Source organism: Nitratireductor sp. StC3 (genome assembly GCF_003015025.1).
GTDB lineage: Bacteria > Pseudomonadota > Alphaproteobacteria > Rhizobiales > Rhizobiaceae > Mangrovimarina > Mangrovimarina alexandrii.
Genome location: NZ_PYBP01000005.1, coordinates 57,672 through 167,110 on the forward strand (window position 1 = coordinate 57,672; position 109,439 = coordinate 167,110).

Here is a 109,439-nt window from a genome sequence, read left to right on the forward strand (position 1 = left end):
CACCGAGCTGGTGCACGAGATCGCCATGAGCCATCAGCCGGCCGCGGTCGGCGCCATCGGCCATTGCGACGTCTATCCCAATTCGCGCAACGTCATTCCCGGCAAGGTGGTCTTCACCATCGATTTCCGCTCGCCCGACCAGGAAACGCTCGACGCGATGAAGGCGCGGCTCGAGGCCGAGGCGCCGAAAATCGCCGAGGAACTCGGGCTGGGCATCGAGATCGAACCGGTCGGCCATTTCGATCCCGTCACCTTCGACGAAGGCTGCGTGACGGCGGTGCGCGAGGCGGCCGAACGGCTCGGCTATTCGCATCGCGATATCGTTTCGGGCGCGGGCCACGACGCCTGCTGGGTCAACCGGGTCGCGCCGACGGCGATGGTGATGTGCCCGTGCGTCGACGGGCTTTCGCACAACGAGGCCGAGGAAATCTCCAAGGACTGGGCCGCCGCCGGCGCCGACGTGCTGTTCCACGCGGTGGTCGAGACGGCGGAGATCGTGGAGTGACGAATTGGCGTTCCGTATCGGCTGGTCATGCGCGGGCTCGACGCATGCCGGCGCGGGTCGACAGGCCTTCACGGAGGGCCCCGGCGCCGACCCGTCCTGCCACAGTCGAGTGGATCGGGTAAGCCGTGGCCGTACGTGCTGGCGCGATCGGGCCGCGGGCGATCAAGGCGATCATCGCCGGCGAGATCGCGGCCTATGATCCGGTCGCCGAGGCGCGCAGGACCTCGCGCACCGGCAGCGCCGCGACGGCTAGCTGGTATGAACGCACGCTGGCGGATTTCGAGGCCGACTTGATCGAACCGGCTCCGGTCATGGTAGGGTTTTCCGGCGGCCTCGAGCAGCGTTGCTGGTCGGTGACGCGCGGCGACGAACGCTATCACGTTGTCTACATGCCGAAGGCCGGTTATTTCGCGCTCGCCGTCGCCACCGTGTTCGGCCCGGTCGACATCGGCGTGCACGGCAGGGCGATCGACGTGTTCGGGGCGGTGTGAGGCGATGGCGCGCGCAGTCGGCCAAGACGAGATTTCAGGCGTGGGGGCGCCGAAAAGGAAAAACGGCGCCTGGCGCCGGAGCGGCAGGGCCGCATGAGCGGCCGGCGCGCCGATCCGACGGCGTGAGGCCACGACGAAGACCAGCAGGGAGGTTGCAGCATGTCCAAAGTCATCAAGAACGGAACCATCGTCACCGCGGACCGGACATGGAAGGCGGACGTGCTGATCAAGCACGACAAGATCGTCGGCATCGGGCCGGATCTGCACGCCGACCATGAGATCGACGCCACCGGCTGCTACGTTCTGCCGGGCGGCATCGACCCGCACACCCATCTGGAAATGCCCTTCATGGGCACCTATTCGACCGACGATTTCGAGTCCGGCACGCGCGCGGCGCTGTCGGGCGGCACCACGATGGTGATCGATTTCTGCCTTTGCCAGCCCGACGGCTCGCCGCTCGACGCCATCAAGATGTGGGACAACAAGTCGACCCGCGCCTGCTGCGACTATTCCTTCCACATGGCGATCACCTGGTGGGGCGAGCAGGTGTTCAACGAAATGCCGGAAGTGGTCGAGCGCGGCATCACCTCGTTCAAGCATTTCATGGCCTATAAGGGCGCGCTGATGGTCAATGACGACGAGATGTATTCCTCGTTCAGTCGCTGCGCCGAGCTCGGCGCCCTGCCGATGGTGCATGCCGAAAACGGCGACGTGGTCGCCGCCCTGCAGCAAAAGCTGCTTGCCGAAGGCAATAACGGGCCGGAGGCGCACGCCTATTCGCGCCCGCCCGAGGTCGAGGGCGAGGCGACCAACCGCGCCATCATGATCGCGGATGCGACCGGCGCGCCGCTTTACGTGGTCCATACGAGCTGCGAGCAGAGCCACGAGGCGATCCGCCGGGCGCGCCAGAAGGGCATGCGCGTCTACGGCGAGCCCTTGGTCCAGCATCTGGTGCTCGACGAGAGCGAATACGCCAATGCCGACTGGGACCACGCCGCGCGGCGGGTGATGAGCCCGCCCTTCCGCGACAAGCAGCATCAGGATTCGCTGTGGGCCGGGCTGTCGGCCGGCTCGCTGCAGGTGGTGGCCACCGACCACTGCGCCTTCACCACCGAGCAGAAACGCACCGGCATCGGCGATTTCACAAAAATCCCCAACGGCACTGGCGGGCTTGAGGACCGCTTGCCGGTCCTGTGGACCTATGGCGTTTCAACCGGCCGGCTGACGATGAACGAATTCGTCGCCGTCACCTCCACCAACCCGGCCAAGATTTTCGGCATGTATCCCAAGAAGGGGGCGATCACCGAGGGCGCCGACGCCGACATCGTGGTCTGGGATCCGGAAAAGACCAAGACGATCTCGGCCAAGACGCAGCAATCGGCGATCGATTACAACGTGTTCGAGGGGATCGAGGTCAAGGGCCTGCCGAAATACGTCTTGTCGCGCGGCGAGGTCGTCGTCGACGATTTCGAGGTCAAGGCCAAGCCCGGCCACGGTCAGTTCGTCGCGCGCGAGGCGCGCGGCCCGGTCAGCACGGCGCTGTCGCAATGGAAGGAGATCACCGCCCCGCGCAAGGTCGAGCGGTCGGGCATTCCGGCAAGCGGGGTCTAAGCGTGGCCGGCCTGTCGCCGGACGAGAGCGGATTGTCGGCGCGGGAAAAGGCGCTGAACCCGGCCTGGCGCTCGGTCGGGGCGCACGCATGAGTGTGGCGACGGCCGCAACGATCCGGATCGCCGCCGCGGCCATCGTCAACCGGCGCGCCCAGATGCTGCTGGTGCGCAAGGCCGGCACCGACATCTTCATGCAGCCCGGCGGCAAGATCGATGCCGGCGAGACGGCGTGCGATGCGCTGGTGCGCGAATTGCGGGAGGAACTGGGGCTTGAGACCAACGAGGGGGCCCTGTGCTTCCTGGGCAGGTTTTCGGCGCCGGCCGCCAACGAGCCCGGCCATGTCGTCGAGGCCGTCCTTTACCGGCTGCATCACGACGGGCCGGTCTCGGCTCAGGCCGAGATCGCCGAACTGGCCTGGTATCCCGGCGGTTTGCCACGGCGGGCGCTGCTTGCGCCGCTGACGCGCGACCACGTGATTCCGGCGGCCGGGCTGTGACGATGGTCTTGCGCGTCGCCTCGATCGCAAGCCCGCGGCGACGGTCGCGCGCTTGCGCGCTGCCTGCGTGTTCTGCGCCCGACGCAGCGGCTCCAAGGCAGCGGCTTGGCGACGGCCGGCTTGGCGTTCTATCCTCGACACAAGCGTCGCGGGGGCGGCGTATCCAAGGGAGACGGATCGATGCGCGATAGTTCCGCCGCAATCAGGCAGGAGGCCACGGCCGGCGACGGCGCGGCCTTGCCGGCGGATGCCGGGGCCGGGGCGCGAAGCGTCGTCGAGGCCAAGGGGCTCGGCCTGACCTTCCAGACCGGAGACGGGCCGGTGCGGGCGCTGGCCGATGTCGATCTTTCGATCGGCAGGGGCGAATTCGTGTCCTTCATCGGGCCGTCCGGCTGCGGCAAGACGACGTTTCTGCGCGTCATCGCCGATCTCGAACAGCCGACCGCCGGTTCGATCACCGTCAACGGCATGACGCCGCAGGAGGCGCGGCGCCGGCGCGCCTACGGTTATGTCTTCCAGGCGCCGGCGCTTTATCCCTGGCGCACGATCGAGAAGAACGTCGCGCTGCCGCTGGAAATCATGGGTATCGCGCGCGCCGAGCAGCGGCAGCGCATCGCGCGCGTCTTGGAACTGGTCGACCTGAAGGGGTTCGGCAACAAATTTCCGTGGCAGCTTTCCGGCGGCATGCAGCAGCGCGCCTCGATCGCGCGCGCGCTCGCCTTCGACGCCGATCTGTTGCTGATGGACGAGCCGTTCGGCGCGCTGGACGAGATCGTGCGCGACCATCTGAACGAGCAATTGCTGAAATTGTGGGAACGCACGACCAAGACGATCTGCTTCGTCACCCATTCGATTCCGGAGGCGGTCTATCTGTCGACCAAGATCGTGGTGATGTCGCCCAGGCCGGGACGGGTGACCGACATTATCGATTCGACCCTGCCCAAGGAGCGGCCGCTCGACATTCGCGAAAGCCCGGAGTTTTTGAAGATCGCCCATCGCGTGCGCGGGGGGCTGCGGGCGGGGCACAGCTATGAATGAGGCCAGGGCGATGGCCGCCACGGCCGGCCGCGGCCCAGGAAAGCCGCACGGAGGCGGGTGATGGCCGCGCTCGATCCCGCAGCGAACGTGCCGACGGCAAGGCCCACGCTGGGCGCGCGCCTCGTCGCCGGCAAGACGTTTCCCATTCTCACCGTCGTCGTTGCGCTCGTGGCGCTGTGGTACGCCTTCGCGGTCTATCTGAACGCGCCGTGGCAGCTCGACCGCTACGCCAAGGCCGAGCGGGAATGGACGGCCGGCGAGCTTGTCCGCGACACGCTCAACCAGGAACGGCCGGTGCTGCCGAGCCCGCACCAGGTGGTGGCCGAAATCTGGAAGACGACGGTCGATGTGCGCCCGACATCCAAGCGCAGCTTGGTCTATCACGGCTGGGTCACGCTGTCTTCGACCCTGCTCGGCTTCGCCATCGGCACCGTGCTCGGCATTCTGCTCGCCGTCGGCATCGTTCACAACCGGGCCATGGACAAGTCCGTCATGCCGTGGGTGATCGCCTCGCAGACGATCCCCATCCTGGCGATCGCCCCGATGATCATCGTGGTTTTGAACGCGATCGGCCTGTCGGGCATCCTGCCCAAGGCGCTGATCTCGACCTATTTGTCGTTTTTCCCGGTCGTGGTCGGCATGGTCAAGGGACTGCGCAGCCCCGAAGCGATCCAGCTCGACCTGATGCGCACCTATTCGGCCGGCGCCGGCCAGGTGTTCTGGAAACTGAGATGGCCGAGCGCGCTGCCTTACCTGTTTACCTCGATGAAGGTCGCGGTCGCCATCAGCCTGGTCGGCGCGATCGTCGGCGAACTGCCGACCGGCGCGGTGGCGGGTCTGGGCGCGCGGCTTCTGGCCGGCTCCTATTACGGCCAGACGGTGCAGATCTGGGCGGCGCTGTTTGCCGCGGCCGCGATCGCGGCGGTCTTGGTGATGGCGGTCGGTTTCGCGCACGGCCTGGTCTTGAAGCGCATGGGGATGGCGCGATGAGTGTGTTCCTGCTCGCCGTCCTGTTCTGGCTCGCGGCCTGGGCCTTTAACGAATGGCTGGTGCGCCGGCAGCCGGAAAGCCGCACCCAGGCGCGGCTGATCGGTATCGCCGTGCCGCTGATCTTCGGCGTGACCCTCCTGGTGCTATGGGAAGGCGCGGTGCGCGGCTTCGAGGTTCCCTTCGTGCTGCTGCCGCCGCCGTCGGCGATCTGGGAACGGCTGATCAATTCGCTGCCGATCCTGTGGGCCGATTTCCGCCAGACCTTTTTGAAGGCGGTGCTGGCCGGCTACGTGCTGGGATGCGGATCGGGCTTCCTGGTCGCGATCCTGATCGACCGCTCGCCGTTTTTGCAGCGCGGGCTGTTGCCGCTCGGCAATTTCGTCTCGGCGCTGCCGGTGATCGGCGTGGCGCCGATCATGGTGATGTGGTTCGGTTTCGACTGGCCGTCGAAGGCGGCGGTCGTCATCATCATGACCTTCTTTCCGATGCTGGTGAACACGGTCCAGGGGCTGACCGCGGCGACGGCAATGGAACGCGACCTGATGCGCACCTATGCGGCCGGCTACTGGCAGACCTTGTTCAAGCTGCGCCTGCCGGCCGCCGGACCGTTCATCTTCAACGCGCTCAAGATCAACTCGACGCTGGCGCTGATCGGCGCGATCGTGGCGGAGTTTTTCGGCACGCCGATCGTCGGCATGGGGTTTCGCATCTCCACCGAGGTCGGGCGGATGAACATCGACATGGTCTGGGCCGAAATCGCGGTTGCAGCGCTGGCGGGTTCTGTCTTTTATGGTGTGGTCGCGCTCGTGGAACGGGCCGCCACGTTTTGGCATCCGTCTATCCGTGCGGGATAGGCATTACTTCAACCACAGAGGGAACGGCACAATGAAAAAATTGATGACTGCCATGCTGGCCGGGGCGATGTCCTTCGCCGCCGCCCAGGCGCTCGCCGCCGACAAGCTGACATTGCAGCTCAAATGGGTCACGCAGGCCCAGTTCGCCGGCTATTACGTCGCCCAGGACAAGGGCTTTTACGAGGAGGAAAACCTCGACGTCGAGATCAAGCCGGGCGGGCCGGACATCGCGCCGCCGCAGGTTCTGGCCGGCGGGGGAGCCGACGTCATCATCGACTGGATGCCGGCAGCGCTCGCCACGCGCGAAAAGGGCGTGCCCCTGGTCAACGTCGCCCAGCCGTTCAAATCGTCGGGCATGATGCTGGTGTGCCGCAAGGAGACCGGAATCGAAAGCCCGGAGGATTTCAAGGGCAAGACGCTCGGCGTGTGGTTCTTCGGCAACGAATATCCGTTCCTGTCGTGGATGAGCCATCTCGGCCTGCCCACCGATGGCGGCGAGGAGGGCGTGACGGTGCTCAAGCAGGGCTTCAACGTCGACCCGCTGATCCAGAAGCAGGCCGACTGCATCTCGACCATGACCTACAACGAATATTGGCAGGTGATCGACGCCGGCTTCGAACCCGACGATCTGGTGGTGTTCAAATATGAGGACCAGGGGGTCGCCACGCTCGAGGACGGCATCTACGTGCTCGAGGACAGCCTCGAGAACAGGGATTTCGTCGACCGGCTGGCCCGCTTCGTGCGCGCCTCGATGAAAGGCTGGAAATGGGCCGAGGAGAACCCGGACGAGGCGGCGATGATCGTGCTCGATAACGACGCCACCGGCGCCCAGACCGAAAAGCACCAGAAGCGGATGATGGGCGAGGTCGCCAAGCTGACGGCCGGCTCCAACGGGGCGCTCGACCCGGCCGACTACGAGCGTACCGTCAAGACGCTGCTGGAGGGCGGTTCCGACCCCGTCATCACCAAGGAGCCCGAAGGCGCCTGGACGCATGTGGTCACCGACAAGGCGCTGCAGTAGCAAAACGGCCTGACACCGGCGGGAAAGGGGCGGGCGACCGCCCCTTTTTCGTGGGGCAGCGCCGCCGCCGATCTTGTGCAGGAAGGGCCCGTTATGCGCACGCATGGGGCGAAACCGGCCGGCCGAGATGCTAGGCTGCGGACCGAGTCCATCTGGAGTGAGCCTCATGACCGCGCCGCGCCCCTACAAGACCCATATCGGCAACCATCGCCTCCATCCCGAAACGCTGATGCTGTCCTACGGCTTCGATCCGGTCCTGTCGGAGGGCGCGGTCAAGCCGCCCGTCTTCCTGACCTCGACCTTCGTGTTCAACAGCGCGGAGGAGGGGCGCGACTTTTTCGACTACGTCGCCGGCCGCAAGGAGCCGCCGGAGGGTTCGGCCGCCGGACTGGTCTATTCGCGCTTCAACCATCCCAACAGCGAGATCGTCGAGGACCGGCTGGCGGTCTATGAAGGGGCGGAGGCCTGTATCCTGTTTTCGTCCGGCATGTCGGCGATCGCCACCACGCTTCTGGCGATCGCGCGGCCGGGCGACGTGATCCTGCATTCGCAACCGCTTTATGGCGGTACCGAGACGCTGTTGGCGCGCACGCTGGCCGATTTCGGCATCCAGTCGGTCGGGTTTTCCGACGGCGTCGACGACAAGGCGGTGCGCGCGGCGGCCGATGCCGCGCTGGCCAAAGGCCGGGTTTCGGCGATCTTCATCGAGACGCCGTCCAATCCGCTCAACACGCTGATCGACATGGGACTGATCGCGCGGGTCGCCGACGAGATCGCGGCGCGGCAGAACGGTCTTCGGCCGGTGATCGCCTGCGACAACACGCTGCTCGGTCCGGTGTTCCAGCGTCCGCTCGACCACGGCATCGACATCTCGGTCTATTCGCTGACCAAATATGTCGGCGGGCACTCGGACCTGATCGCGGGTGCCGTGCTCGGCTCCAAGGCGGTGATGAAACCGATCAAGGCGCTGCGCGGGGCGATCGGCACCCAGCTCGACCCGCATTCGTGCTGGATGCTGGGCCGCTCGCTGGAGACGCTGACGATCCGCATGGAAAAGGCCAACACCAATGCGCATGTCGTGGCCGAATTCCTGCGCGACCACGCCAAGGTCGAAAAGGTGCACTATCCGCCGTTCTTCGGTGCCGACACACCGGCCGGGCGCTGCTTCGCGGCCCAGTGCACGGGCGCCGGCTCGACATTTTCCTTCGACATTCGCGGCGGCGAGGCGGCGGCTTTCGCCTTCCTGAACGCGCTGCAGATCTTCAAGCTGGCGGTCAGCCTGGGCGGAACGGAATCGCTGGCCAGCCATCCCGCCGCCATGACCCATTCGGGCGTGCCTTTGGAGATCCGCAACCGGATCGGCGTGCTCGACACCACCATCCGCCTGTCGATCGGCGTGGAGAACGCCGACGATCTGGTCGCCGATCTGGCCCAGGCGCTGGCGGTGGTGTGAGGCCGGGGGCGGGGCCGGCGCGCGGTCAGAATTTCAGCCGCGCGCGCTCGCGTTCGCGAAAGGCGCCGGGCGTCATGCCGGTCTGCTTGCGGAAGAAGCGGCTGAAATAGGCCGGGTCGGAAAAGCCGAGCGACAGGGCGATCGACTGCGCGGGCAAAAAGGTGAAGACCAGATCGCGCCTGGCCTCCTCGACGAGGCGCAGGGTGAGAAGCTGGCTGACGCTGCGGCCGGTGGCACGCTGCGCGATCCGGTTTAGCTGCGCGGCCGAAACGCCCAGCCGGTCCGCGTAGAAGCCGACCGGCCGGTGCTCGCGGAAATGCGCGCCGATCAGCGCGCCGAGCGCTTCCACGCGGCCGCGGTCGAGGCCGTCCGGCGGCGGGGCTTGACCGGCATGTGTCGCGCCGGCGCGGGCGAGTTCGATCAGCGCCGCCGTCACCAGCGCGTCGAGCATGGTCCAGCGCCCGAGCGCGTGGCCGGCAAGTTCGGCGGCGATGCGCGACAGGGCGTCGACGGCGCGCGGGGCGCCGGTGTCGGCGTCGAGCAGAAGGCGCGGGTCGCGGGCGAAGGCGGCGATGTTGCGGTCGGCGGCGGTCAGCCGGTCGAGCCGGTCGCGCAGCACGGTGACGACCAGGCCGCAAATGTCGGGGGAAAAGCGGAAACCGTGCACGGCGCCGGGCGGGACGAAGATCGCCGCCGGCGCCTCGAACGGGCGATAGGCGCGGTTCATCAGCGCTTCGCCGTTGCCGTTGGAAATGTACAATATCTGAAAGAAGGCGGCATGGCGATGCGGGCGAATCTCCCAGTCGTGCAGCCGGCTCCGCTCCGGGATGGACTCGCAGTGAAGCCAGAAATCGGCGCTTTCGGCGTGTTTGTCGCCATAGAGCTGATAGGTGGGGACGTGTCGGGTCATGTCGGGTTGTTCTCAGTCATGCGCGAATTGTGCAAGATGTTGCGCCGCGTGTCCATTGAGGCGCGACAGGTCCAAGGTCCAGTGTGGCATGAAAGCGGAATGTGGGAGATTTCATGCGCACCCAGGTGGCGATCATCGGGTCGGGGCCCTCGGGCCTCTTGCTCGGACAGCTTCTGACCAATGCCGGGATCGACAACGTCATCCTCGAGCGCGCGACAAAGGCGCATGTGCTGGAGCGCATCCGCGCCGGCGTGCTGGAGGAGGGCATGTGCGCGCTTCTGGACGAGGCGGGGGCGGGCGCGCGCATGCGCGCCGAGGGGCTGGCGCATGAAGGCATCGACCTGGCCTTCGACGGCAGGCGTCACCGCATCGACCTTGCGGATCTGACCGGCGGCAAGAGGGTGATGGTCTACGGCCAGACCGAGGTCACGCAGGACCTGATGGACAAGCGCGAACAGAGCGGCGGCGTCAGCGTCTACGAGGCCGCCAACGTCGCATTGCACGATTTCGACGGCGCCAGTCCGTCCGTCACCTTCGACAAGGACGGCGTGACGCAGCGTCTTAACTGCGATTTCATTGCCGGCTGCGACGGCTATCACGGCGCGGCGCGCAAGTCGGCGCCCGCGGCGGTGCTGAAGACCTATGAGCGGGTCTATCCGTTCGGCTGGCTCGGCATCATCGCCGAGGTGGCGCCGGTCAATCACGAACTGATCTATGCCAACCATCCGCGCGGCTTCGCGCTGTGTTCGATGCGCTCGACGACGCGCAGCCGCTATTACGTCCAGGTGCCGCTCGACGAAAAGATCGAGGACTGGCCCGACGACCGGTTCTGGGACGAGATCCGGCGGCGCCTGCCGGCGGCGACGGCGGAGCAGGTGACCACCGGGCCGTCGGTGGAAAAATCGATCGCGCCGCTGCGCTCCTTCGTCGCCGAGCCGCTACGTTTCGGACGCTTGTTCCTGGTCGGCGATGCCGGTCACATCGTGCCGCCGACCGGCGCCAAGGGGCTGAACCTGGCGGCGAGCGACGTGCGCTATCTGTTCGACGCGCTCGGCGAATTCTACGGCGAGCGATCGCAGGCCGGTCTCGACGCCTATTCGCAACGCGCGCTGAACCGGATCTGGAAGGCGGAGCGGTTTTCCTGGTGGATGACGACGCTGATGCATCGTTTCCCCGATACCGGCGCCTTCGGCCAGAAGATCCAGGAGGCGGAACTCGATTATCTGGTGCACTCGCGCGCCGCGTCGACCTCGCTGGCCGAAAACTATGTCGGCCTGCCTTACTGAGAGGCGCGCAGCGCGGCGGTGGCGGCGCGGAGCGCCCGGCCGAAGGCGTCGAGTAGCGGCGGGCGGTCCTGGTCGGCGCGCAGGGTGAGGCCGACGGCGCCGCGGGTTTCGGCCGTGTCGACCGGCAGCGCCACGAACGCGCCGGCGGCGATCTCGTCGGCGACCACGCCCTCGGAGATGATCCACACCGCGTTGGTCTCGCGCAGGAAGGCGCGGCCGAAGGAATCCGACACGCTTTCGATCCGCCGTTCCGGCTCGGGCAGGGCAAGCGCGATCAGCAGGCGTTCGACATACGGGCGGATGACGGAGCCGGGTGTCGGCATGATGACGGGGTAGGCGGCGATGGCGGCGGGCGCGAAGGCGTGCGTGTCGGCAAGCGGGTGGCCGCGGCGGACGACGAAGCGCACCTCCTCGGAATAGAGATGCTCGAAACTCAGGCCGAACATGCGCTCGGGCGCGGCCAGCCGGCCGACGACGACGTCGAGCTCGCCGCGCGCGAGCCGGTCGAGCAGCACCGTGTTCTCGCCGGTCACGATCGTCAACAGCGCGCCGGTGTCGGCGAGGAAGCCGGCGGCCACCTTGGGCATGATGCGCGCCGACACGGTCGGCAGCGCGCCGATCCGCAGCGCGGCCCGGCCGCTGCCCGCCAGCTCCTGCACGGCGTCGACGCCGCGGCGCAGCGCCGCCAGGCTGGCGGCGGCATGGCGGCAAAATTCCTCTCCGGCCGGCGTCAGGCGGATGCCGCGCCCCTCGCGCGCCAGCAGCGGCCGGTCGAGCGCGGCCTCCAGTTCGCGCAGCGTGCGGGTGGCGGCCGGCTGCGACAGGCCGAGCGCCGCCGCCGCCTTGCCGACGCTCATGCGCTGGGCGGTCTCGACGAAAACGGCAAGGTGGCGGGTCTTGATCTGCATCGCATTCATATCGTTATTGATATGGTAGCGGCGAAAAATAGCATTTTTCATAACCGGTTCAATCTGGTTGAGTGCGGAAAACCGACAATGGAGGCCGCATGTCCGCACATTCGCAAAAGCCGGAGCGTCACCGGCAAGGCATGGCGACGCGCCGGGCCGTGCTCGGCGATGCCCATGTCGAGCGGGCGGAGGCGCGCAAGACGCCCTTCGACGAACCGTTCCAGGATCTGATCACCGAGGCGGCATGGGGCCATGTCTGGTCGCGCCCCAACTGGACCAAGCGCGAGCGTTCGATGGTGACGCTGGCATTGCTGGCCGCGCTCGGCCATTACGACGAGGTCGCCATGCATGTGCGCGCCACCGCCAATACCGGCGCGAGCCCGGATGACATTCGCGAGGCGATGCTGCATGTGGCAATCTATGCCGGCGTGCCGGCGGCCAACCACGCCATCAAGGTGGTCAAGCAGACGCTCGACGAAATGGGCGCAAGCGCCGCCGAACAGGAGGGATGAGATGTCGAACGAACGGCCCGAGACCGGCGCGTTTTTCCAGCGCGACCGCCAGTGGCAGCCGCCGGCCTATACGCCGGGCTACAAGACCTCGGTCGTGCGCGCGCCGCAAAAGGCGCTGATCTCGCTCGACAACACGCTTTCGGAGATCACCGGGCCGGTGTTCGGCCATTCCATGCTCGGCGCGCTCGACGCCGACCTGATCCACAATTTCGCCAAGCCCGGCGAAAGTGCGATCGGGCCGCGCATCATCGTCCACGGCCGGGTGCTCGACGAGCGCGGCAAGGGCGTGGCCGGCGCGCTGGTGGAGGTGTGGCAGGCCAATGCCGGCGGGCGCTACCGCCACAAGAAGGAAAGCTATCTGGCGCCGCTCGATCCCAATTTTGGCGGCTGCGGGCGCGTGATCACCGACGCCGACGGCAATTATTGTTTTCGCACCGTCCAGCCCGGACCCTATCCGTGGCCGAACGGCGTCAACGACTGGCGGCCGGCGCATATCCATTTTTCGGTCTTCGGCCACGGGTTCGCCCAGCGGCTGATCACGCAGATGTATTTCGAGGGCGACCCGTTGATCTGGCGCTGCCCGATCGTGGCCACCATTCCCGACCGCGCGGCGGTGGAGGGGCTGGTGGCGGCGCTCGACATGCAGGCCACGATCCCGATGGATGCGCGCGCCTACAAGTTCGACATCGTGCTGCGCGGCCGCCGCTCGACGCTGTTCGAAAACCGGCTGGAGGGGAATTGATCATGGTACAGTCGCTCAATCGCCTGAAGGAAAGCGCCTCGCAGACGGCCGGCCCCTACGTCCATATCGGGCTGACGCCGAATTTCTCCGGCATCAAAGGCGTCTTCGCCGACGATCTCGGCGCCGCGATGGTCAACGACAAGACAAAGGGCGAGCGCATCACCGTGCGCGCCCGGGTGATCGACGGCACCGGCACGCCGCTCAAGGACGCGCTGATCGAGATCTGGCAGGCCGACGCGGCCGGGCTCTACAATTCGCCCTCGGAGCCGCGCGGCGCCGCCGATCCGAATTTTTCGGGCTGGGGCCGGCTCGCTTCGGACATGGAAAGCGGCCTGTTCGAGTTTTCCACCATCAAGCCGGGCCGCGTCCCGTTCAAGGACGGCCGGCTGATGGCGCCGCACATCACCTTCTGGATCGTGGCGCGCGGCATCAATCTCGGCCTGCATACCAGGATGTATTTCGCCGACGAGCAAGAGGCCAATGCGCAGGACCCGCTGCTTCAGCGCATCGAGCACAAGAACCGGGTGCCGACCCTGATTGCGCCGCGCGACGGCGACGTCTACACCTTCGACATCCATCTCCAGGGCGAGAAGGAAACGATCTTCCTCGATATCTGAGCCGCATGTCATCGTGAGCGTTTTTCCCTTCGAGCATCCTTTCCTGTCCGGCCTGACCGGCGACCGGGAGATCGCCGCGCTGTTTTCGGTCGAGGCCGAGATGGCGGCGATGCTCGCCTTCGAGGCGGGGCTGGCGGCGGCGGAGGGGGCGGAAGGTGTCGTTCCGGCCGGTGCGGCTGCCGAAATCGAGAGTCGCATCAAGACGTTCCGGCCCGACCTTGAGGCTTTGAATCAGGCGACGGCGCGCGACGGCGTCGTCGTGCCGGAGCTCGTGCGCCAGCTTCGCGCCGCGGTCGGCGAGCCGCATGCGAAATACGTTCATTTCGGCGCGACCAGCCAGGACGTGATCGACACCGGCCTGGCGCTGCGGCTGGCCGGCGCGTTCGACATTTTCGGCGCCCGGCTCGACGCGTTGGCCGTCGCGCTGGACGCGCTCGCCGTGCGCGACGGCGCGGTCGAGGTGATGGCGCATACCCGCATGCAGGCCGCGATCCCGGTGCCGGCTTCACGCAAGATCGAAAGCTGGCGCGCGCCGCTTCTCAGGCATCGCGCGGCGATGGCCGGGGTGAGAGAGGGTGTGTGCGTGCTGCATTTCGGCGGGGCGGCCGGCACGCGCGACAAGCTCGGCGCGGCCGGCGCGGCGGTGGCGCGGCGGCTGGCCGTCGGGCTCGACCTGACGGTACCGGACACGGTGCGCCACGCCGAGCGCGACGGCATTGCCGGCCTGGCCGCCTGGCTGTCGCTGGTGACCGGCACGCTCGGCAAGATGGGCCAGGACATCGCGCTCGCCGCGCAGAGCGAAATCGGCGAGATCCGGCTTGCCAGCGGCGGCGGGTCGTCGGCGATGCCGCACAAGGTCAATCCGGTCGGCGCCGAATTGTTGGTCGCCCTGGCGCGCTTCAACGCCACGCTCTTGTCCGGCATGCACCAGGCGCTGGTGCACGAAAACGAGCGTTCGGGCGCGGCCTGGACGCTGGAATGGCTGCTCCTGCCGCAGATGGCGGTCGCCTGCGGTGCGGCGCTGCGCACGGCGCTTTCGCTGGTCGAGACGATTTCCTTCGAGGGGCCGTCGGGGTGAGCGCGCGTGCGCTGATCGTCTATTGCGGGCTGTTGATGTCCGTCTCCGCCTTCGCCGTCGACATCACGCTGCCGTCCTTCGGCGCCATGGTCGACGCGCTCGACACGCGCTACGCGCTGGTCCAGTGGACCATCACCTTCTACATGGTCGCCGCCGCCTTCGGGCAATTGCTGTGGGGCTCGGCATCGGACCGCTACGGGCGCCGACCAGTGCTGGCGGCGGGCCTGTCGCTGTTCGTCGCCGGCTGCGCGGTCGCGGCGCTGGCGCCGTCGATCACGGTGCTTCTCGGCGCACGCGCGGTGCAAGGCTTTGGCGCGGCGGCGGCGATCGTGTCGTCGCGGGCCATCATCCGCGATCTCTATTCGGGCGCCGATCTGGCGCGCAATCTGGCGTTTGCCACCGCCATCTTCGCCGTCGGGCCGATCGTCGCGCCGCTCGCCGGCGCGGGCATCGCCGCGCTGTTCGGCTGGCGGGCGATCTTTGCCGTTCTGGCGCTGTTCGGCGTGTTCTTGCTCGCCGCATTGACGCGGTTTTCCGAGACCATTCCCAAGCTCGCCCCCGACGCGCTCAGCCCGGCGACCTATCTGCGCCGCACGAGACGGCTCGTCGGCCATCCGCAGGCGCGCCATTTCCTGATCCTGTCGGCGGTGGTGATGGCGACCATGCTGTTGATCCTGGCATCCGCGCCACGGGTCTATGAGAGCGAATTCGGCATTACCGGCGGGCTTTTCGCGCTCTATTTCGCCCTGCATGGTACCGGCATCGTCATCGGTCAGATGGTCAATCGCCGGCTGATCGCCGTGGCCGGCATCGTGCCGGCGATGCTGGTCGGCAACGCGGTGCTGATATTGTCGGCGACCTTGATCCTGGCGACGGCTTTGGCAGGCCTGCTGACGCCTTGGCTGCTGGCCGCGTTTTTCGTGTTGTTCGCAACCAGCTATCTGGTGGTCTATTCCAATGCGGCGGCGATGGTGCTCGACCCGCATGGCGACATCGCCGGCTTTTCCGCCTCGCTCTACGGTTTTGCAAGCCAGATGGGCGGGGCGCTTTTGGTCACCGCGCTGGTGGTTGTGACCGGCGAAGGGGTTGTGGCCTTCGCCGGCACGCTGCTTGTGATCTGTCTCGCGACCATGGCGATGATCGCCTGGTGGCATTGGAGCCGGCGTTAAGGCCGGTCCGGGACCGCCTGTCGGGGCCTACATCTGGTTCATGGTCAGAAGCTCGTAGCCGGCGACCTGTTCGCCGTCCTGGTTGACGACCGTGACGTCCCAGCGCACCTCGCCATAGTCGGCGTTGCGCCGGGTCTTGGCCTTGGCGGTCAGGCGCACCTTCAGCCTGTCGCCGGGCGAGACCGGCTTCATGAAACGCAGATTGTCGAGGCCGTAATTGGCGAGCACCGGGCCGGGGGCGGGGTCGACGAACAGGCCGGCGGCAAACGACAGGATCAGGTAGCCGTGCGCCACCCGGCCGGGGAAGAACGGGTTGGCCTTGGCGGCCTCCTCGTCCATGTGGGCGTAAAAAGTGTCGCCGGTGAATTCGGCGAAATGTTCGATGTCCTCGAGCGTCACCTGGCGTTCGGCCGTCTCCAGCGTGTGGCCGATCTCCAGTTCCGGAAAGCGCAGGCGGAAGGGGTGCTTTTGCCCGGGGATCGGGGTCGCGCCCTTCACATAAATGCGGGTGATGCCGGTCAGCAGATCGGGGCTTGCCTGGAGGGCGGTGCGCTGCATGTAGTGCATGACGCCGCGAATGCCGCCCATCTCCTCGCCGCCGCCGGCCCGGCCGGGCCCGCCATGGACCAGATGCGGCAGCGGCGAGCCGTGGCCGGTCGCCTCGCGGCCGGTGTCGCGATTGGCGAAATAAAGCCGGCCGTGAAAGGCGCCCGAGGCGAGCACCACACGGCGCGCCACCGCGGGGTCGTGGGTGAACACGGAGGCGACCAGCGAGCCGGCCCCGCGATTGGCGAGCGCGGTGGCGTGGTCGAGGTCGCGATAGGCCATCACGGTCGAGACCGGGCCGAACGCCTCGACCGAATGAACCTTGTCGGCGCCGTCCGGATCGTCGCAGGCAAACAGCATCGGCGACACGAAGGCGCCGTTTTCGGCGTCCACGCCGTCGGCGAAGCCGTTTTCCGTCCCATAGACCTGACGCGCTTCGGACCCGATCAGCGCCGCCTTGTCCAGCACGTCGCGGCGCTGGGCGAGGCTGGCGAGCGCGCCCATGCGCGTCGCCTCGGCCCTGGGGTCGCCGATCACCGTCTTGGCGAGCCGCGCCGAGATCGCCTCGATCACCGCCTCGCGGTGGTCGGTCGGCACCAGGATGCGGCGGATGGCGGTGCATTTCTGCCCGGCCTTGGCCGTCATCTCGCGATGCACCTCCTTGACGAAAATGTCGAATTCGGGCGTGCCGGGCGCGGCGTCGGGGCCCAGAATGGTGGCGTTGAGCGAATCCTGCTCGGCGATGAAGCGGGTGGCGTTTTCCAGGATCGTGGGGGTCTTGCGCAGCAGGTTGGCGGTGGCGGCCGAACCGGTGAAGGAGACCACGTCCTGCGAACCGAGCCGGTCGAGAAGGTCGCCTGTGGAGCCGGCGACGAACTGCACCGCGCCGTCGGGCAAGAGGCCGGATTCGACGATCATGCGAAAGGCGGCCTCGGCGAGCCAGGCCGTGGCCGAGGCCGGCTTGACGATCGCCGGCACGCCGGCGAGCAGCGTCGGGGCGAGCTTTTCCAGCATGCCCCAGACCGGGAAATTGAAGGCGTTGATGTGCACGGCCACGCCCTGCAGCGAGGTGGCGACATGCTGGCCGACAAAGGCGCCGGTCTTGCCGAGCTGTTCCAGATTGCCGTCGACATAGATCACGTCGTCGGGCAGTTCGCGCCGGCCCTTGGAGGCGAACACGAACACCGTGCCGATGCCGCCGTCGATGTCGATCATCGAATCGGGCTTGGTGGCGCCGGTCTCGTAGGACAGTTCGTAGAGCGCGTCGCGGCGCTCGTTGAGATATTGCGCCAGCGCCTTCAGTTTCGCCGCGCGTTCGTGGAAGGTGAGGGCGCGCAGGGCCGGGCCGCCGACCGCGCGGGCGTGCTCGATCATGGCGGCGAAATCGAGCTCGGCGCCGAGTTCGGCGATCACGCGGCCGTCGACCGCGCTTTTCAGGCTGGTCAGACTGCCGGACGGGGCGACCCATTTGCCGGCGGCGAAGCTGTTGAGGGAAAGAACGGTCATGGGCGATACTCCTGGGCGAACGGGGTTGCTCGGTCGGCGTGGCGGACGGTCTTTGCCGCCCGGCTAGGCGACGCTGGCCGGTAGGCTCGAAAAGCCGCGAAAGCGCACGCGGCCGGTGCGTTTCGGCGCGCCTGAAAGCCGGTAATTCGGAAAACGCTTCAAGAACCGCGAGACGGCGATGCGGCCCTCCATGCGGGCGAGCGAGAACCCGGCGCACAGATGCGGCCCCTGCGCGAAGGCGAGATGGCGATTGGGCTTGCGGGCGAGGTCGAGCCGGTCGGGGTCCTCGAACTGGCGCGGGTCGCGATTGGCCGCGCCGATCGCCAGGTGGATGCGCGTGCCGGGCGCGATCGTCTCGCCATGGAATTCGCATTCGGCCAGCGTCATGCGGTTGCCGAGCTGGTTCGGGCTCTGGAAGCGCAGGAACTCGTCGACGGCGGTGTCGATCAGGTCGGGATTGTCGATCAGCCTTTGGCGCTCGTCCGGCCATTGGGCGAGTTCGTGGAACGCGTTGCCGATCAGGTTGGTCGTGGTCTCGTGACCGGCATTCAGGATGAAGATGCAGTTCTGCAGCAGCTCGGTGTCGGACAGCAGCTCGCCGTCATTGCCGTCGATCAGCCGGGTCAGCACGTCGGTCGCCGGATCGCCGGGGCTCGCCCTGCGCTCGGCGGCAAGCCCGGCCAGATAGGTCTTGAAGGCGGTGACGGCCTGGTTGCCGCGCGCCTTGTCGGCCTCGCTCAACACCGGCTCCAGCGCGCCGAGGATCGCCAGCGACCAGTCGCGCAGCGGCCCGCGCTCGTCGTGCGGCATGACGAAGAGATTGCCGATCACCTCGATCGGGATGGCGGCGGCGAAATCCTCGATCAGGTCGGCCTCGCCCTTGTCGGCGATGCGCTCGATGAGCCCGTCGACCAGCGCGATCAGGCCGGGCTCCATCGCCGCGATCGCCCTGGGGGTCAGCGCGCCGACCATGATCTTGCGCACGCGCGTGTGCAGCGGCGGGTCGTTGAAGACCAGGCTGGTGGTGTGATGCTCGTAAAGCGGCGTGTCGCCGAATTTCGGCAGGAACTCGACCTTCTTGTCGGAGGAGAAGGTTTTGGTGTCGCGATAGACCCGGTCGAGATCGGCGTAGCGCGACAGCATCACCGACCCGTCGGCAAAGTGCTTGAGCGGCATGTGCTCCAGCAGCGCGTGGTAGACCGGGAACGGGTTTTCGGCAAAGCCCGGCGGCAGGGCGTTGATGTCGAACGCCTCGGCGAGCGCGCGTGTCGGCTCCATCGCGTCGTGTCCTCCCGTCCTGCGCGGCGGGCCCGCAGAGGGCCGCCCGAGTATTATTGACCGACTGGCCGGTTTATGCAAGTCTTGCGTCCGACGTGAGATGGGATCGCGCGGGGAGGGTTGCGGATGGCGTTGTCGGCGGAAGAGATCGCGCGCAGGTCGGCGGCGGCGATGTGGGCGCGCGACGATGCGTCGAAATGGCTGGGCGCCAGCCTCGACGCGGTCGGGCCGGGAACGGCGCGCCTGTCGATGACGGTCGAAAAGCACCACACCAACGGTCACGACATCTGCCACGGCGGCTACATCTTCACGCTGGCGGATTCGGCCTTCGCCTTTGCCTGCAATTCCTACAACACGCTCGTGGTCGCGCAGCACAATGCGATCACCTTCATCGCGCCCGGCCGGCTCGGCGACCGGCTGGTGGCGGACGCGCGCGAGGTCGCCCGGTTCGGCCGCTCCGGCATTTACGACGTGCGGGTGAGCAATCAGGCCGGCGCGCTGATCGCCGAGTTTCGCGGCAATTCGCGCGTCATCGAAGGCCGGCATTTCGACGAGGACAACGCCTGAGGCTGCGGCCTTGCAGGCGGCCGTGGAGGAGCACCATGAAGGACCTGACCCCGAACAAGGCCGATCTTGACCCGATCGAGATCGCCTCGCGCGACGAGATATCGGCGCTGCAGCTAGAGCGGCTGAAATGGTCGCTGAAACATGCCTACGACAACGTCGCCTTCTACCGGAAGAGCTTTGATGCCGCCGGCGTCCATCCCGACGACCTGAAAACCCTGTCCGATCTGGCAAAATTCCCGTTCACGGTGAAGACCGACCTGCGCGACAATTATCCGTTCGGCCTGTTCGCCGTGCCGCGCGACAAGGTGGCGCGCATTCACGCCTCGTCGGGCACGACCGGCAAGCCGACGGTGGTGGGCTACACGGCCAACGACATCGACGTGTGGGCGACCTGCGTGGCGCGCTCGATGCGCGCGTCGGGCACGCGGCCGGGCGATATCGTGCATGTCGCCTATGGCTACGGGCTGTTCACCGGCGGGCTCGGCGCGCATTACGGCGCCGAAAAGCTCGGCTGCACGGTGGTGCCGGTCTCCGGCGGCATGACCACCAGGCAGGTGACCTTGATCGAGGATTTCCGCGCCTCGACCATCATGGTCACGCCGTCCTACATGCTGTCGATCCTCGACGAATATCGCGCCCAGGGGCTCGACCCGCGCGAAAGCCCGCTTCAGGTCGGGATTTTCGGTGCCGAGCCGTGGACCAACGCGATGCGCACGGAGATCGAGGCCGCCTTCGACATGCATGCCGTCGACATTTACGGCCTGTCGGAGGTGATGGGGCCGGGGGTCGCCAATGAATGCGTGGAGACCAAGGACGGGCTGCATATCTGGGAGGATCATTTCTATCCCGAGATCATCGACCCGGCGACGGGCGAACCGGTCGCCGACGGCGAGAAGGGCGAACTCGTCTTCACCTCGTTGTCGAAGGAGGCGTTTCCGATCATCCGCTACCGCACGCGCGACCTGACCCGGCTTCTGGCCGGCACGGCGCGCTCCATGCGGCGGATGGAAAAGATCACCGGCCGCTCCGACGACATGATGATCCTGCGCGGCGTGAACGTGTTCCCGACCCAGATCGAGGAGCAGATCCTCAAGGTCGACGAGCTGGCGCCGCATTTCCAGGTCGAGCTGTCGCGCCACGGGCGCATGGACGAGATGACGGTCAATGTCGAGGCGTTGCCCGACCATGCCGACAATGCCGAGCGCGCCGGCGCCGCCGCCGAGCTCGCCCGGCGCATCAAGCAGGTGATCGGCATCACGGTCCGCATCAACGTCACCGAGCCCGGCGGCGTCGCCCGCAGCCAGGGCAAGGCGCAGCGCATCGTCGACAACCGGCCGAAGGCATAATGGCCCGCACCCGCGCCAAGGACTATGACGACAAGCGCCAGGCGCTGCTGCACCAGGCGGCGCTGACCTTCGCGCGCGACGGTTACGACCGCGCCTCGATGGCCTCGCTGGCGGCCGATTGCGGCGTGTCGAAGGCGCTGCTTTATCACTATTACGCCTCCAAGGAGGCGTTGCTGTTCGACATCATCAACACCCATCTGGAGGCGCTGGTCGATGCCGTCGAGGCGGCCGACCGGCCGCTTGCCGAACCGCGTCAGCGGCTCGAGGCGCTGGTCGGCGCGTTGCTGGAGGCCTATCGCGACGCCGATGCCGAGCACAAGGTGCAGCTCAACGCTCTGCAGCTCCTGCCGGACGACGAACAGCGGCAGTTGAAGGCGCTCGAGCGCCAGCTCGTCGAGCGTTTCGCCGAAGCGATCGGGGCGCTGCGGCCGGAACTCTTCGCCGGCGCACCGCTGCTCAAGCCGGTGACGATGAGCCTGTTCGGCATGCTCAACTGGTTTTATATGTGGCACCGCGAGGGCGGGCCGGTCAGCCGCGGCGACTACGCCAAACTCGCGACGGTGCTGCTGGTGAGCGGCGTCGAGGGCCTGTGACGCATTCCCGGCCGCGGGCGGGACAGCCCGTCTTTGACGCCGGTCAGTTTTCGTTCCAGTAATTATTGGCCCGCGCGACGGTCTGGAAATTGGTCGCCACGACCTGCGAGGCCATGGTCAGGCTGTCGGCGTCGTTGGCGTAGTCCGGCCGCAGGCGATCGCGCACCTCGTCGTCGGGCTGGGTCTTCTTCACCGCCATGCGGCTGAGCTTGATCGCGAGATCGAAGCCTTCTTCGGGGGTTGCGGTTTTCAGCGACGGCAGCCAGCTCATGCGAAATCTCCTCGGCGTTGATCAGATGATGTATTTGATGGCGATCCACATGCCGATCGCGGTCCAGAAGCACATATTGACGAAGGAGCGCAAAATGCCGCCATCCTCCTCGATATTGATGCCGATCCAGCGCAGAACGAGGGTGCCGGGGAGCAGGATCACCTGGGCGACGGCGGAAAGAAACCTCATCATGACTGCCTCGTTGAGCGCGTTTCGGGTGGCGAAGCGGAATCGGGCCGTAAAACATTCATATTGTTTATATCTTTTAATAGCAGCCTCCGCCGCCGTTTGCAACGGGTGAAATCGGGCGGCGGATCGCGGCTGCGCGCGCGCCGCCGGCCGCGCGCGTTGTCGCGGCTGGTCCGGGTCGGCCCGTGGCCAAGCGGCTTGCCAAATCCGCGGCGGGCATGCCATCTGCCTGCCATGGATGCGAGCGACATGTGCGCCGGCGAAGCGCTTGAGGGGATGATCGACACCCTGCACGCGCGGGGGCGTTTGCGGGTCTGGTCCCTGATCGTGACCGTGTTCGGCGACGCCATCGTGCCGCGCGGCGGCCGCGTCGCGCTGTCGGTGCTGCAGGAGCTGATGGCGCGGCTGAGAATCGAGACCGGGGCGGTGCGCACGGCGATGTCGCGGCTTGCCGCCGATTGCTGGCTCGAGCGCGAGCGCGACGGGCGCAATTCCTATTACAGGCTCGCCGACGCCGGGCGCCACGCCTTCGACTTCGCCACCCGGCGCATCTACGCCGCCGGGCCGCCGGCCTGGGACGGCACCTGGTTGGTGGCGCTGGCGCCCGGTGGCGCCGGCAACGGGGTGCGCGCCGGGCGTGAGCAGGCGATGGCCGAGCTCGGCTTCGCGCAGGCCGGCGCGGGCAGTTTCGTGCGCCCTTTCGCCGACATTCCCGAACTGACCGAGGACGTTCCGCCCGGTCTGTTGGTGGTGCGCGGCGCCGCGCTGCGCGAGGCGCCGGACCTTGCCGCGCTCTGGGAGCTCGACGAACTGGCCGCGGCCTATCGCGCGCTCGGCGACAACCTGGCCCCGCTCGCCGCTGCGCTGGCGCGCGGGGCGGGGCTCGCGCCACTCGACGCCATGGCCGCGCGCGTGCTCGTCGACCATTCCTGGCGCCGCATCGTCTTGCGCGATCCCGGCCTGCCGGCCGCGCTTTTGCCGGCCGACTGGCCGGGCGAGGCGGCGCGGGCGCGGGTCAAGGCGGTCTATGCCGCGCTCGCCGGGCCGAGCGAGGCCTGGCTCGACGCATCCGGCCTGCCGGAACAGGTGGATGCGAAGAGGTTCAAGGCCCGGTTCGGCGGGATTTGAGGCCGGGTAAGCCTCGCACTATCGTCCGCTTGTCCGCAGCGCGGCGCGGCGAACCTGCCAAGATGGCGGATCGAGCAGGGCGAAAGGGCTCACTCCTCCAGATAGGCGAACGCGCTGGTCGCGGTGACGGCGACCTTTTCTGCGCCCTTGGCCCTCATCTCGACGCGCGTATAGGCCATGCGCTTGCCGTTGGAGAGCACCTCGACGCGGATGTCGACGTCGCCGGGTTTCAGCGGCCGCAGAAAATGCGTGGTCAGGTCGACCGTCGTGCAGACGCGGAACCGCCCGTTGAGCGCGGCCAGCGCCACCACCGAGCAGGTGTCGGCCGCCGCCGCCGTCGCCTGGCCGCAGATCACGCCGCCGACATGCACCAGCGCCCGGTTCTCCGGCAACAGGAAATCGCCGCCGCCGGCGTCGAAACCGACCGGTTTCAGCCCCATGTCGACGATCCAGGGCGCGAAGACCCGCGCGATCGTCTCCTCCGCCTGCTTGAGCCCGAACTCTGTCATCGATCCTCGCTTTTCATGTTACGAAATATTGCGGCATGTTTGATTTTTTGTTACATGTCACGCTGGACGGATTAGCCGCCATCCGACCACGAAGGAGATGCCATGTACAGCCAGGGCCTGATCGGGGCGAAGACCGACACCGACGAGGACGAGGCCTTTCTCGCCGCGTTCCAGGCGCGTATCGACGCGGAGGAAAAGATCGAACCCAACGATCCGATGCCGGAAGGCTATCGCAAGACGCTGGTGCGCCAGATCGGCCAGCACGCGCATTCCGAGATCGTCGGCATGCTGCCGGAGGGCAACTGGATCACGCGCGCGCCCTCGCTCAGGCGCAAGGCGGCGCTGCTGGCCAAGGTGCAGGACGAGGGCGGCCACGGGCTTTATCTCTATTCGGCCGCCGAGACGCTCGGCGTCAGCCGCGAGCAGATGACCGAGGAACTTTTGTCGGGCAAGGCGAAATATTCCTCGATCTTCAACTATCCCACGCTGACCTGGGCCGATATCGGCGCCATCGGCTGGCTGGTCGACGGCGCGGCGATCATGAACCAGATTCCGCTCTGCCGCTGCTCCTACGGGCCCTATGCGCGCGCCATGATCCGGGTGTGCAAGGAGGAAAGCTTCCACCAGCGCCAGGGTTACGAGATCATGATGACGCTGGCCAACGGCACGGCCGACCAGAAGGACATGGCCCAGGATGCGCTCGACCGCTGGTGGTGGCCGTCGCTGATGATGTTCGGCCCGCACGATTCCGACAGCCAGCACGGCGACCGGTCGATGAAATGGAAGATCAAGCGCTTCACCAATGACGAGCTCAGGCAGAAATTCGTCGACGCCACCGTGCCGCAAGGCGAATTTCTGGGGCTGACCTTTCCCGATCCCGAGTTGAAATGGAACGAGGAACGCGGCCATTACGATTTCGGTCCCATCGACTGGGACGAGTTCTGGCGCGTCGTCAAGGGGGGCGGAATCATGAACCGCGAGCGCATCGCCGCGCGCCGCAAGGCCTGGGACGACGGCAAATGGGTGCGCGAGGCAGCGCTTGCCCATGCCGAAAAACGCCGGGCCCGGCGCGAGGCGACGAAGCTGGCGGCGGAGTAGGATGCCGCGCAAGATACGCGACCTCGAACGCGCCGGGTTTCGCAATATCGGCGGCAAGGGCAGTCACCGAAACTATGTGCTGCAGGAGAAGGGTTTGAGGCTCACGCTGTCCGGAAATGCGGCGGACGATGCCCTGCCATATCAGGAAAAGCTGGTAAAACAGGCTCTCAAGGATAGGTCCAAATGAGGGAAAGCGATCGCTACGTGAAGGTGGTGAGCTGGTCGGAAGAGGACGGGTGCTACGTGGGCATGGCTCCGGGCCTGTTTTCAGGCGGTTGCCATGGCGACGACCAGCAGGCGGTATTCGACGAACTGGTCCAGATCGTCGAAGAATGGATCGCGCATTTCAACAGCCGGGGCGAGCCGCTGCCGCCGCCCACGAGCGGACGCATCGAGCAACTTCTGCATCTGCCGGCAGCGGAGTAACCAGGATGGCAAAGACCGAAATCCCGCTTTGGGAAGTTTTTATCCGCCCCCGCAACGGGCTCGCGCACAAGCATTGCGGCTCCGTGCACGCCGCCGACGAGGTGATGGCGATCCAGGCCGCGCGCGACGTCTATACGCGGCGCGGCGAGGGCGTGTCGATCTGGGTGGTGCCGTCGGCGGCGATCGTCGCCTCGGACCCCGAACACAAGGACGAGAATTTCGAGCCGGCGCTGACCAAGATCTACCGCCACCCGACCTTCTACGACATCCCCGAGGACGTGGGCCACATGTAGGCCGGCTCGCAGATCGACCGAGGCGCCGATGGATCCGTTTCACATTCTGTTCAGTCCCTTCGTCCTGATGACGCAACATCCGTGGATCGCCTTCGTGCTGGCGATCCTGTTCGGCCTCGCGGGCTGGATGAGCGCGTGGGGCGGGTGGCTCGTCAAGACGGCGGCGGTGCTGTGGCTGGCTTACGCGGTGTGGGAGACGCTGGTGCAGATCCTGACGCCGGAAGCCAATATCAGGGTCGACCTGCTGGTCATCGCGCCGGTTCTGGTCGTCGTGTCGCTTGCCGCCCTGGCATTGTTTTTGAGAAAGGCGTTCGCTCGTGTCTGATGCATTGCTGACATTTCTTCTGCGCCTTGCCGACGATCACCTCATCCTCGGCCACCGGCTGTCGGAATGGTGCGGCCACGCGCCGATGCTCGAGGAAGATCTGGCCATGCCGAACATGGCGCTCGATCTGATCGGCCAGGCGCGTGCGCTCTACCAGTACGCGGCCGAGATCGAGGGCAAGGGGCGCAGCGAGGACGATCTCGCCTATCTGCGCCGCGAGCGCGACTACGTGAACTGCCTGATGGTCGAGCGCCCGAACGGCGATTTCGGCCATACCATGCTGCGCCAGCTCTATTTCGCCGCCTTCATGGAACCGTTCTGGACGGCGGCGGCGGCGTCCAGCGACGAAACCCTGGCCGGTATCGCGGCCAAGGCCGTCAAGGAGACCGCCTACCATATCCGCCATGCCGGCGAATGGGTCGTGCGGCTCGGCGACGGCACCGAGGAAAGCCGGCAGCGCATGGAGGCGGCGATCGACGCGCTGGCGCCCTATGTCGACGAGCTGTTCGAAGGCGATGCCGTCAGCGCGGCGATGGCGCAGGCCGGCATCGCGCCCGAGCCGGCTTCGCTGCGCGACGCGTTCGACCGCACCGTCGGCGCGATCTTCGCCGAGGCGGGACTGACCTTCGCCCCGGCCGCCCATGCCCAGACCGGCGGCCGCCAGGGCCGCCACGGCGAGGCGATGGGCTTCATCCTGGCCGATCTGCAGCACATGCAGCGCAGCTATCCGGGGGCGACCTGGTGAGCGGGATGGCGCCTTATCCGCCTCCTGGCGGACAGGCCAAGGCGGCGGCGCGCGCCTGGGCGGCGGCCGCTTCCGTCCCCGATCCGGAAGTGCCGTGCGTGACGGTCGCCGATTTGGGCATCCTGCGCTCGGTGGATCTTGAGGACGGGGTCGCGGTTGCCAGGGTGACGCCGACCTATTCCGGCTGCCCGGCCACGCTCGCCATCGAGCTGTCGGTCGAGACCGCCTTGCGCGAGGCCGGTTTCGAGGCCCGCGTGGAGCGTGTCGTTGCCCCGGCCTGGACGACCGACTGGATCACCGAGGCGGGGCGGGAAAAGCTGAGGGCTTATGGCATCGCGCCGCCGGTCGAGGGCTCCAACTCGATCCGGGCGCTGTTCGGCGAAACCGTCGTCGCCTGCCCGAAATGCGGTTCGCGGGAAACCGAACGGGTTTCCGAATTCGGCTCCACGCCGTGCAAGGCGCATTATCGCTGCACGGCGTGCCGGGAGCCGTTCGACTATTTCAAATGCATCTGAGCGGCCGTTTCCCTGACGCTGACCTGGGCGCGCCGTCTCCCGAGGCTTGAGGTTTGACCATGGCATCCCGTTTTCACGATCTCACCGTGTCGGCCATCGAGCGCCAGACGCCCGAAGCCGTCGCGATCGCCTTCGACGTGCCGGAGGCGTTGCGCGATGCGTTTTTGTTCAAGCCGGGCCAATATCTCACGCTGGCGACCCGTCTCGACGGCGAGGATGTGCGGCGCTCCTATTCGATCTGCTCCGCGCCGGGCGAGGCGCGGCTCAAGGTGGGGGTCAAGAAGGTCGCCGACGGCCGGTTCTCGCGCTTCGTCAACGAGACGCTGTCGGTCGGCGACACGATCCGCGTCATGCCGCCGGAGGGCCGGTTCACCTCGCTCGCCGGGCCGCGCCACGACTATCTGCTGATCGCGTCCGGTTCGGGCATCACGCCGATGCTGTCGATCGCCAAGACGGTGCTGGAGCATGAGCCGGACTCCACGGTGAGCCTGCTCTACGGCAACCGCTCGACCGAGACGATCATGTTTCGCGAGGAGCTGGAGGATCTGAAGGACCGGCATCTGCGCCGCTTTTCGCTGGTGCACCTGCTGTCGCGCGAGAAGCAGGATGTCGACCTGTTGAACGGCCGCATCGACGGCGAACGGGTGAAGGAACTCGCCGAACGCGGGCTGATCGACCCGCGCGGTTCGGACGGCGTCTTTCTGTGCGGTCCGGGCGAGATGATCGACGACGTCGCGGCCACGCTCAAGGCCTATGGCGTCGACGAGGACCGCATCCGTTACGAGCGTTTCACGCCGACGGGCGAGGCGCCGCGGCCGCGTGCGCCTTCCGCGCAGGCCAGGAAGGCCGCGACCGACGGTGTCGCGGTCGAGGTGGTGCTCGACGGTTCGCGGCGCGAATTCGCCATGGACGAGACGGCGGCAACGGTGCTCGACGCCGCGCACAAGGCCGGCATCGAGCTGCCTTATTCCTGCGCGGGCGGCATGTGCTGCACCTGCCGCTGCCGGGTGGTCGAGGGCGAGACCGAAATGGCGGTCAATTTCTCGCTCGAACCGTGGGAGATCGAGGCCGGTTTCACGCTCGCCTGCCAGACGAGGCCGCTGTCGAACAGGCTGGTGCTGGATTTCGACGCCGCCTGAGGATTTTGCGCCGCGCTCGCCTCACTCGGCCATGCCGTAGAGCGTCAGCACCAGCGGCGACCCCTTTGAATAGTTGATGCCGCTGACCGTGCCGCGCACCGCCACGCTGGCTTGTCCCGCGGGCAGGGCGGCGAAAAACGCTTGCGTGAGGTCGCCGCGCACCAGCGCCAACGTACAGGCGGGATTTTCGGCCAGGGTCTCGGCGGCGGTGGCGGGATCGGTCAGCAGCGTGTTCGTGCCGACGAGAAAGATCAGGCTCGGCTCGTAATAGCCCGTCGACACCAGCCGGCCCTGCGGGCAGGGTCTGTGCTCGGCAAACAGGCGCGCGATTTCCGGGCTGAGCCAGACCGGCTTCAGCGGCGGCAGCACGAAGATCGCGGCGAGCGCCAGCGTGGCGCCGGCGCCGAGCGCGGCGGCGAGCGTGCGCGGCAGGGCGGCGAGCGGCGGGCGAAAGCCGCTGCCGAGCCAGCCGGTGACGACGACGATGATCGCCGCGAGCCCGCCCCACCAGGAAAAACTGCCCAGCACGTAAGGGGTGATGCCGATCGCGATGGCGGCCAGCGCCACGGTGACGACGACGAGGCCGAACGCGGTCGCCCAGCGCAGCCAGCTCTGCCAGCGCCGCAGCGGCGCGTCGCGTGCCGCCGGGTCGCCGAGCGCCCAGCCGAGCGCCAGAACCAGGGCCGGAAAGGCCGGCAGCATGTAATGCGGCAGCTTGGTCGGCACCAGTTCGATGATCAGCCAATAGGGCAGGTACCAGGCGGCCAGAAACAAAAGTCGCGGGTCGGCGCGCATGCCGTTGAGCACGCGCAGGCCGGCGTCGATCGCGGCGAGGCCGAACGGCCACATGGTGAGCGAATAGACCAGCACGTAATAGCCGGGCGGAAAACCGTGCGATTCCTGGCCCGACCCGATCTTGCCGAGCAGGTCGCGGCCGACCGCCTCCTGCCAGAACGCCGCCCCGCTCTTATAGGTGATCAGCGCGAGCCAGGGGGCCGCGACCAGCAGCATCAAGGCGGCGCCGGGCAGCGCGCGCATTTTTGTCAGCCAGGCCCTGTCGCGGTCGAATGCAAGCAGGAAGCCGGCGGTCAGCAGGCTGAGGAAGGGAATAACCGGTCCCTTGATCAGGATCGCGGCGCCCTGCGCGGCCCAGAACAGCCACGGCGCCCAGCCGGGAACCGGCGTGCCGGCGCGGTGGCCGAGATAGATCCGCGCCAGCATGGCCTGCGCCACGAGGCCGGTCGCCAGCAGCGTCGCGTCGGTCTTGGCGATGCGGGCCTCGAAGCCGAGGATCAGCAGCCCGGCGAGCGAAACGGCCGCGATCAGCCCGGCGGTCGTGCCGAACATCCACGCGCCAAGCCAGGCGGTGGCCAGAACGGCGAGCGTCGCGCCGAGGATCGAGACGGTGCGGTAGACGGCGACCGGCGCGTCGGCGCCCTGGCCGCTGATGGCGACCGCCGCCGATTGCAGCCAATAGATGCCGGCCGGCTTCTTGTAGCGCGGCTCGTCCTGAAAGCGGATATCGACATAGTCGCCGCTCTCGACCATCTGCTTGGTCGCCTGCACGAAGCGCGCCTCGTCGCGGTCGGTCGGCGGCAGGGTGGTGATGCCGGGCGCGAACAGCAAGAGGCACAAAAGCGCCAGCCCGAGATAATGCGCCAGGCCGAGCGCGCCCGCGGCGGGCCGGGCGGACGAGACCGAGTTGGAACGGTTGGCGCTCATGCGACGGGTCAGTCGGTGCCTGACATCGCGCTGCGATGCTCGTTGGCGATCAGCCACAGATTGCGGATATAGATGACGAGGCCGAGCGCCTGGCCGGCGATGAAGACGGGATCCTTGCGGTGAATGGCGTAAAGCAGAAGCAGCGTGCCGCCGCCGAGCGAGAAGAACCAGAACGCCACCGGCACCACCGAGCGCTTGGCGCGCTCCGAGGCGATCCACTGCACCAAAAAGCGCATGGTGAACATCGCCTGGGCGACGAAGCCCAGCAGGATCCAGGCGCTGAACTGGTCGACGAAGACCTGGTAGGCCCAGTTGTAGAGCGACTGGAAAGTGTCGGTCATCGGGACGGCTCCGTGATGCGGGGGAGGGTCTTGCGTCGTCGGCGCAGCCACCACACGCCGAACAGGTCGAGTATGCCGCGCAGGCCGCGGTCGAGAATGCCGTAGTTGGAGGTGCCGTGCCGGCGTTCGCGGTCGACGACGTCGACATGCAGCACGCCGAATCCCTCGCGCAGCACCAGCGCCGGCAAATAGCGGTGCCAGCCGTCGAAATAGGGCAGCTGACGGAACAGCTCGGTGCGCAGCGCCTTGAGCCCGCAGCCGGAATCGCGCGTGCCGTCGCGCAGGATCGCCTCGCGCAGGGCATTGGCGAAACGCGACGACCAGCGCTTGATCAGCGTGTCGGTGCGCTTCAGCCGCTGGCCGGCGACGATGCCGACCGTGGCGTCGGCCGACAAAAGCCGGTCGGCGAGCACGGGCAGATAGCGCGGGTCGTTCTGGCCGTCGCCGTCGATCGTCACCACCACCGCGCCGCGCGCGGCGAACACGCCCGAGCGCACCGCCGCGCTCTGGCCGGCCGAGCGGTCATGGCGGATATGGCGCAGATGGCGCGCGCCGGCGTCGATACGGCCTGCCAGCATGGCCGGCGTGTCGTCGCTCGAGCCGTCGTCGATCACCAGAACCTCGTGGTCGCGGCCGGCGAGCGCGGTGTCGATCTCGTCGAGCAGCACGGCCAGATTGGCGGATTCGTTCTTGCAGGGAATGACGATCGAAATCGCGGGTCCGGTTCCCTCGTGCATGGGCCTCTTTCCAGTTCACGCGCCCCAGGTGACGCGGGCTACTAACACGCGGGGCCGGGAATCGGAATGAGGCTTGTGATCGGCCTATCGCTTTTCGCGGATCTCGGTCAGCGTCCTGGTTGGCGTGATCGCCTCGGCGTCGATGAGCACGTCGAGGATCGCCGGCTTGCCGCTGGCGCGCGCGCGCTCGAAGGCGGGCGCGAACTCGGCGGTGGCGCGCACCGTCTCGCCATGGCCGCCATAGGCGCGGGCGAGCGTGGCGAAATCGGGGTTCGTCAGCGTCGTTCCCGATACGCGGCCTGGATAGTCGCGCTCCTGGTGCATGCGGATCGTGCCGTAGATGCCGTTGTTGAGGATCACGACGATGATCGGCCGGCCGTATTGCACGGCCGTCGCGAATTCCTGCCCGTTCATCAAGAAATCGCCGTCGCCGGCCCAGACCACGACCTCGCGTTCGGGAAAGATGCCCTTTGCCGCCACGCCGGCCGGCACGCCGTAGCCCATCGAGCCCGAGGTGGGGGCCGCCTGCCCGTTGAAGCGGCGATAGCGGTGGAACCGATGCATCCAGGTGGCGAAATTGCCGGCGCCGTTGGCGATGATGACGTCCTCGGGCAGGTTTTCCTCCAGCCATGCCATCACCGGGCCGATCTTGACCGCGCCCGGCCCGTCCATCGGCGGCGTCGACCACTCCAGATAGGACTGGTGCAATTCCTCGGTGCGCTTCGCCCAGCGCGGGCGCGCGTCCGGCGCCGTCTCGGCAAACGCCGCGGCGAAGGCCGTGTTGGAAGCGTTGATCGCCAAAGTGGGCCGGTAGACGCGGCCCAGCTCTTCCGGGTCGGGGAAGATGTGGACCAGTTTCTGGTCGGGGTAGGGGCTTTTTACGAGCGTGTAGTCGGCCGACGGCATCTCGCCGAAGCGGCAGCCGACGAGGATGACGAGGTCGCTTTGCTTGATGTAGGCCGCAAGCGTCGGGTTTGCGCCGATGCCGATGTCGCCGGCATAACAGTCGTGCAGCTGGTCGCACAGCGTTTGCCGGCGGAAGGAGCAGCCTGCCGGCAGGCGCCAGCGGCTGATGCCGGCGCAGACCTGGCTAACGGCCTCCTCGGTCCAGCGTGTGCCGCCGAGCACCAGGAACGGGCGCTCTGCCGCCTCGAGCAGTTCGACCAGCCGATCCATCTCCGGCCGGCCGGGCCTTGTCTCGACGGCGACGAAGGGCAGGGGCGTCGGCGCCTCGACCGCGTCGGTGAGCATATCCTCGGGCAGGACGACCACGACCGGGCCGGGGCGCCCGGAGGTGGCGACCGCGAAGGCGCGGGTGACGAGTTCGGGAACGCGTGCCGCGTCGTCGATCTGCACCACCCATTTCGCCATCGTGCCGAAAAAGGCCCTGTAGTCGACCTCCTGGAACGCCTCGCGCTCCAGATTGCCACGCGCCACCTGGCCGACGAACAGGATCACGGGATTCGAATCCTGCCGGGCGATGTGGATGCCGGCGGACGCGTTGGTCGCGCCGGGGCCGCGCGTCACGAAGCAGATGCCGGGTTTTCCCGTCAGCCTTCCCTCGCAGTCGGCCATCATCGCCGCGCCGCCTTCCTGACGGCAGACGACGTTCTCGATCTTGGAATCGTGCAAGGCGTCGAGGACGGCGAGATAACTCTCGCCGGGCACGCTGTAGAGGCGTTCGACGCCGTTTGCCTCCAGACAGTCGACGACCAGTTGTCCGCCCGTTTTCATGCGTCTTTCGCCTCCAGTTCGGCCAAAACCTCGGCAGTATGCTCGCCGAGCCGCGGCGAGGGCCGGTCATAGACAGGGGGTGTCTTCGACATCAGCATCGGCGCGCGCACCGACGGCAACGCATTGCCCTGGCCGTCGTCGAGATCCATGCGCATGCCGCGCGCGATCGCCTGCGGGTCGGCGAAGGCCTCGCCGATATCGTTGATCGGGCTCGCGGGCACGTTGGCGGCTTCCAGCCTGTCGAGCAAGGGTTGCTTTTGCCAGCCGGCAAGCGTGGCGACCAGCTTTTCGCGCAGGCGCCGGCGATGTTCGACCCGCGCCGGATTGGTGGCGAAGTCGGGGTCGTCGGCAAGGGCTTCCAGCCCCAGCACCTGGCACAAATGGCGGAACTGGCCGTCATTGCCGACCGCCAGGATGATGTGCCCGTCGGCGACCGGCACGACTTCGTAGGGGGCGATGTTCATATGGGCATTGCCCATCTGCACCGGCGGCGTGCCGGAGACCAGATAGTTGAGGTTCTGGTTGCCGAGCACCGAAATCTGGGTGTCGAACAGCGCCATGTCGACATATTGGCCTTCGCCGGTGCGTTCGGCGTGGCGCAGCGCCGCCTGGATGGCGATGACCGAATAAAGCCCGGTGAAGACGTCGGAAATCGCGACGCCGGCCTTTTGCGGCTCGCGGCCGGGTTCTCCGGTGATCGACATCATGCCGGCCATGCCCTGGATGATGAAATCGTAACCCGGGCGGCGGGCATAGGGTCCGGTCTGGCCGAAACCGGTGATCGAGCAATAGACCAGGCGCGGGTTGTCCGCCCGCAGGCTTTCGTAGTCGAGGCCGTATTTCTTCAGCCCGCCGACCTTGAAGTTCTCGATCACCACGTCCGCGGTGGCGATCAGCCTCTTGACAGTCTCCGCGCCCTCGGGCGTGGAAAAGTCGATCGCCACCGAGCGCTTGCCGCGATTGGTCGAGTGGTAGTAGGCGGCGGAAAGATTTTCGCCGTCATGGCTTTTCACGAAGGGCGGCCCCCAGCGGCGGGTGTCGTCGCCGCCGTTCGGATTCTCCACCTTGATGACGTCGGCGCCCAGATCGGCGAGCAACTGCCCCGCCCAGGGGCCGGCCAGGATGCGGGCAAGCTCGATGACGCGGATGCCGGCGAGGGGAGGGTTTGCCATGGGGATTATGCGCCAGTTGTTTCGGTTGCCCCGGAATACCAAATCGGCGCCCCAGCGTCAGCCCGGATTCGCCGCATCGCCTTATGCGCTTGACGCATCAACCGGTGGCCAGAACCCGGTCCACCCAGGCGATGAAATCGGCCATGATCGCGTCGCGATTGACCTCGTTCAGGCTTTCGTGGCGGGTTTCGGCGTAAACCGTTGAAACCAGATTCGAAAACCCCATCGCCCGCATGCGCGCCGCAAGCGCGTGCACCGCCTTGCCGCCATCGGTCGCCGGGTCGTGTTCGCCGCCGACCAGTTGCACGGCAAGCTCGCGGCGCAGACCGGCGAAATTGGCGTCGGCGGCGCCGGCGAACACCCACGAAAACAGGTCGCGCCACATCGACACCGACGCGTCCCAGCCGCACAGCGGGTCGGCGATATAGGCGTCGACCTCGTCGGGATCGCGCGACAGCCAGTCGAACGCGGTGCGATGGCCGGGCACCTGTTTGGCCCAGGCCTGGAAGGTGAGCTTCGGCAAGAGGCGCGAGGGCACGTCGGAGCCGAGCCGCAACCGCTCCCAGGCAAGCAGCGCCTGCGCCGCGCGGCCGGTGAGCCCGGCGGAAAAATTGGCGTTCCAGATCGCGGCCGCCGCCACGCGCCCGGAATGCCGCAGCACGAAGTTCAGCGCGATCAGCCCGCCCATCGAATGGCCGAAGACGATCACCGGCACGCCGGGATGGGTTTGCGCGATATGGTCGTGGACGGCGGCGACGTCGGCGATCACCTTGGCGCCGCCGTCGCCCTCGGTGGAAAAGACGCGCGGCGGCGCGTCGGGGGCGCGGGTGTGGCCGTGGCCGCGGTGGTCGTGGGCGAAGCTGGCGATGCCGTTGCCGGCGAGAAAATCGGCGAAGCGGGCGTAACGCGCGGCATGCTCGGCCAGGCCGTGATTGATCTGCACCACGGCGCGCGGCGCCTCGGGCGGCCGGCGGGCATAGAGTTTCAGCCGCGCGCCGGTCGGCGTGTCGAAATCCAGCTCTTGATCGAAGGACATGGCGGCTCCCCGTTTGGTGGCCAAGAGTGGCGCGATATCGCCGCGCGGGCAATCGCAAAGCGGGCGCGCGGCGTCGGCGTGGCGCCGGCGCGGTTTCATGCTAGGCTTTTCGCCATGGGTTCGGGGTGCTCGACACCGGCGCGGCTGGCCGCGCTGATGCTGACGGCCGTGCTGGCCGCATGCGCGGCGGCCAGGACCTATGTCGCGGCCGAAGACGCGCCGGCCTATGCCAGGGACGGGTATGTCGACCCGCGGCTCGCCCTCACCCGCGTGATCGGCGCGCCGCTGGCGCCGATCGTGCGCAATCTCAGGGCGCCGCACGGCCGGCTGCACGGGCGGGCGGGGCTGGAGCGGTTCCTGCGCGACGCGTTGCGGCCGCTCGACATCGTCGTGATCCGCTCGCGCCCGGCCGCGACCCGTCTCCTCATTCCCGGCCATTTCACCCACGCCACGGTGTGGCTGGGGACGCCGGCCGAGATGCGGGCGCTCGGCGCGTGGTCGCTGAGCGCGGTCAGGCCTTACCGCGAGCGGCTGCGGGCGGGGCGGCCGGTGTTCGAGGCGGCGCGCGACGCCGTGCAACTGTCGCCGATGCGCGAGATCACCGATGTCGACGAAATCGTCATTTTGCGCCCGCGTCCGGGCGGACGGGGCTGGGCGCGCGCCAAATATGCCGGCCTGTTCGCGGCGATCGGACGGCCGTTCGACTATAATTTCGACTGGACGGACAAGGCGCGGCTGACCTGCGCCGAACTCGTGGCCGGCGTCTTTCCCGAATTCGAGCTGCCGGTGCGCTACACCCAGGGCCGTTATGCCATCGTTCCCGACGATATCGTGCGCGCCGCCACGGTCCCTGGATCGCGGCTGCGCATCGTCCGGTACGTCGCGCCGACCGCGGGCGACGGGTTTTCCGCCTCCGGAGGCGAGGCGGTGCTGAAGCTGCTGAGCCGGCCGCGCGACGATGCGACTTGAAACCGGGCCATCGGATATGGGAAGGCAGGCCCCTTGCCGGGCCAGGAACATGCCCGTTTCGTCCGAAGCCCGATCCGTTTCCGGAGTCCGCGATGCCTGCCCTGCGGTTGACGAGCCTGTTTCTAGCCTTGGCCTTCGGCCTGGTCCCGCCGGTGCCGGCTAGGGCGGAGGTGGCGCTCGACGGGCGGTTCGTCGCCGACAGGGCCTGTCCGGCGACGCCGTCGATCCGCAAAAAGGCCAATCCCGGCAACGTCAGGACGCGCGCCGGCCAGGCCTATGCGGCGCTGGCCGCCAACCGGGCCGACCCGACCCACTATCTGGTGCTGATGCCGGGGGCGGTGCCGCAACGGCGCTGGGTGCGGACCGGCTGCGGACGCCTCGTGCAGGGCGAGGCCGGCCGCCGCGGCGACGGCACGACGGCGGCCGCGCGGGAGCGCGCACAAGCGCCCCGCCGGACCCGCCATGTGCTGGCGGTCAATTGGCAGCCCGGCTTTTGCGAAACGCGGCCCTCGGTGCGCGAATGCCGCACGCAGACCGCCGCGCGTTTCGACGCGTCGCATTTTTCCCTGCACGGCCTGTGGCCGCAGCCGCCGGGCACGGCCTATTGCGGCGTGCCGGCCGCCCTTGTCGAGCGCGACAAGGCGGGGGCCTGGAAAACCCTTCCCGAACTCGGCCTGCAGACGAAGACGCTGCGCGAACTCGTCACCGTCATGCCGGGCGCGGCCTCCTATCTGCACCGGCACGAATGGATCAAGCACGGCGCGTGCTACGGCGGCGACGCCGAGACCTATTATCGCCGCTCGCTGGCGCTGATGCGGGCGCTCAACGGCTCCGAGGCGCGCGCCTTCTTCGCCGCGCGGATCGGCGAGGCGGTCACCGCCGGCGAGATCCGGCGCGCCTTCGACGCCGCGTTCGGCAAAGGCGCGGGGAAAAGGGTGCGGGTCGTCTGCGTCGACGATCCGTCGAGCGGGCGCCGGCTGATCGGCGAGATCACCATCGCGCTGTCGGGCGTCCTGGAGCCGGAGGCGCGGCTGGGCGAGCTCATCCACGCCGCGCGGCCGACCGGCAGTAGCGGCTGCCAGAAAGGCATTATCGACGCCGCCGGCCTGCAATAGGGGCTGCGGGGCGATCCGCCCGGCGAGGTGCCGGGTCGCCCGGCGCTGGCCCATTGCTCCGGGCGGTGCTTTCGCCTACATACGCCGCGACCCTTTCCCCGCAGCCCAGCTTACGGAGTGCGACGCGCGCCATGGCACGCCAGTTCATCTATCACATGTCCGGCCTCAACAAGGCCTACGGCACCAAGAAGATCCTCGAAAACATCCATCTGTCCTTCTATCCCGACGCCAAGATCGGCATTTTGGGGCCGAACGGCGCCGGCAAGTCGACGGTGCTGAAAATCATGGCCGGGCTCGACAAGGAGTTCACCGGCGAGGCGTGGCTCGCCGACGGGGCGACCTGCGGATACCTGCCGCAGGAGCCGGAGCTCGATCCCGCGCTCGACGTGATGGGCAACGTCATGGAAGGCGTGGCGGCCAAGAAGGCGATCCTCGACCGCTACAACGAGCTGATGATGAACTATTCCGACGAGACGGCCGACGAGGCGGCCAGGCTCCAGGACGAGATCGACAGCCAGAATCTGTGGGATCTCGACAGCCAGGTCGAGATGGCCATGGAAGCGCTCGGCTGCCCGCCCGGCGAGGCCTCGGTCGACAAATTGTCGGGCGGCGAGAAGCGCCGCGTGGCGCTGTGCCAGCTCCTGTTGCGCAAGCCCGACCTTTTGCTTCTCGACGAGCCGACCAACCATCTCGATGCCGAAACCACGGCCTGGCTGGAAAAGCATTTGCGCGACTATCCCGGCGCCGTGCTGATCATCACCCACGACCGCTACTTCCTCGACAACGTCACCGGCTGGATCCTCGAGCTCGATCGCGGCCGCGGCATCCCCTACGAGGGCAACTACACCGCCTATCTGGAGGCCAAGGCCAAGCGCATGGCCCAGGAGGGCCGCGAGGAGGCGGCGCGCGAAAAGGCGCTGGCGCGCGAGCGCGAATGGATCGCGGCCTCGCCCAAGGCCAGGCAGGCGAAATCCAAGGCGCGCTTCAAGGCCTATGACGAGCTGGTCAAGCAGGCCGACGACCGCCGTCCGGGCGACGCTCAGATCGTCATTCCGGCCGGCGAGCGCCTCGGCCAGGTGGTGATCGAGGCCGAGGGGCTTACCAAGGGTTTCGGCGACCGGCTGTTGATCGACGATCTCGAGTTCAAGCTGCCGCCCGGCGGCATTGTCGGCGTGATCGGGCCGAACGGCGCCGGCAAGACGACGCTGTTTCGCATGATCACCGGCCAGGACGAGCCCGATTCGGGCACGATCCGCGTCGGCGACACCGTCAAGCTCGGTTATGTCGACCAGAGCCGCGACACGCTCAACCCGGACAAGACGGTGTGGGAGGAGATTTCCGGCGGCAACGACATCATCAAGCTCGGCAAGCACGAGATCAACAGCCGCGCCTATTGCTCGTCCTTCAACTTCAAGGGCGCCGACCAGCAGCAGAAGGTCGGCACGCTGTCGGGCGGCCAGCGCAACCGGGTGCACCTGGCCAAGCTGTTGAAGGATGGCGGCAACGTCATCCTGCTCGACGAACCGACCAACGACCTCGACACCGAGACGCTGGCCGCCCTTGAGGACGCGCTGGAGAATTTTCCCGGCTGCGCGGTCATCATCTCGCACGACCGCATGTTTTTGGACCGGCTCGCCACCCATATCCTGGCCTTCGAGGGCGACAGCCACGTGGAATGGTTCGAGGGCAATTTCGAGGATTACGAAGCCGACAAGATCCGCCGGCTCGGCCCCGACAGCGTCAACCCGAAACGGGTGACCTATAAAAGGCTGACGCGGTAGGGACTAGCGGTCGTCCACGTATAGCTGCTCGGTCATTGCGAAGACGAAGACCGGGCAGCCGCCGGCACCGCCGCCGAGAATTCGTGGCTCTAGCTTGTCGAAATGTGTGGTTGAAGCGCCATAGGTGCCTGGTGCCTTCTCAAGCATTTTGTGATTGGTTCGCAGCCATTGCATAAGGCTCGTGGATCGGGTGACCATTACACCTACATCTACGACACGCAAATCATAAAGAAGCCGAAAGTTATTTAGATCGCGATCGTAAAAAGGGTCTTTGTTATTCCACTCCAACTCCACTGCAACCCGGTTGCGGTAGCAGTCTATATCGTGTGTCGGTGTTTCTTCGGTGACGCCGTCGACGGATATAGCTGTGTGAAATTGCTTTTCAACCCAGCCACGTCGGTAGAATGAACTATCCAGACTGCCTGCAATTTCGGTTTTGTTACCACCCTTTGCTGACAACTGAGTGTGGGTGAGACGAAATGCGGACAGGACTTCTAATAGGTCTTTCCACTCGGCGAAAAATTTGTGCTCGAGCAACGCGCGAGCGTTGCGCCAATCGTAGCATCTCCAACCGGCGATTAACGTTTCGTCCGCTAGAAGGCTCATTCCGCCGCTTCGACCGCCGAATTGTAAGCATACGTCTTCCAGGTTGGCCGATAGTTCTCATCAGCCTGATTGCCCCAGAACGTCCATCCCGGACGGGTTCCTCGCGCAAAGAGCTCCAGATAGGGACCGGGCGAACACCGCTCGATTAGCTCGTACTGCTCGTCGGGTTTGCGTGAATGTTCGCGCTTGCGCGACTGGATCATATTGACCTGGCTGCGCGCGGGCGGAAGCGTGCGTGCGTTCTTGCCCCGCACCCCGAAGAGGATCAGTTCCGTAACGTTGCGGAAATAGAATCCGACCCCCCGGCCATCCGAGCCGCCATCCTTCCTGATCTTATGCCAAACGAGATTGGCCTTGTACTCGAAGCCCCAGGCTGCAAGGACCCGCAATCCGTCCGGGAGCAGGGCGTTCGGAACCCAAAGATAGAGGTGGGTCGGTTCGACCGTAAGCGCCTGAACCGGCAGGGCGCAAATCTCGTCGGTTGTCATGGTTTCGTATCGGGACAGTCGGCGATGTTCCGGCGCAACCTTGCCCGTGCGGTTGGTGAAACGCCAAGGCGGGTCCGCGAGCACTGTCTGATAGGCCTGGCCCTCTGTCCTACGCAACAGATCAAGACCGATGTCCGTAGGTTCGGCGTTCATGTGTCAACCTCTGATCAATTTGGAACAAAAGCAGAACTTTTGTTGAATGTCAATGTTGCGCGATTCGGGTCCGGAAGTCGCTAACGAACCGCGCAGCTTTCTTTGGATAGTCGACGTTTTGCGGCTGATTGCGGCATGCCTCGAATAAACGGAGGAAGATTTGCCTTACGAGGGATTTGCCGGCTTGGGAATAAGCGTCGAAATAGTCCGGGCGAAAATGGAACTGGAGATGCTAATCGATCGGACAGGCAATGTCTGGCTTGACCAAAAACAGCGCTTGCCCTTGCCCTCATTCCAGCCGGCGGCAGAACGGGAGGGACGGTCCGGATAGCCCCGGCGTACCGGGCAGGCCTCAAGCTCTAGGAGAGCGCCATGCGGCTAAGCATGGCGACGTCCAGCCGGTTGGTCTTGGCGAGCCTGCCGGTGGCTTCGGCGACGCGCCTTGCCTGTCGTGGATTGACCTTAATAAGCGCTGCAGCGGCACGAGCCGCCTGCCGGCCCGTCATCGCCGCCGGCGTGTGGACACATGCCGGCACCGCTCCTTGCAAAATCAACGTCTTGCGCGAAATCCGCCCTGCGCCGGTCCACACCGCTTATGAGCGGATGGACAATGGCGGCCGGCGAACGAAGGGCCATCGGAGATGGACGTGGATGTGGCGAGAGGGGACCGGCGGAATTTGCGGCGCATCATGACGCTGCTCGGCGCGCTCGCCGTCCTGGCCGAGCGCGCCGGCGCCCGCTCCTGGCCCGTTCGCTGTTTGGTTTTGTGTATATTGCGGCGGGCCGAGGCCGTGGCGAGAGGGTTTGTCGCCGAGGCGACGGGCCTGCCGCCATCGGCCCTTGAGCCGATGCCTGGTATCCGCAATGACGCGGTCGAGGCGCTGCGTCTCGCCGTCTGTTTCAGGGCGCTGGCGGCGGTTCTGGCCGCGCTGTTGCGCCTGAGCGGGCGTTCTCGCTGCCCGAGCGGTCGCGCCGGCGGCGCGACCCGGTGTCCCGGCCCGCGCCAGCATGGGTTTGCGTTCAGCCGCGGCTGGACCGGATTGCCAAACGACACGTCATGACGAGGCTCGGCGCGGCCGGGGCTCGCCCCTTGCCGGTAAACCCCTGTCGCGCGCCTTTGCATCGGATATCGCTGCGATCGTCGGAAACCGGACGATCGGTGCCGGTGCGCGCCCTCATTCCAGCCGGCAGCAGAACGGGAAGAACGGTCCGGACAGCCCCGGCGCGCCGGTCGGCGTGAAGGTGAAGTCGTGGACGGTGTCGCCCTCGTCGGTGCAGCCGGCGGGCGTATAGGCGATCGAGCCGGTCACGGGATGGCTGGTTTCGAAGGCCCACGGGTCTTCCGAGGAGAAAGTGACCGTGCCGGGCGTGGTCGTGATGTCGCCGCCCGAAAAGGCGTCGATGAGGTTCGACGTCATTTGCGGTCCCTCGCACAGGAGTTCGACCGCCCAGTTGGGCTCGAAGCCGGGACAGATCATCTTCTGGCCGAACGGAACGAGGCTGTTGCAGGTGTAGTCGGCCGCCGCAGCGGTGCCCGACGACGCGGCAACGGCGATGGCGGCAAGTGCGGTGAGGGCGCGTCTATGCACGGCGGACCTCCTTCGGTCACGTTGTTCCCCGCAAGCCGATCCTATGCCGAGCTGCAACACCGGTAAAGAAGTTGCGTCGGCGATGGTGAATGCGCGACCGGATCGCTTGACCCGTCGCGCGGTGCGTGGCTCGATAAATGCGCGGCCGATCAACGCTTGTTGTGGAGGGAAAACCGCCGATGAAACGTCTTTTCTTCGCCGCGCCGCTGCTCGCCGCCGGGGCAATCCTCGTCGCCTGGCCGGCCTTCGCCAAGCCGGCGCGGTGCTTCACCACCGATGACGGCTACTACAATTGCGACTTCCGCGGCACGGACGCAGCCGGCTCGTTCGTCATCGCGGCGAACGGCTACCCGACCTATTCGCTGGTGATCGACCGGCCGGGCTTCGCCTTCGGGTTCGTCAATTTCGGCGACCGCAACATTGCGCTGCCGGGCGAATATGTGCGCAGCCGCGACGACGCGGCGTGCTGGAACAATCCGCAGACCAGCACCAAGATCTGTGCCTGGTGAGGCGGGTGCGCCGCGGCGCCGGCAAGGCGCGTGCCGCGACCGCTCCGTGGCAATTGCGTTGCACTGCGGTATAAAACGGGCATAAAGAGCAGGCATGGAAGCATCACGCGCATTCACAGCCAAGGAGCGCCTCGCGCCCGCCCCCCTCGCCACGCCGGACAAGGGCGGCGGCCGAACCGAGATGGCCCGGGTGGCGCTGTCGGGCATCGGGGTCAGCATTCCCGAGGCCTTTATCGACAACGAAGCGCTGGTCGATTGTTTCAATCTGTGGGTCGAGCGCGAAAACCGGCGCCGGGCGGCCGACGGCGGCGCGCCGCTGCAAAAGTCGAGCGCGGCCTTCATCGAGCACGCCTCGGGCATCCGGCAGCGCCACGTCCACACCCCGGAGGGCATTCTCGATCCGGACCGCATGGCGCCGCGCATCGCCGCGCGGGCCGACGACGATCTGTCGGTGCTGGCCGAGTTCGGCGCGCGCGCGGCGCGCGCGGCGCTCGACGATGCCGGCATCGCGGCCTCCGACGTCGATCTGGTGATCTGCGCGGCCTCGCATCTGGAACGGCTCTACCCGGCGATCGGCATCGAGATCCAGAAGGAGATCGGCGCCCGGGGCGCGGCGTTCGATCTCAGCCTCGGCTGCTCGTCGGCGAGCGGCGGGCTGCATGTCGCCTTCAATCTCTTGCGTTCGGGCGCGCATCGCCGGGCGCTGGTCGTCACGCCGGAGCTGATCACCCCGCATCTGAATTTCCGCGACCGGCAGACCCATTTCATCTTCGGCGACGCGGCGACGGCGATGCTCGTCGAGGCGATCGGGCCCGACGAGGAGCGGCCGGGCCGGTTCGAGGTGATGGACACGCGGAGCTGGACGCAGTTCTCCAACAATATCCGTTCCAATTTCTCCTATCTGAACCGGGCCGCGCAGGACGATGTCGGCGCGATCGACATGGAAGGCAAGCTGATCAAGCAGCAGGGCAACAAGGTGTTCAAGGAAGTCACCATCGCCAGCCACCGCTTCATCGTCGATTTTCTGGCCGAGCACGGCCATACGCCGCAGACGGTGCGCCGCTTCTGGCTGCACCAGGCCAATGCGCGCATGAACGGCATGATCTTGAAGCTCGCCTTCGGCGAGGATGTCGGCCACGACCGCGCGCCGATGGTGCTCGACCGGCTCGGCAACACCGCGGCCGCCGGCGCCGTGGTCGCGCTGTCGGAAAACCATCGCGACATGACGGCCGGCGATTTCGGGCTGTTGTGCACCTATGGGGCGGGCTATTCGCTCGGCGGGGCGCTGTTGCGCATGATGTGAGCGGCGTCTGGTGCGACCGGCGACCGATCAACCCGCGTGACCGGTCCATCATTCCATTTGACTGGTAATCCCCGGCCCGGCGCGTCATTCTGCGCGCCGTTCAAGGGGAGGGGCGCGATGGAGCTGCCGCTGACACGGCTCGACGCGGAGCCGGAAATCGTTCCGGCGAAAAAACTCTCGGCGCGCGTCGACGGCGTCTACGCGGCGCTTGCGGACGGGTTCGTCACCCGGGCCGTCGACGCGCTCGATCTCGATTTCGACGGTATCAAAGGCGACTTTCACGCCGGTGCGACGCGCCGTTCGGGCGGGCGGGAGCCTTGGTATCCGCGCGGCACGCCAATGCGCAACGAACGCCAGATTTCGATCGTGGCGGCCGACGAGATGGCCGCGATCGCGCGCGGCATGGGGATAAGCGAGATCCGGCCGGAATGGATCGGCGCCAATCTCGTTTTCTCGGGCGTGCCGCGGCTGTCGATGCTGCCGGCCGGCACGCTGCTTTTCTTCAAGAACGGCGTCACTTTGAAGGTCGACAGCCAGAACGGGCCGTGCCGCATCGCCGGGCGCTCGGTCGCCGACCATGCGGGCATGCCCGACCGCGAGGCCGGCGCGCTGGCGTTTCCCAAAGCCGGCAGGCGCCGGCGCGGGCTGGTGGCCTGGGTGGAAAAACCCGGCCGGATCGCGACGGGCGAGGCGGTGTCGGTGCGCATTCCCGAACAATGGATTTATCGGCCCTGACGGCTCGGCGGCAGAGCCTGGGACGCGGCGCGGCGCGGTGCGCGCCGGGTTACGGCAGCGCCTCGACCAAGGCCTCGACCAGCGCCTGGGGCTTGTAGCCGAGCTTGGACGGCGTCAGGCCGAGCCGCACCACCACCAGGTCCTGCGAGGGTAAGACGGTGACGGTCTGGCCGTCATGGCCGAGCAGCCAGAACGCGTCCTCGGGCAGGTCGAAGCCGGCATCGGCATGCGTGCCTTCCGGCGTGGTGCCGCGCGGGCCGTGCAGCCATAATTGGCCGCGGCCATAGGCGCCGTCGGAGGCCGGCGCGGCCTGGCGCATCCAGGCGACATAACCGAACGGCAGCACGTCGGCGCCGTTCCAGCGCCCCTCCTGCAGCAGCAATTGGCCGAAGCGGGCCCAGTCGCGCGCCGTGGCGTAGAGATAGGACGAGCCGACGAAGGTGCCGGACGCGTCGGCCTCCAGCACCGCGCTCGCCATGCCGATGCGGTCGAACAGCGCTTCGCGCGGCCAGTCGAGCGCGGCCTGCGGTTCGCCGAGCGCGTCCTGCCACAGCCGCGACAGGATCAGCGTCGTGCCGCTCGAATAGGAAAAGACGGTGCCCGGCTCCGCGGCGAGCGGCTTGGCGGCGGCGAAGCCGGCCATGTCCGGCTCGAGATAGAGCATGCGGGTGACGTCGGTGACGTCGCCATAATCCTCGTTGAAGGCGAGCCCGCTCGACATCGCCATCAGATCGGCGAGCGTGATGTCGCTGCGCTCGTCGCCGTTCCAGATTTCCAGGAGTTTTTCCTGGCCCTGGGCGAGTTTGCCTTCGGCGATCACCGTGCCGATGATGGCCGCCGTCACCGTCTTGGTCATCGACCAGCCGAGCAGCGGCGTCACGGCGGAAAACCCCTCGCCATAGCGTTCGCCGACGATGCGGCCATTCTTGACCACCACCACCGCGCGCATGCCCGGCCCGGTCAGGTCGTCATCGGCGAGGATCGCCGCCAGTTCGGGGTTCTGCGAGGGGGCGACGATCTCGCCTTCGGGCCACGGCGCCTGCGTGTCGGCGGGCGCGGCCTGGGACGCCGAGAGCCCCTCCAAGAGCCCATCACCCGACACCACCGTGCAGCCCAGCCCCTCGCGCATCACCGCGCGCTCGCGTCCGAAAAGGCCGAGCAGGGCGGCGGAGACCGCGCGGTGCGCGTCGTCGACCTCGATCCGGATATAGCCCAGCAGCGGATGGCCGGGCGCCTGTACGTCCTCGGCCAGCACCCGGGTCGCATCGCGGTCGGCGAGGAAGACGTTGGAACACACCATCTTGGCCGAATAGGCCGCGCCCACCCTGATCAGGGCCGGCGGCGCGACATAAAGCCATCCGGCCAGGCCGACGACCGCCAGCACTGCCAGTGCGATCACAAAAATCGCGATTTTCGCCAGAATCCGCATCCAAAACTCCGTTCGTGGCCGCCGGCGGTCCCACCACATCCCCGCCATCTTCCTTGTTTACCGGGGCAATCTCGGGCGGGGACACGGCAAAAGCAACAGCCAAAACGGCCACGTCAAACGGGAAGGGGTCGCTGGCCGGGTCACAATTGGCCATGCTCGGTCTGGCCTGGATGTGATTCGGCAATGGGAGGATAACGCTATGCGGCGCTGGGCGGGGCTGGTTGCGATCGCGCTGGCGGCGGGCTGCACGTCCGTCAATTACGACTTCGCCGACGTCGCGCCGTCCACGACGGTCGCCGTTACCAATCCGCGCTTCGGCGACCGCGATCCGCACGACTGGTCGCGGCGCGCGCCGTGGACCTATCCGATCCACGGCACCGACGTGGCCAAATATCAAAAGGATATCGACTGGAAAAAGGCCAAGGCGAGCGGCATTTCCTTCGCCTTCATCAAGGCCACGGAGGGCGGCGACCGTCTCGACGACTATTTCCACCGCAACTGGAACGGCGCCAAGGTCGCCGGCATCCCCCGCAGCGCCTATCACTTCTTCTATTTCTGCCGCCCGGCGATCGAACAGGCGCGCTGGTATATCCGCAACGTGCCGCGCGACGCCTCCGCCCTGCCGCCGGTGCTCGACATGGAATGGAACCATCTTTCGCCGACCTGCAAGCTGCGCCCGCCGGCCGCGACCGTGCAGAAGGAGATGCGCATCTTCCTCAAGACGATCGAGAACCATTACGGCAAGAAGCCGATCATCTACACCTCGATCGACTTTTTCGACGACAACCGGCTGGCGAATTTCAAGGGTTACCCGTTCTGGCTGCGCTCGGTCGCCGGCCATCCCGACGAGAAATACGGCCGCCATCCGTTCCTGTTCTGGCAGTATACCGGCACCGGCATCGTGCCGGGCATAAACGGCGACACCGACATCAACGTCTTCAACGGCGACCGCAAGGCCTGGCGCAAATGGCTTGCCGCCAACACCAAATGACCCGCAGGCCACGCAGCCCCGGCAATGATCGCCGTTCCGACCGCTCGCTTGTCAAACGCCTGTCGCCGCAGCATGCTGCAACCGTGGCCGGCGTTGGCGAGATATGGCGTGATACGAAAGGCGTTGCGATGAAAGTCTGGCTTGCGGCCCTGTGTGCGGCCATCGCGACTGCCGTTCCCCGTCCCGCGGCGGCCGAGCAATGCGGCGGCGACTTCGAGACCTGGCGCGCCGCGGTGGCGAGTCAGGCCAGCGCCGAAGGCGTCGGCGCCGCCGGGCTCGACGCACTGTCTCAAGCGCGTTTCGACACGCGCGTTCTCGCCCGCGACCGCGCGCAGGGCGTGTTCACCCAGGATTTCATCCAGTTTTCCGGCCGCATGGTCAACGATTACCGCCTCCAGCACGGGGCGGCGCGGATGAAAAAATATGCCGGCGCCTTCTCGCTGGCGCAGCAGACCTATGGGGTTCCGGCTCCCGTCATCACCGCGTTCTGGGCGCTTGAGACCGATTTCGGGGCCGTGCAGGGCGATTTCTCGACCCTCGACGCGCTCGCCACCCTCGCCCATGACTGCCGCCGGCCCGAACTGTTCCGTCCGCATCTGATCGCGCTGTTGAAACTGATCGACCGGGGCGTGCTGCCGGCCGACGTGGAGGGCGCCTGGGCCGGCGAGATCGGCCAGATCCAGATGCTGCCGGGCGACTATCTGGAAAAGGGCGTCGACGGCGACGGCGACGGACGGGTCGACCTGCGCGGCAGCGTGGCGGACGTCATCATGACCGCCGCGCGCCTGATCGCCGCGCTCGGCTGGCGCGCCAACGAACCCTGGATGCAGGAAGTGCGCGTTCCAGAAACGATGCCGTGGGAGGAGACCGGACGCACCAACCGGCTGCCGCTGGCCCAGTGGGCGTCGTGGGGCGTGACCACGCGCGACGGCGGCACGCTGGGCGAGGGGCCCGATGCCGGTCTCGTGCTGCCGATGGGGCGCAAGGGGCCAGCCTTCCTCGTCTACGCCAATTACGACGTCTATCTGGAATGGAACAAATCCTTCGTCTACACGCTGACGGCGGCCCATCTCGCCCGCCGGTTCGCCGGCGACCCGCCCTATCGCAAGGGCTATCCCGAGCCCGGCCTCAATCCCGAAGAGATGCGAGCGCTGCAGGAAAAGCTCGTCGCCCGCGGCCACGATGTCGGCGGCGTCGACGGCGTGCTCGGCGTCAACACGCGCGAGGCGGTGCGCAAGGAACAGGCGCGGCTCGGCATGGCCGTCGACGGCTGGCCGACCCAGGCGCTGCTGGCCGCGCTGTAGCCGGCCGGGCGCAAGATCAGGCCATCGTCTCCAGGCTGGCGAAACTTTCGGGCGCGCCGCCCTGCTCGAACGGCGTCGTCACCTCCACGAACGTGTCGGGATAGAACCCGTTGAAGCGCGTCCTGAGCGACATCGAATAGGCGCCGATATGGCCGATCTCGATCCAGTCGCCGGTATCGACCGTTTCGGGCAGCCAGAACGGCCGCGACAGGATGTCGACCGAATCGCAGGTCGCCCCGCACACCTTGAACGGCACGATCTTGCTCTTGTCGCCGTTACGGCTGCGGATCGCCGGGTCGGGGATGAAGCGGGCCGGCAGGGTGATCTTGCCGGTCCAGCTGTCCGACAGCGACGACCAGATGCCGTCATTGATGTAAAGCCGTCTGCCCTTGCGCAGCATTACCCTGACGATCAGCGAAAAGGCGTGCGCGCAAATCACCCGGCCGGGTTCGGCCACCAGCGGCATGTCCATGAACGCCCATTCCTCGAGATCGGCCCGCAGCCTGGCCATCAGCTCCTCCAGCGAGGGCAGGTCGGGCGCCTTGCGGTTGGGGTCGTGGCCGTATTCGGCCGGAAAGCCGCCGCCGACGTCGAGGCCCGCAAGCGGCACGGCGGCGCGGTTGCGCACCCAGTCGGCCGAACGCAGCGCCCGCTCGTAGGTTTCGGGGTCGGCGATCTGGCTGCCGACATGAAAACAGATGCCGACCTTGTAGCCGTTGCGGTCGAGCCGCCTGAGAAGCTCGACGGCATGGGCCGGCCCGGCGCCGAATTTCTTCGACAATTCGTAGGCGGCGCTTCCCTTGGTCTGGATGCGCACGAACACGGTGAGCGAGCCGGGATCGATATCGAGCGCCTGGACGACGCGCGACAGCTTGGTGATCTCGTCCTCGTGGTCGACGGCGATGACCCGAATGCCGTAGGTCTCCAGCGCCAGCCGGATGTCGGACTGGGCCTTGACCGGGTGCATGTAGAGCATTTCCGCCTCGGGCGAGGCCGCGCGCACCGCCTCGAACTCGGCCGGGGAGGCCACGTCGAAGGCCTCGATGCCGGCTTCGGCCAGAGCCTTTAGCACCATCGGTTCGCCGTTGGTCTTGACCGCATAGGCCGTCTTGCCCGGAAACAGCGCCATGAAACGGCGCGCATCCGCCTTCAGCACCTCCGGACGGAAGCAGTAGACCGGATCGTCCGGCCTCAGTGTCAGGGCCGCGTCGCGGGCATTGTCGAATCGTTGCATGGGTGCTCCTGAGTGCCGGCATAGGCTAGACCATGCGGCATTTTCATGAAAACCGGGTTTTTCGCGCGCTGGGGCCGTTGCGGGCGGGCCGTGGCCGGACCCGTGGCATGGCGCATGCCGCGACCGTGGCGCTGGGCGCGAATCGGGTGGCCGGTTAAGGCCGGAAACGCTACCTCGACGCAACGCGTGAGGGGATTGCCGTGACGGAGATCAAACAGGCCGCGCAGCCGCCGATGACGGTGGTCGTATGGGCACAACTCGTCGTGCTCGGCACGATCTGGGGCGGATCGTTCTTTTTCGCCCGCATCGCGGTGCTGGAAATCGCGCCGCTAACGCTGGTGCTGTTGCGGGTCGCGATCGCGGCGGCGGCATTGCAGCTTTATCTCGCCGCGCGCGGCATCGCGTTTGCCCCGGTGCTGAAAAAATGGCCGGTCTTCGCGCTGCTGGCGCTGGTCAACAACGTGATCCCGTTCTCGCTGATGTTTCTCGGCCAGACCGCGCTCGGCGCCGGCACCGCCTCGGTCCTCAATGCGACCACGCCGTTTTGGACCATCATCGTGGCGAGCCTGTTCATCGCCGACGAAAAAGCGAGCCTGGCCAAGCTGTTCGGCATCGCGCTCGGTATTGCCGGCACCGCCGTGATGGTCGGACCGGGTCTTGCCGCCGGGCTCGGCGGTCCCGTCTGGGCCAAGATGGCGCTGCTCGGTATGGCGTTTTCCTATGCGTTCGCCTTCGTCGTTGCCCGTCGTTTGACCGGCCTGGCGCCGGCCGTGGTCGCGGCCGGCCAGCTTTCGGCCTCCACGGCGATCATGCTGCCGGTCGTCGCGCTGACCCAGGAAACGGCCGCGCTGGCAACGGTCGGCGCCGGCACCTGGGCGGCCGTGGCCGGGCTTGCGCTTTTGTCGACCGCCGCCGCCTATATTCTTTATTTCCGGATCGTGGCGGCCGCCGGCGCCACCAACGCCTCGCTGGTGACGCTGATCGTGCCGGTGAGCGCCATCGTGCTCGGCGCGCTGTTTCTGGGCGAGCGGCTCGAACGGTTCGAACTGGCCGGCATGGGCTTGATCGCCTGCGGATTGTTGGTCATCGACGGGCGCGTCCTGCGCGGGCGAACCGGTGCTGCCGCGGCGTCGGAAACGCGGTCCGCAGCCGGGCGATCGGAAAAAAAATCCACAGGTTCCTGACAGACCGGAGAGCCCGGAATTTCAAGGACTAAGACTTTGGTCGCAGGCCGGTTCTGCACAAGCTTGCCGCAGCGCAGCACAAAATCCGCTTGTCAGTGGGCCAAACTCACCTACACTTTTGGCATAGTCTAAAGAGGAGGCTATGAGATGGGACTGACGAAGCCAATCAACGCTTTGATGGTTTGTGCTGCGTTCGCCTTCATCGGCGCCCTCATTCTGGGGGCTCTTCCCTAAAGCTTTCGCGGGGGAAGCCTCGGCAAGACAGCCAACGAAAATCGAAACGGCCGGGACCCACGCCCGGCCGTTTCCTTTTCGAAGGCGATCGCCGGACAGGGGCGGTGCCCCCCGACGATCGCTGGCCAATCGGCCGTCGGCATATAGGCCGGGTTCACGCCGCCGCGGGTTTTGCGTCCTCGCTGGCGCCATTGGCGCGAATGCCGATCATGTGGCAGATCGCGAAGGCCAGATCGGCCCGGTTCATCGTGTAGAAGTGGAAATCCGACACGCCGCGCTCGACCAGGTCGAGCACCTGTTCGGCCGCGACGGCGGCGGCAACCAGCGCATGGGTCTGCGGATCCTTTTCCAGCCCCTCGAAGCGTTCGGCCAGCCATGCGGGCACATGCGCGCCGCAGCGGCCGGCGAAATTGGCGACCTGGCCAAAATTGTGCACCGGCAGGATGCCCGGAACGATCGGCACGTAGATGCCGGCCCGGCGGGCGCGCTCGACATAACGCTCGTAGAGGTCGTTGTCGAAAAAGAACTGGGTGATGGCGCGTTTGGCGCCGTTGTCGACCTTGCGCTTGAGCATGTCGATATCGGTTGCGAAATCCGGGCTTTCGGGGTGCTTTTCCGGATAGGCGGCGACCGAGATGTCCTTGGCGCCGTGCCGGGCGAGCGCCTCGACCAGTTCGGCCGCGTTGGCGTAGCCGCCCGGATGCGGCGTGTAGCGCGCGCCGACGCCTTCGGCCGGATCGCCGCGCAGGGCGACGAAACGCGATACGCCGAGATCGAGGAACTGCCGAATCACCTGGTCGGCCTCCTCGCGGGTGGCGTCGACGCAGGTCAGATGCGCGGCCGGCGTCAGCGCGGTTTCGCGGATGATGCGCTCGACGGTGCGGGCGGTGCGTTCGCGGGTCGACCCGCCGGCGCCGTAGGTCACCGACACGAATGAGGGCGAAAGCGGCTGCAGCCGCTCGGTCGTCTCCCAAAGACGGGCTTCCATGGCATCGTTTTTCGGCGGAAAGAACTCGAACGATACGTCGATCTGATCGCCTATGTCGGGTCGCCGCGAAAGTCGGAACTGGTTCACGAAGTCATCTCCGTTGGTTGCCCCTCGGCAGTGTTGTCGGCCGCGACGAGGAGCCTGCGGTCACGGCCGAGCCAGAGTTTCACGGTAAGCTTGTCGCCGGCGACGCCCGTGGGGGCGAAATCCAACGCCCTTTCCAGGTCGAGGCCGGCCTCGTCGAGCCACTCCGTGATCTGGCGATCGGAAAAGCCGAGCCGCGCATGGGCGTGCTCGGCGCGCAAAAATTCGAGATCGTGGGGCGCGAAATCCACGATCAGCATGCGTCCGGACGGACGCAACAGGCGCGCCGCCTCGCGGATCGCCGCCTGGGGATCGTCGAGATAATGCAGCACCTGATGGATGGTGACCAGATCGAAGGCGTCGCGCTCGACCGGGGGCGCGAAAATGTCGCCCTGCCGGACCTGGGCGTTTTCCACCGCCGCCTTGTCGAGATTGGAGCGTGCCACGGTCAGCATCTCGCGCGACATGTCCACCCCGACGCCGCGCTGATAGAGCGGCGACAGGATTTCCAGCATGCGCCCCGTGCCGGTGCCGAGATCGAGCATGGTGCGGAACGGCCGCTCGGCCATCAGCGTCAGGATCGCGTCTTCCACCGCCTTTTCGGGCACATGCAGCGAGCGGATACGGTCCCAGGCATCGGCGTTTTCGCTGAAATAGGCGGCCGCCTTCTCCTCGCGCTTGCGCTTGACGTCGGTCAGCCGTTCCAGATCGCGGTCGACCGGAGACTGGGTGGCATCGATGCGCGCGATCAGGCTGGCGACCAGTTCGCGCTCGAAACCGCTGTCGGCGAGGCGGAAATAGGCCCAGGATCCCTCCTGATAGCGCTCGATCAGCCCTTCATCGAGCAACAGCTTGAGATGGCGCGACACGCGCGGCTGCGACTGGCCGAGCACCTCGGTGACGTCCGAGACGGTCAGATCGCCGCGCGACAGCAAAAACAGAATCCGCATGCGGCTGGATTCGGCCGCCGCCTTCAAGCTATCTACCAGCAGGTTGAGGTCGATCTGGCTGCGTGACAGCATCCAAGTCTCCAAATGATATAAAGATATCTTTATATCGATTTTGCGATGGACGCAAGGCTGGTGTCGTAGATGGGCCAGAAAATGGCGCAGGATCCGTTTCGCGGCGCAACCGGCGGCCGGATCGGCAAAAAACGGCGAGGAAAACCATGCAGCGCGACGGCGAGACGGCCCTGGAGTTCGACCCGAAGGATGCGGCGGCCGACGCCGGCGTGGTCTTCATCGGCCGGATCGCCTCGCCCTGGACGGAGCGCGGTGCGTGCCCGCGCAACATGGCGAGCGCGCGCGAGGCCGGTCGCGGCGCCCGGATCGAGATCGACGCGCCCTACCGGCCCGGCCTGTCGGGCCTGGAGGAGTTCAGCCACGTTGCCGTGCTGACCTGGCTCGACCGCGCGCCGCGCAACCTGATCCGGCAGATGCCGCGCCATGTCGAGGCGCCGCGCGGCGTGTTTTCGCTGCGCTCGCCGGCGCGGCCCAATCCCGTCGGCCTGCACGTGGCGCGCATCACGTCGCTCGACCAGGCGGCGGGGCTGATCGAGATCGACGCCATCGACGTGCTCGACGGTACGCCGGTAATCGACATAAAACCCTATTTCGCCAGCATCGACGCCTTCGCCGATGCGCGCAGCCGGCGCGACAGCGGCAAGACATGATCGCCCGCACCGGCCGCCAGCGCGCCATCGCCAAGGCGCTGACCCTGCTCCTGCCGGCCGCGCCCTATGCCGACATCGAAAAAATCCGTGCCGAATCGCTGGCGCCGCATCTGAAAGCGCTGCCGGTGTCGCTCGCCGTTTGGCTTGCCGCCGTCGCGCATGTGCGCCACGAGCATTCCGCCTATGAGACGCTGCTGGCCGAGGGCTACGACCGCGACTCGGCCCGCTTCTTCGTCATCGACGAGATCAACCGGACCCTGACGGCATGGCGCGCCACCCGGCTGCTCGATCCCGACGACACCGACGCCTAGAACCGGTAGGGGATCGCTTCGATGCGCTGATTGCCCGTGGCGTTGCTGTGCCGCGCGGCGCCGGATGGCCGGGTGACGACCGCGTGAACGGCGTAACCGCGAAAAAGCGAATCGAAGCGGAGGCTTGCGCCAAAACGTTGAGATTCCGATTCCAGCACTTCGCGCAGGCCGTCGCGCGGTGCGACGTGGAAGCGCGCCAGCCAGGCGCGCAGCATCGAGCCGAACCAGCGCGGCAGCCGCTCCTGGCCGCCGAAATCGACGATATGCAGCGAACCGCCCGGCGCCAGACATGCGAGGCCGGCGGCGACGGTGCGCTCCCAGCCCGGGATCATCGACAGCGCGTAGGAGACGAAGACGCGCTCGAATTTCTGGTGGCCGAACAGGGTTTCGGCGTCGAAATCCGTGGCGTCGGCGCGGGCGAGCCGGGCGCGCCCGCCGAGGCCCCGACGGGCGAGGGTCTTGTGCGCGGTCGCCAGCATTGCGTGCGAGATGTCGAGGCCGAACAGGCGGGCATGCGGATAGCGCCTCGCGACCTGGACGAGGTTGCGCCCGGTGCCGCAGCCCAGTTCCAGCACGCTGCCGCCGGCCGGCACCTGCAGCGCGTCGACCAGCCGGTCGCGTCCGAGCAGGTAATATTTGCGGGTCAGGTCGTAGACATGCCGCTGGAAACGGTAATTGGCATCCATCAGCGCGGCGTGATCGCCGCCGTGCGCGCCGGCCGTCATCGATCCGCGCGCACGTAGAGATGAAAACCGCCATAGATGGCGGAGCGATCACGCGCGCCGAGTTCCAGCGAGCGTTGCTTTTCGTAACGCCAATGGCCGAGCGTTTCGGCCGCGACCCGGCCGGGCAGGATCGACGGCGCGGCGGCGGTGCGGAAGATGACGCGCGCGCCGGGGGCGGCGGTGCGGGTGATTTCGGCCCACAAGGCGTTCAGTTGCCGGTCGTTCATCCAGTCCTGCGCGTCGAGCAGCACGTAGCGGTCGAGCGAGCCGGCCGGCTTGCCGGCCAGGAATTCGGTGAAATTCGCCCGGTGCACGGCGACGCGCCCGGCATGGGCGCGGATCGTGTCGTGATTTGCCTTGTCGAGATAGGCCGGCAGCACGGCTTCGCCCGGACGTGCGTAGCGACGGGCAAAAGCCTGCCAGGCGAAATAGTTCTCGGCGAGCGGAAAGTGGCAGGCGAGCTTTTCCAGCCGCGCCGCCAGCACCTCGGCCATGGTGCCGCTGCCGGCGCCGATCAGGCTGTCATATTGCGCGGGCGGAATGCCCAGGCCGAACAGCGACGCCTTTTTCGAGGTCGCCCAGCGGATCAGCGGCTTGTCGAACAGGGGGCGCAGCCGGTCGTCGAAAAAGGCTTTCTGCTGACGCGTGGTGCGCGCCGCCATGATCTCGGCCGGGTCGACGCCGTGCAGCCTGGCGACGCCGTGGCCGAGGGCGATGAACAGGCCGAGCAGGCCGGTGCGGTAGAAGTCGCGGGCAAAGACGGTGACGCGGCGCCGACCGCGCCAGTCGCGCCCTTCCCAGTAGCGGCGGCTGGCGGGGTCGAGATGCGGGGCGATGAACCGGTCATAGGCGATCGCGTTGTGGCGGTTGCCGGCGGCGCCGAAGAAACGATGGAAATCGCCGTGCGAGGGCAGGTGGGCGGCGGCCGCGAGCTTGAGACGGTTGAGCGCGACATGGGCGCGGTTGAGGTCGACGGCGTCGATACGGGCGGGCCGGCGCGTCAGATAGGCGAGCACGTTGCAGCCGCCCGACGCGATCGTCACCACCCGGTGGCGTTCGCACAATTCCATCGCATCCATGTCGATTTCGGGGTCTTCCCAGATCTGCGGATAGACCAGGCCGGAAAACAGCAGCGCGAACAGCCGCTCCGATATGCCGGCCCGGCTGAGCGCGCGATGCTGGTAGACGGCGTTGCCGATCGGGCGCGAGGCGGAAAGGCCGATTTCGGCCGAAAGGTCTGTCATGGCGCGGCTCCCGCTTTGCAAGGGCATCGACATGCGGGTAGTCGAGCGCGATGACAGCGGCGTGACAGGCAAAGACGCAGATTGCGGGTGGGGCGGTCGGGCGCGGGGCGGTCAGGCGTCGAATTCGGCGGAGCCCGCGAGCCGCCTGAGGATTTCGATCATCGCGGCGTTCCAGCCCATCGGGCCGGGCAGTTCGGTGCGGATGACACGCCCCTCGCGCTCGCCGTCGAGCTCGGCCAGCGGCGGATGGGCGGGATTGGCCACCACGACGCCGTAATCGGCGGCTTCCAGCATCTCCCGGTCCTCCTCGGCGTCGCCCAGGGCGACCAGCGGCCAATAGCGCCGGCCGTCGCGCCTTTCCACAAGCGCGCGCACGGCGTTCATGCGTCCGGCCTTGGAGCCGCCGCGCGAGACGGTCAGGAACCGGCCATGACGTTCGGCGCACAGGCCGTGCGCGGCCAGGTGCCGGCGCAAAGCGACGAGCTGGGTTTCGCTGCCGGTAAAAAGGCCCGGTTCGGAAAAGCCGCGCCGGGACGCGCGGGCGGCCCGTGCCCTGTTCAGCCCGGTCAGGGCGGCGATGCGACGGGCATCCATGTCGCCGAACCCGGCGAAACAGCCTTTCAGCCTTGCCGGCAGGGCGTCGAGACAGGCGCGAATCTCGTCGTAGCAGGCATCGGCCTCGGCAGGCCCGGCGGGGGCAGCCGGCCAGAAGACGCCGCCGCCATTTTCGACGATGGCCGGCGTATCGAGCTTGAGCTCGGCCAGGACCGGTCCGATCTCCGCCGCCGTCCTGTCGGTCGCCACCACCACCGGAACGGCGCGCGCGGCCAGGGCGGCGAGCGCCGGCAGGGCGGCATGATGGTCGCAGGTATCGGGCTCGAGAAGCGTTCCGTCCAGATCCGTAAAGACGATCATGGCTTTGGTCTAAAGCGGATTTTCTCCAGATGGAAGCCATTTGAGGTCACGGATTCTGTTCCGGCAGGCAGACGATGCGAGTGCGGCGCAGCCTGCGGGCGCGGCTTGCCGGACCCGTTCGTGTCGATCATCCTGCCGGCGGAGGTTTGCCACAATGTCCCGACATGATTTCGACCCCGCGACCGTTGCCCCCGACGGTCGCCCGCCGGCGAAGGCCCGGCTCTTCGACGGCACGCGCCAAGGACCCCATCGCGGGTCCGTGGCAGGCGAGGTTTTGGCCACGCAGGTCACCGTGCTCACCTACGGCAATGACGAACCCGGCACCGGTCCGGTGCTGCACGTCCATCCCTATGACGAGGTCTTCGTCGTCCAGCAGGGGCGGGCGCGGTTTTTCGTCGGCGAGGCGGTGATCGACGCCGAGGCCGGCGAAACCGTGCTCGGACCGGCCGGCGTGCCGCACCGCTTCGTCAATCTCGGGCCCGGACGGCTGCAGACGCTCGACATCCACCTTTCGCCGCGCTGGATCCAGACCGACCTGGAATAGGGATGGGGCCGAATTAGCCGCGGCCGAACCCGCCCGCCGTCGGGGTGGTCACGATCACCGCCTCGCCCGCCTCGATGACGGTCTGGTCGCAGGCCTTCAGCGTCTCGAGCGTGCCGTCGGCGCGGCGCACCTCGGTCCGGCCGACCTGGCCGTCGCCGCCACCGGCCGCGCCGCGCGGCGGGCTCGTGCGGTGCGAGGACAGGATCGCGCATTCCATCTCCTCCAGGAAGCGGATGGTGCGGCGGGTGCCGTCGCCGGCGTTCCATTTTCCGGTGCCGCCGGAGCCGGTGCGGATATGGAAATCCTCCAGCAGCACGGGAAACCGCAATTCCAGCACTTCGGGGTCGGTCAGGCGCGAATTGGTCATGTGGGTATGCACGCCGGAGGTGCCGTCAAAGCCGCGGCCGTCGTTCATGCGCCCGGCCGGCGAGCCCGAACAGATGGTCTCGTAATATTGGTAGGTGGCGTTGCCGAAGGTGAGATTGTTCATCGTGCCCTGGGCGTTGGCGAGCGCGCCCATGGCGCCGAACATGGCGTTGGTGACGTGCTGGGAGGTCTCGACATTGCCGGCGACGACGGCCGCCGGATAGGCCGGCCGCAGCATGCATCCCTCCGGGATGACGATGTTGACCGGCCGCAGGCAGCCGGCATTCATCGGGATCTGATCCTCGACCATGACGCGGAAGGCATAAAGCACGGCCGCGCGGGCCACCGGTTCGGGGGCGTTGAAATTGTTGTTGTGCACCGGCGAGGTGCCGGTGAAGTCGACGGTCGCCTCGCGCTTTTGCCGGTCGACGGAGATTTTCACCTTGATCAGCTGGCCGGTGTCGGTGGGATATTCGTATTCCGACACGTCGGGCAGCCGGTCGAGCACGCGGCGCACGCTTTCGGCGGCATTGTCCTGGACATGGCCCATATAGGCCTCGACCACGTCGAGCCCGAACTGGGCGACCATCTTGCCGAGCTCGGCGACGCCCTTTTCGTTGGCGGCGATCTGGGCCTTGAGATCGGCGATGTTCTGGTGCGGGTTGCGCGCCGGCCAGGCGTGGTCGGTCAAAAGCTCGTGCAGTTCCTTCTCGCGGAAGCGCCCGCGTTCCACCAGCCGGAAATTGTCGAACAACACGCCTTCCTCGTCGACAGTGGTGGCGAGCGGGGTCATCGAGCCCGGCGCGGTGCCGCCGACGTCGGCGTGGTGGCCGCGCGAGGCGGCCCAGAACAGGATTTTTTCGCCGGCCTCGTCGAAGACCGGGGTGACCACGGTGATGTCGGGCAGATGGGTGCCGCCATTATAGGGCGCGTTCAGGGCAAAAACGTCGCCCGGCGCGATGTCGCCCCGGTTCAGGCGGATGACGGTTTCGACGGAGCGGTCCATCGATCCCAGATGCACCGGCATATGCGGTGCGTTGGCCACAAGCGCGCCGTCGCGGTCGAACACCGCGCAGGAGAAATCGAGCCGTTCCTTGATGTTGACCGAGTAGGCGGTGTTCTGCAGCGTCACGCCCATCTGCTCGGCGATCGACATGAACAGGTTGTTGAACACTTCCAGCATGACCGGATCGGCCTCGGTGCCGATCGCGGCCTGGCGCGCCTTGCGCTCGACACGGCTCAGGAGAACGTGGTTGCGCGCCGTGATCTCGGCGCGCCAGCCCGGCTCCACGACGATCGTCTGGTGATCCTCGATGATCAGCGCCGGCCCGGCGAGCCGGTGTCCGGGCGCCAGATCGCCGCGCCGCACGACGCGGGCGTCGCGCCACTCGCCCTCGCTGAAGAACTGCGTCGTCTCGCCTGCGTTCGCATCGACCGCGTCGAGGCGGGCCTCGGTCTCGTCGGTGCCCTGGTCGCGCATGTCGATGCCCTCGACGCTGATCGCCTCGACGATCATCGGCTTGTCGTCGTAGACGAAGCCGAACTGGGCCTTGTGCGCGGCCTCGAAGCCGGCGACGGCGTCGGCGACCGAAAAGCTTTCGAAATCGACCGGCAGGGCGGTGTCGGTGCCGTCGTAGCGAACCTGAAGCACCGGGCGCCAGGCGATTTCGTCCTCGGCGATGCCCTGATCCGTCAGTTCGGCAAAGACCGCTTTCTTCAAGCCGCGCACGGCAAGGCGGATATCGTTCAGCGAGGCCTCGGCAAGCGGTTTCAGCAAAGCCTGCTGGCGCGAGGCGAAGACGGCGGCAAGCCCGATGCCGTAGGCCGACAGCAGGCCGGAGAACGGGTGGATCAGGACCGATTCCATGCCGAGCGCGTCGGCGACCAGGCAGGCGTGCTGGCCGCCGGCGCCGCCGAAGGAGTTGAGCAGGTAGCCGGTGACGTCGTGGCCGCGCTGGACCGAGATCTTCTTGATCGCATTGGCCATGTTCTCGACCGCGATCGTGATGAAACCTTCGGCGACCGCCTCGGGCGAGCGGCCGTCGCCGATTTCGGCGGCCATGGCCTGGAAGGCCTCGCGCACCGCCGCTGCATCGAGCGCCTGGTTCTGGCCGGGGCCGAAGATCGCCGGGAAGAAACCGGGCTGCAGCTTGCCGAGCATGACATTGGCGTCGGTGACGGCGAGCGGGCCGCCGCGCCGGTAGCAGGCGGGACCCGGATTGGCGCCGGCCGAATCCGGCCCGACCTGGAAGCGCCCGTCCTGGAAATGCAGCACGGACCCGCCGCCGGCGGCCACCGTGTGGATGCGCATCATCGGCGCGCGGATGCGCACGCCGGCGACCTCGGAATCGAACACGCGCTCATATTCGCCGTCATAGTGGGTGACGTCGGTCGAGGTGCCGCCCATGTCGAAGCCGATGGCTTTTTCGAAACCGGCGCTGCGCGCGGTCTCCACCATGCCGACCACGCCGCCGGCGGGTCCGGACAGGATCGCGTCCTTGCCCTGGAAGCGGTCGGCGGCGGTGAGGCCGCCCGACGACATCATGAACATCAGGCGCGCCGTCGCCGCGGCCTGGTCGCCGTCGGTCTCGATGTTGAGCGCGTCGGCGACCCGGCGGACATAACGCGCCAGGATCGGCGACAGATAGGCGTCGACCACGGTGGTGTCGCCGCGGCCGACCAGCTTGATCAACGGCGAAACCTGGTGGCTGACGGATATCTGCGAAAAGCCGATGCGGTGGCACAGGCTTGCCGCCATCACCTCGTGGCCGGGCGCGTTCCAGGCATGCATGAAGACGATGGCGACCGCGTCGATGCCGTCGCGGCGGGCCTGGGCGATCTCGTCCTCGACGGCGTCGAAATCCGGCACGGTCTCGACCAGCCCGTCGGCGCGCACCCGCTCGTCGACCTCGATGACTCGCTCGTAAAGCTGCTCCGGCAGGAGGATTTGCTTGGCGAAAATGTCGGGCCTGGCCTGGTAGGCGATCTTGAGCGCGTCGCGGAAACCCTTGGTGATCAGCAAAAGGACCCGGTCGCCCTTGCGCTCCAAAAGCGCGTTGGTGGCGACCGTGGTGCCCATCTTGACCTCGCCGATGCGCTGCGAGGGCACCGGCTCGCCCGCCGCGACGCCCAGCAGGTCGCGGATGCCCTGGACGGCGGCGTCGTCATAGGCTTCCGGGTTTTCCGACAAAAGCTTGCGCGCGTGCAGACCGCCCTCCGGGTCGCGGCCGACAATGTCGGTGAACGTGCCGCCGCGATCGATCCAGAAGTCCCAGGTCGCGCTCATCGGTGTCTCCACGCATTGATGGACAGTGTGATGCCGGATTTGCTATACAGCAAATCAAATGATTTTCGTCAACATTTTATAGATAAATCGAGATTGAGAGCGCGCCATGAGCGAAACCACGCCAACAATCGGGCCCGTCGTGCTGGCCTCGCATCTGGCCGAGGGCACCATGCCCGCACTGTCGGAAATGGAATTCGCGCTGACCGTGCTCACCAACGCGTTTCAGCGCTGGATGGTGCGCTGCATGGCCGCGGCCGGCGTCACCGGGCTCGCGCCGATCGACGTTCATATCCTGCACGCCGTCCATCATCGCGGCCGCGAAAAGACGCTGGCCGAACTGTGCATGGTGTTCAACATCGAGGACACGCATGTCGTGTCCTATGCGCTCAAGAAGCTGGAGAGCATGGGGCTGGTGGAAACCGGACGCCGGGCGAAGGAAAAGACCGTAACGATCACCGAGACGGGTGCGGCCGCCTGCCGACGCTATCGCGAGGTGCGCGAGGCGCTGCTGGTGTCGGGCGTGAAGGCCCTGAATACCGACGAGGACGAGGTGAGCCGGATCGCCGCGCTGATGCGTGCCCTGTCGGGACAATACGATCAGGCAGCGCGCAGCGCGGTGACCATGTAGGCCGTTTTGGCCGTTTACGGATTGTGTCCTGCCGTAAGCCGATGTGACGAAACGTTTCCTTTCGGCCGGAGTTTTTCCGGCAACGGCCTCAAGCGGCCAGGATTTCGAAGAAAGGAGCCCGTCATGAAAAAACTGATCGTCGCCACGACATCGGCCATCGCGCTGCTGGGGCTCGCGGCCTGCAGCGACAATACCGACACCACCACCACCCAGAGCGTGGAGCCCGATGTGCAGGAGACCCAGCCGATCGAGCCGGCCGATCCGAACGCGGCGCCGGCGCCGTCCGAAGAGCAGCCGGCCGACGACGGCGAAGTGCGCCCGGTCGACTAGGCTTGTACACGGCTGCAAGCCAGCCAGGCCCGACGGGAAAGCCGGCCTTGCGCCGGCTTTTCGCGTTTCGGGCTTTGGCGCGCCGCCTCCGGGGAACGCAATGGCGCCGAAACGACAGGTCGCAGTCGATCGCTCCCGCGACGGATTATCGCCGGGGGCAGCGCTCGCATTCGTCGCCGATTCACTTTAGACAGGGCCCATGTCGATCTGGGGCCGATTTGGTGAATTCATCAGCCGGGTGACGTCGGGCGCGGTCGCCGGCGTGGCCGACGTCGTGGAGGCGGTGCGCACCGCCTTCGAGGGCGATCCGGAACTGCGCCGCAAGGTGGCGTTTTCGATCGCCATGATCGCGCTGTCGGCCAAGATGGCCAAGGCCGACGGCATCGTCACCCAGGACGAGGTGCGTGCCTTCCACGAGATTTTTGCCGTGCCGCGCGAGCAGGAACGCAATGTCGCGCGCCTCTACGATCTCGCCACCGCCGACACCGCCGGGTTCGAGGCCTATGCCGAACGCATGGCGCGGCTGTGCGGTTCGGGCGAACGCAATTGCCGCATGCTGGAGGATATTCTCGACGGGCTGTTCCACATCGCCAAGGCCGATGGCTATCTGCACGAGCGCGAGGTCGCGTTCCTGCATCGGGTCGCGGAGATCTTTGCGATCGACGCGCGGCGCTTCGACGGTATTCTCGCCCGCCACGCCGTGCGGCCGGCCGACGACCCCTACGCGGTCCTGGGTGTGACGCGCGACACGCCGTTCGAGGCGGTGCGCCGGCGCTACCGCGAACTGGTGGCCGAAAACCATCCCGACCGGCTAATCGCGCGTGGCGTGCCGGAGGAGTTTTTGGCGATCGCCAACGATCGCGCCGCCGCCATCAACGCCGCCTACGAGGCGATCGAGCGCGGCCGCGTTTCGGCATGAGCGGCTTTGCCGCCGACCACCAGGGCGCGCGGGTCAGGCCGTCGCCCAATCATGGCGAACGCCGGGGCGTCGCCGGACCCGACATGATCGTGCTGCACTATACCGGGATGGAGAGCGGGCAGGGGGCCGAGGACTGGCTATGCGACCCGCAAAGCGGGGTGTCGTCGCATTATCTCGTCCATGAGGACGGTGCCGTGGTGCAGATGGTGGCGGAGGCCGCGCGCGCCTGGCATGCCGGCAAGAGCTTCTGGCAGGGCGAGACCGACATCAATTCGCGCTCGGTCGGGATCGAAATCGTCAATCCGGGCCATGTTCTGGGGTACAGGGCCTTTCCGGACGCCCAGATCGAGGCGGTGATCGCGCTGTGCCGCGATGTTGCAGTGCGGCATGCGGTCGCGCCGGCGCGGGTTCTGGCGCATTCGGACGTGGCGCCGGGACGCAAGATCGACCCAGGCGAGAAATTTCCCTGGGCGCGGTTGCACGCCGCCGGGATCGGTCATCTGGTGACGCCCGCGCCCGAGACGGCGGGGCCGGTTCTGGGACCGGGCGACAGCGGTCCGTCGGTCGTGCGCTTGCGAAGCGATCTCGCAAGATACGGCTATCTTGTTGAAATCGATGATCTTTTCGACGAGTGGACCGGGACGGTGGTCGCGGCCTTTCAAAGGCATTTCCGCCCGGCGCGGGTCGACGGCCGCGCCGATCCGGCGACCGTCACAACATTGACCCGGCTTCTGGAGGCGTCCCCCGCTTGACGCTGCGTAAGCGGATCGCTTCCTCTATCTTCTTGTAACACAAAGAGAAAAAAGTTGAGCTTGACGGCCATTTTTGCCGCCCAATCCGGCGGCATCTGGCGGTTTCGCACTCGTTCCGGGTCCTTTGTGTGTGGATCCGGGAGCGTATCGGAAAACCGCCGTCCCCGAACGCGGACGCCAAGCCAGAGACCCAAGACAACATGAAGAAACGAAGCCTGATTTCGGCGATGCTCGTCGCCGGACTGACGATGCCTGTCGCCCATGCCCAGGAGCAGCCGACGAGCCTTCATCCCGCCAACCTCGAAAAGGTCTTTACCAAAACCGACGCGAAGGCCGAGCGGGCCGGCAAGGCCAAGTCCGCCGACGCGTCGAAGTCGGCCGCGGCGGCGCGCGATGGCAAGGTCCGCTATGCGACCAGCTATGCCAAGGCCGAGGCGGAGCGCGCGGCAAGCCGGGCAATCGACAAGATGACGACCGGTGCGATCGAACGCGGCGAGGCGAAGAATTTCGCGCGCAGCAGCGACAAGGTGAAGGCCAGGCGGAAACCCGCCGAGGCCAGCCAGACGGCCAAGGTCGGCAAGACCGCCAAGACCGTTAAGGCCACAAAGGGCGGCAAGGGCGGTTACCACGGCATCATCGCCCGTTATGCCTCCAGCTACGGTGTGCCCGTCAGCCTGGCGCGGGCCGTGGTGCGGGTGGAAAGCAATTTCCGGGCGAACGCGCGCGGCAAGGCCGGTGAGATCGGGCTGATGCAGATCAAGCCGGCCACGGCGCGCATGATGGGGTATCGCGGTTCGACCAAGGGGCTGTTCAATCCCGAGACCAACATCAAATACGGCATGAAATATCTCGCCAAGGCGCACAAGCTCGGCGGCGGCTCCACCTGCGGAACGATCCTGAAATACAATGCCGGCCACGGCGCCAAGCGCATGAACCGCATTTCGGCGGCCTATTGCAGCAAGGTCAAGCGGCATCTGGGCGGCTGACCCGCCGGCCGTGCGGGTGTCGCAACGGGCGTGACCCGTGCCGCAAGAAATGCGGCGCGGGGCTTGCGTTTTCGCCCGCCGATGCCTTTATGCGTTCTGCCAGTCGGCCGGGCGGCCGCGCGCGCAAGCGCCGAAAGGCGGCGTGCGAGGAAAGTCCGGGCTCCATGGAAACACGGTGCCGGCTAATGGCCGGCGGGGGCGACCCCAGGGAAAGCGCCACAGAAAGCAAACCGCCCCGCCTGCAAACCGGTCGCCGCGCACAGGCCGCGCGGACCGGTTCGTTGGCGGGGCAAGGGTGAAAGGGTGGGGTAAGAGCCCACCGCGCTGCTGGTAACAGCAGCGGCACGGCAAGCCCCACCGGGAGCAAAACCGAATAGGGACGGTGCGGGAGGCGACTCCCGGGCAGTTTCCGGCCCAGCCGTCCGGGTTGGTTGCAAGAGGCGGGCGGCAACGTCCGTCCCAGATGAATGGCCGCCACGTTCCGGCGCCCTCGGGGGCCGGGGCCATACAGAACCCGGCTTATAGGCCGACTGGCATTTTTCTCGTGTTTGCGGGCGGTTGCCCGCATTCCATAACATGTCGATTCACGTTGTTGCGTGCGTGATTCAGCGTCCTCGCGCACCGAATCACGCGCGTCCGGCAACCCCGTCTTGACGTCAGGCCGCGAGCGCCGCGGCGATCGCCTTCCACAGTTCTTCCGTCGGTTCGCAGCCGACCGAAAGCCGCACGAAGCCCGGATCGACGGCATCGCCCCAGCGCGCACGCCGTTCGGCGGAGGTATGGACCCCGCCGAACGAGGTCGCCGGCTGGATGAGCGTACAGCGCTCTATGAAGGTTTCGGCCTCCTCCGCGGAGGCGAGGGTGAGGCCGATCAGGAAGCCGAAGCGCTGCATCTGGCGCGCGGCGAGCGCGTGGCCGGGATCGTCCTTCAGGCCGGGATAGCGCAGCGCACGCACGCGCGGGTGCTCCCGCAGCCGCGTGGCGATCAGCTCGGCCGAATTGCACATGCGCTCGAAGCGCACCTCCAGCGTCTCCAGGCCGCGATGCACCAGCCAGGCCTCGAACGGGCCGGGTATGCCGCCGGCGAGCTTGCGCCAGTCGCGCACCGACGCGACAATCGTCTCGTTGCGGCTTGCCACATGGCCGAACAGCGCGTCGGAATGGCCGTTGGGCGCCTTGGTGTCGGCGGCGACGACGACGTCGACGCCGAGGTCGAGCGGACGCTGCCCGTATGGGGTCATGGTGGTGTTGTCGGCCACGACCAGCGCGCCGGCCGCCCGTGCCCTGGCAGCGACGGCGGCGATGTCGCAGAGATCGAGACCGGGATTGGCTGGCGTCTCGATGAAGACCAGCCGATAGCCGTCGAAACCGCCGTCGAGAAAGCCGGCGGTCGGACGGGTGTCGAAGCCGATCCCCATCGGCGCCAGAAAACGCTCGGCCAGAACGCGGACCGTGTAATAGCCGTCGGCCGGCAACAGCACGCGCTCGCCGGTTTTCAGCAGCGAAAACAGCACCGCCGAGATCGCGGCCATGCCGGAGGGGAAGGCGAGCGCCGGCGCGTCCTCCAGATGACCCAGCAGCTTTTCCACGCCGTCCCAGGTCGGGTTGGCGAAGCGGCCGTACTGGCTGACGCCGGCCGGGTCGCCGGGCAGGTGGAACATCGCCGCCATTGTGAGCGGCAGCGGCACCGGGTCGCCTTTTTCCAGGCCCTCGCGGCGCAGATGGGCCAGGCGGGCGGCGCGGTCGCTGGAACTGTCGGTCATGCTGTCTTGCCTTTTTGTAGGGGCGACGGGGCAACGAAAGCGCGTGAAGCCGTAGGCGGTTTCGGCCGCGGAGGCCCCGAAACAGGGCCCTAACCCTTCGTTAGGCTTAATGGAGCATAAATCGGGCATCGCGGCGAGGTGCGCGCGAGATCGCTTCGGTGAGAAGGGAAGCTGGCATAATCCCATTGACGCCCATATTGGCCCATGATATCCCAAAAGCACATTCCGAATTTCGTTCCAGTGGCGAGTGAAGCGTCTTTTCATCCGGCCGTCGCGGCGGCGGGTGCGGGGATGTTTGCCGTTGGGCATGAATCGGGCGGGGGGCGCCGGAGACCGTGTTTCGGCGCGGAAAAAAGAATGAAGGAATTGGCGGCGTCGACGGCGTCCGTGTCGCGTGATGGATCGTTTCCTTTCCAGTGCAGTCAACCGGATCGACGCCAAGGGCAGAGTGTCGGTGCCAGCGCATTTTCGCGCTGTGCTGCAAAAGAAGGGATTTGCCGAACTCTACGCGCTGCGTGCGCTCGACATTCCGGCCCTGGACGTGGGCGGGCTCGATCTGCTGGACCGCTACGAGGCGCGGATCGAGCAGGAAGACCCGTTTCTGCAGACCGCGGACGACATGTCCTTCTTCTGCCACGGCGACGGGGCCTTTTTGAAGATCGACCGCGAGGGGCGCATCATGGTGAGCGATTTCATGCGCGAGCATACCGGCATCGACGCGGATGTCGCCTTTGTCGGACGGGGGCATTTTTTTCAGATCTGGCAGCCGGAGCGCTTGAAGGCCTACGGGGCGGAGGTGCGCGCGCGGCTTGCGAAACTGCGTCAGTCCGCGGTTCGGGGGCGACCGGGCGAGGACCGGGAATGATGGCGGGCCCCGGCGGCCGCGAGGACGCCGGTGGCGGACCGGCCCGCCACATTCCCGTCCTGCTCGACGCGGTGATCGCCGCCCTGCGTCCGCAACGCGACGCGCTTGTCGTCGACGGCACGTTCGGCGCCGGCGGCTATACGCGCGCCCTGATCGAGGCCGGCGCCAGGGTGATCGGCATCGACCGCGACCCGGACGCGATCCGTCACGGCGCGGCTCTCGTCCAGGCGTCCGGCGGCCGGCTGCGGCTCGTAGAGGGTCGTTTTTCCGAACTCGACAGGCTTGCCGGCGAGCCGGTCGACGGCGTCGTGCTCGATATCGGCGTTTCCTCCATGCAGCTCGACCAGGCCGAGCGCGGCTTTTCCTTCCGCCGCGACGGCCCGCTCGACATGCGCATGGAGCGCTCCGGACCGTCCGCCGCCGACATCGTCAACAGTTTCAAGCCCGGCGACCTGGCGCGGATTTTCGGGATTCTTGGCGAGGAGCGCCATGCCGGACGGATCGCGCGCCTGATCGAGCGCCGGCGGGTCCAAAAACCCTTCACGCGCACGCGTGATCTCGCCGATGCGATCGAGGCGCTGGTCGGCCGCCACCCCAAGGACAAGATCCACCCCGCGACCCGCTGTTTCCAGGGGCTGCGGATTTTCGTCAATGACGAACTCGGCGAGCTGGCCCGGGCCTTGTTCGCCGCCGAGCGGGCGCTGCGTCCGGGCGGCCGGCTTGCGGTCGTGACCTTCCATTCGCTGGAAGACCGGATCGTGAAGCGTTTCCTGGCCGACCGCTCCGGCGCGGCCGGCGGTTCGCGCCACCTGCCCGAACCGGCCGCCAAGATCGCCACCTTCGACAAGCCGGACCGCATGATCGCGGCCTCCGACGCGGAGGCCGCGGCCAATCCGCGGGCGCGCTCGGCCAAATTGCGTGCCGCCACGCGGCTCGACGCACAAGCCGGCGCGGCGGATTTCACCCTGTTCGGCTTGCCGAAGCTGCCGGCGCCCGGCCACGGCGCGGAAAGGAGCTAGCGTGTTTCGCACGACCGACATGGTTTTGATCGCGGTCATGATCTCGGCGGCCGCCTTCACCTACAAAACCAAGCACGAGGCCGAAAACCAGTTGGACGCCCTGCGCAAGATCGAGGCGCGGCTTCGCCTGGAGCGGGAGACCATCGATCTCCTGAAGGCCGATTGGAGCCTGCTCACGCAACCCTCGCGCCTGCAAAAGCTGGCGGAAACCTATCGCGAAGAGCTCGCGCTCGAGCCGGTCGAACCCTACCAGATCGCCGGTCCGGCGGAGCTTCCCGAACGGCCGGCCGAGCCCGAACCCGACCCGTCGACGACCGCCGGCGCGGCCGGGCAGGCGGGCGCGGACGGGATCGTCACCGGGAGCACCGAACCATGAGGGGCATGCCCGGTCTCGGCAACATTCTGGCCCGTTTCGCAAAACGCGGCGGCGAGGGACGCCCCGGCGGCTCCATCGTGGTCGAGGGCGCGCGCAAATCCAGCGGCGGGCGCTCGCGCTCGCGCGTCATCATGGCGATGGGGGTGTTTTTCGCCCTTTACGGCGCGATCGCCGGCCGATTGGTCTATCTCGGCCTGCAGGACGTGGAGGTGACCTATGTGCCGGGTGCCGACCGCTTGCTGGCCGCGCGCCCCGACATTGTCGACCGCAACGGCCAGGTGCTGGCGACCGACATCAAGTCCGCCTCGCTCTACGCCGAGCCGCGCCGCATCGTCGATGCGGACGAGGCGGTTGAGCGTCTGGCCACGGTGCTGCCGTCGCTCGACTACGAACGCACCTATTCCAGGCTCAAGAGCGGCGCCGGCTTTGCCTGGCTCAAGCGCGAGATCACGCCCAAGCAGCAGAACGAGATCCTGCAGCTCGGCATTCCCGGCATCGGTTTCCGCCCTGAAAAGCGCCGCTTCTATCCGGGCGGGCCGACCGCCTCGCATATTCTGGGCCTGGTCAATGTCGACAATCAGGGCATCGCCGGCATCGAGAAATATGTCGACGATCAGGGGCTGGCGGATCTGCGCGCGGCCGGGCTGGTGAGCGATGCCGCGCTGGCGCCGGTGCAATTGTCGATCGACCTGCGCGTGCAGCATATCGTGCGCGACGAACTGGCCGGCGCGATGGAGCGCTATCAGGCGATCGCGGCCGGCGCGGTCGTGCTCAACGCCAAGACCGGCGAGGTGGTGGCGATGGCCTCGCTGCCGGACTTCGATCCCAACAATCCGGTCACCGCGCACCAGAAGGACCGGCTGAACCGGATGACGGCCGGCGTGTTCGAGATGGGCTCGACGATCAAGAGCTTCACCACCGCGATGGTGCTCGATTCCGGCAAGGCGACGCTTGAAAGCCGCTTCGACGCCACCCGCCCGCTGAGGATCGGCGGTTTCACCATCCGCGACTTCCACGGCAAGGGGCGCGTGCTGACGGTGCCGGAAGTGTTCATCTATTCCTCCAACATCGCTTCCGGCCGCATGGCCGAGGCCGTGGGCATCGAGGGGCACAGGGCGTTCCTGAAGCGCATCGGCCTGCTGGACCGCATGCAAACCGAACTGCCTGAAATCGCGACCCCGACCGAGCCGGCGACGTGGAAACGGATCAATTCGATCACGATCTCCTTCGGGCACGGCATGTCGACGACGCCGCTGCAGACCGCGGTCGGCGCGGCCGCGCTGATGAATGGCGGCAAGCTGATCCCGCCGACCTTCCTGCCGCGCACCGAGGCCGAGGCGACCGCGATCGCCGAGCAGGTGCTTGCGCCCGAAACCAGTGCCGCGATGCGTTATCTCTATCGTCTCAACGCGGAAAAGGGTTCTGGCCGGCGCGCCGAAGTGCCCGGCTACCGGGTCGGCGGCAAGACCGGCACGGCCGAGAAAGTGGTCAATGGCCGCTATTCCAGCAGCAAGCGCTTCAATGCCTTCCTGGCCGCGCTGCCGATGGAGGACCCGCAATATATCGTGCTGTCGATCGTCGACGAACCCCAGCCGGAGCGGCCCGGAATCGGCGCGACGGCCGGCCTCAATGCGGCCCCGGTTGTGGCCAATATCATCCGCCGCGCGGCGCCGCTTCTTGGCGTGAAGCCGGATTTCGGCCAAGAAGACGCCGCAACGCTGGTCTCGCACCAATGATTCTGCGCCGGTCAGACCCGGCGGCAGCCACACGGATTTACATGAAGCTCAGCGACCTTGCCGATCTCTTCCCCGACAACACCGTGCCGAGCGGCGGGGTCGCGCTCGCCGGGCTTAGCTCGGATTCGCGGGCGGTCGGCCCCGGCTTTCTGTTCGCCGCGCTGAAAGGCGTGAAGACGGACGGGATGGCCTATGCGCGCCAGGCCGCCCAGGCGGGCGCGGTCGCCATCCTGGCCGGGCCGGACGCGGATGCGGCGGATCTCGACATACCGGTTCTTCGCGTCTCCGACCCGCGCCGCACGCTGGCGCTGGCGGCGGCGCGCTTTTATGCCGGCCAGCCCGAAACCATGGTCGCGGTGACGGGCACGGCCGGCAAGACCTCCGTCGCCTCCTTCGTGCGCCAGATCTGGGAGCGCACCGGCCAAAAGGCCGCCAGCATCGGCACCACCGGGCTGAGCGCGCCCGGCCGCGAGGAATACGGATCGCTGACCACGCCGGACCCGGTGGCGCTGCAGAAATTGTTGCGCGAACTGGCCGATGCCGGCGTCACCCATGCCGCGATGGAAGCCTCCAGCCACGGGCTCGACCAGCGCCGCCTCGACGGGGTGCGGCTTGCCGCGGCCGCGTTCACCAATCTGGGGCGCGACCATCTCGACTACCACCCGACGCTCGAAGACTATCACCGCGCCAAGATGCGCCTGTTCGACACGCTGTTGCCGAAGGGCGCGCCGGCGATCGTGTTCGCCGACGATCCCTGGTCGGCGGCCACCATCGAGGCGGCCGAACGCGCCGGCTGCAAGGTGTTGACCGTCGGCCGCCGCGGCAAATTCATGAGCCTGAAGCGCGTCGAGCACGAGCGCCAGCGCCAGCGTGCCGAAATCGAGGCGGACGGCAAGATTCACGAGATCGTGCTGCCGCTCGCCGGCGATTTCCAGATCGCAAACGCGCTGGTGGCCGCCGGGCTGGCGGTCGCAACGGGCACGCAGACCGAGGCCGCGCTGCGGGCGCTGGAAGATTTGCGCGGCGCCTCGGGCCGGCTCGAACTGGTCGGCCAGACCGGTGCCGGCGCGCCGGTCTATGTCGACTACGCCCACAAGCCCGAGGCGCTCGAAAACGCGCTTTCCGCGGTGCGGCCGTTCACCACCGGCCGGGTGGTGGTCGTGTTCGGCTGCGGCGGCGACCGCGACCGCGGCAAGCGGCCGATCATGGGCGCGATCGCGACGCGGCTCGCCGACGTGACGATCGTGACCGACGACAATCCGCGCAGCGAGGTGCCGGCCGAAATCCGCGCCGAAATCCTCGCCGACGCGCCGGGCGCGGTCGAGATCGGCGACCGGCGCGAGGCGATCCGCACGGCGGTCTCGATGCTGCGTGCCGGCGACACGCTGGTGGTGGCCGGCAAGGGACACGAGGAGGGACAGACGATCGGCGAGGTGACCCATCCGTTCTCCGATCACGCCGAACTCCGCAAGGCATTGGCGGAGCAGCGGACATGAGCGAATTGTGGACGGCGGAGGCGATGGTCGCGGCCATGGAAGGCCGCCCGTTCGGGCAGTTGCCCAAATCGGTTTCCGGCGTTTCGATCGATACGCGCACGCTCAATCCGGGCGAGGCGTTTTTCGCCATCAAGGGCGAGACCTTCGACGGCCACGATTTCGCGACCGCGGCGGTTGCCGCCGGCGCGGCGCTGCTTGTGGTCTCCGAAGGGCGCCTGCCGGGGCTCGGTCGGCTGACCTGTCCGATGATCGTCGTCGACGACGTGCTCATCGCGCTGGAACGGCTGGCAGAAGCCAGCCGCCGGCGCTCGAAGGCCAAAATCATCGCCGTCACCGGCTCGGCCGGCAAGACCACGACCAAGGAAGCGCTCAGGCGCGCGCTTTCCGGTTCGGGCACGGTGCACGCGGCGGAACGCTCCTTCAACAATCATTGGGGCGTGCCGCTGACCCTGGCGCGTATGCCCGCGGACACCGATTTCGGCGTGTTCGAGATCGGCATGAACCATGCCGGCGAAATCCGCCCGCTGGTCAAGCTGGTGCGCCCGCATGTGGCGATCGTCACCCTTATCGCGGCCGCGCATCTCGGCCATTTCCATTCGCTCGACGACATCGCCCGCGCCAAGGCCGAGATTTTCGAGGGGCTGGAGCCGGACGGCCATGCGCTGATCAACCGCGACGACGCGCGCTGGCGCATCCTGCGAAAGGCCGCCAAGGATGCCGGCGTCAAGCATATTCATGGCTTCGGCGAGCATGCCCGCGCCACCTACAGGCTGGTCCAGGCGGTTCTGAAACCCGATCATTCGAGCATCACCGCGCGGATCGGCGGCAGCGAAATCGTGGCGCGGATCGGCGCGCCTGGCCGGCATATGGTGCAAAACGCGCTCGCGGTGCTGGGCGCGGCGCATCTGGTCGGCGCCGATGTTGCCAAGGCGGCCGGCGCGCTCGGCACCTTCCAGGCGGAAAAGGGCCGCGGCGCGCGCCATGTGCTTGCCCATCCCGACGGGCCGGTCACGCTGATCGACGAAAGCTACAACGCCAACCCGGCCTCGATGAAGGCGGCGATCGCGCTGCTTGCCGGCACGCAGACCGGCCAGGACGGACGCCGGATCGCGGTTCTGGGCGACATGCTCGAACTCGGCGCGCATTCGGCCGGGGAACATGCCGGGCTCGCCGAGGCGATCCTGGAGGCCGGGATCGACCGGGTCTATCTGGCCGGCGAGGCGATGGCGGCCCTGCGCGACGCGCTTGCACAGCATGTCGCGGTCGACTATCGCCCGACGCGCGAGGAATTGCAGCCGGTGCTGGTCGCCGGGGTCGGGGGCGGCGACGCGGTGATGGTCAAATCGTCGCTTCGGCTCGGCTTTGCCGGGCTGGTCGACGCGCTTTTGGAAAAATATCCTCCGCAACAGACTTCGACCGCGGCGGACGAGGGGTGAAGAGGGGGATTTCCAGCACATGCTCACCTTGCTGGTAAGTGCGGCCGACCAGTTCTCGGTCTTCAACGTCTTTCGCTACATCACCTTCCGCACGGGAGGCGCGCTGATCACCTCGGCGCTGATCGTGTTCATGTTCGGACCGGTGATCATCAACTCGCTGCGCGTGCGCCAGGGCCGCGGCCAGCCGATCCGCGCCGACGGGCCGCAGACCCATTTCAAGAAGGCGGGCACGCCGACCATGGGCGGCCTGATGATCATGACCGGCATCATCTGCTCGTCGCTTTTGTGGGCAAATCTGTCGAGCGTCTATGTGTGGACCGTGCTCCTGGTCACGCTGCTGTTCGGCGCGATCGGCTTTTACGACGACTACATGAAGGTGACGAAGCAGTCGCATCTCGGCATATCGGGCAAAGTGCGGCTCCTGGCGGAATTCCTGATCGCCGGCACCGCGGCCTGGATCATCATGCGAAACGGCCAGGCGCCGTTCTCCTCATCGCTCACCTTTCCCTTCTTCAAGGACCTGATCATCAATCTGGGCATCTTTTTCGTGCCGTTCGCCGCCTTCGTCATCGTCGGGGCCGGCAACGCGGTCAATCTCACCGACGGTCTCGACGGGCTCGCCATCGTGCCGGTGATGATCGCGGCCTCGTCCTTCGGCGTCATCGCCTATCTGTCCGGCAACGCGGTCTTCGCCGACTATCTGCAGATCCATTTCGTGCCGGGCACGGGCGAGCTGGCCGTGGTGCTGGGGGCCGTCATCGGCGCCGGGCTCGGGTTTTTGTGGTTCAACGCGCCGCCGGCCGCCATCTTCATGGGCGATACCGGCTCGCTGGCGCTGGGCGGCCTGATCGGCACGATCGCGATCGCCACCAAACACGAGATCGTGCTGGCGATCATCGGCGGGCTGTTCGTGATGGAGGCGCTGTCGGTCATCATCCAGGTGGCGGTGTTCAAGATGACGGGCAAGCGCGTCTTCCTGATGGCGCCGATCCACCATCATTTCGAGAAGATGGGCTGGACGGAAAGCCAGATCGTGATCCGCTTCTGGATCATCGCGGTCATCCTGGCGCTGATCGGCCTATCGACGCTGAAGCTGAGATAGAGATGATCGCAGCGTGCAGTTTCAACGGCAAGACCGTCGCCCTGTTCGGGCTCGGCGGGTCGGGCATCGCCACGGCGGCCGCGCTCGCCGCCGGCGGGGCGCGGGTGATCGCCTGGGACGACAATCCCGAAAGCGTGGCGCGGGCCGGGCGCGAGGCGATCGCCACGCAGGACCTGCGCGCCATCGACTGGAGCGGCGTTGCCTCGCTGGTTCTGTCGCCGGGCGTGCCCCTGACCCATCCCAAGCCGCACTGGAGCGTGGAGCTGGCGCGGGCTGCCGATGCCGAGATCATCGGCGATGTCGAACTGTTTTCGCGCGAGCGCGCCGCACGCGCGCCCGACGCGCCGTTCATCGCGATCACCGGCACAAACGGGAAATCGACCACGACCGCGCTGATCGGGCATATCCTGACCCATAGCGGTCGCGATGCGCAGATCGGCGGCAATATCGGGCGCGCGGTGATGACGCTCGATCCGCCGGCCGCCGGCCGCTCCTACGTGGTGGAATGTTCGTCCTTTCAGATCGACCTGGCGCCCTCGATCCGGCCGACCGCCGGCATCCTGCTCAATCTTTCGCCCGACCATCTCGACCGCCACGGCACCATGCAGCATTACGCCGCGATCAAGCAGCGGCTGGTCGCCGGCAGCGATCTGGCGATCGTCGGCGTCGACGACGTGTGGGGCGCGCAGATCGCCGACCGGCGCGAACAGACCGGCGCCGAGCTGGTTCGTATCTCCAAGCGCCTGGCGCTCGCCAACGGGCTGTTTGCCGAAGGCACGGAACTGAAGCAGGCCCGCGAAGGCAAGGTGCGCCGGCTCGCCTCGCTGGCCGGAATCGGTGCGCTGCGCGGTCAGCACAACGCCCAGAACGCGCTCGCCGCGATCGCCGCCTGCCGCAAGATCGGCGTCTGCGACGCCGACATCCAGGCGGGGCTTGCGAGCTTCCCCGGCCTGGTCCACCGCATGGAGCAGGTGGCGCGGCGCGGACATGTGCTGTTCGTCAACGATTCCAAGGCCACCAATGCCGATGCCGCGGCCCCTGCGCTGTCGAGCTATCCGCGCATCTACTGGATTGCCGGCGGGCTCGCCAAGGAGGGCGGCATCGAGCCGCTGCGCGGCCTGTTTCCGCGCATCGCCAAGGCGTATCTGATCGGCGAGGCGGCGCCGGCCTTTTCGGCGACGCTGGGCGACATGGTGCCCTACGAAATCGCCGGCACGCTCGAGGCCGCGGTCGCCCATGCGGCCGCCGACGCGCAGAACGACCCGGCCGGCGAGGCGGTTGTGCTGTTATCCCCGGCTTGCGCAAGCTTCGATCAGTATAGGAATTTCGAGGTGCGCGGCGACGCCTTCAAGGCTGCCGTGCGCGGCCTTGCCAATATCGAACCGATCGGAGGGACAAGCTGATGGTCAGTCGTGTCGACAAAGGGCCGGTCGCCAATTGGTGGTGGACGGTCGATCGCTGGTTTCTGGCCGCCTTTTTAAGCCTGATGGTGCTCGGCGTCGTGTTGTCCTTCGCGGCCAGCCCGGCAGTGGCCGAGCGCATCGGCCTGTCGGAATTCCATTTCGTGGAACGCCAGATCATCTTCATGCTGCCGGCGGTCGGCGCCATGCTCGCAGTCTCCTTCCTGTCGCCGCGCAACATCCGCAGGCTGGCGCTGGTCATGCTGGCCGGGTCGCTGGTCGCGATGGTGCTGGTGCTTTTCGTCGGGGTCGAGGTCAAGGGCGCGCGGCGCTGGATCTCGCTTCTGGGCGTCTCCGTCCAGCCGTCGGAATTTCTCAAGCCGGCCTTCGTGGTGATCTGCGCGTGGCTGTTTGCCGAACATGCGCGCCAGCCCGACATTCCCGGCAATCTCTTCGCCATCATCCTTCTGGGCCTGGCGCTGGCATTGCTTGTCGCCCAGCCCGATCTCGGCCAGACCATGCTGGTGCTGGGCACCTGGGGGGCGATGTTTTTCCTGGCCGGCATGCCGTGGCTGTGGATCGCCGTGCTCGGCGGTCTCGGCGCGGCCGGCGCAGTCGCCGCCTATTCGATCTTCCCGCATGTCGCCGACCGCATCGACCGCTTCGTCACCGGCGAGGGCGACACGTTTCAGGTCGATACCGGGCGCGAGGCGATCATCCGCGGCGGCTGGTGGGGCGAGGGCCCCGGCGAGGGCACCGTCAAGCGCATTTTGCCCGACAGCCACACCGACTTCATCTTCGCCGTGGCGGCGGAGGAGTTCGGCATCGTTTTATGCTTCATCATCGTCGGCCTGTTCGCCTTCGTCGTGCTGCGCGGCCTGCGCTCGGCGCTGCGCGAGGAGGACGATTTCGTCCGCTACGCCGTCTGCGGGCTGGTCGTGCTTTTGGGCTTCCAGTCGGTCATCAACATTTCCGTCAATCTCCAGCTGATGCCGGCCAAGGGCATGACGCTGCCGTTCATCTCCTATGGCGGTTCCTCGCTGATCGCGATGGCGATCTCGATGGGCATGGTGCTGGCGCTGACGCGACGCCGGCCGGAACGGCGCAAGACGTCGGATTTCCCGTTCGCGCCCGGCAGCGCCTTCGCGGCCAAGTAAGATGAGCCGCGGAACCATCCTGCTGTCGGCCGGGGGCACCGGCGGCCATCTGTTTCCGGCCGAGGCGCTGGCGCACGCGCTCAAGGCGCGCGGCTGGAGCGTGCATCTGGCCAGCGACGACCGCGCCGCCCGTTATGCCGGCTCCTTTCCCGCCGACGGTCATCACGTGATCACCTCGGCCACGATCGGCTCGCGCAATCCGCTCGCGGTCGCGCGCGCGTTCTGGGCGCTGTGGCGCGGCTATCGCGAGGCGTCGGCGCTGCTGCAGCGGCTGAAGCCGAAGGCGGTGGTCGGCTTCGGCGGCTATCCGACCCTGCCGCCCGTCTTCGCCGCGACCCGGCGCGGCATCCCCACCCTGATCCACGAACAGAACGCGGTGATGGGACGGGCCAACCGGGCGCTGTCGACCCGTGTGACCGCCATCGCCGGCGGGTTTTTGAAGGCCGAGGGGGCGCTGGCCGGCCGGATCGTTGAGACCGGCAACCCCGTGCGCCCGGCCGTGATCGAGGCCGCCGCCACGACGTACCGGCCGCCGGCGCCCGATGCGCCGTTCGCGCTTCTGGTGTTCGGCGGCAGCCAGGGCGCGCAGTTTTTCTCGCAAGCCGTGCCGCCGGCCATCGCGGCCCTGCCCGACGAGGCGCGCCGGCGCCTGCGCGTCACCCAGCAGGCCCGGCCGGAAGACGAGGCGGCGGTGCGCGCGGCCTATGAGGCGATGGGCGTTGCGGCCGAGATATCGCCGTTCTTCACCGACATGGCGGCGCGAATCGCGCGCGCGCATCTGGTGATCGCGCGCGCCGGCGCGTCGACCGTGTCAGAAATCGCGGCGATCGGGCGCCCGGCGCTGCTGGTGCCTTATCCGTATGCGCTCGATCACGACCAGGCGGCCAACGCCGCCGCGCTGGAGGCGGCCGGCGGGGCGGAAGTCCATGCCCAGGCGACGCTGACGCCGCAGACACTGCGCGACCTCCTCGACGGCTTGATGCGCGATCCCGCGAGACTGGGCGCCATCGCGGCGGCCGCCAGGACGGCCGGCAAGCCGGATGCGACCCGGTTGCTCGCCGACTTGACGGACGTTATTGCGTCGGGTCTGTCGGTTGACGCATTCAAGCAAGGAGTCCGATCATGAAGATGCCCGAGACGATCGGCCTGGTTCATTTCGTCGGCATCGGCGGCATCGGCATGAGCGGCATCGCCGAGGCGCTCGACAATCTCGGTTACGAGGTGCAGGGCTCCGACCAGTCCGACAACGCCAATGTGCAGCGGCTGCGCGACAAGGGCATCCGCGTTTTCGTCGGCCACGACGCGGCCAATCTCGGGGAGGCCGAGGTGGTGGTGGTGTCGACGGCGATCAAGAAGGACAATCCCGAGCTCGCCGCCGCGCGCGAACGCCTCCTGCCGGTGGTCCGGCGCGCCGAGATGCTGGCCGAACTGATGCGCTTCCGCCAGGCGGTGGCCATCGGCGGCACCCATGGCAAGACCACAACGACATCGATGGTGGCCACGCTGCTCGATGCCGGCGGACTCGATCCGACGGTGATCAATGGCGGCATCATCAACGCCTACGGCACCAATGCGCGTATGGGCGAAGGCGATTGGATGGTGGTCGAGGCCGACGAGAGCGACGGCACCTTCTTGAAGCTGCCGGCCGAGATCGCGGTGGTGACCAATATCGATCCCGAGCATCTCGACCATTACGGCAGTTTCGACGGCGTGCGCGAGGCGTTCCGCCAATTCGTCGAAAACGTGCCGTTTTACGGGTTCGGCGTGATGTGTATCGACCATCCCGAGGTGCAGGCGCTGGTTTCGCGCATCGAGGACCGGCGCGTCATCACCTATGGCGGCAATCCGCAGGCCGCCGTTCGGTTCGAAAATGTCAGCACGGAGGGAACCCATTCCCTGTTCGACATCGTCGTGCGCGACCGCAAGACCGGTCAGGTCAGCGACATTCGCGGCCTGCGCCTGCCGATGCCCGGCCGTCACAATGTCGCCAACGCGACGGCGGCGATCGCGGTGGCGCACGAACTGGGTATTTCGGCCGACGACATCCGCAAGGGGCTGCTATCGTTCGGCGGTGTCAAGCGGCGCTTCACCCCGACCGGCACCTGGAACGGGGTCCATTTTTTCGACGATTACGGCCATCACCCGGTCGAGATCTCCGCGGTTCTGGACGCCGCCCGCGAGACCTGCAAGGGCCGCGTCATCGCGATAGCGCAGCCGCACCGCTTCACCCGGCTGCACGATCTGTTCGACGATTTCGCCTCCTGCTTCAACGATGCCGACACGGTTCTGGTGGCGCCCGTCTATGCGGCGGGCGAAGACCCGATCGACGGCGTGTCGGCCGAGACGCTGGTGGCGCGCATGCGCGCGGGCGGCCACCGCGACGCGCGCGCGATCGCCGGGCCGCAGGCGATCGCGCCGATCGTGCGCGATCTCGCCCGCGACGGCGACTACGTGATCTTTCTGGGCGCCGGCAACATCACTCAATGGGCCTATCAGGTGCCCGAGGCGCTTGCCGGGGGCGGGGCATGAGCGGTGCGGCGCTCCTGGAGCGGCTGGGAGACCGGCTTTCGGCCGTGCGCGGGCGCATCACGCCCGACGCGGCGATGGACAAGATCACCTGGTTTCGGGCCGGCGGCACGGCGGATGCGCTGTTCCAGCCCGCCGACGAACAGGATCTGGCCGCGTTCTTGAAAGCGGTGCCGCACGACATCCCGATCACCGTCGTCGGCATCGGTTCCAACCTGCTGGTGCGCGAGGGCGGCATTCGCGGGTTCGTCGTCAGGCTGTCGGCCAAGGGGTTCGGCGCGGTGCAGGCGATCGGCGACGATCGCCTTCGCGCCGGCGCGGCGGCGCCCGACAAGCGCGTGGCGGCCGTGGCGCTCGAGGCCGGTCTCGGCGGCTTCCATTTTTATCACGGCATTCCCGGCGGCATTGGCGGGGCGCTGCGCATGAATGCCGGCGCCAATGGCGTGGAGACGCGCGAGCGCGTCGTGGAAGTGCGCGCGCTCGACCGCGACGGTACGCTCCACGTCCTTTCGAATGCCGATATGGGATATGCCTATCGCCATTCGGCCGCGCCGAAGGAGCTGATCTTCACCGAGGCGATTTTCGCCGGCGAGCCCGCCGACAAGGACGAGATCAGGGCGGCGATGGACGCCGTTCAGCATCATCGCGAGACCGTGCAGCCGATCCGCGAGAAGACCGGCGGCTCGACCTTCAAGAACCCGGAAGGGACGTCGGCCTGGAAGGAGATCGACAAGGCCGGCTGCCGGGGCCTGATGATCGGCGGCGCGCAGATGTCGCCCATGCATTGCAATTTCATGATCAATACCGGCACCGCGACCGGATACGATCTCGAGCTTCTGGGCGAGACCGTGCGCGCCCGGGTGCTGGAACATTCCGGCATCAGGCTGACCTGGGAAATCCGGCGCATCGGCGCCTTCAAGCCCGGTCACGAGATCGACGAGTTCCTGGGGCAGATGCTGTAGCCGGCACCCTTGCCGCTAAGCGCGCCGCGCCGAAGCGGGCAATCCGGGCACGAGCGGCCGCCAACCCGACATTCCAGACTTGCCAGCGGGCTAAAGCTCTGATTCTTTGGGGCCAAGCGTTTCCTGATTTGAGTCGTTTCACGCGTTCGCCGCGTTTTTGACTGGGGGGTCTTCCGCCGGTGGACTCGGACTCAAACCCGGATTGCGCGGAGAGGCCCGCCGAAGCAGGGGAAGTCTGGGTATGGCGAAAAAACACGTTGCCGTTCTGTTGGGGGGCTTTTCCTCCGAACGGCCTGTTTCGCTGTCGTCGGGCAAGGCCTGCGCGGACGCGCTGGAGGGCGAGGGGTATCGCGTCACGCGGGTCGATGTCGGCCGCGATCTCGGCCGGGTGCTGGCCGAGCTGCGGCCCGATGTCGCCTTCAACGCGCTGCACGGGCCGTTCGGCGAGGACGGCAAGGTTCAGGGCATCCTCGAATATCTCGAAATTCCCTACACTCATTCCGGCGTGTTGGCCTCGGCGCTGGCCATGGACAAGGAAAAGGCCAAACTCGTCGCCAGGGCGTCGGGTATTCCGGTCGCCGAATCGAAGATCCGCAACCGTTTCGAGATCGGCTCCCGGCATCCCATGAAACCGCCTTACGTGGTCAAGCCGGTCAATGAGGGGTCGAGCTTCGGCGTCGTCATCGTCAAGGCCGATCAGCCGCATCCGCCGCAAATCATCCAGTCGGACGACTGGAAATACGGCGACGTCGTCATGGTCGAGCGATTCGTGCACGGGCGCGAATTGACCTGCGCGGTGATGGGCGACGTGGCGCTCGGCGTCACGGAAATCGTGCCGGTGGGCCATTCCTTCTACGACTACGATGCAAAGTATGCGGCAGGGGGCTCAAAACACGAATGCCCCGCAAAAATTTCACCGAATATTTACCAAAAAATACAGACACTCGCGCTCAAGGCTCACCAAGCCATCGGCTGCCGGGGCGTGACCCGGTCCGACTTCCGCTACGACGACCGCCATTCGGACAATGGCGAGCTGATCTGGCTCGAGGTCAACACGCAGCCGGGCATGACGCCGACATCGCTCGTGCCGGAACTGGCCGCGCATGCCGGGCACGGGTTTGGTGAGTTGCTGCGTTGGATGGTGGAGGACGCTTCGTGTTTGCGTTGAGACCGGCAAAAAACCGCAAAACGGGCGCTTCGCTCCCGTCGCGGACGCTTGCCGGTTTTTCGGACGGCGTTCTGCCGCCATTGCTGCGCCGGCCGGCGCGCTTCCTGTCGCGCCTGGATGTCGATGCGGTCGAAGTGCCGCGTCACGCCATGCTGGTCGTCACGCTCGGCATGCTGGCGGCGACCGGCGCCTATGGCGCCGTCCTCGGCGGCCATACGCCGTCGATCGTCAAGGCGGTGACCGCGCGCAGCGGCTTCGCGGTCAACGATGTTCGCATTTCAGGTCATGTCGAAACGTCCGAGATCGACATTCTCGGCCGGCTGGAACTCGACGGATGGACCTCGCTGGTCGGGTTCGACGCCGACACCGCGCGCACGCGGATCGCCGCCATGCCGTGGGTGCGCTCGGCCTCGGTGCGCAAAATCTATCCCGACGCGATCGAGATCGAGATCGTCGAGAAACAGCCGTTCGCGATCTGGCAGCGCGGCAGCGACCTGACGCTGATCGAACGCGACGGGGCCGAGATCGCGCCCTATCGCAGCGACCGCTACGCCCAGCTGCCGCTGGTGGTGGGCACGGGCGCGGCCGAGCGCGCGCAGGCGATCGTGCGCAAGCTTGCGGCCCATCCCGCGCTTGCCGGGCGCGTCAGGGGGTTCGTGCGGGTGGCCGATCGGCGCTGGGATTTGCGGCTCGCCAACGGCGTGACCGTCAAGCTGCCGGAGAACGAGGAAGACCGCGCGATCGCCGAACTGGCCGCGCTCGAGCGCACACACGGGCTTTTGGAACGCGATATCGCCGCCGTCGACATGCGGCTGGAGGACCGTCTGGTGGTCAAGCTGACGCCCGAAGGGGCGGAGCGGCGCGACGCGGCCTTGAGCGGGCGCATCAAGGGCAAGCGCAAGGGGCGATCGATATGAGCTGGCTTGCCGCCCCCCGCGATACCGCCGCCCGCCGCTCCGGCGTGGTGACCGTGCTCGATGTCGGATCGAGCAAGATCTGCTGCATCATCGGCAAGCTCAGGCCGGCCGAAGGCGGCCAGCTTTTGAAGGGGCGCACGCACCAGGTCCGCATCGTCGGCATCGGCCACCAGAAATCGCAGGGCGTGAAGTCCGGCATGGTCGTCGATCTCGACCGCGCCGAGCACGCCATTCGATTGGCGGTCGACGCGGCCGAGCGGATGGCGGGCGTCACCGTCGATTCGCTGATCGTCAACCTGTCGGCCGGCCGGTTGAAAAGCGAGGTTTCGACCGCCACGGTCAATCTCGGCGGCCATGCCGTCGACGCCTCCGACATCAAGAAGGTGCTCGCCGCCGGCGCCAAGCAGGCCCTGGAGGCCGAGCGCGAATTGTTGCACTCGCTGGCCGTCGGGTTTGCGCTCGATGCCGAACGCGGCATCCGCGATCCGCGCGGCATGGTCGGCGAGACGCTGGGCGTCGACATGCATGTGCTGACGGCGGACGCGGCGCCGATTCGCAATCTCGAACTGTGCATCAACCGCGCCCATTTGTCGGTCGAGCGCATGGTGGCCACGCCCTATGCGAGCGGCCTGGCGGCGCTGGTCGACGACGAGGCCGAGCTTGGCGCAGCCTGCATCGACATGGGCGGCGGCACCACGACGCTGTCGGTGTTTGCGGAAGGAAAATTCGTTCACGCCGAATCGATTCCGGTCGGCGGCAACCATGTGACCCTCGATCTGGCGCGCGGCCTGTCGACCAGCGTCGAGGTGGCCGAGCGTTTCAAGGTCATGCACGGCTCGGCGCTGCCGAGCACCGCCGACGAGCGCGACATCGTCAATGTCCCCTCGGTCGGCAGCGGCGACGGCGACGAGCCGCTGCAGGTGCCGCGCGCGGTGATGACGCGCATCATCCGCGCGCGAGTCGAGGAGACGCTGGAACTGGTGCGCGAGCGGCTGGGACGTTCGGGTTACGGCAGCACGATCGGCAAGCGCGTGGTTCTGACCGGCGGCGCGAGCCAGCTCGTCGGCCTGCCGGAGGCGGCGCGGCGCATATTGGGGCGCAGCGTGCGCATCGGGCGACCGCTCGGCGTGGCCGGTCTTCCCGAGGCGGCCAAGGGACCGGCCTTCGCGGCTGTGGCCGGACTGATGATCTATCCCCAGGTGGCCTCGTTCGAAAACAGCCGGGTTTCGAAGTTTATGGGCATGCGCGCGACCGGAACGGGCGGGCGGTTCCTGCGTATGGGTCAATGGTTGAGAGACAGTTTCTAACTTTGAGGATCACACCTCCTGGCGGCCGCGGCGGCGATGCGGCGAGAAAGGCGAAAAGGACGACGACATGACAATCAATCTGCAAAAGCCGGACATCACCGAGCTAAAGCCGCGCATCACCGTTTTCGGTGTCGGCGGCGGTGGCGGCAACGCCGTCAACAACATGATCACGGCCGGCCTCAAGGGGATCGATTTCGTGGTCGCCAATACCGACGCGCAGGCGCTGACGATGTCGAAGGCCGACCGGCTGATCCAGCTTGGCGCCCATGTGACCGAGGGGCTCGGCGCGGGGTCGCAGCCGGAAGTGGGCCGCGCGGCAGCGGAAGAATGCATCGACGAGATCGTCGACCATCTCGCCGGCACGCATATGTGCTTCGTCACCGCCGGCATGGGCGGCGGCACCGGCACGGGTGCGGCGCCCGTGGTCGCGCAGGCCGCGCGCGAAAAGGGCATCTTGACCGTCGGCGTCGTCACCAAGCCGTTCCATTTCGAGGGCCAGCGGCGCATGAAGATCGCCGATCACGGCATCGAGGAGTTGCAGAAGTCGGTCGACACGCTGATCGTCATCCCCAACCAGAACCTGTTCCGCATCGCCAATGACAAGACGACCTTCGCCGATGCTTTCGCGATGGCCGACCAGGTGCTCTACTCGGGCGTTGCCTGCATCACCGACCTGATGGTCAAGGAAGGGCTGATCAATCTCGACTTCGCCGACGTGCGCTCGGTGATGCGCGAGATGGGCAAGGCGATGATGGGCACCGGCGAGGCGTCCGGCGAGGGGCGCGCGATGGCCGCGGCCGAGGCTGCGATCGCCAACCCGCTGCTCGACGAAAGCTCGATGAAGGGCGCCAAGGGCCTGTTGATCTCGATCACCGGCGGCCGCGACCTGACCCTGTTCGAGGTCGACGAGGCGGCGACGCGCATCCGCGAGGAAGTCGACCAGGAAGCCAATATCATTCTCGGCGCCACCTTCGCCGAGGATCTGGAAGGCGTGATCCGGGTCTCGGTCGTTGCCACCGGCATCGACAAGAAGGCTTCGGAGATCGCGGCCACGCCGGTCGAAATCCGCCAGCAGCCGAAGCCGGTCGCGCCGCGCGCGGCAACCCCGCAGCAGGCACCCGAGGCACGTCCCGCTCCGGCGCCGGCGGCCGCGCCGGCCGCCGAAGCCGCCACCGCCGAGGACCCGGTGGCCGAAGCGATCCGCGACGCCGAACGCGGTGGGCAGCAACCGGAGTTCCGCCCGCAAAGCCGCATCTTCCAGGCACCGCCCGAGCAGGCCGCGGCCGCGCCGGCCAGGCCCGCCGCGCCGCGGATGCAGCCTGCCGCCGAGGCCCAGCCCCGCATGCCGCGCGTGGAGGATTTTCCGCCGGTCGTGAAGGCCGAGCTGCAGGCGCGCTCCGGCGCCGAGGCCGGGGCCGAAGACAAGGGGCCGATGGGACTGTTGAAGCGGCTGACCACCGGCCTGTCGCGGCGCGAAGACGAGCCGGCCCGCAGCGCCGGCGCGCCACGCGAGCCGCAATTGGTGCGCCAGCCCGAAGCCCGGCGCCTTGCCAGCCAGGACGCGCAGCTCTATGCGCCTCGGCAGGGGCAGCTCGACGACCACGGGCGCCTGACGCCGGCCTCGCGTGCGCCGCAGGAAGACGACCAACTCGAGATCCCGGCATTCCTGCGCCGGCAAGCCAACTGAGGGGCCGACGAGCCTGTTAACAACCGGAAGCGGGCCGGAGGGAAACCTTCAGTCCGCTTCCTTCGTTTCATCAACGAAATCAGGGTGTAACGGGAGCAGCTTCAACAAGGAAACTCGTAACACTGAGTAAGAAACCGTGATTTGGCGACTCTCCGCGCGGACAGTATCTTCGGCCCCGATTTGTACAGGCGCAGTGCAGGGCTTTCGGGGATTGGAGTTCCTGAACGTACGCGCAAAGGACCCGCGGGCTTGCGATCGGTCAAGCGGTGTCGTACGGGGCGGGGCGATGGGATTGGAATTGCACGAATATCAGACCACGCTGAAATCGCGCGTCTCTCTTTCGGGAGTGGGCGTGCATTGCGGCAAGCCGGTGACGATCCATTTCAATCCCGCCGATGCCGATTCGGGCGTCGTGTTTTCCTATCAGGACGGGGCGGGGGAACCGGTCGAGATTCGTGCTTTGGTCTCCGAGATCGGCGCGACCGACCTGTGTACCGCGCTCGGCGCGCCCGGCGGGCCGCAGATCGCGACGGTCGAGCATCTCATGGCGGCTCTGTTCGCGCTCGGCATCGACAATGTGTCGATCGACATTGACGGGCCCGAAGTGCCGATCATGGACGGCAGCAGCGAGAATTTCGTCGAGGCGTTCGAACAGGCCGGCATTCGCCCGCTCGCCGTCAAGCGTCGCTACATCCGTGTCCTGAAGCCGATTCGGGTCGAGAAGGGCGGTTCGTGGGCCGAATTCCTGCCCTATGACGGAACCCGGTTCGAGGTCGAGATCGATTTCGACAGCAAGGCGATCGGGCGCCAGCTCTTCGCGTCGGACATCGATCCCGGCGTGTTCAAGCGCGAAATCTCACGCGCGCGCACCTTCGGGTTCATGAAGGACGTGCAGCGCTTGTGGGCGGCCGGCTACGCGCTCGGCTCGTCGCTGGAGAATTCGCTGGTGATCGCCGACGACGACAGCATCGTGAATATCGAGGGCCTGCGCTACGAGGACGAGTTCGTGCGGCACAAGACGCTCGACGCGATGGGCGATCTCGCTTTGGCGGGCGCGCGTTTCATCGGCTGTTTCCGCTCCTATCGCGGCGGCCACAGCCTCAACGCCACCGCGCTGCGGCTGTTGTTGTCCGATCCGTCGGCCTTCGAGATCGTCGAGACCGGACGTCGCGAGCGCGGCCGCTCGGCGGAACTGGTGGCGGTGAACGCGCCGGCCTATGCGCCGTGGCGGCTATGAAGACTGTGCGGGCGCCCGCTGGACGGCGTTTCGCCACAAAATTGCGCGATTGAGGGGCGATAGCGTTGCCCGAAAGCCGATGCTGTGATTTATGGCGTCGGTCGACAGGCCGTATCGGCCCGAGGGACCAGAGCACAGATGCGATCCGATCGAATTTCTAGGCCAAGCAGGCGCGCGGGCAATTTTTTGTTGGCGCTGTCGGTGCTTGCGCTCCCGCTCGCCGCGGCCGGTTGCGCTTCGGAAAAGGATATCGATCTCGCCAGCTATGTGGAGGATATCGAGCCGGCGGATACGCTCTACAATCAGGGCCTGGCCAATCTCGAAGCCGGACGGATGAGCGAGGCGATCGCCAAGTTCGAGGCCGTCGACCGCCAGCATCCCTATTCGGAGTTCGCCCGCCGCGCGATGGTGATGCACGCCTTCACCAATTACCGGCAGGGCAACTACCAGGACGCCATCAACACGGGCAAGCGCTATGTGTCGCTCTATCCCTACACGGATGACGCGGCCTATGCGCAATATATTGTCGGGTTGAGCTATTTCCGGCAGATCCCCGACGTCACGCAGGACCAGAAGGACGCGCGGCGCACGATCGAGGCCATGGACGAGGTGATCACCCGCTGGCCCGAATCCGAATATGTCGAGGACGCCAAGACCAAGAAGCGATTCGCCCGCGACCAGCTCGCCGGCAAGGAAATGCAGATCGGCCGCTATTATCTCGAGCGGCGCGAATATGTCGCCGGGATCAAGCGGTTCCGCCTGGTGGTCGAGGCCTATTCGGACACGCGCCATGTCGAGGAGGCGCTGGCGCGGCTGACGGAAGCCTATTTCGCCATGGGGCTGGCCTCCGAGGCGCAGACCGCGGCCGCCGTGCTCGGGCACAATTATCCCGACAGCCAGTGGTATCGCGATTCCTACGCGCTCCTGCAGACCGGGGGGCTCGAGCCGCGCGAAAACAGGAAGTCGTGGCTGTCGAAGGCCGGAGCTGCCATTCTGGGCGGCTGACGAGAGCGGGCGTTTGCAATGCTCGTCCAGCTTTCGATCCGCGATATCGTCCTGATCGAAAAACTCGATATCGGGTTTGACGGCGGCCTGTCGGTGCTGACCGGCGAAACCGGCGCCGGCAAGTCGATCCTGCTCGACGCGCTGTCGCTGGCGCTCGGCATGCGCGGCGATGCCGGGCTGGTGCGCTCCGGCGCGGCGCAGGGCCAGGTCGTGGCCGCCTTCGACGTTGCCGCCGATCATCCCGCCCGTGCCATCCTGCGCGACAACGCCATGGAGGACGACGGCGACATCGTTTTGCGCCGGGTGCAGACGGCGGACGGCCGCACGCGCGTCTTCGTCAACGACCGGCCCTCGAGCGTCGGCCTGATGCGTCAGGTCGGACGCGCGCTGGTGGAAATCCACGGCCAGCACGACGAGCGCGCGCTGGTCGACCCCGATGCGCATCGCGACCTGCTCGACGCGTTTGGCGGGCTGGGCCAGCGGGCCGAAGCGGTACGGGCGTGCTGGCAGGCGTGGCGCGCGGCCGATCAGGATCTGGCGCGGCATCGCGCCCGGGTCGAGGCCGCCGCGCGCGAGGCCGATTATCTGCGCGCGTCCGTGGACGAACTCAACAGGCTCGGTCCCATGCCCGGCGAGGAGGAGGAGCTTGCCGGCCTGCGCGCCACGATGATGCGGGCCGAGAAGATCGCGACCGAGATCAGCGACGCACAGGAGGTCTTTTCCGGTCCCGCCTCGCCGGTGCCGCAGCTTGCCAGCCTGCTCAGGCGTCTGGAACGCAAGGCCGGCGAGGCGCCGGGCCTGCTGGAGGACACGATCAAGGCGCTCGACGAGGCGCTGATCGCGCTCGATTCGGTGCAAAGCGGCATCGACGCGGCGATGCGGGCGACCGAATTCGACCCCAAGCGGCTGGAGGAGGCCGAGGAGCGGCTGTTCGCGCTGCGCGCCGCCGCGCGCAAGCACAATGTCGCGGTCGAGGCGCTTGCCGAACTGCGCGACGGCATGGCGGCCGACCTCGCCGATCTCGATGCGGGCGAGGAACGCCTGGCCGGACTGGAAAAGGCGGCCCTTGCCGCGCGCGCGGCGTATGACCGGGCCGCGGCCGCGCTTTCGGCCGACCGTCACGCCGCCGCGGCAACCCTGTCGGCGGCGGTGATGGCGGAATTGCCCGCGCTGAAGCTCGACCGGGCCGAATTCATCGTCCAGATCGACAGCGAGCCCGACGACCGGCGCGAGGACGGCATCGACCAGGTCGAGTTCTGGGTACGCACCAATCCCGGCTCGCGGCCGGGACCGATGGTCAAGATCGCCTCCGGCGGCGAGTTGTCGCGCTTCCTCCTGGCGCTGAAGGTGGCGCTGGCCGACCGCGGTTCGGCGCCGACGCTGGTCTTCGACGAAATCGACACCGGTGTCGGCGGCGCGGTCGCCGACGCGATCGGCAAGAGGCTGGCGCGGCTGGCGGAGCGGGTGCAGGTGCTGTCGGTGACGCACGCCCCCCAGGTGGCGGCGCGGGCGGCGAATCATTTCCTGATCTCCAAGACCGGCACCGCCGAAAGCGTGGCGACCGGGGTCGAGGCGCTGGCTGAGGCGGCGCGGCGCGAGGAGATCGCGCGTATGCTCGCCGGCGCCACGATCACCGACGAGGCGCGCGCCGCCGCGAGCAGGCTTCTGGGCGAGAACGCGGCTGTCAGTTGAAGTCTGCGGCAAAGCTGGCATAGCTTGGCCGCTCCAGCCGCCGGGCAGCCGGCGCGTCTCGTGCAACCAGTCCCCGGGCCGTCCATGCCAAAACACTCCCCCGCCTCCAAATCCGTCGGCGACCTTTCGGAACAGGAGGCCGGCATCGAGCTCGAACGGCTTGCCGGCGAGATCGCCGAACACGACCGACGCTATCACTCCGAGGACGCGCCGGTCATCACCGATGCCGACTACGACGCGCTTCGGCGCCGCAATATGGCGATCGAGCAGCGCTTTCCCCATCTCACGCGCGCCGATTCGCCCTCCCATGCCGTCGGCGGCGCGGTGTCGGAGAAATTCGAAAAGGTCCGTCATCGCGTGCCGATGCTGTCGCTCGACAACGCGTTTTCCGACGAGGAGGTGCGCGAGTTCGTCGAGCGGGTGCGCCGCTTCCTGCGCCTGCCCGCCGATGCCGCGCTCGGCATCACCGCCGAACCCAAGATCGACGGCCTGTCCCTGTCGCTGCGCTACGAGAACGGCCGGCTGGTGACGGCGGCGACGCGCGGCGACGGTCAGACCGGCGAGGACGTGACCGCGAATGCCCGCACGATCGCCGACATTCCCAACGTGCTGTCGGGCGACTTTCCCGAGATTTTGGAAGTGCGCGGCGAGGTTTACATGACCCAGGCCGACTTTCTGGCGCTCAACCGGCGCCAGGAGGCGGAGGGCAAGCCGACCTATGTCAATCCGCGCAACACGGCGGCCGGCTCGATCCGCCAGCTCGACGCCTCGGTCACGGCCGGCAGGGCGCTGCATTTCTTCGCCTATGCCTGGGGCGAGGTCAGCGCGATGCCGGCGGATACGCAGATGGGCATGGTCGCCGCCTTCGCCGGCTACGGTTTTCCCGTCAACCCGCTGATGCGCCGCTTTGACGATGTCGAGGGCCTGCTCGAACACTACCGGCTGATCGAGGAAAGCCGTGCCGGGCTCGGCTACGATATCGACGGGGTGGTCTACAAGGTCGACGACCTGGCGCTGCAGCAGCGGCTCGGTTTCGTCTCGCGCTCGCCGCGCTGGGCGACCGCGCACAAATTCCCGGCCGAAAAGGCGACCACGGTGCTCAACGGCATCGACATCCAGGTCGGGCGCACCGGCGCATTGACCCCGGTGGCGCGGCTGACGCCGGTCACGGTCGGCGGGGTGGTGGTGACCAATGCGACCTTGCACAATGCCGAGGAGATCGAGCGGCTGGGCGTGATGATCGGCGACACCGTCACCGTGCAGCGCGCCGGCGACGTCATCCCGCAGATCCTGGGCGTCGACCTCGACAAGCGCCCGGCCGATGCGGTCGCGTTCGAGTTTCCCTCGGTGTGCCCGTGCGAGCTGAAAACGCCGGTGGTGCGCGAGGAGACGGCCGGCGGCAGCGAGGGGGTGATCCGGCGATGCACCGGCGAATTCGCCTGTCCCTTCCAGCGCATCGAGCATCTGCGCCACTTCGTTTCGCGCCGGGCCTTCGACATCGAGGGGCTGGGCGAGAAGCAGATCGAATTCTTCTTCAACGATCCCGACCTGCCGGTCAAAAGCCCGGCCGACATTTTTTCGCTTGCCGCGCGCGACGACAAGAACCTGAAAAAGCTGAAGGACAAGGAAGGGTTCGGCGCGGTCTCGGCCGCCAAGCTGTTCGCCGCCATCGAGGCGCGCCGCGACATTCCGCTGGAGCGCATGGTCTACGGGCTCGGCATTCGCCATGTCGGCGAGACGACGGCGCGCACGCTGGCGCGCGCCTACGGATCCTGGCAGGCCTTTCACGACGCCGCGCTGGCGGTCGCCCGGGGCGACGAGACCGCGCGCGAGGACATGGACGCGCTCGACGATATCGGCAATGCGGTGATCGACGCGATCGCGCGCTATTTCGGCGAGGAGCACAATCGCGAGCTGGTCGAACGACTGGCCGGCGCGGTCCGGGTCAAGGACGCCGAAAAAATCGCCTCGGATTCGCCGGTCGCGGGCAAGACGATCGTGTTTACCGGCGCGCTGGAGCGCATGTCGCGCGACGAGGCCAAGGCGATGGCCGAAAAGCTGGGCGCCAAGGCCGCCGGCTCGGTGTCGAGCAAGACCGATCTGGTGGTTGCCGGCCCCGGTGCCGGCTCGAAGCTGAAGAAGGCGGCCGAACTCGGCATCGAGGTGATCGACGAGGCGACCTGGTTCGAGCGGATCGCCGAGGCGTGAGCGGCCACGGCACGGCCGTTTGCCGGCGCCGCTCATCAGCGCCGCTGATTGCTGGCTCAAGCGAATTCATGTGACAGGCCGGCCGCGCGTTCCTACATAAGGCCGGTTCTGGAGAGCCCATGTCCGTAGAAACAAGCTATGCGTCCGACGGCACGTCCGAATTCTGGGCCGGGGTGCGGCTCGGCCTGCCGATCATCGTGGCGGTGGCGCCCTTCGCCGCCCTGTTCGGCGCACTGGCGATCCAGAACGGGTTCAGCGAATTCGAGGTCGTGTTGATGAGCGCGACCATTTTCGCCGGCGCCAGCCAGATGGTCGGCCTGGAACTGTTCGGCCAGACGATCGCCCCCTGGCTGGTGGTGTTTTCGATCTTCGCCGTCAATTTTCGCCATATCCTTTATTCCGCCGCCGTCGGGCGGCGCATGGGCGGGTGGACCGCCTGGCAAAAGGCCGTCGGCTTTTTCTTCCTGGTCGATCCGCAATACGCGGAAGCGGAGCGCCGCGGCGAAAGCGGCCGGTCGGTCGGCTTTGCCTGGTATCTGGGCATGGCGCTGCCGGTCTATGTGTTTTGGGTGTTCAATTCCTGGCTCGGCGCGCGCTTCGGTTCGCTGATCCCCGATCCGCACGCGCTCGGCATCGACTTCCTGCTGCCGATCTATTTTCTCGGCCTCGTCGTCGGTTTCCGCAACCGGCCGCTGTGGTTGCCGGTGGTGCTGGTCAGCGCGGTCGTGTCGATCTTGGCCTACAAGGCGATCGGATCGCCGTGGCACATCTCGGTCGGCGCGCTGGCGGGCGTCGTGCTGGCGGCGGCGATGCCGCCGAGCCCGCAAGCGCGGGCGGATTACGACGATCCGCCGCCGGACCAGTCGGGGCAGGGCGTATGAGCCAGATCACCTGGATCATCCTGGCCAGCGCGGTGCTGACCTATCTGACGCGGTGCGGCGGCCATCTCGTGCTGTCGCGGTTTTCGCGCATCCATCCGCGCGTGGAGGCGGGGCTGAACGCGGTGCCGACGGCGGTGCTGACGACGCTGGTGGCGCCGGCCGCCTACACGGCCGGGCCGGCCGAGGCGCTGGCGCTGGTCGCCGCCGGCCTGATCGGGCTGCGCGGCGGCATGATGAGCGTGTTTTTCGGCGGGGCCGCGGTGCTGATCGCCGGGCGCCAGTTTTTCGGCTAGAGCCGGTCTGCTTTTCACGCAATCGCAGATCGGCTTCACCTTATTGTTTTGAAACGTTTTTTGAACGGCGAACCGGCTTCCGTTTCGCCTGCTAACGCTTAATCCGGCCGCCGGGCGGTCAGTGGCGGGCCAGCGGCGCGGCGGCGCGTTCCAGCCAGGCGCGGTCCTCGCCGTCCAGCATCGGCCCGATCTCGGCCAGCACGCGGGCGTGGTAGCCGTCGAGCCATTGCAGTTCCTCTTTGGTCAGCAAGTCCTCGGCGATCAGCCGGCGGTCGAAGGGGGCGAGCGTCAGCGTCTCGAAACCGTGCATCGGCTTGTCGCCGCCGGGAACGGGCGTCGCCTCGCCGACGACGATCAGGTTTTCGATGCGGATGCCGTAGGCGCCTTCCTTGTAGTAGCCGGGCTCGTTGGACAGGATCATGCCGGCAAGCAGCTTTTCGGTTCCCGTCCTGGCCAGGCGCTGGGGGCCTTCGTGCACGGACAGGTAGGAACCGACGCCGTGGCCGGTGCCGTGGCCGTAATCGAGGCCGGCCTTCCACAGCGCCATGCGGGCGACGGCGTCGATGTCGCTGCCGCGGGTGCCGGGCGGAAATTTCAGCACCGTGATGCCGATCAGCCCCTTGAGCACCAGCGTGTAACGCTCGCGCATTTCCGCGTTCGGCGCGCCGATGGCGACCGTGCGGGTGATGTCGGTGGTGCCGTCCTCGTATTGCCCGCCCGAATCGACCAGAAAAAGCTCGCCGGGGCCGAGCGTGCGGCTGGTCGCGTTCGTCACCCGGTAGTGGATGACGGCACCGTTCGGGCCGGCGCCGGAAATCGTGTCGAAGGAGATGTCGCGCAGCGGCATCTGCGCCGCCTCGCCGGCGGTGCGCCGGGCATCCTCGAGGGCCCGCACGGCGCCGATTTCGTCGACGGTGCCGGCCGGCTGGCGGTCGAGCCAGGCGAGGAAGCGGGTGACGGCGACACCGTCGCGCCGATGCGCGGCCCGGCTTCCGGCCAGTTCGGCCGCGTTCTTGGTTGCGCGCGGCAGGCGGGCGGGGTCGGGCAGGGCGATGACGGTGCCGCCGCGATCCTCGACGACCAGCCTGAGCTTTTCGGCGGCAAGCGCGGGATCGAGCCCGATTTTGACCCCGCTCCCGGCCAGGTCGGCGAGGGCGTCTTCCAACGCCGAGGGCGGCTGAAGGTCGGCGAGCTGGGTCAGATAGGCTTCCGTCTTCATCGGCAGCTTGCGCTTGTCGATGAAAAGTTGCGGCCGGCCTTCGGCGGGCAGGATCGAAAACCCCAGTGCCAACGGGGTATGCGGCACGTCGCCGCCGCGAATGTTGAAGGCCCAGCACAATGAGGCTGGATCGGTGAGCACGGTGTGGCTGGCCTTGGCGGCGCCGACCGCCGCGGCGAGGTCGGCCAGCTTGTCGCGCGCCAGCCGGCCGGCATAACGCTCGGGATGGATCGCGACCGGCTTCAGCGGCGGCGCCGGCCGGTCCTGCCAGACCGCGTCGAGTGGGTTCTCGTCGAGCGCCAGCAGCGCGCCGCCGCCTTCGCCGAGCGCCTTTCGCAGCTTCCTGGCTTCGTCGATCGTGTGCAGCCAGGGATCGAACCCGATCCGGGCGCCCGCCGGCAAGCGCGTGCGCAGGAAGACGGCCGGCGGCGTCTCGACCAGATCGACGATCTCGAACAGGCCGGGATCGGTCTGGGTCCGGCCCTGCAGCGTGTAGCGGCCGTCGACGAACAGCCATGCCTTGTCTTCCATGATCAGCGCGACGCCGGCCGAGCCGGTAAAGCCGGTGATCCAAGCCAGCCGCTCGGCGCAGGCCGGCACGTATTCTCCCTGATGCTCGTCGGCGCGCGGCACCAGAAACCCGTCGACACCCGCCTGCGCGAGCCTTGCGCGCAGGCGCGCCACCCGGCCTGCCGCCAGGGACGGATCGGAAACGGTGTCGAAGTTCTGGAACATCGCGGTCTCTGCTCTCCATCAAATCCGGCAGACCGTAGTCGGGCCCGACAAGCGAGGCAATGGCGAACGGTTTTCGCAGGTGCGGCATAGATTTTGTTGCATTGCAACAAGCGCATGGCTTCCATGCGTCTCCGGCGCTGGTGGAACGCGCTCGCCGAGCCTACCTAAGGAGCGTGGAGGACATTTCTTCCAATTGCGAGGTTTAGACATGGCACAGACACGTGGGTTTTTCCGTAACGCGCTCGACAGAATGGTCGAGGCCCGCATGCGTCAGGCCAACCACTACGTCAACGGTGCGCTGTTGATGCTCGACGACGAGACGCTGAAAGCCAATGGCTACAGCCGCGCCGAGCTGAAGAAGCGCAGCACGGGCTATTATTTCTACTAGGCCCGGTTTTACGGATTGGCGCGCGGGCGGCGACCTCCAGCCCGCGCCGGGACGAGCGGCTTCCGACGAAGCCGCTCTTTTTTTGGCGATGTTGCACAAAACGTACCCATCGCTAAATGTAGTGGTTCTTACTCTTGGTTAAACGCGGACTAGCGGCTAGGCTGCACCCGTTGGGGCGCCCATGACTCGGAGGGCGAAATGGGCTTGCAGTACGAAAACCTCGATGCCGAAACGCGGCCTTTGATGATCGAAGAAATCCAACACGACGTACAGCATGGAACGATATACATCAGTCCTTGGCTGACCGAAGAAGGGGCGGCGCAGTGGTCGACACTGCTGACAAACGCAGCTGAGGGCGGGTCAGATGACAGCCTCGCCGCCGATCTCCGCGCTGGCCTCTACATTCGAGAGACCGCCGAGAGACGAAAGCCGAAGGGCGGGGGTTACACTACCTATCGTGTGCCGCACACGGCATCGGCCACAATGGCGGAAGGTGAGTTCAACAGATTCTACGTCAGGGCGCTTTGCCGTAGGGCCATTGATGAAGGCCGACGAATACAAGCCTATCGCGCCAAAGCCGTCGAGAACCCAAGACCGGAATCGGAAGCAAAGATCGGGCAAACGTTCGACCCTGCTACTGTGTTGGCTGACCTGAGAGAGACGCCGGGTGTCGAACCCGCTCTGGGATTACCACCAGGTCCGAACTCTGGGCTGACCGTCAGGTTGATATGATCTGAAGCCGACCGGCGTCATCCACTTCGTAAGAGAGGGTGCGATCTTCGGCACCCTCGAAAACGAACACGTCAGGAGCGCCGGCAATTCCGAGCCCATACTTGTGCGAAAGGTCCGTCAGTTCGCGCGCGAAGGCGTTCGACTGATCTTCCGCGTGAGTTGATGGCTCTGCGAAATCGTCGATTTTTCGCTGGGCACTGCTTCTCATTTGAACCTCCTTTTTGCCGTCAAACCGCGAGAAATTACGCTTTGTTCCCATCGGAAACGGAAAAGCCCGCCAATTGGCGGGGGCCATTGCCGGTAGTCTTCGAAACCGGTTTAGCTGTCGGAATCGTCTTTCGCCTTGGGCGGCACCTTGTCGCCCTTCTTCTTCGGAGGGGCTATCGTGCCGAATACCCGCTCGAATGCCGCATTGGCCTCGTCGGTATCAAGGCCAAGCTCGCGCGCTGCTTCCCGAAAGCGTTCAGCCTGTCGCTGCTGCTTTTTGGCTTCGTTCGCGTCCGACATACTGCCTCAATTCCCCAGTTCCGTGGCCCTTCGGCACAATCCACGCCGTGCCCTTTTGAACCGTCTGGAAATGGCTTTCAATGACAGGCCACCAGTAGAGGATGTGCGAAGCCTGATAGGCACACCGGCTGTTGGCCCATTCAGCCGGAAGAAATATCGCAACCAGTCCCGTATCCGTGATCTGCTTTATAAGAGTTGGTCGGCGGAGCATCCGCCGGTCAGCTGACAACAGACCATGCCCGCCGGACTTTGCAAATCGCGCTACCCAATCCTCATCATCCTGGCCCGAAAAATCACCATTACCGATCACCGTTTCGAGCGAAAACGTTCGCCTGGAGAGGGCCATTTCGCACACCGCTCTCACGATTTTGGGCGACACATGCTCGTCGGCGATTAGCTTCACGCTGCCAGTTCTAGTTCGTACTCGATTGCTTGCTCGGCGTCGGCGCGGTCCAGTTCAAACCAGTCAGCGACACGCTCAATATCCTGATCCTCTGCCCGCCATAGCTGGAACAGCGCGCTTGTCGGGATGCCCTTGCCTTCGATAGCCGGCTGGCCATGCGCTAGGCGGGGACTGATGACTACGGCAGGGTATTCCTTCGGCTTAGGCTTCCAGTGCTCGGCCAGTCCGGTAGCTGGTGCGAACTCCACGCCCTTTGCCAAGAAAGCCTCGATAACATCGTACATCGCGTGCTGACCGCTCACGATGTCCATTAGGCGATTGTCGTGCTCTTGCTCTGCCGTGTGCAGGAATATGCGCTTCCTGTCCGTTACGAATTTCACGTTGGACAGCGCGAACGGATGCTTCGTTTTCAGTTCGCGACGCGCAGCGTCGGCAGCTTTCCTGATGCTCTGGAGACTGACATCTTGTCGCCGGAAATAATCGACGAATCGGATTTCCATCAGATCGAGAAAACCCAATTCCTGATTGGCAAACCCGGATTCGTACTGGCGCTGCAGAACAGCGGGGCGGCTTGCGCTTCCATCAAGCCACCGACGAACCTTCGCCTCGTTATCAATGCCGAGAATGCGCGCGACTTCGCCAACGGTGTAGAACCCGCCTGTCAATGGTTTTCCTGTCGGCAGCGTCACGACGCCCATAACGAGTCCCGGTATTTGAGCCTCTTGCCAACAAACCCACCGATCAACTGATCGGCGCGGGCCAGATCATCGTAGCCGTTGGCAACGCGGTGATTGTAACGGAACTCGAACTCGGCTGCATAGCGGTGCAGGTGCTTTTTGCCGCAATGCTGGTAAACGCCCTTCATGCCGCGTTTGAAGACGCTGAAAAATCCCTCGATTGTGTTGGTCCCGATCTCCCCGCGACCGTATTCGCCTTGCCCGTGCCGAACGATGTCGTGAGAGGCGAACTCGCGACCAACCAGCGTGTAATAGGACGCCTCATCCGTCATCAGGCGGGCTTCCTTCGCGACGTTCTCGCGAAGGATAGGGGCCAAGTCCTTCGCGGCAAGGCTATCAACCACCATCGTACGCGCGCGCTTGGTGTCACGGTCCACCAGCGCCAGCACCTTGTGCTTGTGATGGTAGCCACGACCTTTCTTCTGGCCCTTCGGCTTCTTGGCGCGGTCGTTTCCAATAAACGTCTCGTCGGCCTCAACGATACCGCCGTCAACGCCGAACGGAGCAAGCCCGCCTTCGCGCATTGCTTCACGAATACGGTGGGACATGAACCACGCCGTGCGTAGCGCCACGCCTAGAGTTCGGTGAAGCTGATGCGTGCTGATGCCCTTCTTGGAAGCGGCCATCAGATATATCGCTTGAAGCCAAACGGTCATCTGCACGTTGGACGCCTCAAAAATCGTGCCGATCTTGACCGTGAACGGCTTGCGGCACTGATAGCACTTGTAGGTGCCGATCCGCGTGCTCTTGCCCTTCATCGGGGAAATACGGTCCATGCCGCCGCAGTGCGGGCAAATCGGGCCTTCCGGCCAAACCCGCGCCTCTACGAACTCATATGCCGCCGTCTCGTCGTGGAAGTGTGGGGCGGATAGGTTGGACATCGTTGCAATCTCCCGTCACCCCATATATAGCACTTGGGTACGGATTGTGCAACATCGCCCTTTTTTTGTTGGCCGCCGGAAGAAAACGCCGGTTGTCGGGCGATCTAACGCTTGAGATGCAGGCTCACCCATTCGCCGCGCGTCAGCGTGCGGACATGGCCGAAGCGCTGTCCGGCATAGGCGGCGATCACCGCATTGCGCTGGCGTGCGAGGATTCCCGACAGGATCAGCGAGCCGCCCGGGCGCAGGTGCCGGGTCATGCCGGGGGCGAGCTGCATCAGCGGCCGGGCGAGGATGTTTGCGACAATCAGGTCGTAGGGCGCGCGCCGGGCGATTTCGCGATGGCGGAAACCCGTCGCCGTCACCGCGTCGACATCGGCGCCAACGCGGTTGAGCCGCATGTTGCGCGCCGCGACGGCGGTCGCGATCGGATCGATATCGGTGGCCAGGACCGGCACATGCGCCAGTTTCGCGACCGCGATCGCCAGCACCCCGCTGCCGGTGCCGAGATCGAGCACGCTGGCCGGGCGTTCGCGCCGCACGACGTCGGCGATCATTTCCAGGCAGCCGGCGGTGGTGCCGTGATGACCGGTGCCGAATGCCTGGGCGGCTTCGATCTCGATCGACAGGTCGTTTGCGCGCACCTGGTCGCGGTCGTGTGCGCCATGAACCAGGAACCGGCCGGCGCGCACCGGTTTCAGCCCCTCGAGCGACCGCGCCACCCAGTCGATGTCGGGCAGGGTCTCCGTCTCGATCGCGCCATCGACGCCGGCGCGCGCCACCACGGCGTGCATGCGCGCCCGCGCCTCGTCCAGCCCGGCCTCGTCGACGTAGAGCTCGACACTGTGCAGGCCGGCCGCCTCGTCGATTTCGGTGATGGCGATGGTGTGGCCGTCGCGCTCGAACTCGACGCCGAGAAGCTCATAGAGCCTTCTGGCGTCGGGTTCCGGAGCTGAAAAGAACAAACGGCATTGCATGGCGGGAGGTCCGGGCAGGTCGGCTGTCAGGGCGCACGCGGGCCGGGGCGGGGAGCTGGGCCGCGCATGCGCCGGCCTTCCTGCCCGATCGGCGGCCGGCGCGCAAGCAGCGGCGTGGGCGTGGCTTGATCCCCGCAATGCTGCCGGCGGCGACCGTCGGTCGGCTTTACCGGTCAGCTTTCGTTGGCCAGCCGCTTCAGCTTGGCGATCGCGGTCTCGGCGTTCTCGCCATAGGCGATGGTGCCGAAAAAGTCGCCATCGCGGCCCAGAAGCAGCACGGACGCGGTATGGTCCATCGTGTAGTCGCCGCCGTCGAGCGGCACCTTCTTGGCGTAGATCTTGAACGCCTTGGCCATTTCCGCGACTTTCTGCGGCTCGCCGGTGATGCCGGTGATGCGCTCCGACACGTTGGCGACATAGCGGTCGAGCACGTCCGGCGTGTCGCGCTCGGGGTCGATGGAGACGAAATAGGCTTCGATCTCCTCGCCCTCCTCGCCGAGCTGGGCGAGCCAGCCGTCGAGTTCGTAGAGCGTCGTCGGGCACACTTCCGGACAATGGGTGAAACCGAAGAACAGCGCGGTCGGGCTGCCCTTGAAAGCGGCCTCGGTGATTTCTTCGCCCTTCTGGTCGACGAGCGTGAACGGGGCGCCGAAGGCTTCCCCGCCGCCATAGGTGGTGCGGTACCAGTCGAATGTCAGCCAGCCGACGGCGCCGGCCATGAGAAAAAGAATGCCGATCAGAACGCCGCGCATCATGGTGTTTTTATCCTGCCTGCCGAAATCCGTGTCGAAGCGATCTCAAAAACACCAGGCCAAACCGTTTTCGACGACCGCGAGGAAAATTTCAGGTCCCTGTTGCGCCCACATGGCAAACACCACGCCGGAGCCTGCGGCGATGGCGGCGACCAACAACGTTGTTTGGGTGGCGCGGCGCACGGACATTGTATTTCCTCTCACCAGTAAAATAATGTGTCGGCAGGTCGCTGGCAAAGGGGCTTTTGGTCGCGCACGCGCCGGGCCCCTTGCGGGGGCGCCGCGCACGCCCCATCTGCCCGTCACAGCGTTGAGGAGTATTCGATGAACCGCATTCTTGTTCTTGCCGCAATCTTGCTGGTCGCCGGCGCGGCGGCCACCGGCGCGCGCGCCCAGGAAGTGGGCGAGGTCGGCGTCGACTGGCTCGGCAACGACATTATCGTGGAGGCGATCCGCGATCCCAAGGTGGAAGGCGTGACCTGCCATGTCGCCTATTTCGAGCGCGGCATGATCGACCGGCTGCAAAAGGGGAACTGGTTCGAGGACCCCTCCAACAGCGCGCTGTCGTGCCGGCAGACCGGGCCGATCACGATCGGCGACATCGCGCTCGGCGAAGGCGGCGAGGAAGTCTTCAAGCAGGGCATCAGCCTGATCTGGAAGAAGCAGGTGGTCAACCGCATCTACGACAAGGCCAACGACACGCTGATCTATCTGTCGAATACCCGCCAGGTTCAGGACGGCTCGGCCAAGATGGCGATCTCGACCGTGCCGCTCTACGGCCAGGAGGTCGTGTGGAGCCAGGGCAAGCCGCAATAGGGCTTGCCGGTTGCCGCCAGACCGGCTTTTAAGGCTGGGGGCGGCCCGAAGCCGTCCCCCTTACGCCAGCCGGGGAGCGGAGATGAGCGACAGCGCCGATTTGCGATTTACCGATCCGGCCCCGCGCATTCATTCCACCGCAACGCTGAAGGCCTGCCGGCTCGGCCGCCACGTGGCGATCGGCGAGCGCGTCGTTTTGCGCGAGGTCACGGTCGGCGACTATTCCTATTTCGAGCGCCACGGCGAGGCGATCTACGCCGAGATCGGCAAATTCTGCTCGATCGCGGCCAATACCCGCATCAACGCGCTCGACCACCCGATCGAACGCCTGACCAGCCACAAGATCAGCTACAGGCCGAACGAATATTTCCGCTATCTCGGCGTCGACCAGGCGTTTCGCGCGCAACGGCGGGCAAAACCCGTCATCCTCGGCCACGACGTGTGGATCGGCCATGGCGCGGTGATCCTGCCTGGCGTGCGGGTGGGCACCGGCGCAGTGGTCGGCGCCAACGCGGTCGTGACCGGGGATGTCGCGCCGTTTGCCATCGTCGCCGGCGCGCCGGCGCGGATGCTGCGGGCGCGCTTTTCCGCGCCGACCGTGGAGCGCATCATGCGGCTCGGCTGGTGGGACTGGCCGGAGACGAGATTGTTCGAGGCCGTGCCGGATATGCAAGCCCTTGGAATCGAAGCATTTTTGGACAAATGGGAGCCGTTGTCACGGGCCTGACCCGTCGCGGTGTCAAGCCGCTCGCCGAGGGTGGAGCCCTTCCGTCGCAGGGGGCCACGACGGAAGGGAGGAGCACCCCGCCTTGGGGGAAGGCGGTGCAGGGATTGGCCTGCATCCCCACCTTGGCCGGTGGGTTTTTGAGATCGGGTAAAGGCCGTCGGCACGTTCTGCGTGTAGTCGCGCCGCCCTTCTGTCGGGCGGAGGCGGCCGCCATTCCGCCCGGCTTCGAACCGGGCTAGAGTGCCGCATCAAGGCGGGGGCTGCCGATCGGGAGCGCGCACATGCACACGGTGCGGATAAAGCGGGTCTATCAGCCGGCCGCGGCCGATGACGGGTTTCGGGTTCTGGTCGACCGGGTCTGGCCGCGCGGCCTCTCGAAGGCCAAGGCCGCGGTCGATCTGTGGATGCCCGAAATCGGCCCCTCGACGGCGTTGCGCACATGGTTCGGCCACGATCCCGAGCGCTGGGAGGTTTTTCGCCGGCGCTATCGCGACGAGCTCGACCAGCGTCGCGACCTGCTCGAGGCGTTGCGGGCGCACGGCCGCGACGGCCCGCTGACGCTGGTCTATTCGGCCCGCGACGAACGGCACAACCAGGCCGTGGTCATTCGCGAGGTGCTGGCCCCCTCGGGCGCGGCTTGACCGACATCAAGGCTTTGGCCGCCGCATGGTGCTTGTATTTTTTGCGGAGCGTGCGGCGACCTGCCGATCATGACGGCATTTTTGGCGAATGCCGTCATGATCCGGCATCTTCGGCGACGTCATTCGGCGTTGAAGCCGGCGTCTGCGCGTCGGGCGGGCGCCTCGGCGATGCAGGCGATCCGGGACGGGAGGCCCGACATGAACGATCTGGCGACCATCGGCATTTTCTTTGCCGGTTTTTTCGGCGGGCTGGGGGTGTTTTTCCTCGGCGTGGGACTATTGTGGTGGGTCTCGCTCACCGATCGCGCGATGAAACGACAGCAGGCCGGCGATGTTCGTGGCTGATTTCAGCCGGCATAGCGGCGCGCGCCGGCCACGCAGGCGATCACCGCGACGGTGACGGTGAGCATGGCGGTCGTCACCGGCTCGCCGAGCAGACCGGCCGCGAGCGCGAAGCCGAAGAACGGCTGCAGGAGCTGGAGCTGGCCGACCGTGGCGATGCCGCCCGCGGCCAGGCCGCGATACCAGAAGAAGAACCCGATCAGCATGCTGAACAGCGACACATAGGCAAGGCCGATCCAGGCGGGGACGCCGATGCCGATAAACGTTTGCGGCATGGTGATGATGCTGAGCAGCGCCATCGCCGGTAGCGACAGGACGAGCGCCCACGAGATCACCTGCCAGCCGCCGAGCCTGCGCGACAATCTGGCGCCTTCGGCATAACCCAGCCCACAGACCAGGACCGCCGCCAGCATCAACAGGTCGCCGACCGGCGAGGCGGCGACGCCCTGCGCCAGGGCGAAGCCGACGACGAGCGCGCTGCCGAGGCTCGAAAACAGCCAGAAGGCCGGCCTCGGCCGCTCGCCGCCACGCAGGACGGCGAAGATGGCGGTGGCGAGCGGCAAAAGGCCGATAAAGACGATCGAATGGGCCGCGGTGACGTGTTTGAGCGCCAGCGCGGTCAACAGCGGAAAACCGACGACGACGCCCAGCGCCACGATGGCGAGCGAGGGCAGGTCGGCGCGAGCGGGACGCGCCGCGCCGAAGCCCCGCAACAGGGCGATCGCGAGCAGGCCGGCGATGGCGGCGCGCGCGACGGTCAAAAACACCGGATCGAAATCGAGCACCGCCACGCGGGTGGCCGGCAAGGAGGCGGAAAAGATCACCACGCCGATCAAGCCGGCGATCCAGCCTTGTGTCGTTCTGTCCATGCCGTTTCCTTCGCGTTGGAGCCTCGCTATCGCCCGGCAGGGCTATTTCTGGAAGAAACGGTGCGATACAATCTGGCCAAACTGTACCGATAACGGATGCAATACGGATGACGATTCCAGACCGGGGCGGCGGCCGTGTGGCGATGGTGATGGAGACGATCCGGCAGCGTGTCGCCGGCCGCGCCCTGACGGCCGGGGCGCGGCTGCCGTCGATCCGCCAGATGGCGCGCATGGCCGGTGTGTCGCCCTCGACCGTGGTCGAGGCCTATGACCGGCTGGTTGCCGAGGGGTTGATCGGCGCGCGCCCGGGCTCGGGTTTTTACGTCGCGGCCCAGGCCGCGCCGCTGGAGCTGGCCCGGGTCGGGCCACGGCGCGACCGGGCGATCGATCCGTTATGGGTGTCGCGCCAGTCGCTGGAGGCGGGCGCGACCGCCCTCAAGCCGGGTTGCGGCTGGCTGCCGCCGTCCTGGCTGCCGCAGGAGGCCGTGCGCAGGGCGCTGCGCGGTTTGGCGCGCGCCGACGAGGCGGTGCTGGCGGATTACGCAACGCCGCTGGGGTTGGCGCCGCTGCGCCAGCTGATCGCGCGGCGCCTGGCCGACAAGGGCGTGGAAGCCGCACCCGAGCGGATCGTGCTGACGGAGTCCGGCACGCAGGCAATCGACCTGATCTGCCGGCTTGTTCTGGAGCCCGGCGACACGGTTTTTGTGGACGATCCGTGCTATTTCAACTTCCAGGCGCTGCTGCGCGCCCATCGCGTCACCGTGGTCGGCGTCGCGCATACGCCGAGCGGGCCCGACATCGCCGCCTTTGCCGCGGCGCTCGCCGCCCATCGGCCGAAGCTCTACATCACCAATGCCGCGATCCACAATCCGACCGGCGCGACGCTGTCGGCGGCGACGGCGCACCGGGTGCTGAAGCTTGCCGAAGACTTTTCCGTGACCGTGGTCGAGGACGACATTTTCGCCGATTTCGAGCATCGGCCCGCGCCACGGCTCGCCGCCTTCGACGGGCTCGAGCGGGTGATCCAGATCGGCAGTTTCTCCAAAACCCTGTCGGCGTCGGCGCGCTGCGGTTTCATTGCCGCGCGCGGCGACTGGGTTGAGCGGCTCGTCGATTTGAAGATCGCCACCACGTTCGGCGGCGGCCGGCTGGACGCGGCGCTGGTGCTGCGCGTTCTGACCGACAGCGTCTACCGCAAGCATTGCGAGACGCTCAGGACCCGGCTGGCGCGCGCCCGCGCCGAGGTGGGGACGAGGCTGAAACGGATCGGCCTGAAACCCTGGCTCGAGCCGCAGGCCGGCATGTTCTTGTGGTGCGCGCTGCCGCAGGGCGTGGACGCCGCCGATGTCGCGCGGCGGGCGCTCGAGCATGAGGTGGTGCTTGCGCCCGGCAACGTGTTCAGCGTGTCGCAATCGGCAACCGGCTTCCTGCGCTTCAACGTCGCCCAATGCCCGGAACCGGTGTTTGCCGTGCTCGACCGGGCGCTCCGCGAGGCGCGCGGGTAGCGGCGCTGAGTGCCGGCATAAGTACGGGGAGCGTTGCCGGAGGCGACAGACGGGCTTCATGTGCATCAGCAATTTTTCTGCTGCACATTTGCGCCCATATGCAGCAGAAAGCAGGGTCTAAGACCCTTCCAAGGGCCGTCGCAGCAAATGGCGATTCCAAGCCGAAGCTGCGACGCAGGGCCGGGAAAATGCGGGTTCGAATCCCATCGGCTCCGCCACTTGACCTCGCGCTGTCGCCCTTCGGGCTTCGCTCCAGTCGGGGCCTCGCATCAGCTCGGACGGCCCTTGGCCTTGCGAACCCTGCAGGTTCGAAATGTCTCCCCAAATCTCCACCAAACACCGCCGATTGCCCTCTATAGCGCGATATTGCCGCCGATTACCGCAAGCCGAGGTAACGGCCACTTTTTGCCGGGCCTTGTCGACCACGAGGCAAAGCGGACATACACAGCCGATACAGCAGATGACCGCTACGCGGACCTTCAGGACATTGGACCAAATGGAAGTTTCGGCCCTTTGTCGACATTCAAGCCTATCGAAGCGAAAGGCAGGAAGAATTCTGAAGTGTCTCATCGTCCCGTAACATCGGGGTGGCTATCTAGGAATTTTCCGATATTCTCGATCGGCGCACCGATCGGGGAAGAACTTTGATAATTCAGCCAACGCTTCTCAAAAAAGCCGCGCAAGACGTTCCGTCTCGTGTATTTGTTTGTGGTCCCGGCTATTCTTCAGAAGGAATAGATGTTCGAGATATGGCCCGCGATGCGCTTCAGGAAATACCAAGTGTGAAGGCTCTCTACGGTGAAGAGATTGAGAGTCAAAGTAGCTACAGGAATCAGTCAACCGATCTCCAAACGCTTGAGGTTCGGTTTGCCCACGATGTCGATTTTACACTGCTAATTCTTGAATCCCCGGGCTCTATTGCAGAACTTGGGACATTCACGCAGCTTCCCGGAGTCAGAGAACGACTAATTGTCTTGCTATCTGGAAGATTCTACCGTGCAGAAAGCTACATTTCGAGGGGTCCCCTAAGCTTGATTACCCGCCTCAATCCAAATAGTGTTATTTATTTCGATGCAGAGAAAAAAAGCGAAATGCTGGATCGAATGCGATACCCGCTTACGTTTTTTAAGTACGCTCAATACTTGAATCGGTTTGACTATTTGAAAAATACAATGCTTCGCTACCAGAGAAAAATCACAGATTATTCTTCTTACATAAACCCAATCCGAGGCCAATACCAGATGGCGGTCACACTGATTGCGGTTTTGGCAGGGGACAGGCCAAGCTACGCTGAACTACTGCTTTCCTCTGGGCTTCACCCGAACCAGTTGAACTCGGCTCTGCATGGTCTCTACAAGGCAGGCAAGATTGAAAAGGTCGGCTCAGGTCGCTACCGCTCAATCAATGGGTTCGCAGATGAACTGTTGGAGCCGTTTAGCTCCACGGAGATCAGTAAAACTCGATCCAAGAGGCTAGCGGTTGCTTGACGCCACTCGCTGCTAAGGTAGTGTTGTGGCATTCCTAGCAATTCCCCGCGAGGGGAGACGCAATGTCATCGTTGCGGGCACGCGAAGTACGCAGAAGCCTGCCACGCAATAAACCGAAAAGAGGGCTTTCTCTTTCGCGCTTTATTGCCTGGCATCGAGAGAGAGAAGAAGTAGGAATGGGTGCTGCGGACGACTGCAAGGATTTGGTGTCTGTCGCTGAGTTCTTGGGGTTCGCTCCGCAGCACATCTTTTATTTGGTCGAAGACCCTGATAGGTGCTACGTCTCCATTGAAATCCCAAAGAATTCTGATCCAGAGAAGTTTCGAAAGCTGGACATCCCTATTTCGGAGCTGAAAGGAGTTCAGAGAGCGATCAACAAGAAGATCCTGTCTGAGTTCTCTGCTGATGGGTGTGTGCACTCCTATGTGACTGCTCGGTCCATTCTAACGGCGGCCCGAGAGCTTTGTCCTGGGCGCGCAGTCCTCAAGGTAGATATTGAAGACTTCTTCCCGTCTATTACGTTTGTGCGGGTTTTGGGGCTTTTCATGTCAATGGGTTTCTCAGACGCAGCCTCCTTTATCCTTGCTCGGCTAACCACGTTTGGGGACCGCTTGGCTCAGGGCGCTCCCACAAGCCCGTCCATTTCAAATCTGATTATGAGAGGCATAGACCTTCGTTTGAAAAAAATGGCAGCCTCTTGGGAGTTGAAGTACTTAAGATATAGCGACGACATGTTTTTTCACAAGGAAAAGAACTTCAACCACCCAAAGCTGACTAACTACGTTTCGAGAATAATCGGAGATGGTGGCTTTGCGGCCAACGAGGGCAAAACCAAATATCACCCAAAAGGCCTACCCCGGACCACTTTGGGGCTTCTGACACATGGCGAGAAGCCGAAGATACCGGGAGGCCAGCGTCGTATTTACAGGTCGATGTTTTTTAAAGCATCAAGGAACATTCATTGGGCGCACGAAAACAGGGAGCGGTTGCGAGGTATTCTTGAATGGTACAAGTGTGTTTATGGTCGAGATGACACTTATGTCCAGTACCGAGCAATCCTCGATAATGAAGCCCGCTTAAGAATTCACGACCCCTATCAGAGCAAATAGGGTCCGGCCAACTGGCAGAACTCTTTGCATTATCAAAGGTTATTTCTGCCGTTGACGCACGGCCCAGCGAATGACCGCTTCCCGCCCAAACTTCGAAGCGGGCGCACCACGACATATGTCTCAGAAGGGCTCCAAGCCGCCATTTGCTACAAATTACAGGAAAGTTCGGTTGCGCGATTTCCATCGGTACGAGCGACTTTCAGCCGCGACCCATGCCATAAGCAACTTCAATCAGTTTGGAGGGCTATAGCGTAGGTATAATTCTCGGCTTCTTCGGCTTCGGCTCCACCACTTTGCGGGGCCGTAGCTTAATGGCAAAGCACTCGGTTGAGATCGAAGGGTCTCGCGTTCTGCGAGGCCCTTCGCCATTTATTTCTCAAACAACTCGAATTGAGTGTCCAAACCGTTTTGGGGATCACACCCGCTCCACGAACCCGTCGAGCACGCGTTTCTGGCCGGCCTTGTCGAAATCGATGGTGAGTTTGTTGCCCTCCACCGAGGCGACGTTGCCGTTGCCGAATTTCAGGTGGAAGACGCGGTCGCCGACCGCAAAGGACGAGGGCTGGTCGGCGACGGATTTGGCGACCAGTTCGCCGTCGATCACCCGGCCCTTGACCGAGCCGCGCCCGGCGCCGTAGCCCGAATCGGTCTCGCCGTAGCCGATGCGTTCGACGCCGTGGCCGGAGCGCGTGCCCCAGTTGCGGTCGGTCGCCTCGGTGCGGTTTTGCTGGGCGCGTTTCCAGCCCGGCGTGGCGTAGGTGTTGGAAAACGAGCCGCCGGCCTCGTCGAAGCGCGAGGCGCCATAGGGGTTGCGCCGGCCGCCATAATTGCCCTGGCCGCCGCCGGAGGCGTAGCCGCCGTAGTTCTGGCCGGTCTCGGCGACTTCGACATGGGCCTCGGGCAGTTCGTCGAGAAAGCGCGACGGGATGGTCGACTGCCACAGCCCGTGCACGCGGCGGTTTGAGGTGAACCAGAGATGCAGGTTCTTCTTGGCCCGGGTGAGCCCGACATAGGCCAGGCGGCGTTCTTCCTCCAGCCCGGAGCGGCCGCCCTCGTCGAGCGCGCGCTGATGGGGAAAGAGCCCTTCCTCCCAGCCGGGCAGGAACACGGTCTCGAATTCCAGCCCCTTGGCCGAATGCAGCGTCATGACGGAGACGGCGTCGAGATTTTCGTCCTGCTCGGTGTCCATCACCAGCGCGACATGTTCGAGGAAGCCGCGCAGGCTTTCATAGTCCTCCATCGAGCGGATCAGCTCTTTGAGGTTTTCCAGCCGTCCGGGCGCGTCGGCCGAACGGTCGTTCTTCCACATGTCGGTATAGCCGGATTCCTCCAAAATCGTCTCGGCGAGCTCGGTATGCGGGGTGGTTTCCAACAGCTCCTGCCAGCGGGCGAAATTGGCCGCCACCTGGCGCAGCGCCGCGCGCGGCTTGGGCTTCATCTCGTCGCTCTCGGCGAGCTGGCGGGCGGCCTCCAGCATCGGCACGCCGAGCGCGCGCGCCGTGTCGTGCACCTGGCGCACCGAGGCCTCGCCCAGGCCGCGCTTGGGTACGTTGACGATGCGCTCGAAGGCGAGGTCGTCGGCACCCTGGGCGACGACGCGGAAATAGGCCATGGCGTCGCGGATCTCGGCGCGCTCGTAAAAGCGCGGGCCGCCGATGACGCGGTAATTGAGGCCGAGCGTGACGAACCGGTCCTCGAATTCGCGCATCTGGAAGGAGGCGCGCACCAGGATCGCCATGTCGTTGAGGGCGTGACCCTTGGCCTGCAGCGCCTCGATCTCCTCGCCGACGCCGCGCGCTTCCTCCTCCGAATCCCAGGCGGCGTGCACCATCACCTTGGCGTCGTCGGGGTCGGGCTGCTCGGTGAACAGCGTCTTGCCGAGCCGGCCCTCATTGTGGGCGATCAGGTGCGAGGCCGCGCCAAGGATGTGGGCGGTGGAGCGGTAGTTGCGTTCCAGCCTGATCACGGCGGCGCCGGGAAAGTCCTTGTCGAAGCGCAGAATGTTGTCGACCTCGGCGCCGCGCCAGCCGTAGATCGACTGGTCGTCGTCGCCGACGCAGCAAATGTTTACCTGCCGATTTTCCCTTGCACCGTCGGCCTGACCGGCC

112 protein-coding genes, 1 other RNA gene and 1 pseudogene (2 of these 114 cut by a window edge) are annotated in these 109,439 nt (G+C 66.5%); 77 read left to right on the forward strand and 37 right to left on the reverse strand.

Annotated features, from left to right (window positions below):
- The 9 genes from C7T96_RS12015 to C7T96_RS12055 form a co-directional block, all read left to right on the forward strand.
- Positions 1-505, forward strand: the 3' portion of a protein-coding gene (locus C7T96_RS12015) for a Zn-dependent hydrolase (protein ID WP_106571483.1). It extends 746 nt beyond the left edge of the window; 505 of the gene's 1,251 nt are visible here — the last part of the coding sequence; its start codon lies off the left edge, out of view; it ends in the stop codon at positions 503-505.
- A gap of 125 nt (positions 506-630) precedes the next feature.
- Positions 631-996 (forward strand): hypothetical protein, encoded by a 366-nt coding sequence (locus C7T96_RS12020; protein WP_106571484.1) that lies wholly within the window; start codon positions 631-633, stop codon positions 994-996.
- A 159-nt stretch (positions 997-1,155) separates the two neighbouring features.
- Entirely contained in the window at positions 1,156-2,607 is a 1,452-nt protein-coding gene (gene hydA, locus C7T96_RS12025; protein ID WP_106571485.1) for a dihydropyrimidinase, read from the forward strand.
- Between the two features lie 88 nt (positions 2,608-2,695).
- Positions 2,696-3,103, forward strand: coding sequence for an NUDIX domain-containing protein (locus tag C7T96_RS12030; RefSeq protein WP_106571486.1), 408 nt, complete (start codon positions 2,696-2,698; stop codon positions 3,101-3,103).
- Positions 3,104-3,283: 180 nt separating this feature from the next.
- Positions 3,284-4,141, forward strand: coding sequence for an ABC transporter ATP-binding protein (locus tag C7T96_RS12035; protein ID WP_106571487.1), 858 nt, complete (start codon positions 3,284-3,286; stop codon positions 4,139-4,141).
- Between the two features lie 60 nt (positions 4,142-4,201).
- Complete coding sequence (locus tag C7T96_RS12040; RefSeq protein WP_106571488.1) at positions 4,202-5,131, forward strand: ABC transporter permease; 930 nt, start codon at positions 4,202-4,204, stop codon at positions 5,129-5,131.
- Entirely contained in the window at positions 5,128-5,985 is an 858-nt protein-coding gene (locus tag C7T96_RS12045; protein ID WP_106571489.1) for an ABC transporter permease, read from the forward strand. The genes C7T96_RS12040 and C7T96_RS12045 overlap by 4 nt, the downstream gene beginning before the upstream one ends.
- A gap of 31 nt (positions 5,986-6,016) precedes the next feature.
- Positions 6,017-7,006 carry an ABC transporter substrate-binding protein gene (locus tag C7T96_RS12050; protein WP_106571490.1) on the forward strand — a complete coding sequence of 330 codons (990 nt, stop codon included), beginning with the start codon at positions 6,017-6,019 and terminating at the stop codon, positions 7,004-7,006.
- A gap of 166 nt (positions 7,007-7,172) precedes the next feature.
- The gene (locus tag C7T96_RS12055; RefSeq protein ID WP_106571491.1) at positions 7,173-8,459 is read left to right on the forward strand and encodes a cystathionine gamma-synthase family protein; all 1,287 of its coding nucleotides are present in this window, start codon (positions 7,173-7,175) and stop codon (positions 8,457-8,459) included.
- A gap of 25 nt (positions 8,460-8,484) precedes the next feature.
- Here C7T96_RS12055 and C7T96_RS12060 read toward each other — a convergent pair whose 3' ends face one another.
- Positions 8,485-9,369 (reverse strand): helix-turn-helix domain-containing protein, encoded by an 885-nt coding sequence (locus tag C7T96_RS12060; RefSeq protein WP_106571492.1) that lies wholly within the window; start codon positions 9,367-9,369, stop codon positions 8,485-8,487.
- 113 nt (positions 9,370-9,482) lie between these two features.
- Between C7T96_RS12060 and pobA the strand changes: the two genes are divergently transcribed.
- Positions 9,483-10,655, forward strand: coding sequence for a 4-hydroxybenzoate 3-monooxygenase (pobA, locus tag C7T96_RS12065; RefSeq protein ID WP_106571493.1), 1,173 nt, complete (start codon positions 9,483-9,485; stop codon positions 10,653-10,655).
- Here pobA and pcaQ read toward each other — a convergent pair.
- The gene (gene pcaQ, locus C7T96_RS12070; RefSeq protein WP_106571821.1) at positions 10,649-11,572 is read right to left on the reverse strand and encodes a pca operon transcription factor PcaQ; all 924 of its coding nucleotides are present in this window, start codon (positions 11,570-11,572) and stop codon (positions 10,649-10,651) included. The two genes, pobA and pcaQ, sit on opposite strands and share 7 nt — an antisense overlap.
- Positions 11,573-11,661: 89 nt before the next feature.
- Between pcaQ and pcaC the strand changes: the two genes are divergently transcribed.
- From pcaC to C7T96_RS12095, 5 genes are read left to right on the forward strand one after another with little or no spacing between them, the layout of a single operon-like run.
- Positions 11,662-12,075 (forward strand): 4-carboxymuconolactone decarboxylase, encoded by a 414-nt coding sequence (gene pcaC, locus C7T96_RS12075; protein ID WP_106571494.1) that lies wholly within the window; start codon positions 11,662-11,664, stop codon positions 12,073-12,075.
- A 1-nt stretch (position 12,076) separates the two neighbouring features.
- Positions 12,077-12,817 carry a protocatechuate 3,4-dioxygenase subunit beta gene (gene pcaH / locus C7T96_RS12080; RefSeq protein WP_106571495.1) on the forward strand — a complete coding sequence of 247 codons (741 nt, stop codon included), beginning with the start codon at positions 12,077-12,079 and terminating at the stop codon, positions 12,815-12,817.
- 2 nt (positions 12,818-12,819) lie between these two features.
- Positions 12,820-13,434: a protocatechuate 3,4-dioxygenase subunit alpha gene (gene pcaG, locus C7T96_RS12085; protein WP_106571496.1), complete on the forward strand. Its 615-nt coding sequence runs from the start codon at positions 12,820-12,822 to the stop codon at positions 13,432-13,434.
- Positions 13,435-13,447: 13 nt separating this feature from the next.
- Entirely contained in the window at positions 13,448-14,512 is a 1,065-nt protein-coding gene (locus tag C7T96_RS12090; RefSeq protein WP_106571497.1) for a 3-carboxy-cis,cis-muconate cycloisomerase, read from the forward strand.
- Positions 14,509-15,681, forward strand: a complete 1,173-nt coding sequence (locus C7T96_RS12095) for a multidrug effflux MFS transporter (RefSeq protein ID WP_158264356.1) — start codon at positions 14,509-14,511, stop codon at positions 15,679-15,681. Before C7T96_RS12090 ends, C7T96_RS12095 begins: the two co-directional genes overlap by 4 nt.
- 27 nt (positions 15,682-15,708) lie before the next feature.
- Here C7T96_RS12095 and paaZ read toward each other — a convergent pair whose 3' ends face one another.
- Positions 15,709-17,733, reverse strand: coding sequence for a phenylacetic acid degradation bifunctional protein PaaZ (gene paaZ / locus C7T96_RS12100; protein WP_106571499.1), 2,025 nt, complete (start codon positions 17,731-17,733; stop codon positions 15,709-15,711).
- A gap of 63 nt (positions 17,734-17,796) precedes the next feature.
- Positions 17,797-19,011, reverse strand: a complete 1,215-nt coding sequence (locus C7T96_RS12105; RefSeq protein WP_106571500.1) for a cytochrome P450 — start codon at positions 19,009-19,011, stop codon at positions 17,797-17,799.
- A gap of 126 nt (positions 19,012-19,137) precedes the next feature.
- On the opposite strand from C7T96_RS12105, the gene paaI reads away from it, so the two are divergent.
- Genes paaI through C7T96_RS12120 form a run of 3 tightly spaced genes read left to right on the forward strand, consistent with a single transcriptional unit; the run spans position 19,138 to position 21,517 of the window.
- Entirely contained in the window at positions 19,138-19,578 is a 441-nt protein-coding gene (gene paaI, locus C7T96_RS12110) for a hydroxyphenylacetyl-CoA thioesterase PaaI (protein WP_106571501.1), read from the forward strand.
- Positions 19,579-19,613: 35 nt separating this feature from the next.
- Entirely contained in the window at positions 19,614-20,924 is a 1,311-nt protein-coding gene (paaK, locus tag C7T96_RS12115; protein WP_106571502.1) for a phenylacetate--CoA ligase PaaK, read from the forward strand.
- Entirely contained in the window at positions 20,924-21,517 is a 594-nt protein-coding gene (locus C7T96_RS12120; protein WP_106571503.1) for a TetR/AcrR family transcriptional regulator, read from the forward strand. Before paaK ends, C7T96_RS12120 begins: the two co-directional genes overlap by 1 nt.
- A gap of 43 nt (positions 21,518-21,560) precedes the next feature.
- On the opposite strand, the gene C7T96_RS12125 is transcribed toward C7T96_RS12120, so the two are convergent.
- On the reverse strand, positions 21,561-21,788 hold the full coding sequence (locus C7T96_RS12125; RefSeq protein ID WP_106571504.1) for a hexameric tyrosine-coordinated heme protein: 228 nt from the start codon (positions 21,786-21,788) through the stop codon (positions 21,561-21,563).
- A gap of 21 nt (positions 21,789-21,809) precedes the next feature.
- Positions 21,810-21,980, reverse strand: coding sequence for a hypothetical protein (locus tag C7T96_RS24050; protein WP_158264357.1), 171 nt, complete (start codon positions 21,978-21,980; stop codon positions 21,810-21,812).
- Between the two features lie 246 nt (positions 21,981-22,226).
- Here C7T96_RS24050 and C7T96_RS12130 point away from each other — a divergent pair, with 246 nt between their 5' ends.
- On the forward strand, positions 22,227-23,105 hold the full coding sequence (locus C7T96_RS12130) for a PaaX family transcriptional regulator C-terminal domain-containing protein (protein ID WP_245414136.1): 879 nt from the start codon (positions 22,227-22,229) through the stop codon (positions 23,103-23,105).
- An 89-nt stretch (positions 23,106-23,194) separates the two neighbouring features.
- On the opposite strand, the gene C7T96_RS12135 is transcribed toward C7T96_RS12130, so the two are convergent.
- A complete protein-coding gene (locus tag C7T96_RS12135; protein ID WP_106571505.1) occupies positions 23,195-23,614 on the reverse strand; it encodes a PaaI family thioesterase in 420 nt (139 codons plus the stop codon).
- Between the two features lie 102 nt (positions 23,615-23,716).
- On the opposite strand from C7T96_RS12135, the gene paaA reads away from it, so the two are divergent.
- From paaA to paaE, 8 genes are read left to right on the forward strand one after another with little or no spacing between them, the layout of a single operon-like run.
- Positions 23,717-24,712: a 1,2-phenylacetyl-CoA epoxidase subunit PaaA gene (gene paaA, locus C7T96_RS12140; RefSeq protein ID WP_106571506.1), complete on the forward strand. Its 996-nt coding sequence runs from the start codon at positions 23,717-23,719 to the stop codon at positions 24,710-24,712.
- Position 24,713: 1 nt separating this feature from the next.
- Positions 24,714-24,899 (forward strand): type II toxin-antitoxin system HicA family toxin, encoded by a 186-nt coding sequence (locus C7T96_RS12145; protein ID WP_106571507.1) that lies wholly within the window; start codon positions 24,714-24,716, stop codon positions 24,897-24,899.
- Complete coding sequence (locus tag C7T96_RS12150; RefSeq protein ID WP_106571508.1) at positions 24,896-25,138, forward strand: hypothetical protein; 243 nt, start codon at positions 24,896-24,898, stop codon at positions 25,136-25,138. Before C7T96_RS12145 ends, C7T96_RS12150 begins: the two co-directional genes overlap by 4 nt.
- Positions 25,139-25,143: 5 nt before the next feature.
- The gene (paaB, locus tag C7T96_RS12155) at positions 25,144-25,431 is read left to right on the forward strand and encodes a 1,2-phenylacetyl-CoA epoxidase subunit PaaB (RefSeq protein WP_106571509.1); all 288 of its coding nucleotides are present in this window, start codon (positions 25,144-25,146) and stop codon (positions 25,429-25,431) included.
- Between the two features lie 28 nt (positions 25,432-25,459).
- Positions 25,460-25,756: a hypothetical protein gene (locus C7T96_RS12160; protein WP_106571510.1), complete on the forward strand. Its 297-nt coding sequence runs from the start codon at positions 25,460-25,462 to the stop codon at positions 25,754-25,756.
- Positions 25,749-26,501, forward strand: a complete 753-nt coding sequence (gene paaC / locus C7T96_RS12165) for a 1,2-phenylacetyl-CoA epoxidase subunit PaaC (protein WP_106571511.1) — start codon at positions 25,749-25,751, stop codon at positions 26,499-26,501. The genes C7T96_RS12160 and paaC overlap by 8 nt, the downstream gene beginning before the upstream one ends.
- Before the next feature lie 5 nt (positions 26,502-26,506).
- Complete coding sequence (gene paaD, locus C7T96_RS12170; RefSeq protein ID WP_106571512.1) at positions 26,507-27,016, forward strand: 1,2-phenylacetyl-CoA epoxidase subunit PaaD; 510 nt, start codon at positions 26,507-26,509, stop codon at positions 27,014-27,016.
- 59 nt (positions 27,017-27,075) lie between these two features.
- Positions 27,076-28,155, forward strand: a complete 1,080-nt coding sequence (gene paaE, locus C7T96_RS12175; RefSeq protein WP_106571513.1) for a 1,2-phenylacetyl-CoA epoxidase subunit PaaE — start codon at positions 27,076-27,078, stop codon at positions 28,153-28,155.
- A gap of 21 nt (positions 28,156-28,176) precedes the next feature.
- On the opposite strand, the gene C7T96_RS12180 is transcribed toward paaE, so the two are convergent.
- The 6 genes from C7T96_RS12180 to C7T96_RS12205 all read right to left on the reverse strand — a co-directional run bounded on the left by C7T96_RS12180 (position 28,177) and on the right by C7T96_RS12205 (position 34,897).
- Complete coding sequence (locus tag C7T96_RS12180; protein WP_106571514.1) at positions 28,177-29,877, reverse strand: glycosyltransferase family 39 protein; 1,701 nt, start codon at positions 29,875-29,877, stop codon at positions 28,177-28,179.
- Between the two features lie 8 nt (positions 29,878-29,885).
- Positions 29,886-30,218 (reverse strand): lipid-A-disaccharide synthase N-terminal domain-containing protein, encoded by a 333-nt coding sequence (locus C7T96_RS12185; protein ID WP_106571515.1) that lies wholly within the window; start codon positions 30,216-30,218, stop codon positions 29,886-29,888.
- On the reverse strand, positions 30,215-30,955 hold the full coding sequence (locus tag C7T96_RS12190) for a glycosyltransferase family 2 protein (protein ID WP_106571516.1): 741 nt from the start codon (positions 30,953-30,955) through the stop codon (positions 30,215-30,217). The genes C7T96_RS12185 and C7T96_RS12190 overlap by 4 nt, the downstream gene beginning before the upstream one ends.
- A gap of 84 nt (positions 30,956-31,039) precedes the next feature.
- The gene (locus C7T96_RS12195; RefSeq protein WP_106571517.1) at positions 31,040-32,689 is read right to left on the reverse strand and encodes a thiamine pyrophosphate-binding protein; all 1,650 of its coding nucleotides are present in this window, start codon (positions 32,687-32,689) and stop codon (positions 31,040-31,042) included.
- Entirely contained in the window at positions 32,686-33,861 is a 1,176-nt protein-coding gene (locus C7T96_RS12200; RefSeq protein WP_106571518.1) for a CaiB/BaiF CoA-transferase family protein, read from the reverse strand. The genes C7T96_RS12195 and C7T96_RS12200 overlap by 4 nt, the downstream gene beginning before the upstream one ends.
- A gap of 97 nt (positions 33,862-33,958) precedes the next feature.
- Complete coding sequence (locus C7T96_RS12205) at positions 33,959-34,897, reverse strand: alpha/beta hydrolase (RefSeq protein WP_106571823.1); 939 nt, start codon at positions 34,895-34,897, stop codon at positions 33,959-33,961.
- Between the two features lie 114 nt (positions 34,898-35,011).
- On the opposite strand from C7T96_RS12205, the gene C7T96_RS12210 reads away from it, so the two are divergent.
- The 3 genes from C7T96_RS12210 (at position 35,012) to ettA (ending at position 38,762) form a co-directional block, all read left to right on the forward strand.
- Entirely contained in the window at positions 35,012-35,866 is an 855-nt protein-coding gene (locus C7T96_RS12210; protein WP_106571519.1) for a YiiX/YebB-like N1pC/P60 family cysteine hydrolase, read from the forward strand.
- Between the two features lie 92 nt (positions 35,867-35,958).
- Entirely contained in the window at positions 35,959-36,981 is a 1,023-nt protein-coding gene (locus C7T96_RS12215; RefSeq protein ID WP_106571520.1) for a ribonuclease, read from the forward strand.
- A 131-nt stretch (positions 36,982-37,112) separates the two neighbouring features.
- On the forward strand, positions 37,113-38,762 hold the full coding sequence (gene ettA / locus C7T96_RS12220) for an energy-dependent translational throttle protein EttA (protein ID WP_106571521.1): 1,650 nt from the start codon (positions 37,113-37,115) through the stop codon (positions 38,760-38,762).
- A 3-nt stretch (positions 38,763-38,765) separates the two neighbouring features.
- Here ettA and C7T96_RS12225 read toward each other — a convergent pair whose 3' ends face one another.
- From C7T96_RS12225 to C7T96_RS24365, 3 genes and pseudogenes are all read right to left on the reverse strand, one after another.
- Positions 38,766-39,368, reverse strand: a complete 603-nt coding sequence (locus tag C7T96_RS12225; protein WP_106571522.1) for a BglII/BstYI family type II restriction endonuclease — start codon at positions 39,366-39,368, stop codon at positions 38,766-38,768.
- Entirely contained in the window at positions 39,365-40,009 is a 645-nt protein-coding gene (locus tag C7T96_RS12230) for an MT-A70 family methyltransferase (protein WP_106571523.1), read from the reverse strand. The genes C7T96_RS12225 and C7T96_RS12230 overlap by 4 nt, the downstream gene beginning before the upstream one ends.
- A 371-nt stretch (positions 40,010-40,380) precedes the next feature.
- Positions 40,381-40,482: pseudogene (locus C7T96_RS24365) on the reverse strand (IS110 family transposase); the annotation flags it as partial.
- Between the two features lie 216 nt (positions 40,483-40,698).
- On the opposite strand from C7T96_RS24365, the gene C7T96_RS12240 reads away from it, so the two are divergent.
- Positions 40,699-41,070 carry a hypothetical protein gene (locus C7T96_RS12240; protein ID WP_146149178.1) on the forward strand — a complete coding sequence of 124 codons (372 nt, stop codon included), beginning with the start codon at positions 40,699-40,701 and terminating at the stop codon, positions 41,068-41,070.
- Positions 41,071-41,184: 114 nt separating this feature from the next.
- On the opposite strand, the gene C7T96_RS12245 is transcribed toward C7T96_RS12240, so the two are convergent.
- Positions 41,185-41,598, reverse strand: coding sequence for a hypothetical protein (locus tag C7T96_RS12245; protein ID WP_106571525.1), 414 nt, complete (start codon positions 41,596-41,598; stop codon positions 41,185-41,187).
- 179 nt (positions 41,599-41,777) lie between these two features.
- Here C7T96_RS12245 and C7T96_RS12250 point away from each other — a divergent pair, with 179 nt between their 5' ends.
- From C7T96_RS12250 to C7T96_RS12260, 3 genes are all read left to right on the forward strand, one after another.
- Entirely contained in the window at positions 41,778-42,107 is a 330-nt protein-coding gene (locus tag C7T96_RS12250; RefSeq protein WP_106571526.1) for a hypothetical protein, read from the forward strand.
- Between the two features lie 181 nt (positions 42,108-42,288).
- Positions 42,289-43,410 carry a beta-ketoacyl-ACP synthase III gene (locus tag C7T96_RS12255; RefSeq protein ID WP_106571824.1) on the forward strand — a complete coding sequence of 374 codons (1,122 nt, stop codon included), beginning with the start codon at positions 42,289-42,291 and terminating at the stop codon, positions 43,408-43,410.
- Positions 43,411-43,527: 117 nt separating this feature from the next.
- Positions 43,528-44,145, forward strand: coding sequence for a molybdenum cofactor sulfurase (locus tag C7T96_RS12260; RefSeq protein WP_106571527.1), 618 nt, complete (start codon positions 43,528-43,530; stop codon positions 44,143-44,145).
- Between the two features lie 49 nt (positions 44,146-44,194).
- On the opposite strand, the gene C7T96_RS12265 is transcribed toward C7T96_RS12260, so the two are convergent.
- The gene (locus C7T96_RS12265; protein ID WP_106571528.1) at positions 44,195-45,574 is read right to left on the reverse strand and encodes a serine hydrolase; all 1,380 of its coding nucleotides are present in this window, start codon (positions 45,572-45,574) and stop codon (positions 44,195-44,197) included.
- Between the two features lie 199 nt (positions 45,575-45,773).
- On the opposite strand from C7T96_RS12265, the gene C7T96_RS12270 reads away from it, so the two are divergent.
- Together C7T96_RS12270 and C7T96_RS12275 are read left to right on the forward strand one after the other, a co-directional pair.
- On the forward strand, positions 45,774-46,565 hold the full coding sequence (locus tag C7T96_RS12270; protein ID WP_106571529.1) for a GH25 family lysozyme: 792 nt from the start codon (positions 45,774-45,776) through the stop codon (positions 46,563-46,565).
- A 128-nt stretch (positions 46,566-46,693) separates the two neighbouring features.
- Positions 46,694-47,869, forward strand: coding sequence for a lytic murein transglycosylase (locus tag C7T96_RS12275; RefSeq protein WP_106571825.1), 1,176 nt, complete (start codon positions 46,694-46,696; stop codon positions 47,867-47,869).
- 16 nt (positions 47,870-47,885) lie between these two features.
- On the opposite strand, the gene C7T96_RS12280 is transcribed toward C7T96_RS12275, so the two are convergent.
- Positions 47,886-49,103 carry an alanine racemase gene (locus C7T96_RS12280; RefSeq protein WP_106571530.1) on the reverse strand — a complete coding sequence of 406 codons (1,218 nt, stop codon included), beginning with the start codon at positions 49,101-49,103 and terminating at the stop codon, positions 47,886-47,888.
- 233 nt (positions 49,104-49,336) lie between these two features.
- On the opposite strand from C7T96_RS12280, the gene C7T96_RS12285 reads away from it, so the two are divergent.
- Positions 49,337-50,287: a DMT family transporter gene (locus C7T96_RS12285; RefSeq protein ID WP_106571826.1), complete on the forward strand. Its 951-nt coding sequence runs from the start codon at positions 49,337-49,339 to the stop codon at positions 50,285-50,287.
- Between the two features lie 388 nt (positions 50,288-50,675).
- Here C7T96_RS12285 and metF read toward each other — a convergent pair whose 3' ends face one another.
- On the reverse strand, positions 50,676-51,596 hold the full coding sequence (metF, locus tag C7T96_RS12290; protein WP_106571531.1) for a methylenetetrahydrofolate reductase [NAD(P)H]: 921 nt from the start codon (positions 51,594-51,596) through the stop codon (positions 50,676-50,678).
- Positions 51,593-52,615, reverse strand: coding sequence for a metalloregulator ArsR/SmtB family transcription factor (locus tag C7T96_RS12295; protein WP_106571532.1), 1,023 nt, complete (start codon positions 52,613-52,615; stop codon positions 51,593-51,595). The genes metF and C7T96_RS12295 overlap by 4 nt, the downstream gene beginning before the upstream one ends.
- 146 nt (positions 52,616-52,761) lie before the next feature.
- On the opposite strand from C7T96_RS12295, the gene tsaA reads away from it, so the two are divergent.
- Both tsaA and C7T96_RS12305 read left to right on the forward strand, forming a co-directional pair.
- The gene (gene tsaA, locus C7T96_RS12300; protein WP_106571533.1) at positions 52,762-53,265 is read left to right on the forward strand and encodes a tRNA (N6-threonylcarbamoyladenosine(37)-N6)-methyltransferase TrmO; all 504 of its coding nucleotides are present in this window, start codon (positions 52,762-52,764) and stop codon (positions 53,263-53,265) included.
- Entirely contained in the window at positions 53,262-53,576 is a 315-nt protein-coding gene (locus C7T96_RS12305) for a DUF2293 domain-containing protein (protein ID WP_106571534.1), read from the forward strand. The genes tsaA and C7T96_RS12305 overlap by 4 nt, the downstream gene beginning before the upstream one ends.
- On the opposite strand, the gene C7T96_RS12310 is transcribed toward C7T96_RS12305, so the two are convergent.
- The 3 genes from C7T96_RS12310 to C7T96_RS12320 form a co-directional block, all read right to left on the reverse strand.
- On the reverse strand, positions 53,573-54,301 hold the full coding sequence (locus C7T96_RS12310; RefSeq protein ID WP_106571535.1) for a class I SAM-dependent methyltransferase: 729 nt from the start codon (positions 54,299-54,301) through the stop codon (positions 53,573-53,575). The genes C7T96_RS12305 and C7T96_RS12310 overlap by 4 nt on opposite strands.
- Positions 54,298-55,545, reverse strand: a complete 1,248-nt coding sequence (locus C7T96_RS12315) for a DUF3419 family protein (protein ID WP_106571536.1) — start codon at positions 55,543-55,545, stop codon at positions 54,298-54,300. Before C7T96_RS12315 ends, C7T96_RS12310 begins: the two co-directional genes overlap by 4 nt.
- A 111-nt stretch (positions 55,546-55,656) precedes the next feature.
- Positions 55,657-56,460 (reverse strand): HAD hydrolase family protein, encoded by an 804-nt coding sequence (locus C7T96_RS12320; protein WP_106571537.1) that lies wholly within the window; start codon positions 56,458-56,460, stop codon positions 55,657-55,659.
- Between the two features lie 154 nt (positions 56,461-56,614).
- Between C7T96_RS12320 and C7T96_RS12325 the strand changes: the two genes are divergently transcribed.
- Complete coding sequence (locus C7T96_RS12325) at positions 56,615-57,004, forward strand: cupin domain-containing protein (protein ID WP_106571538.1); 390 nt, start codon at positions 56,615-56,617, stop codon at positions 57,002-57,004.
- 13 nt (positions 57,005-57,017) lie between these two features.
- On the opposite strand, the gene C7T96_RS12330 is transcribed toward C7T96_RS12325, so the two are convergent.
- A complete protein-coding gene (locus tag C7T96_RS12330) occupies positions 57,018-60,656 on the reverse strand; it encodes a hydantoinase B/oxoprolinase family protein (RefSeq protein ID WP_106571539.1) in 3,639 nt (1,212 codons plus the stop codon).
- Between the two features lie 106 nt (positions 60,657-60,762).
- On the opposite strand from C7T96_RS12330, the gene C7T96_RS12335 reads away from it, so the two are divergent.
- The 6 genes from C7T96_RS12335 (at position 60,763) to rnpB (ending at position 64,809) form a co-directional block, all read left to right on the forward strand.
- On the forward strand, positions 60,763-61,284 hold the full coding sequence (locus C7T96_RS12335; protein ID WP_106571540.1) for a winged helix DNA-binding protein: 522 nt from the start codon (positions 60,763-60,765) through the stop codon (positions 61,282-61,284).
- A gap of 123 nt (positions 61,285-61,407) precedes the next feature.
- Positions 61,408-61,614: a hypothetical protein gene (locus tag C7T96_RS12340; protein ID WP_106571541.1), complete on the forward strand. Its 207-nt coding sequence runs from the start codon at positions 61,408-61,410 to the stop codon at positions 61,612-61,614.
- A gap of 199 nt (positions 61,615-61,813) precedes the next feature.
- Positions 61,814-62,533 carry a DnaJ family molecular chaperone gene (locus tag C7T96_RS12345; RefSeq protein WP_106571542.1) on the forward strand — a complete coding sequence of 240 codons (720 nt, stop codon included), beginning with the start codon at positions 61,814-61,816 and terminating at the stop codon, positions 62,531-62,533.
- Positions 62,530-63,285 (forward strand): N-acetylmuramoyl-L-alanine amidase, encoded by a 756-nt coding sequence (locus C7T96_RS12350; protein ID WP_106571543.1) that lies wholly within the window; start codon positions 62,530-62,532, stop codon positions 63,283-63,285. The genes C7T96_RS12345 and C7T96_RS12350 overlap by 4 nt, the downstream gene beginning before the upstream one ends.
- A 200-nt stretch (positions 63,286-63,485) precedes the next feature.
- Positions 63,486-64,271, forward strand: a complete 786-nt coding sequence (locus C7T96_RS12355) for a transglycosylase SLT domain-containing protein (RefSeq protein ID WP_199190472.1) — start codon at positions 63,486-63,488, stop codon at positions 64,269-64,271.
- A 99-nt stretch (positions 64,272-64,370) separates the two neighbouring features.
- Positions 64,371-64,809, forward strand: an RNA gene (gene rnpB, locus C7T96_RS12360) — RNase P RNA component class A.
- A gap of 118 nt (positions 64,810-64,927) precedes the next feature.
- On the opposite strand, the gene C7T96_RS12365 is transcribed toward rnpB, so the two are convergent.
- Entirely contained in the window at positions 64,928-66,034 is a 1,107-nt protein-coding gene (locus C7T96_RS12365; RefSeq protein WP_106571544.1) for a cystathionine gamma-lyase, read from the reverse strand.
- 397 nt (positions 66,035-66,431) lie between these two features.
- Here C7T96_RS12365 and mraZ point away from each other — a divergent pair, with 397 nt between their 5' ends.
- From mraZ to C7T96_RS12475, 22 genes are all read left to right on the forward strand, one after another.
- A complete protein-coding gene (gene mraZ / locus C7T96_RS12370) occupies positions 66,432-66,899 on the forward strand; it encodes a division/cell wall cluster transcriptional repressor MraZ (protein WP_106571545.1) in 468 nt (155 codons plus the stop codon).
- Positions 66,896-67,918: a 16S rRNA (cytosine(1402)-N(4))-methyltransferase RsmH gene (gene rsmH, locus C7T96_RS12375; protein WP_106571546.1), complete on the forward strand. Its 1,023-nt coding sequence runs from the start codon at positions 66,896-66,898 to the stop codon at positions 67,916-67,918. Before mraZ ends, rsmH begins: the two co-directional genes overlap by 4 nt.
- 1 nt (position 67,919) lies before the next feature.
- Entirely contained in the window at positions 67,920-68,294 is a 375-nt protein-coding gene (locus C7T96_RS12380; protein ID WP_106571547.1) for a hypothetical protein, read from the forward strand.
- A 5-nt stretch (positions 68,295-68,299) separates the two neighbouring features.
- Entirely contained in the window at positions 68,300-70,030 is a 1,731-nt protein-coding gene (locus C7T96_RS12385; RefSeq protein ID WP_106571548.1) for a penicillin-binding protein 2, read from the forward strand.
- Between the two features lie 41 nt (positions 70,031-70,071).
- The gene (locus tag C7T96_RS12390; RefSeq protein WP_106571549.1) at positions 70,072-71,526 is read left to right on the forward strand and encodes a UDP-N-acetylmuramoyl-L-alanyl-D-glutamate--2,6-diaminopimelate ligase; all 1,455 of its coding nucleotides are present in this window, start codon (positions 70,072-70,074) and stop codon (positions 71,524-71,526) included.
- Positions 71,523-72,962, forward strand: a complete 1,440-nt coding sequence (locus C7T96_RS12395; RefSeq protein ID WP_106571550.1) for a UDP-N-acetylmuramoylalanyl-D-glutamyl-2,6-diaminopimelate--D-alanyl-D-alanine ligase — start codon at positions 71,523-71,525, stop codon at positions 72,960-72,962. Before C7T96_RS12390 ends, C7T96_RS12395 begins: the two co-directional genes overlap by 4 nt.
- Before the next feature lie 19 nt (positions 72,963-72,981).
- Positions 72,982-74,064, forward strand: coding sequence for a phospho-N-acetylmuramoyl-pentapeptide-transferase (gene mraY, locus C7T96_RS12400; RefSeq protein WP_106571551.1), 1,083 nt, complete (start codon positions 72,982-72,984; stop codon positions 74,062-74,064).
- 2 nt (positions 74,065-74,066) lie between these two features.
- Positions 74,067-75,467, forward strand: a complete 1,401-nt coding sequence (murD, locus tag C7T96_RS12405; RefSeq protein WP_106571552.1) for a UDP-N-acetylmuramoyl-L-alanine--D-glutamate ligase — start codon at positions 74,067-74,069, stop codon at positions 75,465-75,467.
- Positions 75,467-76,621 carry a putative lipid II flippase FtsW gene (gene ftsW / locus C7T96_RS12410; RefSeq protein WP_106571553.1) on the forward strand — a complete coding sequence of 385 codons (1,155 nt, stop codon included), beginning with the start codon at positions 75,467-75,469 and terminating at the stop codon, positions 76,619-76,621. The genes murD and ftsW overlap by 1 nt, the downstream gene beginning before the upstream one ends.
- A 1-nt stretch (position 76,622) precedes the next feature.
- Positions 76,623-77,747, forward strand: a complete 1,125-nt coding sequence (gene murG, locus C7T96_RS12415; protein WP_106571554.1) for an undecaprenyldiphospho-muramoylpentapeptide beta-N-acetylglucosaminyltransferase — start codon at positions 76,623-76,625, stop codon at positions 77,745-77,747.
- On the forward strand, positions 77,744-79,150 hold the full coding sequence (gene murC / locus C7T96_RS12420; RefSeq protein WP_106571555.1) for a UDP-N-acetylmuramate--L-alanine ligase: 1,407 nt from the start codon (positions 77,744-77,746) through the stop codon (positions 79,148-79,150). The genes murG and murC overlap by 4 nt, the downstream gene beginning before the upstream one ends.
- Positions 79,147-80,109 (forward strand): UDP-N-acetylmuramate dehydrogenase, encoded by a 963-nt coding sequence (gene murB / locus C7T96_RS12425; RefSeq protein WP_106571556.1) that lies wholly within the window; start codon positions 79,147-79,149, stop codon positions 80,107-80,109. The genes murC and murB overlap by 4 nt, the downstream gene beginning before the upstream one ends.
- 241 nt (positions 80,110-80,350) lie before the next feature.
- Positions 80,351-81,277 (forward strand): D-alanine--D-alanine ligase, encoded by a 927-nt coding sequence (locus tag C7T96_RS12430; RefSeq protein WP_106571557.1) that lies wholly within the window; start codon positions 80,351-80,353, stop codon positions 81,275-81,277.
- The gene (locus C7T96_RS12435; RefSeq protein WP_106571558.1) at positions 81,265-82,194 is read left to right on the forward strand and encodes a cell division protein FtsQ/DivIB; all 930 of its coding nucleotides are present in this window, start codon (positions 81,265-81,267) and stop codon (positions 82,192-82,194) included. Before C7T96_RS12430 ends, C7T96_RS12435 begins: the two co-directional genes overlap by 13 nt.
- Positions 82,191-83,501: a cell division protein FtsA gene (gene ftsA / locus C7T96_RS12440; protein ID WP_106571559.1), complete on the forward strand. Its 1,311-nt coding sequence runs from the start codon at positions 82,191-82,193 to the stop codon at positions 83,499-83,501. The genes C7T96_RS12435 and ftsA overlap by 4 nt, the downstream gene beginning before the upstream one ends.
- Before the next feature lie 67 nt (positions 83,502-83,568).
- Positions 83,569-85,188, forward strand: coding sequence for a cell division protein FtsZ (gene ftsZ / locus C7T96_RS12445; protein WP_106571560.1), 1,620 nt, complete (start codon positions 83,569-83,571; stop codon positions 85,186-85,188).
- Between the two features lie 286 nt (positions 85,189-85,474).
- Entirely contained in the window at positions 85,475-86,425 is a 951-nt protein-coding gene (lpxC, locus tag C7T96_RS12450) for a UDP-3-O-acyl-N-acetylglucosamine deacetylase (RefSeq protein ID WP_106571561.1), read from the forward strand.
- A gap of 138 nt (positions 86,426-86,563) precedes the next feature.
- Positions 86,564-87,430 (forward strand): outer membrane protein assembly factor BamD, encoded by an 867-nt coding sequence (locus C7T96_RS12455; RefSeq protein WP_106571562.1) that lies wholly within the window; start codon positions 86,564-86,566, stop codon positions 87,428-87,430.
- Between the two features lie 18 nt (positions 87,431-87,448).
- Positions 87,449-89,122, forward strand: a complete 1,674-nt coding sequence (gene recN / locus C7T96_RS12460; protein WP_106571563.1) for a DNA repair protein RecN — start codon at positions 87,449-87,451, stop codon at positions 89,120-89,122.
- A gap of 84 nt (positions 89,123-89,206) precedes the next feature.
- The gene (ligA, locus tag C7T96_RS12465) at positions 89,207-91,330 is read left to right on the forward strand and encodes an NAD-dependent DNA ligase LigA (RefSeq protein ID WP_106571564.1); all 2,124 of its coding nucleotides are present in this window, start codon (positions 89,207-89,209) and stop codon (positions 91,328-91,330) included.
- A 119-nt stretch (positions 91,331-91,449) separates the two neighbouring features.
- On the forward strand, positions 91,450-92,211 hold the full coding sequence (locus C7T96_RS12470; RefSeq protein ID WP_106571565.1) for an AzlC family ABC transporter permease: 762 nt from the start codon (positions 91,450-91,452) through the stop codon (positions 92,209-92,211).
- A complete protein-coding gene (locus C7T96_RS12475) occupies positions 92,208-92,504 on the forward strand; it encodes an AzlD family protein (protein WP_106571566.1) in 297 nt (98 codons plus the stop codon). The genes C7T96_RS12470 and C7T96_RS12475 overlap by 4 nt, the downstream gene beginning before the upstream one ends.
- Before the next feature lie 118 nt (positions 92,505-92,622).
- Here the strand turns inward: C7T96_RS12475 and C7T96_RS12480 are convergent, their stop codons facing one another.
- Positions 92,623-94,458, reverse strand: a complete 1,836-nt coding sequence (locus C7T96_RS12480; protein ID WP_106571567.1) for an aminopeptidase P family protein — start codon at positions 94,456-94,458, stop codon at positions 92,623-92,625.
- A gap of 208 nt (positions 94,459-94,666) precedes the next feature.
- Between C7T96_RS12480 and C7T96_RS12485 the strand changes: the two genes are divergently transcribed.
- Positions 94,667-94,846, forward strand: coding sequence for a hypothetical protein (locus C7T96_RS12485; protein WP_106571568.1), 180 nt, complete (start codon positions 94,667-94,669; stop codon positions 94,844-94,846).
- A 198-nt stretch (positions 94,847-95,044) separates the two neighbouring features.
- Positions 95,045-95,578, forward strand: coding sequence for a hypothetical protein (locus tag C7T96_RS23880; protein ID WP_146149179.1), 534 nt, complete (start codon positions 95,045-95,047; stop codon positions 95,576-95,578).
- On the opposite strand, the gene C7T96_RS12490 is transcribed toward C7T96_RS23880, so the two are convergent.
- The 8 genes from C7T96_RS12490 to C7T96_RS24055 all read right to left on the reverse strand — a co-directional run bounded on the left by C7T96_RS12490 (position 95,565) and on the right by C7T96_RS24055 (position 100,024).
- Entirely contained in the window at positions 95,565-95,786 is a 222-nt protein-coding gene (locus C7T96_RS12490) for a hypothetical protein (protein WP_106571569.1), read from the reverse strand. The two genes, C7T96_RS23880 and C7T96_RS12490, sit on opposite strands and share 14 nt — an antisense overlap.
- A 110-nt stretch (positions 95,787-95,896) precedes the next feature.
- A complete protein-coding gene (locus C7T96_RS12495; RefSeq protein WP_106571570.1) occupies positions 95,897-96,085 on the reverse strand; it encodes a hypothetical protein in 189 nt (62 codons plus the stop codon).
- Positions 96,042-96,488: a hypothetical protein gene (locus C7T96_RS23885; protein WP_146149180.1), complete on the reverse strand. Its 447-nt coding sequence runs from the start codon at positions 96,486-96,488 to the stop codon at positions 96,042-96,044. Before C7T96_RS23885 ends, C7T96_RS12495 begins: the two co-directional genes overlap by 44 nt.
- On the reverse strand, positions 96,485-97,186 hold the full coding sequence (locus C7T96_RS12500) for a DUF433 domain-containing protein (protein WP_106571571.1): 702 nt from the start codon (positions 97,184-97,186) through the stop codon (positions 96,485-96,487). Before C7T96_RS12500 ends, C7T96_RS23885 begins: the two co-directional genes overlap by 4 nt.
- Positions 97,174-98,106, reverse strand: a complete 933-nt coding sequence (locus tag C7T96_RS12505) for an IS1595 family transposase (RefSeq protein ID WP_106571572.1) — start codon at positions 98,104-98,106, stop codon at positions 97,174-97,176. The genes C7T96_RS12500 and C7T96_RS12505 overlap by 13 nt, the downstream gene beginning before the upstream one ends.
- A 104-nt stretch (positions 98,107-98,210) precedes the next feature.
- Positions 98,211-99,083 carry a 50S ribosomal protein L11 methyltransferase gene (locus C7T96_RS12510; protein WP_106571573.1) on the reverse strand — a complete coding sequence of 291 codons (873 nt, stop codon included), beginning with the start codon at positions 99,081-99,083 and terminating at the stop codon, positions 98,211-98,213.
- 173 nt (positions 99,084-99,256) lie between these two features.
- On the reverse strand, positions 99,257-99,838 hold the full coding sequence (locus C7T96_RS12515; protein WP_106571574.1) for an SCO family protein: 582 nt from the start codon (positions 99,836-99,838) through the stop codon (positions 99,257-99,259).
- Positions 99,839-99,880: 42 nt separating this feature from the next.
- The gene (locus tag C7T96_RS24055; protein WP_158264358.1) at positions 99,881-100,024 is read right to left on the reverse strand and encodes a hypothetical protein; all 144 of its coding nucleotides are present in this window, start codon (positions 100,022-100,024) and stop codon (positions 99,881-99,883) included.
- A 135-nt stretch (positions 100,025-100,159) separates the two neighbouring features.
- Here C7T96_RS24055 and C7T96_RS12520 point away from each other — a divergent pair, with 135 nt between their 5' ends.
- The 4 genes from C7T96_RS12520 (at position 100,160) to C7T96_RS24060 (ending at position 102,364) form a co-directional block, all read left to right on the forward strand.
- The gene (locus C7T96_RS12520; protein ID WP_106571575.1) at positions 100,160-100,651 is read left to right on the forward strand and encodes a CreA family protein; all 492 of its coding nucleotides are present in this window, start codon (positions 100,160-100,162) and stop codon (positions 100,649-100,651) included.
- Positions 100,652-100,733: 82 nt separating this feature from the next.
- A complete protein-coding gene (locus C7T96_RS12525) occupies positions 100,734-101,378 on the forward strand; it encodes a DapH/DapD/GlmU-related protein (protein ID WP_106571576.1) in 645 nt (214 codons plus the stop codon).
- 281 nt (positions 101,379-101,659) lie between these two features.
- Complete coding sequence (locus tag C7T96_RS12530; RefSeq protein WP_106571577.1) at positions 101,660-102,019, forward strand: DUF488 domain-containing protein; 360 nt, start codon at positions 101,660-101,662, stop codon at positions 102,017-102,019.
- 198 nt (positions 102,020-102,217) lie between these two features.
- Positions 102,218-102,364, forward strand: coding sequence for a hypothetical protein (locus C7T96_RS24060; protein WP_158264359.1), 147 nt, complete (start codon positions 102,218-102,220; stop codon positions 102,362-102,364).
- A 2-nt stretch (positions 102,365-102,366) separates the two neighbouring features.
- Here the strand turns inward: C7T96_RS24060 and C7T96_RS12540 are convergent, their stop codons facing one another.
- Positions 102,367-103,230, reverse strand: a complete 864-nt coding sequence (locus C7T96_RS12540) for a DMT family transporter (protein ID WP_106571579.1) — start codon at positions 103,228-103,230, stop codon at positions 102,367-102,369.
- A gap of 107 nt (positions 103,231-103,337) precedes the next feature.
- Here C7T96_RS12540 and C7T96_RS12545 point away from each other — a divergent pair, with 107 nt between their 5' ends.
- The 3 genes from C7T96_RS12545 (at position 103,338) to C7T96_RS12550 (ending at position 107,331) form a co-directional block, all read left to right on the forward strand.
- Positions 103,338-104,735 carry a PLP-dependent aminotransferase family protein gene (locus tag C7T96_RS12545; protein ID WP_106571580.1) on the forward strand — a complete coding sequence of 466 codons (1,398 nt, stop codon included), beginning with the start codon at positions 103,338-103,340 and terminating at the stop codon, positions 104,733-104,735.
- A 644-nt stretch (positions 104,736-105,379) separates the two neighbouring features.
- Positions 105,380-106,222 carry a retron St85 family effector protein gene (locus C7T96_RS23890; protein ID WP_146149181.1) on the forward strand — a complete coding sequence of 281 codons (843 nt, stop codon included), beginning with the start codon at positions 105,380-105,382 and terminating at the stop codon, positions 106,220-106,222.
- A 62-nt stretch (positions 106,223-106,284) separates the two neighbouring features.
- Positions 106,285-107,331: a reverse transcriptase domain-containing protein gene (locus C7T96_RS12550; RefSeq protein ID WP_106571581.1), complete on the forward strand. Its 1,047-nt coding sequence runs from the start codon at positions 106,285-106,287 to the stop codon at positions 107,329-107,331.
- Positions 107,332-107,746: 415 nt separating this feature from the next.
- Here C7T96_RS12550 and C7T96_RS12555 read toward each other — a convergent pair whose 3' ends face one another.
- A protein-coding gene (locus C7T96_RS12555; RefSeq protein WP_106571828.1) for a UvrD-helicase domain-containing protein crosses the window boundary here: on the reverse strand, positions 107,747-109,439 show its 3' portion. It continues 917 nt past the right edge of the window; only the last 1,693 of its 2,610 coding nucleotides appear in the window; the start codon falls outside the window, past its right edge; its stop codon occupies positions 107,747-107,749.

What these genes read in the sequence shown, in the direction of transcription:
- paaD (WP_106571512.1), top strand. Translation starts at nt 26,507, where the DNA reads ATGGCGCCTTATCCGCCTCCTGGCGGACAGGCCAAGGCGGCGGCGCGC.
- C7T96_RS12330 (WP_106571539.1), bottom strand. Translation starts at nt 60,656, where the DNA reads ATGAGCGCGACCTGGGACTTCTGGATCGATCGCGGCGGCACGTTCACC.
- C7T96_RS12480 (WP_106571567.1), bottom strand. Translation starts at nt 94,458, where the DNA reads ATGTTCCAGAACTTCGACACCGTTTCCGATCCGTCCCTGGCGGCAGGC.
- C7T96_RS12285 (WP_106571826.1), top strand. Translation starts at nt 49,337, where the DNA reads ATGACGGTGGTCGTATGGGCACAACTCGTCGTGCTCGGCACGATCTGG.
- C7T96_RS12185 (WP_106571515.1), bottom strand. Translation starts at nt 30,218, where the DNA reads ATGACCGACACTTTCCAGTCGCTCTACAACTGGGCCTACCAGGTCTTC.
- pcaH (WP_106571495.1), top strand. Translation starts at nt 12,077, where the DNA reads ATGTCGAACGAACGGCCCGAGACCGGCGCGTTTTTCCAGCGCGACCGC.
- C7T96_RS12525 (WP_106571576.1), top strand. Translation starts at nt 100,734, where the DNA reads ATGAGCGACAGCGCCGATTTGCGATTTACCGATCCGGCCCCGCGCATT.
- C7T96_RS12365 (WP_106571544.1), bottom strand. Translation starts at nt 66,034, where the DNA reads ATGACCGACAGTTCCAGCGACCGCGCCGCCCGCCTGGCCCATCTGCGC.
- C7T96_RS12050 (WP_106571490.1), top strand. Translation starts at nt 6,017, where the DNA reads ATGAAAAAATTGATGACTGCCATGCTGGCCGGGGCGATGTCCTTCGCC.
- C7T96_RS12430 (WP_106571557.1), top strand. Translation starts at nt 80,351, where the DNA reads ATGGCGAAAAAACACGTTGCCGTTCTGTTGGGGGGCTTTTCCTCCGAA.
- C7T96_RS12240 (WP_146149178.1), top strand. Translation starts at nt 40,699, where the DNA reads ATGACGCTGCTCGGCGCGCTCGCCGTCCTGGCCGAGCGCGCCGGCGCC.
- ftsZ (WP_106571560.1), top strand. Translation starts at nt 83,569, where the DNA reads ATGACAATCAATCTGCAAAAGCCGGACATCACCGAGCTAAAGCCGCGC.
- C7T96_RS12335 (WP_106571540.1), top strand. Translation starts at nt 60,763, where the DNA reads ATGAGCGAAACCACGCCAACAATCGGGCCCGTCGTGCTGGCCTCGCAT.
- C7T96_RS12315 (WP_106571536.1), bottom strand. Translation starts at nt 55,545, where the DNA reads ATGACAGACCTTTCGGCCGAAATCGGCCTTTCCGCCTCGCGCCCGATC.
- C7T96_RS12145 (WP_106571507.1), top strand. Translation starts at nt 24,714, where the DNA reads ATGCCGCGCAAGATACGCGACCTCGAACGCGCCGGGTTTCGCAATATC.
- C7T96_RS12105 (WP_106571500.1), bottom strand. Translation starts at nt 19,011, where the DNA reads ATGGAGCCGACACGCGCGCTCGCCGAGGCGTTCGACATCAACGCCCTG.
- C7T96_RS12180 (WP_106571514.1), bottom strand. Translation starts at nt 29,877, where the DNA reads ATGAGCGCCAACCGTTCCAACTCGGTCTCGTCCGCCCGGCCCGCCGCG.
- C7T96_RS12325 (WP_106571538.1), top strand. Translation starts at nt 56,615, where the DNA reads ATGTCCCGACATGATTTCGACCCCGCGACCGTTGCCCCCGACGGTCGC.
- C7T96_RS12485 (WP_106571568.1), top strand. Translation starts at nt 94,667, where the DNA reads ATGGCACAGACACGTGGGTTTTTCCGTAACGCGCTCGACAGAATGGTC.
- paaB (WP_106571509.1), top strand. Translation starts at nt 25,144, where the DNA reads ATGGCAAAGACCGAAATCCCGCTTTGGGAAGTTTTTATCCGCCCCCGC.
- C7T96_RS12505 (WP_106571572.1), bottom strand. Translation starts at nt 98,106, where the DNA reads ATGTCCAACCTATCCGCCCCACACTTCCACGACGAGACGGCGGCATAT.
- tsaA (WP_106571533.1), top strand. Translation starts at nt 52,762, where the DNA reads ATGCAGCGCGACGGCGAGACGGCCCTGGAGTTCGACCCGAAGGATGCG.
- murD (WP_106571552.1), top strand. Translation starts at nt 74,067, where the DNA reads ATGATCGCAGCGTGCAGTTTCAACGGCAAGACCGTCGCCCTGTTCGGG.
- C7T96_RS12045 (WP_106571489.1), top strand. Translation starts at nt 5,128, where the DNA reads ATGAGTGTGTTCCTGCTCGCCGTCCTGTTCTGGCTCGCGGCCTGGGCC.
- pcaC (WP_106571494.1), top strand. Translation starts at nt 11,662, where the DNA reads ATGTCCGCACATTCGCAAAAGCCGGAGCGTCACCGGCAAGGCATGGCG.
- C7T96_RS12125 (WP_106571504.1), bottom strand. Translation starts at nt 21,788, where the DNA reads ATGAGCTGGCTGCCGTCGCTGAAAACCGCAACCCCCGAAGAAGGCTTC.
- C7T96_RS12130 (WP_245414136.1), top strand. Translation starts at nt 22,227, where the DNA reads ATGTGCGCCGGCGAAGCGCTTGAGGGGATGATCGACACCCTGCACGCG.
- pcaQ (WP_106571821.1), bottom strand. Translation starts at nt 11,572, where the DNA reads ATGAATGCGATGCAGATCAAGACCCGCCACCTTGCCGTTTTCGTCGAG.
- ftsW (WP_106571553.1), top strand. Translation starts at nt 75,467, where the DNA reads ATGGTCAGTCGTGTCGACAAAGGGCCGGTCGCCAATTGGTGGTGGACG.
- C7T96_RS12060 (WP_106571492.1), bottom strand. Translation starts at nt 9,369, where the DNA reads ATGACCCGACACGTCCCCACCTATCAGCTCTATGGCGACAAACACGCC.
- C7T96_RS12350 (WP_106571543.1), top strand. Translation starts at nt 62,530, where the DNA reads ATGAGCGGCTTTGCCGCCGACCACCAGGGCGCGCGGGTCAGGCCGTCG.
- C7T96_RS12225 (WP_106571522.1), bottom strand. Translation starts at nt 39,368, where the DNA reads ATGAGCCTTCTAGCGGACGAAACGTTAATCGCCGGTTGGAGATGCTAC.
- C7T96_RS12355 (WP_199190472.1), top strand. Translation starts at nt 63,486, where the DNA reads ATGAAGAAACGAAGCCTGATTTCGGCGATGCTCGTCGCCGGACTGACG.
- C7T96_RS24060 (WP_158264359.1), top strand. Translation starts at nt 102,218, where the DNA reads ATGAACGATCTGGCGACCATCGGCATTTTCTTTGCCGGTTTTTTCGGC.
- C7T96_RS12520 (WP_106571575.1), top strand. Translation starts at nt 100,160, where the DNA reads ATGAACCGCATTCTTGTTCTTGCCGCAATCTTGCTGGTCGCCGGCGCG.
- paaK (WP_106571502.1), top strand. Translation starts at nt 19,614, where the DNA reads ATGAAGGACCTGACCCCGAACAAGGCCGATCTTGACCCGATCGAGATC.
- C7T96_RS12280 (WP_106571530.1), bottom strand. Translation starts at nt 49,103, where the DNA reads ATGCAACGATTCGACAATGCCCGCGACGCGGCCCTGACACTGAGGCCG.
- C7T96_RS12540 (WP_106571579.1), bottom strand. Translation starts at nt 103,230, where the DNA reads ATGGACAGAACGACACAAGGCTGGATCGCCGGCTTGATCGGCGTGGTG.
- C7T96_RS12160 (WP_106571510.1), top strand. Translation starts at nt 25,460, where the DNA reads ATGGATCCGTTTCACATTCTGTTCAGTCCCTTCGTCCTGATGACGCAA.
- paaE (WP_106571513.1), top strand. Translation starts at nt 27,076, where the DNA reads ATGGCATCCCGTTTTCACGATCTCACCGTGTCGGCCATCGAGCGCCAG.
- ligA (WP_106571564.1), top strand. Translation starts at nt 89,207, where the DNA reads ATGCCAAAACACTCCCCCGCCTCCAAATCCGTCGGCGACCTTTCGGAA.
- pobA (WP_106571493.1), top strand. Translation starts at nt 9,483, where the DNA reads ATGCGCACCCAGGTGGCGATCATCGGGTCGGGGCCCTCGGGCCTCTTG.
- C7T96_RS23880 (WP_146149179.1), top strand. Translation starts at nt 95,045, where the DNA reads ATGGGCTTGCAGTACGAAAACCTCGATGCCGAAACGCGGCCTTTGATG.
- C7T96_RS12195 (WP_106571517.1), bottom strand. Translation starts at nt 32,689, where the DNA reads ATGAAAACGGGCGGACAACTGGTCGTCGACTGTCTGGAGGCAAACGGC.
- C7T96_RS12545 (WP_106571580.1), top strand. Translation starts at nt 103,338, where the DNA reads ATGACGATTCCAGACCGGGGCGGCGGCCGTGTGGCGATGGTGATGGAG.
- rsmH (WP_106571546.1), top strand. Translation starts at nt 66,896, where the DNA reads ATGATGGCGGGCCCCGGCGGCCGCGAGGACGCCGGTGGCGGACCGGCC.
- murG (WP_106571554.1), top strand. Translation starts at nt 76,623, where the DNA reads ATGAGCCGCGGAACCATCCTGCTGTCGGCCGGGGGCACCGGCGGCCAT.
- lpxC (WP_106571561.1), top strand. Translation starts at nt 85,475, where the DNA reads ATGGGATTGGAATTGCACGAATATCAGACCACGCTGAAATCGCGCGTC.
- C7T96_RS12255 (WP_106571824.1), top strand. Translation starts at nt 42,289, where the DNA reads ATGGCCCGGGTGGCGCTGTCGGGCATCGGGGTCAGCATTCCCGAGGCC.
- C7T96_RS12040 (WP_106571488.1), top strand. Translation starts at nt 4,202, where the DNA reads ATGGCCGCGCTCGATCCCGCAGCGAACGTGCCGACGGCAAGGCCCACG.
- C7T96_RS12395 (WP_106571550.1), top strand. Translation starts at nt 71,523, where the DNA reads ATGAGCGAATTGTGGACGGCGGAGGCGATGGTCGCGGCCATGGAAGGC.
- ettA (WP_106571521.1), top strand. Translation starts at nt 37,113, where the DNA reads ATGGCACGCCAGTTCATCTATCACATGTCCGGCCTCAACAAGGCCTAC.
- C7T96_RS12030 (WP_106571486.1), top strand. Translation starts at nt 2,696, where the DNA reads ATGAGTGTGGCGACGGCCGCAACGATCCGGATCGCCGCCGCGGCCATC.
- murB (WP_106571556.1), top strand. Translation starts at nt 79,147, where the DNA reads ATGAGCGGTGCGGCGCTCCTGGAGCGGCTGGGAGACCGGCTTTCGGCC.
- C7T96_RS12230 (WP_106571523.1), bottom strand. Translation starts at nt 40,009, where the DNA reads ATGAACGCCGAACCTACGGACATCGGTCTTGATCTGTTGCGTAGGACA.
- C7T96_RS12055 (WP_106571491.1), top strand. Translation starts at nt 7,173, where the DNA reads ATGACCGCGCCGCGCCCCTACAAGACCCATATCGGCAACCATCGCCTC.
- ftsA (WP_106571559.1), top strand. Translation starts at nt 82,191, where the DNA reads ATGAGCTGGCTTGCCGCCCCCCGCGATACCGCCGCCCGCCGCTCCGGC.
- mraY (WP_106571551.1), top strand. Translation starts at nt 72,982, where the DNA reads ATGCTCACCTTGCTGGTAAGTGCGGCCGACCAGTTCTCGGTCTTCAAC.
- C7T96_RS12475 (WP_106571566.1), top strand. Translation starts at nt 92,208, where the DNA reads ATGAGCCAGATCACCTGGATCATCCTGGCCAGCGCGGTGCTGACCTAT.
- C7T96_RS12215 (WP_106571520.1), top strand. Translation starts at nt 35,959, where the DNA reads ATGCCTGCCCTGCGGTTGACGAGCCTGTTTCTAGCCTTGGCCTTCGGC.
- C7T96_RS12500 (WP_106571571.1), bottom strand. Translation starts at nt 97,186, where the DNA reads ATGGGCGTCGTGACGCTGCCGACAGGAAAACCATTGACAGGCGGGTTC.
- murC (WP_106571555.1), top strand. Translation starts at nt 77,744, where the DNA reads ATGAAGATGCCCGAGACGATCGGCCTGGTTCATTTCGTCGGCATCGGC.
- C7T96_RS12530 (WP_106571577.1), top strand. Translation starts at nt 101,660, where the DNA reads ATGCACACGGTGCGGATAAAGCGGGTCTATCAGCCGGCCGCGGCCGAT.
- C7T96_RS12340 (WP_106571541.1), top strand. Translation starts at nt 61,408, where the DNA reads ATGAAAAAACTGATCGTCGCCACGACATCGGCCATCGCGCTGCTGGGG.
- C7T96_RS12270 (WP_106571529.1), top strand. Translation starts at nt 45,774, where the DNA reads ATGCGGCGCTGGGCGGGGCTGGTTGCGATCGCGCTGGCGGCGGGCTGC.
- paaI (WP_106571501.1), top strand. Translation starts at nt 19,138, where the DNA reads ATGGCGTTGTCGGCGGAAGAGATCGCGCGCAGGTCGGCGGCGGCGATG.
- C7T96_RS12190 (WP_106571516.1), bottom strand. Translation starts at nt 30,955, where the DNA reads ATGCACGAGGGAACCGGACCCGCGATTTCGATCGTCATTCCCTGCAAG.
- paaA (WP_106571506.1), top strand. Translation starts at nt 23,717, where the DNA reads ATGTACAGCCAGGGCCTGATCGGGGCGAAGACCGACACCGACGAGGAC.
- C7T96_RS12310 (WP_106571535.1), bottom strand. Translation starts at nt 54,301, where the DNA reads ATGACGGCCGGCGCGCACGGCGGCGATCACGCCGCGCTGATGGATGCC.
- C7T96_RS12305 (WP_106571534.1), top strand. Translation starts at nt 53,262, where the DNA reads ATGATCGCCCGCACCGGCCGCCAGCGCGCCATCGCCAAGGCGCTGACC.
- C7T96_RS12510 (WP_106571573.1), bottom strand. Translation starts at nt 99,083, where the DNA reads ATGCAATGCCGTTTGTTCTTTTCAGCTCCGGAACCCGACGCCAGAAGG.
- C7T96_RS12470 (WP_106571565.1), top strand. Translation starts at nt 91,450, where the DNA reads ATGTCCGTAGAAACAAGCTATGCGTCCGACGGCACGTCCGAATTCTGG.
- C7T96_RS12385 (WP_106571548.1), top strand. Translation starts at nt 68,300, where the DNA reads ATGCCCGGTCTCGGCAACATTCTGGCCCGTTTCGCAAAACGCGGCGGC.
- C7T96_RS12265 (WP_106571528.1), bottom strand. Translation starts at nt 45,574, where the DNA reads ATGCGGATTCTGGCGAAAATCGCGATTTTTGTGATCGCACTGGCAGTG.
- C7T96_RS12550 (WP_106571581.1), top strand. Translation starts at nt 106,285, where the DNA reads ATGTCATCGTTGCGGGCACGCGAAGTACGCAGAAGCCTGCCACGCAAT.
- C7T96_RS24055 (WP_158264358.1), bottom strand. Translation starts at nt 100,024, where the DNA reads ATGTCCGTGCGCCGCGCCACCCAAACAACGTTGTTGGTCGCCGCCATC.
- pcaG (WP_106571496.1), top strand. Translation starts at nt 12,820, where the DNA reads ATGGTACAGTCGCTCAATCGCCTGAAGGAAAGCGCCTCGCAGACGGCC.
- C7T96_RS12455 (WP_106571562.1), top strand. Translation starts at nt 86,564, where the DNA reads ATGCGATCCGATCGAATTTCTAGGCCAAGCAGGCGCGCGGGCAATTTT.
- mraZ (WP_106571545.1), top strand. Translation starts at nt 66,432, where the DNA reads ATGGATCGTTTCCTTTCCAGTGCAGTCAACCGGATCGACGCCAAGGGC.
- C7T96_RS12135 (WP_106571505.1), bottom strand. Translation starts at nt 23,614, where the DNA reads ATGACAGAGTTCGGGCTCAAGCAGGCGGAGGAGACGATCGCGCGGGTC.
- C7T96_RS12200 (WP_106571518.1), bottom strand. Translation starts at nt 33,861, where the DNA reads ATGGCAAACCCTCCCCTCGCCGGCATCCGCGTCATCGAGCTTGCCCGC.
- paaZ (WP_106571499.1), bottom strand. Translation starts at nt 17,733, where the DNA reads ATGACCGTTCTTTCCCTCAACAGCTTCGCCGCCGGCAAATGGGTCGCC.
- C7T96_RS12205 (WP_106571823.1), bottom strand. Translation starts at nt 34,897, where the DNA reads ATGTCCTTCGATCAAGAGCTGGATTTCGACACGCCGACCGGCGCGCGG.
- hydA (WP_106571485.1), top strand. Translation starts at nt 1,156, where the DNA reads ATGTCCAAAGTCATCAAGAACGGAACCATCGTCACCGCGGACCGGACA.
- C7T96_RS12390 (WP_106571549.1), top strand. Translation starts at nt 70,072, where the DNA reads ATGAAGCTCAGCGACCTTGCCGATCTCTTCCCCGACAACACCGTGCCG.
- C7T96_RS12120 (WP_106571503.1), top strand. Translation starts at nt 20,924, where the DNA reads ATGGCCCGCACCCGCGCCAAGGACTATGACGACAAGCGCCAGGCGCTG.
- C7T96_RS12345 (WP_106571542.1), top strand. Translation starts at nt 61,814, where the DNA reads ATGTCGATCTGGGGCCGATTTGGTGAATTCATCAGCCGGGTGACGTCG.
- recN (WP_106571563.1), top strand. Translation starts at nt 87,449, where the DNA reads ATGCTCGTCCAGCTTTCGATCCGCGATATCGTCCTGATCGAAAAACTC.
- C7T96_RS12260 (WP_106571527.1), top strand. Translation starts at nt 43,528, where the DNA reads ATGGAGCTGCCGCTGACACGGCTCGACGCGGAGCCGGAAATCGTTCCG.
- C7T96_RS12295 (WP_106571532.1), bottom strand. Translation starts at nt 52,615, where the DNA reads ATGCTGTCACGCAGCCAGATCGACCTCAACCTGCTGGTAGATAGCTTG.
- C7T96_RS12275 (WP_106571825.1), top strand. Translation starts at nt 46,694, where the DNA reads ATGAAAGTCTGGCTTGCGGCCCTGTGTGCGGCCATCGCGACTGCCGTT.
- C7T96_RS12490 (WP_106571569.1), bottom strand. Translation starts at nt 95,786, where the DNA reads ATGAGAAGCAGTGCCCAGCGAAAAATCGACGATTTCGCAGAGCCATCA.
- C7T96_RS12515 (WP_106571574.1), bottom strand. Translation starts at nt 99,838, where the DNA reads ATGATGCGCGGCGTTCTGATCGGCATTCTTTTTCTCATGGCCGGCGCC.
- C7T96_RS12320 (WP_106571537.1), bottom strand. Translation starts at nt 56,460, where the DNA reads ATGATCGTCTTTACGGATCTGGACGGAACGCTTCTCGAGCCCGATACC.
- C7T96_RS12495 (WP_106571570.1), bottom strand. Translation starts at nt 96,085, where the DNA reads ATGTCGGACGCGAACGAAGCCAAAAAGCAGCAGCGACAGGCTGAACGC.
- C7T96_RS24050 (WP_158264357.1), bottom strand. Translation starts at nt 21,980, where the DNA reads ATGATGAGGTTTCTTTCCGCCGTCGCCCAGGTGATCCTGCTCCCCGGC.
- C7T96_RS12210 (WP_106571519.1), top strand. Translation starts at nt 35,012, where the DNA reads ATGGGTTCGGGGTGCTCGACACCGGCGCGGCTGGCCGCGCTGATGCTG.
- C7T96_RS12250 (WP_106571526.1), top strand. Translation starts at nt 41,778, where the DNA reads ATGAAACGTCTTTTCTTCGCCGCGCCGCTGCTCGCCGCCGGGGCAATC.
- C7T96_RS12035 (WP_106571487.1), top strand. Translation starts at nt 3,284, where the DNA reads ATGCGCGATAGTTCCGCCGCAATCAGGCAGGAGGCCACGGCCGGCGAC.
- C7T96_RS12150 (WP_106571508.1), top strand. Translation starts at nt 24,896, where the DNA reads ATGAGGGAAAGCGATCGCTACGTGAAGGTGGTGAGCTGGTCGGAAGAG.